110 protein-coding genes, 1 tRNA gene, 2 rRNA genes and 1 riboswitch (2 of these 114 cut by a window edge) are annotated in these 110,550 nt (G+C 73.2%); of the genes, 61 read left to right on the plus strand and 52 right to left on the minus strand.

Going from position 1 to position 110,550, the window contains the following annotated elements:
* The 4 genes from ACN260_RS13290 to ACN260_RS13305 form a co-directional block, all read left to right on the plus strand.
* Positions 1–1,932: ribosomal RNA gene (locus ACN260_RS13290) — 23S ribosomal RNA — on the plus strand; it begins 1,177 nt to the left of the window's first position.
* Positions 1,933–2,025: 93 nt separating this feature from the next.
* Positions 2,026–2,142, plus strand: a 5S ribosomal RNA gene (gene rrf / locus ACN260_RS13295).
* 256 nt (positions 2,143–2,398) lie between these two features.
* Positions 2,399–2,986: a LuxR C-terminal-related transcriptional regulator gene (locus tag ACN260_RS13300; RefSeq protein ID WP_422756254.1), complete on the plus strand. Its 588-nt coding sequence runs from the start codon at positions 2,399–2,401 to the stop codon at positions 2,984–2,986.
* 110 nt (positions 2,987–3,096) lie between these two features.
* Complete coding sequence (locus ACN260_RS13305) at positions 3,097–3,801, plus strand: LuxR C-terminal-related transcriptional regulator (protein WP_422756255.1); 705 nt, start codon at positions 3,097–3,099, stop codon at positions 3,799–3,801.
* Positions 3,802–3,857: 56 nt separating this feature from the next.
* Here ACN260_RS13305 and ACN260_RS13310 read toward each other — a convergent pair whose 3' ends face one another.
* The 13 genes from ACN260_RS13310 to ACN260_RS13370 all read right to left on the minus strand — a co-directional run bounded on the left by ACN260_RS13310 (position 3,858) and on the right by ACN260_RS13370 (position 18,761).
* Positions 3,858–5,639 (minus strand): ATP-binding cassette domain-containing protein, encoded by a 1,782-nt coding sequence (locus ACN260_RS13310; RefSeq protein ID WP_422756256.1) that lies wholly within the window; start codon positions 5,637–5,639, stop codon positions 3,858–3,860.
* A complete protein-coding gene (locus tag ACN260_RS13315) occupies positions 5,636–7,303 on the minus strand; it encodes an ABC transporter ATP-binding protein (protein ID WP_422756257.1) in 1,668 nt (555 codons plus the stop codon). The genes ACN260_RS13310 and ACN260_RS13315 overlap by 4 nt, the downstream gene beginning before the upstream one ends.
* A 70-nt stretch (positions 7,304–7,373) precedes the next feature.
* Complete coding sequence (locus ACN260_RS13320; protein ID WP_067312693.1) at positions 7,374–7,493, minus strand: SapB/AmfS family lanthipeptide; 120 nt, start codon at positions 7,491–7,493, stop codon at positions 7,374–7,376.
* A gap of 82 nt (positions 7,494–7,575) precedes the next feature.
* Entirely contained in the window at positions 7,576–7,695 is a 120-nt protein-coding gene (locus tag ACN260_RS13325; RefSeq protein ID WP_088647629.1) for a SapB/AmfS family lanthipeptide, read from the minus strand.
* A 69-nt stretch (positions 7,696–7,764) separates the two neighbouring features.
* The gene (gene lanKC, locus ACN260_RS13330) at positions 7,765–10,356 is read right to left on the minus strand and encodes a class III lanthionine synthetase LanKC (protein WP_422756258.1); all 2,592 of its coding nucleotides are present in this window, start codon (positions 10,354–10,356) and stop codon (positions 7,765–7,767) included.
* A 279-nt stretch (positions 10,357–10,635) separates the two neighbouring features.
* Positions 10,636–11,334 (minus strand): aspartate/glutamate racemase family protein, encoded by a 699-nt coding sequence (locus ACN260_RS13335; RefSeq protein WP_422756259.1) that lies wholly within the window; start codon positions 11,332–11,334, stop codon positions 10,636–10,638.
* Positions 11,331–12,632 (minus strand): NAD(P)/FAD-dependent oxidoreductase, encoded by a 1,302-nt coding sequence (locus tag ACN260_RS13340; protein ID WP_422756260.1) that lies wholly within the window; start codon positions 12,630–12,632, stop codon positions 11,331–11,333. Before ACN260_RS13340 ends, ACN260_RS13335 begins: the two co-directional genes overlap by 4 nt.
* Positions 12,633–12,643: 11 nt before the next feature.
* On the minus strand, positions 12,644–13,519 hold the full coding sequence (locus tag ACN260_RS13345; protein ID WP_422756261.1) for a family 3 encapsulin nanocompartment shell protein: 876 nt from the start codon (positions 13,517–13,519) through the stop codon (positions 12,644–12,646).
* Between the two features lie 47 nt (positions 13,520–13,566).
* A complete protein-coding gene (locus ACN260_RS13350; RefSeq protein WP_422756262.1) occupies positions 13,567–14,406 on the minus strand; it encodes a class I SAM-dependent methyltransferase in 840 nt (279 codons plus the stop codon).
* Between the two features lie 44 nt (positions 14,407–14,450).
* Positions 14,451–15,278 (minus strand): SDR family NAD(P)-dependent oxidoreductase, encoded by an 828-nt coding sequence (locus ACN260_RS13355; protein WP_422756263.1) that lies wholly within the window; start codon positions 15,276–15,278, stop codon positions 14,451–14,453.
* A gap of 5 nt (positions 15,279–15,283) precedes the next feature.
* On the minus strand, positions 15,284–16,234 hold the full coding sequence (locus ACN260_RS13360; protein WP_422756264.1) for a sulfotransferase: 951 nt from the start codon (positions 16,232–16,234) through the stop codon (positions 15,284–15,286).
* Positions 16,231–17,403 (minus strand): MFS transporter, encoded by a 1,173-nt coding sequence (locus ACN260_RS13365; protein ID WP_422756265.1) that lies wholly within the window; start codon positions 17,401–17,403, stop codon positions 16,231–16,233. The genes ACN260_RS13360 and ACN260_RS13365 overlap by 4 nt, the downstream gene beginning before the upstream one ends.
* The gene (locus tag ACN260_RS13370; RefSeq protein WP_422756266.1) at positions 17,400–18,761 is read right to left on the minus strand and encodes a DegT/DnrJ/EryC1/StrS family aminotransferase; all 1,362 of its coding nucleotides are present in this window, start codon (positions 18,759–18,761) and stop codon (positions 17,400–17,402) included. Before ACN260_RS13370 ends, ACN260_RS13365 begins: the two co-directional genes overlap by 4 nt.
* Positions 18,762–18,765: 4 nt before the next feature.
* Between ACN260_RS13370 and ACN260_RS13375 the strand changes: the two genes are divergently transcribed.
* Positions 18,766–18,993, plus strand: coding sequence for a hypothetical protein (locus ACN260_RS13375; RefSeq protein WP_422756267.1), 228 nt, complete (start codon positions 18,766–18,768; stop codon positions 18,991–18,993).
* Positions 18,994–19,158: 165 nt separating this feature from the next.
* On the opposite strand, the gene ACN260_RS13380 is transcribed toward ACN260_RS13375, so the two are convergent.
* Positions 19,159–20,112: a GlxA family transcriptional regulator gene (locus ACN260_RS13380; protein WP_422756268.1), complete on the minus strand. Its 954-nt coding sequence runs from the start codon at positions 20,110–20,112 to the stop codon at positions 19,159–19,161.
* A gap of 101 nt (positions 20,113–20,213) precedes the next feature.
* Between ACN260_RS13380 and ACN260_RS13385 the strand changes: the two genes are divergently transcribed.
* Together ACN260_RS13385 and ACN260_RS13390 are read left to right on the plus strand one after the other, a co-directional pair.
* The gene (locus tag ACN260_RS13385; protein ID WP_422756269.1) at positions 20,214–20,870 is read left to right on the plus strand and encodes a DJ-1/PfpI family protein; all 657 of its coding nucleotides are present in this window, start codon (positions 20,214–20,216) and stop codon (positions 20,868–20,870) included.
* 9 nt (positions 20,871–20,879) lie between these two features.
* The gene (locus ACN260_RS13390; protein ID WP_422756270.1) at positions 20,880–21,194 is read left to right on the plus strand and encodes a hypothetical protein; all 315 of its coding nucleotides are present in this window, start codon (positions 20,880–20,882) and stop codon (positions 21,192–21,194) included.
* A gap of 225 nt (positions 21,195–21,419) precedes the next feature.
* Here ACN260_RS13390 and ACN260_RS13395 read toward each other — a convergent pair whose 3' ends face one another.
* The gene (locus ACN260_RS13395) at positions 21,420–21,656 is read right to left on the minus strand and encodes a GntR family transcriptional regulator (protein ID WP_422756271.1); all 237 of its coding nucleotides are present in this window, start codon (positions 21,654–21,656) and stop codon (positions 21,420–21,422) included.
* Positions 21,657–21,763: 107 nt separating this feature from the next.
* Here ACN260_RS13395 and ACN260_RS13400 point away from each other — a divergent pair, with 107 nt between their 5' ends.
* The 5 genes from ACN260_RS13400 to ACN260_RS13420 all read left to right on the plus strand — a co-directional run bounded on the left by ACN260_RS13400 (position 21,764) and on the right by ACN260_RS13420 (position 25,274).
* Positions 21,764–22,021 carry a hypothetical protein gene (locus ACN260_RS13400; protein ID WP_422756272.1) on the plus strand — a complete coding sequence of 86 codons (258 nt, stop codon included), beginning with the start codon at positions 21,764–21,766 and terminating at the stop codon, positions 22,019–22,021.
* Positions 22,014–22,895, plus strand: coding sequence for a helix-turn-helix domain-containing protein (locus tag ACN260_RS13405; protein WP_422756273.1), 882 nt, complete (start codon positions 22,014–22,016; stop codon positions 22,893–22,895). Before ACN260_RS13400 ends, ACN260_RS13405 begins: the two co-directional genes overlap by 8 nt.
* A gap of 101 nt (positions 22,896–22,996) precedes the next feature.
* A complete protein-coding gene (locus ACN260_RS13410) occupies positions 22,997–23,896 on the plus strand; it encodes a hypothetical protein (protein WP_422756274.1) in 900 nt (299 codons plus the stop codon).
* A complete protein-coding gene (locus tag ACN260_RS13415; RefSeq protein ID WP_422756275.1) occupies positions 23,883–24,137 on the plus strand; it encodes a hypothetical protein in 255 nt (84 codons plus the stop codon). The genes ACN260_RS13410 and ACN260_RS13415 overlap by 14 nt, the downstream gene beginning before the upstream one ends.
* Positions 24,138–24,326: 189 nt before the next feature.
* Entirely contained in the window at positions 24,327–25,274 is a 948-nt protein-coding gene (locus ACN260_RS13420) for a hypothetical protein (protein ID WP_422756276.1), read from the plus strand.
* A 10-nt stretch (positions 25,275–25,284) separates the two neighbouring features.
* Here the strand turns inward: ACN260_RS13420 and ACN260_RS13425 are convergent, their stop codons facing one another.
* Genes ACN260_RS13425 through ACN260_RS13435 form a run of 3 tightly spaced genes read right to left on the minus strand, consistent with a single transcriptional unit; the run spans position 25,285 to position 28,547 of the window.
* On the minus strand, positions 25,285–27,669 hold the full coding sequence (locus ACN260_RS13425; RefSeq protein WP_422756277.1) for an ATP-binding protein: 2,385 nt from the start codon (positions 27,667–27,669) through the stop codon (positions 25,285–25,287).
* A 1-nt stretch (position 27,670) separates the two neighbouring features.
* Positions 27,671–28,282, minus strand: a complete 612-nt coding sequence (locus ACN260_RS13430; RefSeq protein WP_422756278.1) for a DUF6879 family protein — start codon at positions 28,280–28,282, stop codon at positions 27,671–27,673.
* Positions 28,275–28,547, minus strand: a complete 273-nt coding sequence (locus tag ACN260_RS13435) for a hypothetical protein (RefSeq protein ID WP_422756279.1) — start codon at positions 28,545–28,547, stop codon at positions 28,275–28,277. Before ACN260_RS13435 ends, ACN260_RS13430 begins: the two co-directional genes overlap by 8 nt.
* 114 nt (positions 28,548–28,661) lie before the next feature.
* Here ACN260_RS13435 and ACN260_RS13440 point away from each other — a divergent pair, with 114 nt between their 5' ends.
* The 4 genes from ACN260_RS13440 (at position 28,662) to ACN260_RS13455 (ending at position 32,893) form a co-directional block, all read left to right on the plus strand.
* Positions 28,662–29,045: a hypothetical protein gene (locus ACN260_RS13440; RefSeq protein ID WP_422756280.1), complete on the plus strand. Its 384-nt coding sequence runs from the start codon at positions 28,662–28,664 to the stop codon at positions 29,043–29,045.
* A gap of 97 nt (positions 29,046–29,142) precedes the next feature.
* On the plus strand, positions 29,143–31,683 hold the full coding sequence (locus tag ACN260_RS13445; RefSeq protein ID WP_422756281.1) for a GmrSD restriction endonuclease domain-containing protein: 2,541 nt from the start codon (positions 29,143–29,145) through the stop codon (positions 31,681–31,683).
* Positions 31,684–31,718: 35 nt separating this feature from the next.
* On the plus strand, positions 31,719–31,901 hold the full coding sequence (locus ACN260_RS13450; protein WP_422756282.1) for a hypothetical protein: 183 nt from the start codon (positions 31,719–31,721) through the stop codon (positions 31,899–31,901).
* Between the two features lie 149 nt (positions 31,902–32,050).
* The gene (locus tag ACN260_RS13455) at positions 32,051–32,893 is read left to right on the plus strand and encodes a hypothetical protein (protein ID WP_422756283.1); all 843 of its coding nucleotides are present in this window, start codon (positions 32,051–32,053) and stop codon (positions 32,891–32,893) included.
* A gap of 27 nt (positions 32,894–32,920) precedes the next feature.
* Here ACN260_RS13455 and ACN260_RS13460 read toward each other — a convergent pair whose 3' ends face one another.
* The 5 genes from ACN260_RS13460 to ACN260_RS13480 form a co-directional block, all read right to left on the minus strand.
* On the minus strand, positions 32,921–33,475 hold the full coding sequence (locus ACN260_RS13460) for a Uma2 family endonuclease (protein WP_422756284.1): 555 nt from the start codon (positions 33,473–33,475) through the stop codon (positions 32,921–32,923).
* 61 nt (positions 33,476–33,536) lie between these two features.
* Entirely contained in the window at positions 33,537–33,953 is a 417-nt protein-coding gene (locus tag ACN260_RS13465; protein ID WP_422756285.1) for a hypothetical protein, read from the minus strand.
* A complete protein-coding gene (locus tag ACN260_RS13470) occupies positions 33,950–35,266 on the minus strand; it encodes a WXG100 family type VII secretion target (protein WP_422756286.1) in 1,317 nt (438 codons plus the stop codon). The genes ACN260_RS13465 and ACN260_RS13470 overlap by 4 nt, the downstream gene beginning before the upstream one ends.
* Positions 35,263–35,583 carry a type VII secretion target gene (locus tag ACN260_RS13475; protein ID WP_422756287.1) on the minus strand — a complete coding sequence of 107 codons (321 nt, stop codon included), beginning with the start codon at positions 35,581–35,583 and terminating at the stop codon, positions 35,263–35,265. Before ACN260_RS13475 ends, ACN260_RS13470 begins: the two co-directional genes overlap by 4 nt.
* On the minus strand, positions 35,570–35,971 hold the full coding sequence (locus ACN260_RS13480; RefSeq protein ID WP_422756288.1) for a YbaB/EbfC family DNA-binding protein: 402 nt from the start codon (positions 35,969–35,971) through the stop codon (positions 35,570–35,572). Before ACN260_RS13480 ends, ACN260_RS13475 begins: the two co-directional genes overlap by 14 nt.
* Before the next feature lie 277 nt (positions 35,972–36,248).
* Between ACN260_RS13480 and ACN260_RS13485 the strand changes: the two genes are divergently transcribed.
* Entirely contained in the window at positions 36,249–36,437 is a 189-nt protein-coding gene (locus ACN260_RS13485) for a hypothetical protein (protein WP_422756289.1), read from the plus strand.
* A 216-nt stretch (positions 36,438–36,653) separates the two neighbouring features.
* Complete coding sequence (locus tag ACN260_RS13490) at positions 36,654–38,126, plus strand: SDR family NAD(P)-dependent oxidoreductase (protein WP_422756290.1); 1,473 nt, start codon at positions 36,654–36,656, stop codon at positions 38,124–38,126.
* A gap of 23 nt (positions 38,127–38,149) precedes the next feature.
* Here ACN260_RS13490 and ACN260_RS13495 read toward each other — a convergent pair whose 3' ends face one another.
* The 5 genes from ACN260_RS13495 to pip all read right to left on the minus strand — a co-directional run bounded on the left by ACN260_RS13495 (position 38,150) and on the right by pip (position 43,704).
* Positions 38,150–38,506 (minus strand): hypothetical protein, encoded by a 357-nt coding sequence (locus tag ACN260_RS13495; RefSeq protein ID WP_422756291.1) that lies wholly within the window; start codon positions 38,504–38,506, stop codon positions 38,150–38,152.
* A gap of 46 nt (positions 38,507–38,552) precedes the next feature.
* Entirely contained in the window at positions 38,553–39,740 is a 1,188-nt protein-coding gene (gene dinB / locus ACN260_RS13500) for a DNA polymerase IV (protein ID WP_422756292.1), read from the minus strand.
* A 55-nt stretch (positions 39,741–39,795) separates the two neighbouring features.
* Positions 39,796–41,370: a glutamate synthase-related protein gene (locus ACN260_RS13505; protein WP_422756293.1), complete on the minus strand. Its 1,575-nt coding sequence runs from the start codon at positions 41,368–41,370 to the stop codon at positions 39,796–39,798.
* Positions 41,371–41,427: 57 nt separating this feature from the next.
* Positions 41,428–42,561 (minus strand): peptidoglycan recognition protein family protein, encoded by a 1,134-nt coding sequence (locus ACN260_RS13510; protein WP_422756294.1) that lies wholly within the window; start codon positions 42,559–42,561, stop codon positions 41,428–41,430.
* Positions 42,562–42,750: 189 nt separating this feature from the next.
* Entirely contained in the window at positions 42,751–43,704 is a 954-nt protein-coding gene (gene pip / locus ACN260_RS13515) for a prolyl aminopeptidase (RefSeq protein ID WP_422756295.1), read from the minus strand.
* Positions 43,705–43,755: 51 nt separating this feature from the next.
* Here pip and ACN260_RS13520 point away from each other — a divergent pair, with 51 nt between their 5' ends.
* From ACN260_RS13520 to ACN260_RS13535, 4 genes are all read left to right on the plus strand, one after another.
* The gene (locus ACN260_RS13520) at positions 43,756–44,286 is read left to right on the plus strand and encodes a MarR family winged helix-turn-helix transcriptional regulator (protein ID WP_422756296.1); all 531 of its coding nucleotides are present in this window, start codon (positions 43,756–43,758) and stop codon (positions 44,284–44,286) included.
* 139 nt (positions 44,287–44,425) lie between these two features.
* Positions 44,426–46,045, plus strand: a complete 1,620-nt coding sequence (locus ACN260_RS13525) for a serine/threonine-protein kinase (RefSeq protein ID WP_422756297.1) — start codon at positions 44,426–44,428, stop codon at positions 46,043–46,045.
* Between the two features lie 97 nt (positions 46,046–46,142).
* Positions 46,143–47,135, plus strand: coding sequence for a mechanosensitive ion channel family protein (locus ACN260_RS13530; RefSeq protein WP_422756298.1), 993 nt, complete (start codon positions 46,143–46,145; stop codon positions 47,133–47,135).
* 205 nt (positions 47,136–47,340) lie between these two features.
* Positions 47,341–48,537: an MFS transporter gene (locus tag ACN260_RS13535; protein WP_422756299.1), complete on the plus strand. Its 1,197-nt coding sequence runs from the start codon at positions 47,341–47,343 to the stop codon at positions 48,535–48,537.
* Here the strand turns inward: ACN260_RS13535 and ACN260_RS13540 are convergent.
* From ACN260_RS13540 to ACN260_RS13575, 8 genes are all read right to left on the minus strand, one after another.
* Complete coding sequence (locus tag ACN260_RS13540) at positions 48,526–48,915, minus strand: YchJ family protein (RefSeq protein ID WP_422756300.1); 390 nt, start codon at positions 48,913–48,915, stop codon at positions 48,526–48,528. The genes ACN260_RS13535 and ACN260_RS13540 overlap by 12 nt on opposite strands.
* Before the next feature lie 61 nt (positions 48,916–48,976).
* Entirely contained in the window at positions 48,977–49,627 is a 651-nt protein-coding gene (locus ACN260_RS13545) for a C39 family peptidase (protein ID WP_422756301.1), read from the minus strand.
* 535 nt (positions 49,628–50,162) lie between these two features.
* Positions 50,163–51,272 (minus strand): magnesium and cobalt transport protein CorA, encoded by a 1,110-nt coding sequence (locus tag ACN260_RS13550; RefSeq protein ID WP_422756302.1) that lies wholly within the window; start codon positions 51,270–51,272, stop codon positions 50,163–50,165.
* Between the two features lie 71 nt (positions 51,273–51,343).
* A complete protein-coding gene (locus ACN260_RS13555) occupies positions 51,344–51,976 on the minus strand; it encodes a class F sortase (RefSeq protein WP_422756303.1) in 633 nt (210 codons plus the stop codon).
* Between the two features lie 110 nt (positions 51,977–52,086).
* Positions 52,087–52,578 (minus strand): hypothetical protein, encoded by a 492-nt coding sequence (locus tag ACN260_RS13560; protein ID WP_422756304.1) that lies wholly within the window; start codon positions 52,576–52,578, stop codon positions 52,087–52,089.
* 294 nt (positions 52,579–52,872) lie between these two features.
* On the minus strand, positions 52,873–53,733 hold the full coding sequence (locus ACN260_RS13565; RefSeq protein ID WP_422756305.1) for a class I SAM-dependent methyltransferase: 861 nt from the start codon (positions 53,731–53,733) through the stop codon (positions 52,873–52,875).
* Between the two features lie 73 nt (positions 53,734–53,806).
* Positions 53,807–54,877 carry a Gfo/Idh/MocA family oxidoreductase gene (locus tag ACN260_RS13570; RefSeq protein ID WP_422756306.1) on the minus strand — a complete coding sequence of 357 codons (1,071 nt, stop codon included), beginning with the start codon at positions 54,875–54,877 and terminating at the stop codon, positions 53,807–53,809.
* 73 nt (positions 54,878–54,950) lie between these two features.
* The gene (locus ACN260_RS13575) at positions 54,951–56,048 is read right to left on the minus strand and encodes a serpin family protein (protein ID WP_422756307.1); all 1,098 of its coding nucleotides are present in this window, start codon (positions 56,046–56,048) and stop codon (positions 54,951–54,953) included.
* A 144-nt stretch (positions 56,049–56,192) separates the two neighbouring features.
* Between ACN260_RS13575 and ACN260_RS13580 the strand changes: the two genes are divergently transcribed.
* Positions 56,193–57,371: a lycopene cyclase family protein gene (locus tag ACN260_RS13580; protein WP_422756308.1), complete on the plus strand. Its 1,179-nt coding sequence runs from the start codon at positions 56,193–56,195 to the stop codon at positions 57,369–57,371.
* Positions 57,372–57,395: 24 nt separating this feature from the next.
* Here the strand turns inward: ACN260_RS13580 and ACN260_RS13585 are convergent, their stop codons facing one another.
* Entirely contained in the window at positions 57,396–58,502 is a 1,107-nt protein-coding gene (locus tag ACN260_RS13585; RefSeq protein ID WP_422756309.1) for a serine hydrolase domain-containing protein, read from the minus strand.
* Positions 58,503–58,617: 115 nt separating this feature from the next.
* Here ACN260_RS13585 and rnhA point away from each other — a divergent pair, with 115 nt between their 5' ends.
* Positions 58,618–59,082: a ribonuclease HI gene (gene rnhA, locus ACN260_RS13590; RefSeq protein ID WP_422756310.1), complete on the plus strand. Its 465-nt coding sequence runs from the start codon at positions 58,618–58,620 to the stop codon at positions 59,080–59,082.
* A 66-nt stretch (positions 59,083–59,148) separates the two neighbouring features.
* On the opposite strand, the gene ACN260_RS13595 is transcribed toward rnhA, so the two are convergent.
* Positions 59,149–59,400, minus strand: coding sequence for a hypothetical protein (locus ACN260_RS13595; protein ID WP_422756311.1), 252 nt, complete (start codon positions 59,398–59,400; stop codon positions 59,149–59,151).
* Positions 59,401–59,484: 84 nt separating this feature from the next.
* Positions 59,485–60,333, minus strand: a complete 849-nt coding sequence (locus ACN260_RS13600; RefSeq protein ID WP_422756312.1) for a pentapeptide repeat-containing protein — start codon at positions 60,331–60,333, stop codon at positions 59,485–59,487.
* A gap of 225 nt (positions 60,334–60,558) precedes the next feature.
* On the opposite strand from ACN260_RS13600, the gene ACN260_RS13605 reads away from it, so the two are divergent.
* Both ACN260_RS13605 and ACN260_RS13610 read left to right on the plus strand, forming a co-directional pair.
* A complete protein-coding gene (locus ACN260_RS13605; RefSeq protein WP_422756313.1) occupies positions 60,559–62,034 on the plus strand; it encodes a flavin-containing monooxygenase in 1,476 nt (491 codons plus the stop codon).
* A gap of 49 nt (positions 62,035–62,083) precedes the next feature.
* Complete coding sequence (locus ACN260_RS13610; RefSeq protein ID WP_422756314.1) at positions 62,084–62,992, plus strand: SDR family NAD(P)-dependent oxidoreductase; 909 nt, start codon at positions 62,084–62,086, stop codon at positions 62,990–62,992.
* 58 nt (positions 62,993–63,050) lie between these two features.
* Here ACN260_RS13610 and ACN260_RS13615 read toward each other — a convergent pair whose 3' ends face one another.
* On the minus strand, positions 63,051–64,499 hold the full coding sequence (locus ACN260_RS13615) for a cryptochrome/photolyase family protein (RefSeq protein WP_422756315.1): 1,449 nt from the start codon (positions 64,497–64,499) through the stop codon (positions 63,051–63,053).
* Positions 64,500–64,790: 291 nt separating this feature from the next.
* On the opposite strand from ACN260_RS13615, the gene ACN260_RS13620 reads away from it, so the two are divergent.
* From ACN260_RS13620 to ACN260_RS13635, 4 genes are all read left to right on the plus strand, one after another.
* On the plus strand, positions 64,791–66,179 hold the full coding sequence (locus ACN260_RS13620) for an MFS transporter (RefSeq protein WP_422756316.1): 1,389 nt from the start codon (positions 64,791–64,793) through the stop codon (positions 66,177–66,179).
* 67 nt (positions 66,180–66,246) lie between these two features.
* Positions 66,247–67,335, plus strand: coding sequence for an S-(hydroxymethyl)mycothiol dehydrogenase (locus tag ACN260_RS13625; protein WP_422756317.1), 1,089 nt, complete (start codon positions 66,247–66,249; stop codon positions 67,333–67,335).
* A complete protein-coding gene (locus ACN260_RS13630; protein ID WP_422756318.1) occupies positions 67,332–67,961 on the plus strand; it encodes an MBL fold metallo-hydrolase in 630 nt (209 codons plus the stop codon). The genes ACN260_RS13625 and ACN260_RS13630 overlap by 4 nt, the downstream gene beginning before the upstream one ends.
* Positions 67,962–68,265: 304 nt before the next feature.
* Entirely contained in the window at positions 68,266–68,958 is a 693-nt protein-coding gene (locus tag ACN260_RS13635) for a hypothetical protein (protein ID WP_422756319.1), read from the plus strand.
* 58 nt (positions 68,959–69,016) lie between these two features.
* Here ACN260_RS13635 and ACN260_RS13640 read toward each other — a convergent pair whose 3' ends face one another.
* The 3 genes from ACN260_RS13640 to ACN260_RS13650 all read right to left on the minus strand — a co-directional run bounded on the left by ACN260_RS13640 (position 69,017) and on the right by ACN260_RS13650 (position 72,524).
* Positions 69,017–70,642 (minus strand): alkaline phosphatase D family protein, encoded by a 1,626-nt coding sequence (locus ACN260_RS13640; protein WP_422756320.1) that lies wholly within the window; start codon positions 70,640–70,642, stop codon positions 69,017–69,019.
* A 102-nt stretch (positions 70,643–70,744) separates the two neighbouring features.
* Positions 70,745–72,214: an MFS transporter gene (locus tag ACN260_RS13645; RefSeq protein ID WP_422756321.1), complete on the minus strand. Its 1,470-nt coding sequence runs from the start codon at positions 72,212–72,214 to the stop codon at positions 70,745–70,747.
* Positions 72,215–72,287: 73 nt separating this feature from the next.
* Entirely contained in the window at positions 72,288–72,524 is a 237-nt protein-coding gene (locus tag ACN260_RS13650) for a hypothetical protein (protein WP_422756322.1), read from the minus strand.
* 139 nt (positions 72,525–72,663) lie between these two features.
* Here ACN260_RS13650 and ACN260_RS13655 point away from each other — a divergent pair, with 139 nt between their 5' ends.
* Positions 72,664–73,821 carry a geranylgeranyl reductase family protein gene (locus ACN260_RS13655; RefSeq protein WP_422756323.1) on the plus strand — a complete coding sequence of 386 codons (1,158 nt, stop codon included), beginning with the start codon at positions 72,664–72,666 and terminating at the stop codon, positions 73,819–73,821.
* A gap of 20 nt (positions 73,822–73,841) precedes the next feature.
* Here the strand turns inward: ACN260_RS13655 and ACN260_RS13660 are convergent, their stop codons facing one another.
* Positions 73,842–74,876: an NAD(P)-dependent alcohol dehydrogenase gene (locus ACN260_RS13660; RefSeq protein WP_422756324.1), complete on the minus strand. Its 1,035-nt coding sequence runs from the start codon at positions 74,874–74,876 to the stop codon at positions 73,842–73,844.
* 79 nt (positions 74,877–74,955) lie between these two features.
* Here ACN260_RS13660 and ACN260_RS13665 point away from each other — a divergent pair, with 79 nt between their 5' ends.
* Positions 74,956–75,132, plus strand: coding sequence for a hypothetical protein (locus ACN260_RS13665; protein ID WP_422756325.1), 177 nt, complete (start codon positions 74,956–74,958; stop codon positions 75,130–75,132).
* A gap of 67 nt (positions 75,133–75,199) precedes the next feature.
* Here the strand turns inward: ACN260_RS13665 and ACN260_RS13670 are convergent, their stop codons facing one another.
* Positions 75,200–77,002, minus strand: coding sequence for a bifunctional metallophosphatase/5'-nucleotidase (locus ACN260_RS13670; protein ID WP_422756326.1), 1,803 nt, complete (start codon positions 77,000–77,002; stop codon positions 75,200–75,202).
* Between the two features lie 234 nt (positions 77,003–77,236).
* Here ACN260_RS13670 and ACN260_RS13675 point away from each other — a divergent pair, with 234 nt between their 5' ends.
* Positions 77,237–78,139: an SDR family oxidoreductase gene (locus ACN260_RS13675; RefSeq protein WP_422756327.1), complete on the plus strand. Its 903-nt coding sequence runs from the start codon at positions 77,237–77,239 to the stop codon at positions 78,137–78,139.
* Positions 78,140–78,182: 43 nt separating this feature from the next.
* Here ACN260_RS13675 and ACN260_RS13680 read toward each other — a convergent pair whose 3' ends face one another.
* Together ACN260_RS13680 and ACN260_RS13685 are read right to left on the minus strand one after the other, a co-directional pair.
* Positions 78,183–78,836: a nucleotidyl transferase AbiEii/AbiGii toxin family protein gene (locus ACN260_RS13680; RefSeq protein WP_422756328.1), complete on the minus strand. Its 654-nt coding sequence runs from the start codon at positions 78,834–78,836 to the stop codon at positions 78,183–78,185.
* The gene (locus tag ACN260_RS13685) at positions 78,833–79,165 is read right to left on the minus strand and encodes a hypothetical protein (RefSeq protein WP_422756329.1); all 333 of its coding nucleotides are present in this window, start codon (positions 79,163–79,165) and stop codon (positions 78,833–78,835) included. The genes ACN260_RS13680 and ACN260_RS13685 overlap by 4 nt, the downstream gene beginning before the upstream one ends.
* A 378-nt stretch (positions 79,166–79,543) precedes the next feature.
* On the opposite strand from ACN260_RS13685, the gene fdh reads away from it, so the two are divergent.
* From fdh to ACN260_RS13725, 8 genes are all read left to right on the plus strand, one after another.
* Entirely contained in the window at positions 79,544–82,849 is a 3,306-nt protein-coding gene (gene fdh / locus ACN260_RS13690; protein WP_422756330.1) for a formate dehydrogenase, read from the plus strand.
* Complete coding sequence (locus tag ACN260_RS13695; protein WP_422756331.1) at positions 82,842–83,915, plus strand: 4Fe-4S dicluster domain-containing protein; 1,074 nt, start codon at positions 82,842–82,844, stop codon at positions 83,913–83,915. The genes fdh and ACN260_RS13695 overlap by 8 nt, the downstream gene beginning before the upstream one ends.
* On the plus strand, positions 83,912–85,090 hold the full coding sequence (gene nrfD / locus ACN260_RS13700; protein WP_422756332.1) for an NrfD/PsrC family molybdoenzyme membrane anchor subunit: 1,179 nt from the start codon (positions 83,912–83,914) through the stop codon (positions 85,088–85,090). The genes ACN260_RS13695 and nrfD overlap by 4 nt, the downstream gene beginning before the upstream one ends.
* A gap of 45 nt (positions 85,091–85,135) precedes the next feature.
* Positions 85,136–85,231: transfer RNA gene (locus ACN260_RS13705), tRNA-Sec, on the plus strand.
* Between the two features lie 26 nt (positions 85,232–85,257).
* Positions 85,258–86,553: an L-seryl-tRNA(Sec) selenium transferase gene (gene selA, locus ACN260_RS13710; RefSeq protein ID WP_422756333.1), complete on the plus strand. Its 1,296-nt coding sequence runs from the start codon at positions 85,258–85,260 to the stop codon at positions 86,551–86,553.
* A gap of 1 nt (position 86,554) precedes the next feature.
* Positions 86,555–88,312, plus strand: coding sequence for a selenocysteine-specific translation elongation factor (gene selB, locus ACN260_RS13715; RefSeq protein ID WP_422756334.1), 1,758 nt, complete (start codon positions 86,555–86,557; stop codon positions 88,310–88,312).
* A gap of 72 nt (positions 88,313–88,384) precedes the next feature.
* Positions 88,385–88,582 (plus strand): hypothetical protein, encoded by a 198-nt coding sequence (locus ACN260_RS13720; protein WP_422756335.1) that lies wholly within the window; start codon positions 88,385–88,387, stop codon positions 88,580–88,582.
* Between the two features lie 89 nt (positions 88,583–88,671).
* Positions 88,672–88,848: a hypothetical protein gene (locus ACN260_RS13725; RefSeq protein ID WP_422756336.1), complete on the plus strand. Its 177-nt coding sequence runs from the start codon at positions 88,672–88,674 to the stop codon at positions 88,846–88,848.
* 11 nt (positions 88,849–88,859) lie between these two features.
* Here ACN260_RS13725 and ACN260_RS13730 read toward each other — a convergent pair whose 3' ends face one another.
* Positions 88,860–89,516: a hypothetical protein gene (locus ACN260_RS13730; protein ID WP_422756337.1), complete on the minus strand. Its 657-nt coding sequence runs from the start codon at positions 89,514–89,516 to the stop codon at positions 88,860–88,862.
* 142 nt (positions 89,517–89,658) lie between these two features.
* Here ACN260_RS13730 and ACN260_RS13735 point away from each other — a divergent pair, with 142 nt between their 5' ends.
* Positions 89,659–89,859 (plus strand): hypothetical protein, encoded by a 201-nt coding sequence (locus ACN260_RS13735; protein WP_422756338.1) that lies wholly within the window; start codon positions 89,659–89,661, stop codon positions 89,857–89,859.
* A 98-nt stretch (positions 89,860–89,957) separates the two neighbouring features.
* Here ACN260_RS13735 and ACN260_RS13740 read toward each other — a convergent pair whose 3' ends face one another.
* On the minus strand, positions 89,958–90,167 hold the full coding sequence (locus ACN260_RS13740) for a phosphatidylethanolamine-binding protein (protein ID WP_422756339.1): 210 nt from the start codon (positions 90,165–90,167) through the stop codon (positions 89,958–89,960).
* A 79-nt stretch (positions 90,168–90,246) separates the two neighbouring features.
* Complete coding sequence (locus ACN260_RS13745) at positions 90,247–91,137, minus strand: universal stress protein (RefSeq protein ID WP_422756340.1); 891 nt, start codon at positions 91,135–91,137, stop codon at positions 90,247–90,249.
* Positions 91,138–91,295: 158 nt separating this feature from the next.
* Between ACN260_RS13745 and ACN260_RS13750 the strand changes: the two genes are divergently transcribed.
* The 16 genes from ACN260_RS13750 to gcvP all read left to right on the plus strand — a co-directional run bounded on the left by ACN260_RS13750 (position 91,296) and on the right by gcvP (position 106,894).
* Positions 91,296–92,471: a PP2C family protein-serine/threonine phosphatase gene (locus ACN260_RS13750; protein ID WP_422756341.1), complete on the plus strand. Its 1,176-nt coding sequence runs from the start codon at positions 91,296–91,298 to the stop codon at positions 92,469–92,471.
* Positions 92,472–92,518: 47 nt separating this feature from the next.
* Positions 92,519–92,989 (plus strand): MarR family winged helix-turn-helix transcriptional regulator, encoded by a 471-nt coding sequence (locus tag ACN260_RS13755; RefSeq protein WP_422756342.1) that lies wholly within the window; start codon positions 92,519–92,521, stop codon positions 92,987–92,989.
* A 295-nt stretch (positions 92,990–93,284) separates the two neighbouring features.
* Complete coding sequence (locus ACN260_RS13760) at positions 93,285–93,914, plus strand: CDP-alcohol phosphatidyltransferase family protein (protein WP_422756343.1); 630 nt, start codon at positions 93,285–93,287, stop codon at positions 93,912–93,914.
* Positions 93,911–94,864 (plus strand): DUF881 domain-containing protein, encoded by a 954-nt coding sequence (locus ACN260_RS13765; protein WP_422756344.1) that lies wholly within the window; start codon positions 93,911–93,913, stop codon positions 94,862–94,864. Before ACN260_RS13760 ends, ACN260_RS13765 begins: the two co-directional genes overlap by 4 nt.
* Complete coding sequence (locus ACN260_RS13770) at positions 94,861–95,193, plus strand: small basic family protein (protein WP_067311500.1); 333 nt, start codon at positions 94,861–94,863, stop codon at positions 95,191–95,193. Before ACN260_RS13765 ends, ACN260_RS13770 begins: the two co-directional genes overlap by 4 nt.
* 9 nt (positions 95,194–95,202) lie before the next feature.
* Positions 95,203–96,156: a DUF881 domain-containing protein gene (locus tag ACN260_RS13775; RefSeq protein ID WP_422756345.1), complete on the plus strand. Its 954-nt coding sequence runs from the start codon at positions 95,203–95,205 to the stop codon at positions 96,154–96,156.
* A 54-nt stretch (positions 96,157–96,210) separates the two neighbouring features.
* On the plus strand, positions 96,211–96,591 hold the full coding sequence (gene gcvH, locus ACN260_RS13780) for a glycine cleavage system protein GcvH (protein ID WP_422756708.1): 381 nt from the start codon (positions 96,211–96,213) through the stop codon (positions 96,589–96,591).
* A gap of 217 nt (positions 96,592–96,808) precedes the next feature.
* The gene (odhI, locus tag ACN260_RS13785) at positions 96,809–97,261 is read left to right on the plus strand and encodes an oxoglutarate dehydrogenase inhibitor Odhl (RefSeq protein WP_067311506.1); all 453 of its coding nucleotides are present in this window, start codon (positions 96,809–96,811) and stop codon (positions 97,259–97,261) included.
* Between the two features lie 50 nt (positions 97,262–97,311).
* Positions 97,312–98,007, plus strand: coding sequence for a MerR family transcriptional regulator (locus ACN260_RS13790; RefSeq protein WP_204928411.1), 696 nt, complete (start codon positions 97,312–97,314; stop codon positions 98,005–98,007).
* Positions 98,008–98,188: 181 nt separating this feature from the next.
* The gene (locus tag ACN260_RS13795) at positions 98,189–98,653 is read left to right on the plus strand and encodes a bifunctional nuclease family protein (protein ID WP_088647333.1); all 465 of its coding nucleotides are present in this window, start codon (positions 98,189–98,191) and stop codon (positions 98,651–98,653) included.
* Between the two features lie 176 nt (positions 98,654–98,829).
* The gene (locus ACN260_RS13800) at positions 98,830–99,435 is read left to right on the plus strand and encodes a MerR family transcriptional regulator (protein ID WP_422756346.1); all 606 of its coding nucleotides are present in this window, start codon (positions 98,830–98,832) and stop codon (positions 99,433–99,435) included.
* Between the two features lie 451 nt (positions 99,436–99,886).
* Positions 99,887–101,032, plus strand: coding sequence for a nitric oxide synthase oxygenase (locus ACN260_RS13805; RefSeq protein WP_422756709.1), 1,146 nt, complete (start codon positions 99,887–99,889; stop codon positions 101,030–101,032).
* A 2-nt stretch (positions 101,033–101,034) separates the two neighbouring features.
* Positions 101,035–102,264, plus strand: coding sequence for a globin domain-containing protein (locus tag ACN260_RS13810; RefSeq protein WP_422756347.1), 1,230 nt, complete (start codon positions 101,035–101,037; stop codon positions 102,262–102,264).
* Entirely contained in the window at positions 102,261–102,896 is a 636-nt protein-coding gene (locus tag ACN260_RS13815) for a hypothetical protein (RefSeq protein ID WP_422756348.1), read from the plus strand. The genes ACN260_RS13810 and ACN260_RS13815 overlap by 4 nt, the downstream gene beginning before the upstream one ends.
* A gap of 60 nt (positions 102,897–102,956) precedes the next feature.
* Positions 102,957–103,829, plus strand: coding sequence for an NAD-dependent protein deacetylase (locus ACN260_RS13820; RefSeq protein ID WP_422756349.1), 873 nt, complete (start codon positions 102,957–102,959; stop codon positions 103,827–103,829).
* 66 nt (positions 103,830–103,895) lie between these two features.
* Positions 103,896–103,993, plus strand: a riboswitch (glycine riboswitch).
* A gap of 78 nt (positions 103,994–104,071) precedes the next feature.
* Positions 104,072–106,894 carry an aminomethyl-transferring glycine dehydrogenase gene (gene gcvP, locus ACN260_RS13825; RefSeq protein ID WP_422756350.1) on the plus strand — a complete coding sequence of 941 codons (2,823 nt, stop codon included), beginning with the start codon at positions 104,072–104,074 and terminating at the stop codon, positions 106,892–106,894.
* 118 nt (positions 106,895–107,012) lie between these two features.
* Here gcvP and ACN260_RS13830 read toward each other — a convergent pair whose 3' ends face one another.
* Positions 107,013–107,213, minus strand: coding sequence for a DUF5999 family protein (locus ACN260_RS13830; RefSeq protein ID WP_088647339.1), 201 nt, complete (start codon positions 107,211–107,213; stop codon positions 107,013–107,015).
* 123 nt (positions 107,214–107,336) lie between these two features.
* On the opposite strand from ACN260_RS13830, the gene ACN260_RS13835 reads away from it, so the two are divergent.
* From ACN260_RS13835 to def, 3 genes are read left to right on the plus strand one after another with little or no spacing between them, the layout of a single operon-like run.
* Positions 107,337–108,548, plus strand: coding sequence for a chorismate-binding protein (locus ACN260_RS13835; RefSeq protein WP_422756351.1), 1,212 nt, complete (start codon positions 107,337–107,339; stop codon positions 108,546–108,548).
* A 10-nt stretch (positions 108,549–108,558) separates the two neighbouring features.
* Positions 108,559–109,344, plus strand: coding sequence for a TetR/AcrR family transcriptional regulator (locus ACN260_RS13840; RefSeq protein WP_422756352.1), 786 nt, complete (start codon positions 108,559–108,561; stop codon positions 109,342–109,344).
* 10 nt (positions 109,345–109,354) lie between these two features.
* Positions 109,355–109,864, plus strand: coding sequence for a peptide deformylase (gene def, locus ACN260_RS13845; RefSeq protein WP_422756353.1), 510 nt, complete (start codon positions 109,355–109,357; stop codon positions 109,862–109,864).
* On the opposite strand, the gene ACN260_RS13850 is transcribed toward def, so the two are convergent.
* Positions 109,844–110,550 carry the 3' portion of a GNAT family N-acetyltransferase gene (locus ACN260_RS13850; RefSeq protein ID WP_422756354.1) on the minus strand. It continues 88 nt past the right edge of the window, so only the last 707 of its 795 coding nucleotides appear in the window; its start codon lies beyond the right edge, outside the window; it ends in the stop codon at positions 109,844–109,846. The two genes, def and ACN260_RS13850, sit on opposite strands and share 21 nt — an antisense overlap.

Below are 110,550 nucleotides of genomic sequence, written 5' to 3' on the forward strand. Positions count from 1 at the left end.
TAATAGCTCACTGGTCAAGTGGTTCCGCGCCGACAATGTAGCGGGGCTCAAGCACACCGCCGAAGCTGTGGCATTCACATTTTAACTTCGCGTGCCCTTGATGGTGCGTGCAGGTGTGTGGATGGGTAGGGGAGCGTCGTGCCGGGGGTGAAGCAGCGGGGTGACCTAGTTGTGGACGCGGCACGAGTGAGAATGCAGGCATGAGTAGCGAAAGAAGGGTGAGAAACCCTTCCGCCGGATGACCAAGGGTTCCAGGGCCAGGCTAATCCGCCCTGGGTGAGTCGGGACCTAAGGCGAGGCCGAGAGGCGTAGTCGATGGACAACGGGTTGATATTCCCGTACCCGCGAAGGAGCGCCCGTGATGAACCTCGTTGTGCTAACCACCCGAGCTGGCTGATGTCTTCGGACGGATGTTGGGGAGCGTGGGAACCTGGCGGGTAGTAGTCAAGCGATGGGGTGACGCAGGAAGGTAGCTGATCCCGGCCGGTGGTTGTGCCGGGGTAAGCGTGTAGGCCGACATGTAGGCAAATCCGCATGTCATGGGGCTGAGACGTGATGCCGAGCCGATTCAGGTGAAGTCAGTGATCCTATGCTGCCGAGAAAAGCCTCTAGCGAGTTTCGAGCGGCCCGTACCCCAAACCGACACAGGTGGTCAGGTAGAGAATACCGAGGCGATCGGGCGAACTGTGGTTAAGGAACTCGGCAAATTGCCCCCGTAACTTAGGGAGAAGGGGGGCCGGAGACGTGAAGCCCCGTGCGGGTGGAGCGTTGTATGGCCGCAGAGAGCAGGGGGAAGCGACTGTTTACTAAAAACACAGGTCCATGCGAAGAAGTAATTCGATGTATATGGACTGACGCCTGCCCGGTGCTGGAACGTTAAGGGGACCTGTTAGCTCTTCGGGGCGAAGCGGAGAACTTAAGCGCCAGTAAACGGCGGTGGTAACTATAACCATCCTAAGGTAGCGAAATTCCTTGTCGGGTAAGTTCCGACCTGCACGAATGGCGTAACGACTTCCCCACTGTCTCAACCACAGGCCCGGCGAAATTGCAGTACGAGTAAAGATGCTCGTTACGCGCGGCAGGACGGAAAGACCCCGGGACCTTTACTATAGCTTGACATTGGTATCTGAATGGACTTGTGTAGGATAGGTGGGAGCCGGTGAAACCTGTACGCCAGTATGGGTGGAGGCAATCTTGAAATACCACTCTGGTTGATTTGGGTATCTAACTTCGGACCGTTATCCGGTTCAGGGACAGTGTCTGGTGGGTAGTTTAACTGGGGCGGTTGCCTCCTAAAGGGTAACGGAGGCGCCCAAAGGTTCCCTCAGCCTGGTTGGCAATCAGGTGTTGAGTGCAAGTGCACAAGGGAGCTTGACTGTGAGACTGACAGGTCGAGCAGGGACGAAAGTCGGGACTAGTGATCCGGCACTTGCGTGTGGAAGCGGTGTCGCTCAACGGATAAAAGGTACCCCGGGGATAACAGGCTGATCTTCCCCAAGAGTCCATATCGACGGGATGGTTTGGCACCTCGATGTCGGCTCGTCGCATCCTGGGGCTGTAGCAGGTCCCAAGGGTTGGGCTGTTCGCCCATTAAAGCGGTACGCGAGCTGGGTTTAGAACGTCGTGAGACAGTTCGGTCCCTATCCGCCGTGCGCGTAGGATACTTGAGAAGGGCTGTCCCTAGTACGAGAGGACCGGGACGGACGAACCTCTGGTGTGCCAGTTGTCCCGCCAGGGGCACGGCTGGTTAGCTACGTTCGGAAGGGATAACCGCTGAAAGCATCTAAGCGGGAAGCCTGCTTCAAGATGAGGTATCCCACCCCACTTTGTGGGGGTAAGGCCCCCAGCTAGACGACTGGGTTGATAGGCCGGAAATGTAAGCTCGGTAACGGGTTGAGTTGACCGGTACTAATAGGCCGAGGACTTGATAACAAGGCTGCTACGCGTCCACTGTGTAACTCTGAACAAACATCGAACAACCCCCCGCAATGTGGGTGTGTGTGTTGTTTGATATGTTCATAGTGTTACGGCGGTCATGGCGGAGGGGAAACGCCCGGCAACATTCCGAACCCGGAAGCTAAGCCCTCCAGCGCCGATGGTACTGCACTCGGGAGGGTGTGGGAGAGTAGGACACCGCCGGACAACCTTTCAGTTGAGGCCAACCCCTGATGGGGTTGGCCTCAACTGTTGTCTCCGCAAGAATCTGCGCCCTCCGGCGGCCTGATGCATTTCGACCGTTTTCCCGCTGGCCGGAAACGGGTCGTCATTCCGACAATCGCGACTGCTGCCGCCTCCCTTTGGGAAAATGTGACGGATGGACGAACTGACGAGCGGAAAACAGTCATCGTCGGGTCCGGACCGGGCGGCAGAAAACGATGAAACGACGATTCGTGTCGTCGTGGTGGGGCCGCCGGGACTGTTGCGTACCGCCCTGGCGGCGGTCCTGGCCGCCGCCCCCGGATTCGAGTTGGCCGGCGAGAGCGATCCCGACCACCACCTGACGGAGGGAGTCGTCACCCGGCGTCCCCAGGTCGTCCTCGTCGATCTCGATGCGATCGAGGACCCCGCCGTGCTCGCCGCGCGGTGGCATGCCCGGGTGCCGGGGTGTGCGGTGGTGGTGCTGACCTCCCGGCGGACCGCCCGGGTGCTGCGTCGGGCCCTCGGGGCCCGGGCCCGGGGGATCATCGCCAAGGACGTCCCGCCCCAGGAACTCCTGGACCAGCTCCGTCTGGTCGCGGAGGGGCAGCGGATGATCGACCCGGTGACCGCCCTGGCCGCACTGGACGCTGCGGTCAATCCCCTCAACGAGCGGGAGCGCGAGGTGACCGCCGCGGCCGCCCGGGGAATGTCCACCAAGGAGATAGCCGGTCACCTGCACCTGGCGCCGGGCACCGTCCGCAACCACCTGTCCGCGGTGCTCCGCAAGACCGGTGCCCGCAACCGGTGGGAAGCGGTTCAGCGGGCTCAGGACGCGGGGTGGATCTGACCACCCGTGGGAAGGGGTGTCGAACCAGTTACGGATTCAATAAGATTCCGAACCGTGCGTCATCGACCGCACACATTTCGTCAACACGGGCATCATCTCGGGAGTCGCTTATGGTTCGCACATTGCTTGCCCTCCAGGGTGGGCTCCTCCGGGGCGCACTCGCCCAACTGCTCGCCGCCGAGCACGACATCGAGATCGTGGGTGAGGTGGACAGTCCACACCACCTGCGCGCGGCGGTCCGGGCCGAGCGGCCCGACGTGGCCGTGGTCGAGTTCGACATGTTGACCGTGACGGAACTGGTGCGGCTGGCCACCCTGGGCGTCGCGGAACCCGTCGTCGAGACCACGCCGGGTGCCGGTGGCAGGTCCGCCGTCCCGACCAGCGCCCCGCCGCCGCACTCGTCGACGGAGCCGGCGACCACGCCCGTGGGTGCGCTACTGGTTCTCGTCGAACAGCGACGGGCCGGCCGGCTCGGGCCGGTGCTCGCCGAGCACGGCCACCGCATCGGCTTCCTCAGCCGTGACGTGCCACCCGGCCGGATCGTCGACGGGGTACGGCAGCTCGCCGAGGGACGGGTCGTCCTCGACCCCGACCTGGTGGTCGCCGCCCTCGAGGTCGCCGACAACCCGTTGACCAACCGGGAGCGGGAGGTGCTCGACGTGGTCGCCGAGGGGCACCCGGTCCAGGAGATCGCCGAACGGCTGGTGCTGTCGGCCGGCACCGTGCGCAACCACCTGTCGCGGATCATGGCGAAAACCGGAGCGCGGACCCGCTGGGAAGCGGTGCGGATCGCCCGGGAATCCGGCTGGCTGTGACCGGTACCCACCCGATCCCGGCGCCCGGCGTGCCCGCCGGCACCGCTGCGGGGCACTCAGGTGCGGGCCGCCGCTGACGTCCCGCCCGATGCCGTCCAGAAGGTGGCGGTGTCCGACGGTTCCGTCTCACCGTAGCCGACCAGGGCACGGTAGGCCGCTGAGCGTTCCAGCAGCCCCTGATGGGTGTCCAGCAGCGCGGTCCGCCCGTCGAGCAGCAGGACCCGCCGCGCCCGCAGCGCCGAACTGACCCGATGGGCGATCACCACCAGCGTGCCGGGCCGGGCGGCGAAAGCCGTCTCCAGCCGCGCCTCGGTGGCCGGGTCCAGGTGACAGGTCGCCTCGTCGAGGATGGTCAACGGGGCGGGGGAGAGCCAGGCCCGCAGCAACGCCACCTGCTGCCGCTCCCCGGCCGACAGGTCCGCCGGGCGCAGCGTCGCCTCGTACCCGCCGAGCCGGGTCAGCAACCCGGTCAGTCCCAGCCGGGCCGCCGCCCGGTCCATCACGTCGTCCGGCACGCCGGGGGCCAGGTAGCCGAGGTTGTCGCGGAGCGTGCCGGTGAAGACGTACGCCTCCTGGGGGATGAGCACCCGCCGCTGCGCCAGTTCGCCGGGCGTCACCCCGCCCACCGGCGACCCCCCGACGTGGACGGTTCCCGCCTGGGGGTACAGCACCCCGGCGATCAGCCCCGCCAGGGTCGACTTGCCGATCCCGCTGGCCCCGACGATCACCAGGTGGTCCCCGACGGGTACCTCGAGGTCGAGCCCGTCGAGCACCGGATCGGCGTGCGGGCCGTACCGGAAGGTCACCCCGCGTAGCGACAACGCGGCCCCGGTTCGCTGCGGTGCGGGGCGGGGCAGCGACCCGGCCCGGTGGCTGTCGGCCGGAGCGGTGTCGGCCGCAGCGGCGGTACGCAGCAGCCGGTCCAGGGTGACGGCGAACCGGAGGCCACCGGCGGCGACGCCCTGCACCAGGCTGTGCAGCGCCGGCTGCACCCCCCGCGTGACGTAGACGAGCGCGCCGAGCAGTGCGCCCGGCCCCAGCCCCTGACGGACCAGCCACGGCGCGGCCAGCAGCAGCGCCGGCACCGGCAGCCAACCGCCCAGCGCGAGACTCAGGCTGCGGGTCGCCGCCATGGTGGCCAGTCGACGTTCCACCCGGGCCTGCGCGTCGACGGACCCGCCGACCCACCCGGTGACCTGGTCGCGGGCCCCGCTGGCGGTGACGTCGCGGTGGCCGCTCACCGCGGTCACCACGGCCCGGCCGAGCTGCTCGTCGGCCAGCACGTACTCCCGCTGCCGGGCCACCATCACCGGCAGCGCCACGGCGAACAGCCCGAGACCGGCCAGCACCGGCACCGCGACCAGCAGCGCCACCGGGGCGGCCAGCGAGAACAGGCCGAGCACGGCGGCGCCGAGGGCGAACAGGAAGCCCCGCACCACCATCAGCAGGCCGGCGTAGGTGTCCCGGACCAGTTCCACCTGGTGGGTGAGCCGGGCCACCGCCGCGTCGTCGGCCCGGCCGCCGGCCGCGCCGGCCACCGCGCCGCGCACCACCCGACGCAGCAGGTCGTCGCGGAACGGCTCCACCACCGCGCCGAGCAGCGCGTACGACCGGTTGGTGCCGGCCGCGCCGACCAGCACCGCCAGCCCCAGCAGGGCCAGCCAGGCCAGCCCGACGCCTGGCCGCCCGGCCAGGAAGCCGCTGTCCACGGCCCGCGCGGTGAACAGCCCGGACAGGGCGGCCGGCAGCACCTCGGCGGCCGACCAGCCGGCCAACCGCCACAGTTGCGCCCGCCGGTTCCGCAGCGCGGCCCGGGTCACGCCGACGACCGTGGTCACGACCGGAACACCTCCCGGTAGTCGGGGTCGGCCCACAGCGTCCGGTGCGGGTCGACGGCGCGGATCCGCCCGTCGGCCACCCACGCGACCAGGTCCGCGCGGGCGGCCATGCCGAGCCGGTGGCTGACCACCACCCGGGTACGCCGGTCACCCGGCCCGGTCAGCGCCCGGGTCACCTGGTACTCGGTGGCGGTGTCCAGGCTGGACGTGGCGTCGTCGAGGATCAGCAGCCGTTCGGCGCGCAACGCGCGGGCCAGTCCGAGCCGTTGCCGTTCACCACCGGACATGGCGACCTCGGCCAGCGGGGTGCCGTACCGCTCGGGCAGCCGTTCGACGAAGTCGTGGATGGCGGCGGCGCGGGCCAGCGGTACCGGGTCCGCGCCGGCCCCGAGGGCGGCACCCACCGTGTCGCCGACGAGCACCGGACGTTCGAACCCGTAGCCGATCGCGGCGTGCAGGGCGGCCGGGGCCAGTTCCGGCAGCGGCACACCGTCCAGGAGCACCACCCCGTCGTCCGGGTCGCGCAACCGGCCGGCGACGGCGGCGAGCAGGGATTTGCCCGCACCGGAGGTGCCGACGACGACCAGCAGCGTGCCGCCGGGCACCCGCAGGTCCACCCGGTCGAGCAGGGCCAGGCCGTCGGCGTCGCGGACGGTGACACCGCGTAGTTCCAGGGTGCCCGGCCCGCACGGCAGGGGTCGGACGCCGTACGGGCGGGCGGGTTCGGTGAGCACGTCGGCGGCCCGGCGGCAGCCGGCGCGTACCCGGACGGCGGTGTTGAGGGCGGCGACCACGGTGCCGAGGCCCGCGCCGAGGGCGGCGTACTGGATGGCGGCCAGCAGTTCCCCGGGGGTCAACCGGCCGGCGGTCAGCGACAACCCGCCGACGGCGACGATCGCGACCTGGAGCAGCGGGTTGAGCACCGCGCCCCGGGTGGCCGCGCCGGCGAGCACCGTCCAGGTCCGTGCCCCGTGCCGGTGCAGCGCGACCAGCGGGGTCAGCACCCGGTCGACCTCCCGTTCCCCGGTGCCGGCGGCGGCGATGGTGCGTGCTCCGGCCAGTGCCTCCACCAGCCGCCCGGCGAGCTCGCCCTGGGCCTGCTGGTAGCCGGCGACGGCGGCGGAGGCGTCGGCGACGAAGCCGCGCAGCAGCAGACCGAGCAGGAGCAGCCCCGTGACGAAGGTGACGCCGAGCCACGGGTCGATCAGGGTGAGCGCCACCAGGCTGCCCACCGGCGGCAGCGCCACGGTGGCGGCCGTGACCAGTGTCGGGGCGGCCTGACCGGCGTCGGCGACCTGGCCCACCACCCGTCCGGCGAGGTCACCCACCGGGCGGCGGGCGGCGGTCTGCGGGGCGAGGGCGAACAGGTGCCGGACCAGGGTGTGCCGCAGGTGGGCCACCGACCGGGCGGTGGCCGCGCCGGTGCCGTAGTCCCGCACGACGCCGACGACGACCAGCAGCGCGATCAACCCGACGACGGCGGCCAGCCACCGGTCGGGGGAGCCCTGCGGCGCGGTGCCGACGGCGGCGTCGACGGCCCGGCCCAGCACGGCCGGCAGGGCCAGCTCGGCGACCGTGCCGGCCACGGTGACCACGGCCAGCGTCGGGGTCCACCAGCCGGCCGCGCGGACGGCCCGCAGCAGGAGCCGGTCGGTCGGTGTCATCGCGTCCCCTCCCACGCCGCGCGGCCCCGGACCGGCAGGTGCCGGTCCGGGGCCATGCGATACCGGTCGATCAGTTGCAGGTGGTGACGCTCAGCGAGCTGTCGCCGCAGAGCAGGAGGCTGGCCTGGCTGCCGCCGCCGGTGCGCTCGGTGGCCGGCAGTTCCATCGCCTGGAGGTCGAGCAGAGCCATGGTCTTACCTCTTTCTGTCGGTGTTCGGTGCGGATGTGCCTGGTGTGAATCCGGTCGGGTCGTCGGGTCGACGACCGTCGGTTCAGTTGCAGGTGGTGACGCTCAGCGAGCTGTCGCCGCAGAGCAGCAGACTCGCCCGGCTACCACCGCCGGTGCGCTCGGCGGCCGGCAGCTCCATCCCCTGAAGGTCGAGCAGGGCCATGTCTTTCCTCCTTTCCACAGTCGTCGGGTCGGGTGGCCCCGGGGTGACCCCCGGGGAGCGGGTGGGCCGTCAGGCGGCCGGGGTGGGGTCGCCGGTCGGCGCCAGCAGCGGCAACCGGACCGGATCGGTGGGTCGGCTGGCGGCCACGGCGGCCAGCACGCCGGCCGTGCCGGTGGCCAGGTCCATCGACAGCCGCAGCAACTGGTCGCCGGGGAAGGCGGTGCCACCGGCGTACGGCAGGGCGTGCCAACCCAGCAGGCGTGCCTGGTCGTGGGCCACGTCGTACTCGCCCCGGGCGGCCAGGTAGGCCACGATGCCGGCGCGTCCGGCGAACAGCCCGGACTGGGCGTAGAACGGGAAGTCGGCGCAGCGGCGGATCGCGTCGGCCTGCTCGCGCAGCGCTTCGTCGGGACGGTGGCGCAGGTACCGGTCGAGCACCAGCCCCACCCCGACGCTGCCCTCCGCGAGGTACGGCATGGTCCGCCAGCCCTCGTTGACCTCCAGGTGCCCGTCGTCGCGGCGCACGCAGCGGCGCAGGTCCTGCCGCAGCGCGGTCTCGGCGTGGTCGAGTAGCCGTGCGTCGGGTTCCCGCTCGTACCGGTGCAGCAGCATCAGGGCCACTCCCGCGCCGCCGCGCATCAGCCCGGCGTACGGGTGCCGGCCGCCGCTGACCTCGGCCACCGAGTCGACGTCACCGAGCCGGTCGACGACCAGGTCGACGGCCTGTCGGGCGGCGGCCTCGTAGCGGTCCTCGCCGGTCAGCGTGGCGAAGTGGGTCAGGTTCAGCGCGATGCCGGGCAGCCCACCCACCAGGTCGTTGCCGAGTTCCGTCCACGGCTCGCCGAGGCAGCGGTCGAGCAGCCGGCGGGCCTCGTCGCGCTGGCCGAGCAGGTCCAGCACGTACGCCACCCCGTGCAGCCCGTCGAAGAGGCCGAGTCGGCTGCCGGAGGCGGGTTCCCGGACCCGGTCGATCAGCCAGCGGACGTGGTCGGGGTCGACGGGCGCGCCGGTGGCGTGCAGCGCCCAGAGCACCCCGGCCGCGCCGTGGGCGAGGTTCAGCCCGCCGTCGTTGCCGCTGAACTGCCGGATGTCACCGGGGAAGAGCCGGTCGTCGCGGTGCGGTGTGGCGCTGGCGGTGATCGCCCGGACCAGCCGGTCGCGCAGGCCGGGCCAGTCGTCCGGGTCGACCCGCACCACGTCCGGGTCCAGCCGGCTCGCCGCTGCGGGTGCCGTCGGGGTCGCCGTGCCGGTGGCCGGCGGGTCGCCGACGATCACCGCGACGGTCTCGTCGAGGATCGTCCGGTCGACCGGGAAGTGCTCGGCCACCACGTCGGCCAGGTGCGCCGCCTTGTCCGGGGCCAGCCGCAGCATCGCGGTCAGCGGCAGGAACAGGGCGAGCCGCAGGCAGGCCAGGGCGTACCGGTCGACGTCGGGGCCGACCCGGTCGCGGGGCGCGGCGAACGCCTGGTTGCGCAGCGCCGGGCGGCTCGCCTCGGCGGCCGGGGCGGCGACCTCGAAGTCGATCAGGGTGACCGCGCCGTCGTCGCCGACCATGATGTTGAACATGTGCAGGTCGCCGTAGACGATGCCGTGCGCGTGGATGGCCTCGACCGCCTCGGCGACCTGCCGGTGCACGTCCAGCGCCCAGCGGGTGTAGCCGGCGCGGTCGGCGTCCGGGTGCACCAGCGGGTAGCGCTGCACGACGACCTGGTTGAGCGGGCGGCCCTCGACGAACTCCAGGGCCAGGAACTCGTGCCCGCCGAAGCTGAACTCGTCGTGCACCCGCACCAGGTGCGGGACGTCGGCGAGTTGGCGCAGCACGGTGGCCTCCCGGCGCAGCCGGGTCACCGCGTCCGCGCCGGTGGCGTCGAGGCCGGCGTACGGGCGGGCCTCCTTCAGCACCACCCGGGTGTCGGTCCGGGTGTCCCGCGCCTCGTACAGGCCGCCGCCGTTGGAGAAGTGGATGACCTTCTCGATCCGGTAGGGCAGCTCGGTGGTGCTGGCGGCGTTGCGGGCGGCCAGGTGCGGGGCGAGGAAGTCCGGCAGGGTCACCCAGTCGGGCAGGTGGAACACCGGGTCGCGGCGGTCGGGCACCAGGGTCCCGGTGGCGTCGGCGATGGCGGGCACCACCTGCCCCTCGGGTGAGAGGCAGAAACGGGCGGCGAAACCGCCGTAGCGCAGGTAGACCGGGCCGTCGCCGTAGCGCAGGTCGCTGAGGATGTAGGGGCCCTGCTCGCCGTCGAGCAGCGCCGCCAGCTCCTTGGCGGTCAGCTCCAGCTCGGCGTCGTCACGGGGGTAGACGGTGACGAACTTGCCGCTGCCGCCCCGGCGGGCGTACTTGCTGTTGCGCATCAGCAGCATCCGGGGGCCGCGCAGGTGCTTGAACGGGATGCCGCGCGGCTCGCAGTAGTCCATCACCCGGGCGAGGACCCGCTCGGCGTTGTCCAGCCGGGCCGAGACGTGGATCTTCCAGCCCTGGGCGGGCAGGGTGCCGCCGACCGGCGCGTGGATCAGCCAGTCGTCCTTGACCTCGCGTTCCCAGTCCGCCGGCTGCGGGCGGTCGGTGGCGTAGCCGATGCCGGTGGCGGTGGCGCTCGCGCTGGACAACGAGTCGTAGAAGAGCGGATCGACCGCGCAGTACGAGTCGTATCTGTCGTCCATCTCGGCTGCCTCCCATCCCCTGATCGGTTGACGTCAATCCTGCGATCGGCGGGCCGTCGCGCACAGTGCGATGCGTCATCGACCGACGGTGAGGATCCGGCCGGAAACTCGTGACAATGGCGGAGTTTGAAATCGTGAATACCGCATCACCTGCGGATCGGCCCCGGCGTCGGCCCCGGCCCGACGCGACCGCCGCGCTACCTGTGGGAAGCCACAAAAGACCGCCGGTCGGCCGGGTCCCCAGGGGACCCGGCCGCCCGGCGGAACGGGGAACGAGACCTACCGGCGGTCGGCGTACGGGTGCCGGGCCAGGCCGGCGTGGACCATCGTGGTCAGGGTGACGATGTCGTAGACCGGCACCCCGAGCCGGGCCTGGACCAGGTACGCGAACGGCACCAGGTCGGTGCACTCGATGACCACCGCCCCCAGGTCCGGCCCGGCCAGGGCATCCGCCCGCGCCACCACCTCGGCGGCCAACCGGTCGACGTCGAGGGCGTCGCGTCGACCCTCCAGCATCACCTCGCGGAACTCCGGCGCGTCGGCCATGCCGGCCACCCGGACCGGCACGTCCTGCGCGCCGACCGCGGCCAGGTGCCGGCGGGTCAGCGCCGCCGCGTCGGCGGTCAGCACCCCGACCGTCCGGCCCGGACCGAGCATCCGGTGCACCATCGGCAGCTGGAGCAGGCTCGACGAGTGCAGCGGCACGTCCACGGCGGCGGCCAGCTCGGCCTGGAACAGCACCAGGAAACCGCACGCCCCGGTGATCGCGGCGACCCCGGCGCCCTGCAGGTCCCGGGCCGCCGTGACGAACGGTGTGAGCAGGGTCGGGTCGGCCTCGCGGACCAGCCGTTGCGGGGTGGCCCCCTCGACGACCCGGTACACCACCGGGAAGTCGAACGTCGCCGGGTTGCGGATGTGGCCGGGGATCTTGTCGAAGCTGGTCTGCAGGCAGAGCACCCCGATCGTGGGGGCGTTCACCGGTGCCCCCGCCGGTGCCGGTCCACCGCGAACGTCGCCAGTGGCACGTCCGGCGTCGCCCCGGTGACGAGCTGGGCGAGCAGCCGCCCGCCGGCCGGGGCGATCCCCATCCCGATGTGCCCGTGCCCGGTCGCGACGCTGACGTTGCCGTACGACCCGAGCCGGCCGATCAGCGGCAGGCTGTCCGGGGTGCACGGCCGTAGCCCGCTCCACACCTGCACCCGGCCCCCGGTGTCGCACCCCGGCAGGTACGACCGCACGGTGCGCCGGATGCCGTCGACCCGACGCGGGGACACGCTGGTGTCCAGGCCGGTCAACTCCAGCGTCCCGGCCAGCCGTATCCGGTCGCCCAACGGCATGACGGCCACCTTCCCCTCACTGAGCAGAACCGGCAGGGTCGGGGTGGCCGGGCCGGCGTCGACGGTCACCGCGTACCCCTTGGCGGGTTGCAGCAGCAGGCCGACGCCCAACTGCCTGGCGCACGCCACCGACCACACCCCGGCGGCGAGCACCACCTCGCCGGGGCGCAGGTCGCCCCGGCTGGTGCGCACGGCGCGGACCTGACGGCCGACGGTGTCGAAGCCGCGTACCTCGGTGTCGGTGAGGATCTCCACCCCGGCGGCCCGCAACAGCCGGGCGAACGCGACCAGGAACGCCGGGATACGTAGCGCGGCGCCCTCCTCGTTGAGCAGCGCCCCGGCGACGGCGAACTCGACGCCCGGTTGCAGCCGGGCCAGCTCCGCCCGGTCCACGGTACGCAGCGGCACCCCCCGGGCCACCGCCGCCGGCACCGACGCCCGCGCCTGCGCGTACCCCTCGGAAGTACGGCAGGCCAGCAGCATGCCGCGGGCGGTGAGGGTGCCGGCCAGCTCGTCGTGGGCGCAGACCTCCCGCAGGATGGCCAGGCTGCGCTGCTTGAGGTCGAGCAGCACCTCGAAGCCGGCGCGGGCCTGCCGTTGCGTGCAGTTGCGGCGGAAGTGCCACAGCCAGGTCAGCAGCTCCCGGTCGGGCCGGGGCCGGACGTGGAACGGGCTGTCCGGGTGGAGCAACCAGCGCAGCCCCTTCGCCGGCACCCCCGGCTCGGCCAGCGGGGCGGCCCCCTGGGTGCCGACGAAGCCGGTGTTGCCCGACGAGCAGGCGGCCGGGTCGCCGACCTCGCCCCGGTCCACCACGGTCACGCTCAGCCCGGCCCGGCGCAGGAACCAGGCGCAGAACAGCCCGGCCACGCCCGCGCCGACGACCAGGACGTCGGGATCGGACCGTGCGGGTACGTCGTGCGGCGCGGGCGTGGTCGCCATGTCGGCCCCCGCTACAGGGTGACGACGAAGAAGCAGGTGGGCAGGTTGACCACGACCCGTTCCCAGATCTCGGCGCACAACGCCCGACCCGGCTCGGCGAAGGTGCCCGGCGGCGGCTCGGCGAACCGGATGGTCGACCGGCCGGCGTCGAAGAGCACCGCGCCGTGGCCGAAGTCGCCGACGATCGCGGTGCCCGGGTCGACCAGCCGGGTCCGGACGATGAACACGCCGTTGTCCTCCACGTCGCGCATCAGGTGCCCCTCGCCGAGCAGCCGGTAGTAGTCGGCCGGGTTGATGATCAGGCCGTCGGCGGTGCTGCCCATCTGCTCCACCTCGTTGCAGGCGGCCAGAATGGTCGAGGCGAACGGCGCGGGGTCGGTGAGCCGGCCGAGCTGCGGCATGTTCAGCAGCCCGCCCTCGCCGCGCAGGATGGTGTGGTTCTCGGCGGTGGCCAGCCGCACCACCAGGCGGTAGTCGATGAACTGGGCGAAACCCACCGGGTCGGCCCACAGCTCGTCGGGCACCTGCACCCAGGCCCGGGTGGTCAGCAGCTGCGGGATGGGGGAGCGGTGGAAGTGGTTGGCGGCCTCCCGGCGCAGGTCCGCGCCGTCCACGACGGGGTCACCGGGGCGCGGTGGGCTCTCGTGCCAGTAGAACTCCTGCGGCTCCCGGGACAGGTCCACCACCTTGAGCATGTTCCGCGACGGGTAGCGGGGCTTGCGCCGGGAGCTGGTCAGCGAGTCGGTGATGGTGACGTCGTAGTCGACACTGGTGTCGAAACCGTCCTTGGCGAACGCCTCGACGAACAACCCGCCTGGCGACATCTGGGTCCTGCGTTCGGCGACGACCTCGGCGATCGTCCGCTTGACGGCGTCGGTGCGCTGCATGGTTGCCCTCCTGGTTGCGAAGCTGGTACGCGGGTCGGTGCGGCCGGTCAGGCCGGCTTGCGGGCGACGAACATGCCCCAGCCGAACTCGCCCCGGTCGATCGCCGCCTGGATCTCGTCGCAGGAGGCGGCGAAGCCGAGGATCCACCGCCGGGCCGCCTCGTCGACGCTTGCGGCGGCCCGCTGCCGGGCGGTCTCCCCGAGCACCCGGTACGTCTGGCGGATGTGCGTGTCGAGGCTGCGGGCGACGGTCACCTCGAACCCGGCCGCCGTCAACGCCTCCCGGTAGCCGTCGAGGGAGTAGCCGCTGCTCCACCGCACCCGGTCGTAGACGTGCCGGCGGGCCGCCTCGCCGACCTCGGCGACGGGTTGCAGGAAGTCGGTGACGGCCAGCGTCCCGCCGGGGGTGAGCACCCGGAACATCTCCGCGTGGCTGCGCGCCTTGTCCGGCACCAGGAACAGCGCGTCCTGGCTGACCACGTGGCTGAAGCTGCCGTCGGCGTACGGCATGGCGGTGGCCGAGCCGTGCCGGAAGGCGACCGGCAGGCCACCCCCGCGTTCGGCCAGCTTGGTCTGGGCGAAGCGGACCCGTTCGATGCTCAGGTCCAGCCCCTCGCCCCGGCAGCCGGTGCGCCCGGCCAGCCGCAGCAGGAAGTTGCCGCAGCCGCAGCCGACGTCCAGCACCGTCGAGGACGCGTCGATGCCGGCCTCGGTGGCCAGGATGTCGGACGTCCGGTCGGCCGCCGCCGGGTAGTCGGTGTCGTCGGCGTCGGCGAAGTAGCCGGTGTGCAGCACCCCCTCGCTGTCCCAGAAGCTGAGGTACGTCTGGGTGGTCTGGTCGAAGAACTCGGAGACGTCCCGTTCGGTGAACTGGCTGGTCGTGGACATGCGGCACTCCTTCGTGCGCGGGGCGGGCGGGGGTGTGGGCGGGCTCAGGCGTAGGTGTTCCTGCCGACGCCGGTCAGGTGGGGCAGCTCCGGGCCGGTCGCGGCGGCCCCGCCGTCGATCAGGTGCACCCCGGCGGTGACGAAGGAGGCCCGCTCGCTTGCCAGGAAGGCGGCCACCGCGGCCACCTCGTCCGGCCGGGCCAGCCGGCCCACCGCGCTGTGGTGGCCCATCGCCGCCAGCCGGGCCTCCACGTCGCCGTCGGTGGCGAGCCGGGCGGCGGCGCGTTCCATCGGCGGGGTCCGTACCCCGCCCGGGGCGAGCACGTTGACGGTGATGCCGTCGCGGCCCACGTCGACGGCGAGGCCCTGGGCGAACCGGACCAGCGCCGCCCGGGTCACCCCGGAGAGCACCAGCGGCCCGATCGGCACGCAGGCCGTCTCGGAGGCGACGAACAGCAGCCGTCCCCAGCCGGCGGCCCGCAGGTGCGGCAGCGCGGCGGTGGCCAGCGCCACCGCCGGCAGCAGCACCCGGTCCACGGCGGCCCGGTAGTCGTCGACGGCGAAACCGCCGGCGGTGCCGACCGGCGGGCTGCCGCCGCCGGCCACCAGCACGTGCACCCCGCCCAGGTCGGCGGCGACCGCGTCGACCCAGTCGCGGGCCGCGTCGGGGTCGGTGAGGTCGACGCTGGTGGCGCTGACCCGACCGGTCGCCACCTGCGCCACCTCCCGTTGCGCGGCTTCCAGCCGGTGCGGGTCGCGTCCGCAGATCGCCACCTGGGCGCCCTCTGCGGCGAACTCCTTCGCGCAGGCCAACCCGATGCCGCTGGTGCCACCCGCGACCAGGGCGACCCGCCCCTTCAGCCCGAGATCCACGACTGTTACCTCCCGTTGTCCGATGTGCTGCCGACCGTCGCGGGGCCGGGGGAGCGGTAGCCGTAGCGGCCGAACAGCGGCCAGGCCAGCGCGGTCGCGGCCCACCGCCGGCCGGGGGACAGGGTGCGCCGCCAGCCGTCGTCGGAGTCCCGGATGAGCGTCGGCCCGGTGCGGAACCGGTCCGGGTTCCCGGTGACCGTGTGGTTGGTGTGCAGGTGCACGGTGCGGTCACGCACGGGGTTGCCGGCCGGGTCGGCGGCGCAGAGCCGCAGCAGCGCGTCGACGGTGCCGGCCGGGTCGGCGGTGAACTGCTCGTAGCGCAGGAACATCGACCGGTCCGGGTACCGACGGGTGATCGCGGCGGCGGCCCGGTTGAAGCCGTGCCAGTAGCCGGTGCTGCGGGCGGCGGACATCGCGTAGACGTACTGCTTGGGCTCCCGCCACGAGTGCGCCACCGCCCGGGGGTCGCGGACCAGGTGCACGTAGTACGGCCGGATGCCGGGCAGGTGCGCCAGCAGCGCCGCCTCGCCGGGGATCTTCGTGGTGTCCACGATCACCCGTGCCCCGGTCCGCTCGGCGATGCCGTGGTAGACCCGGCCCATCAGGTCGGCGTGCGCGCGGATCTCGTCGTCGTACAGGCCGCGCCGCAGCACCCGCCAGGTGTGCCGGGTACGCACCCGGGACCACTGCCGCCGGATCACCGTCGCGGCGTGCGCGTCCGGGGACGTCCCGGCGGGCCGGCCGATCGGCAGCACCGTCGACCAGATCGGGCAGCCGGTCAACGCCTCGCCGCAGCCGCACCTGTCGTTGACCCCGCGGCCGGTGGCGTTCTTCCACAGGAAGTGCAGCTCACCGACGTGGAAGAAGCCGGGCACCTCGTTGAGGACGTTGCCGATGATGGTGCTGCCGTTGCGGCACCAGCCGGTGATACACAGGACGGTCAACGGCTCGCTCATCCGGCGGGTACCTCCGTGGGTGTGCGGGGGCGGCCGATGCGTACCGCCAGGGCCGCCGCGACCAGCGCGCAGGCCGCGCCGACGACGAAGACCGCCGGGTAGCCGAAGCCGGCGGCGACCAGGCCGGTGACCGGCCCCCACACCGCGAGCCCCAGATCCCAGAACGAGGTGTACGCGCCGATCGCCGCGCCCTGCCGGGCCGGGTCGGTCCGGTCCATCACCATCAGCGCCAGCGACGGGTGCAGCAGCGAGAAGCCGACCCCCATGACCACGCTGCCGGCCACCGCGACCGGCAGGTTCGGGGCGACCGCGACGACGGCCAGCCCGACCGCCTCGCCGACCCCGCACCAGGCGGCCACCCGGCGCGGGCCCAGCCGGTCGGGCAGGTGCCCGATGACCAGCCGGGTGCCGGCGTAGACGGCGCTGAAGCAGCTCAGCACCACCACCCCGTGCCCGATGTCGCGGGCGTCGAGGTGCAGCACCACGAACGCGGCGAGCCCGGCGTAACCGGCCGCGCCGAGGGTCAGCGCGATCCCGGGCAGCAGCGCCGGACGCAGCAGCAGGCCACCGCCACCGCCGCCCGGGGCGGTCCGGGGCGGCGTCGGCACCACGGCGACCAGCCCGGCGGCGAGCAGCGGCGCGGCGGCGCTGAGCACCCACACCGCGGTGAAGGAGACCTGTTGCAGGGTCGCCCCGAGGAACGTGCCGGCGGAGATGCCGCCCCACATGCTCACCCCGTACAGGCCGATGAGCTGGCCGCGCCGGTGGTGCGGGGCCAACGCCACCGTCCACACCGCACCGGCGGTGAACAGGGCGGCCTCCCCGGCCCCGAGCAGCAGCCGCACCGCGACCAGCGTGGGCACGCCCAACGGCAGCAGGTAGAGCAGGCCCCCGGCGGCGACGGCCAGCGCCCCGGTCAGCATCACCGTGCGGTGGCCGTACCGGTCGGCCAACGCGCCCGCGACCGGGCGGACCAGCAGCGCGGTCACCGCCGTCACGGTGACCACCAGGCCGACGGTGAAGTCCCCGGCGTCGTGCCGGTCGCGCAGGAACGCCGGGAGCACCGGGATGACCGCGGTGAGCCCCAGGTAGCCGGCGAAGAGGCCACCGAAGATGCCCACCATCGCCAGCCGGGGGACGGTGGTGTCCCGGGTCGGGGCGGTGGTCATGCCCGCACCGGCTCCACCCCGACGGCCGCCGGGAGCGATCCGTCCGGTGCCGCGCCGCCGGGCGTCCCCGCCGCGGCGGCGACCTTGCGGACCGCGCGGATCAGCTGGTCGCAGTCGTCGGGGGTCAGGCTGGACGACAGCGGCACGTCGACCGTCTCGGCCAGCAGCCGGGCGGTGCGTGGCAGGGCGGCCCGGATCCGTGCCGGGTCACGGTCGTCGTACATGAACCGCCAGTTCCAGAAGGCCCGCACGTTGAGGTCGTCGTCCGCGCCGATGTTGCGGGCGTCGATGCCCTCGGCGCGCAGGGCGCGGGCGAACCAGCCGGCGTCGCCGCCGGGCACCCGGAACACGAACGCCTCACCGAGGTACGCCCCGGGCGCGACCGGGTTGCGGATAGCGATCCCCGGCAGGTCGGCCAGCGCGCCGCTGACCTGGGCGTAGTTGCGGTGGAACAGCGCCAGCCGCTGCGGCAGCCGGGTCAGCTCGGCGCGCAGCAGAGCGGCCCGGATCTCATCCATCCGCAGGCTGAGCAGGGGCAGGTCCAACCCGTCGACGGGTGGCTCGGTGCCGGGGAAGTGCCGCCGCAGCCGCCCCTCGTACGCCCCGGACAGCGCCACCGCCCGGCCGAACAGGGTGCTGTCGTCGGTGACCAGGAAGCCGCCCTCACCGCAGTTGAGCGCCTTGTCGGACTGGGTGCTGAACGCCCCGGCCACGCCGAACGTGCCGAGCTTGCGGCCGTGCAGTTCGGCGCCGAGCGCGGGCACCGCGTCCTCGATCAGCGGTACGCCCATCTCGGCGGCGAAGGCGGCCAGCGCGGCGACGTCGGCGGCGAAACCGCGCATGTGCACCACGAGGATCGCCTTGATCTCCGGTCGCCAGCGGCGGCGCAGGTCGTCGAGGTCCATCCGCAGGTCGTCGTCCACCTCGACCAGGAATGGTCGGCACCCGGCCAGCACGATGGCGCTCGGGGTGGCGACGAAAGTGAATCCCGGGCAGGCCACCAATGAGCCGGGCGGAACGGCGGCACCCATGATCGCCAGGGCGAGCGCGGCGGTGCCACTGGATACGGCGAGGGCGTGCCGGGTACCGAAATAGCGGCACAGTTCCGCCTCGAACTGCCCGCACTCTGTTTCCGCCTCGGTGCGGTGGTCGTAGCGGAAATAGAGGTGACTGCGGATAGCGCGCATCGCCGCTTCCTCGTCGTCGGAGCAGACGTGCACCGCGCCTTTGTCGTAGGTGGGCCAGGGGGTGCGGCGGATCGGTGCGCCACCGTGCAGGGCAAGCCGTTCATGCAGCTCAGCGCCGTGTGAAGCCGGCCGGGGCCGGGTCGGCGCGGGATCTTCGTCGTTCCCGTTCACCGGTGTGCTCCTGACTGCCTGCGGCAGTTTTCCCGACCGGATCGACAGGGAATTGCGCACGGGGCATCCGCCTCGCGGCAACCGCGTCGAAACGCCGGAACAACTACCAGATCCGACATTTGCGCGGGCCGGGAATCCGGTGAACAACATGATTGCCCTCGGGATGCGGGCCGTCAACCATGTGCCGGGAATGAGCGTCGACTTAACACCCGTTGAGGTCAGTGGGTCATGACGGTGGTGGCGGACAGTGACCATTACGAATGGCGAATGTCGGGCATTCCGCCGGGCCGGATCGTCCCGGCCTGCCGGTATGCCCCACCGACGGGGGTCCGGCCTCCTACCGTGCGTGCGGGAAGCCGGCCGGGGTCGCACGGGGACGACGAACGAAGGCCCCCGCTCAGCCGGGCACCCGCCCGGCGACGAAGGTCCTGCGGTACACCTGCGGTGAGACTCCACTGAGCCGCTTGAACTGGACCCGGAAGTGCGCCGGTGAGGCGAAACCGACGAGGTGGGCGATCCGGTCGACACCGTGGTCGGTGCGTTCCAGCAGCTCCTGCGCCCGGCGGATCCGCACGGCGGCGACCCACTGCATCGGGGTACGGCCGGTCTCCTCGTGGAAACGGCGATTGAGGGTACGCACGCTGAGCCCGGCCCGGGCGGCCACGTCGGCCAGGGTCAGCCGCTCGTGCGCGTGCGACTCCCACCATTGCAGGACCGGGCCGAGACCCGCCCCGCCGGGGTCCACGCCGGGGCGCACGATGAACTGCGCCTGCCCCCCGTCGCGGTGCAGCGGGGCCACGGCCTGCCGGGACGCGTCGGCGGCGACTGCGGCACCGTGGTCCCGGCGGACCAGGTGCAGGCACATGTCCACACCCGCCGTCGCCCCGGCGGAGGTGACGAACTGGCCGGCGTCGACGTACAGCACCGCCGGGTCCACCCGGACGGCCGGGAACATCGCCTGGAACAGTTCGGCGGCGGCCCAGTGCGTGGTGGCCCGTCGACCGTCGAGCAACCCGGCGGCGGCGAGGGTGAACGCGCCCACGCAGATCGAGGCGATCCGGACGCCGACGGCAGCAGCCGCCCGCAACGCGTCCAGCACCGCGCCGGGCACCGGCGTGGCCGGGTCGTACCGGCCGGGCACGATGACGGTGTCGGCGGCGGCGAGCGCGTCGAGGCCGTGGTCGACGGACAGCCGCAGCGGGCCCGCGTCGACGACCGGCCCGCTGCCGCAGACCAGCACCCGGTAGCCGGCCCGGCCGCCCGGCAACCACACCCGGCCCAACACCTCGATCGGGGTGGCCAGGTCGAACGCGATCGTGCCCGGCAGCGCCAGGACCACCACGGTGTGCACGACGGCACCTCCCCGGGATCGTCGGCGGACGGCAAGAAACAGTCGGACGATGGCAATCGTGCCACTGGCCGGTTCAGGCGGCGAAGCCGAGGATCGGTGGCATGTTGGTACAGATCGTGTTGTTCGACGGGTTCGACCCGCTCGACGTCGTCGCGCCCTTCGAGGTCCTCGCCGCCGGCGGCGACGCCGTCGGCGGCGCCCTGGCGGTGGAACTCGTCTCGGCGCAGGGCCCGAGGGAGGTGGTCAGCGGCACCCGTGGCCTGACGCTGCGGGCGACCGGGACGCTGGACCCGACCCGGCCGGGCTACGTCGTGGTGCCCGGTGCCAGCGGTCCGAGCACCGGCGACCCCGACGAGGGTGCGGTGACCATCCCCGTGCTGCTGGCCCGGTTCGCCGACTCGGCGGCCGTACCGCTGCTGCGCGCCGCCCTCGACAATCCCGACGTGACGGTGGCGGCCGTCTGCGGCGGGTCGCTCGCCCTGGCCATGGCCGGTCTGATCGAGGGCCGCCACGCGGTGACCCACCACCTCGGCATGGACGTGCTCGACGCCACCGGCGTACACGCGGTGCCGGCGCGGGTCGTCGACGACGGCGACCTCGTCACCGCGGGTGGTGTCACCTCCGGCCTGGACCTCGGGCTGCACATCCTGGAACGGGAGTTCGGCCCCCGGGTCGCGCACGCCGTGGAGACCCTCTTCGCCTACGAGCGACGCGGCACCGTGTGGCGTGCCGCCGGCCACCTTCCCGTCCCGGTCTGAGGAGGAACGGTGGTACACCCCGTCATCGGCACCTGGGACGTCAGCCTGAGGACCCCCATCGGCACGCTGCGCGCCACCTACGTCTTCCACGACACCGGCGGCGCGCTCACCGGCACCGCGTCGACCGCGGCGGAGACCGTGGCGCTGGCGGCGGTGACCTGCGCCGACGCCCGCGTGACCTGGCGGCAGTCGGTGACCCGGCCGATGCGCCTGCACCTCGACTTCGACGTGGTCGTGGACGGCGACACCCTGGCCGGTCATTCCCGCGCGGGTCGGCTGCCCCGCACGGTGGTCACCGGCACCCGCCGTCCATCCGGCAGTTGAGGACCACCGCCCGGCGCAAGCAGCCCGCCTCCGCTGCTGTGGCCGGGGTCGGCCTTGCGGGATGTTGACCGGGAAGCCGCTGTCCATCAGATACTGACGGTTGAGCGCGCCGGCCAGGCAGGCGGCGGTCCAGCCTCTGCCGAGATCGAAGCGCTCCTGGCCAACCTCGACCGCCTCGGAGACGGCAGCGCGAACCCCTGACCTGCGGGTTCGTCGAGCAGTGGGCTACGAGGTCTGCTGCGGCGGGCCAGCGACGAAGACACCGATGCCCGCGCGGCCGACCAGTTCGTCAAGCTCGATCATCGAGTCGAGAGCACGGCGGATGGTCACGTGGCTCGTGTCGTACTCCTCGGCGAGGAGACGCGCAGAGGGGAGCTTGCTCCCTGGTGGGTAGATGCCAGACTTGATCTTCGCGCGCAGGTCATCTCTGATCTGTCGCCAGAGTGGCTGTGCGTATGGCATGAGGTCAGCAAAGCAGCCGATTTCGGGGACGTATAAAGCATCCCCATGCTGTCTTTACAGGCTTTACAAGCTTGCTAGGATCTCTCCAAGTCGGCGAGGGAGGCGGCATGGGTAGGCGGTGGAAGTGGTTTCTGCGGGCCGGGACGGTCGCGGTGGACCTGACCGGGCAGGTGGTGCCCGACGGGAACGGCCCGGGGCGCTGGCGGCGCAGGACGGTCGAGGGCGTCGTACCCGATGGGGTGGTGACGTCGCGGTGCGACGGCGTGCCCGGTCACGCGCGGCGGGCGGCGGAGACGCCCAACCAGCGCGCGGACCGCTACCGGGTGCGGGTGCCCCGCCAGCGGCGGGCGGGTTCCGATGGTTGAGGCCACCGGCTCGTCCGTGCCGCGCCGGCACCTCGGGCGGGTGCTGCGGGAGCTGCGCATCGCGGCGTGCATGACGCTGGACGCGGCGGCCGAGGCGCTGGAGTGCAGCCGACACAAGATGTGGCGCATCGAAAGCGGCCTCGGCATGGTGCGCGCAGTCGACGTACGGGCCATGTGCGAGCTGTACGCGGCGCGGCGCGCGCTGACCGCCGCGCTGGTCGCGCTGGCCGGAGAGACGCGGGGGAGGGGCTGGTGGCACGCGTACGGCGACCCCGTACCCGAATGGTTCGACCTCTACGGCGGCCTGGAGTCCGCCGCGTGCCGGCTCCGCGAGCACGCCGGCGCGCTCGTCCCCGCCCTGCTGCAGACCCGGGCGTACGCCGCCGCGACCTGCCCGCGCCGGCCCGGCGCGACCCCCGAGGAGCGGGAACAGCCGGTCGAGGCGCGGCTGCGGCGGCAGGACCTGCTCCGGCGGCGACTGCCCCGACCGCCGCGCTACGAGGTGCTGCTCGCCGAGGCGGTGCTGCTGCGAAAGGTGGGCGGCGCGGCGGTGACGGCCGGACAACTCCGGCACCTGGCGGAGGCGAGCCTGCTGCCGCAGGTGTCGATCCGGGTGCTGCCGCTGGCCGCCGCGGCGCACGACGGGGCGCTCACCGGCTCGTTCGTGCTGCTGGAGTTTCCGCTGGGCCTGCGCGCCGACCCCGACCCGCCGGTGGTCTACCAGGAGTCGTTGACCGGGGCGCTCTACCTCGACCGGCCGGCGGAGTGGGCCGCCTACGAGCAGGTCTGGGCGGGCCTGGACGGGGCGGCCCTGGACGAGGAGGAGTCACGCCGGCTGATCACCAAGATCGGCGAAGAGCTGCACCCCGGCTGAGCGGCGAGTGACCGGGGTGTCGCTCGGCGTTGCGCCCGGTGCTGTGGCGCTCGGCGCGTACCCTTTCTGGACCGGCAGCGCGAAGCGCGGAGGAGGGGACGATGGCGACTGATGATTCGTCGGCCGTCGACCTGACGCTGCGGGCGGTCGGGCCGGCGACGGAGGGCGGTCGCCTGCCCCTCGCCGAGTTGTCCCGGCTGGCGAGCGGGTTGCAGGCGGCCCTGGAGTTGCTGGCGCTGAGTATCGCCGGCAAAGCTACCGGCCCCGGCCGCCGACCCCGCGAGATCGTGGACGCGGTACGGCTCGACTTCGTTGGATTCCGAGCGGGCTCGGCGTTGCTGGACATCGCGCGAACCGGGCAGCTCTCGCTCGACGAAGGAGTGTTGGAACAGGCGCTGACGGCGCTCGAAGAGGGCACGAACCGTCTCCGTGAACGACCGGAGATCCTGCCCCCTCATTTCGGCCCGCAGGTGCTCAACCAGCTGCGAAGTCTGACCGGTGGGATCAGCGCCAGGGGCGTCACCCGGGTGGAGCTGTGGCAGGGCGGTCGCACCCGGTTCGTGATCGACGAAGCGCTACACCGAGCCGTCCGCCGGACATCCCTGGAAAAGATCGCCCAGGAATCGACGATCGTCGGCCGCCTGCACATGGGGGATTTCTCCCCCGCGACCCTGCGCTGCCGGATCGACACTTACGCCGGAAGTATCCTCTGTGACTTTGACTCCGACCTGCGGGACGCCGTGCTGGACGCGATGGACCAGGTGGTGATGGCCGAGGGCGTCGCCGAGCTCGAACCCAACGGCACGACGATCCACATTCTGCACCTGTCGAGCCTGCACAGGCTCGACTCGGCCGAGCCGAAGAGCCTGGACGACATCGCCAGGGCGCAGGGTGTGACGCCAGTCCGTTCGGTCGAAGAGCTACGAGGGGCACCGATCGACGACATGGGCGACTTTCTGGCGGCGCTGCGCTCGGCCAGAGGTGAGGGTGAAGGCCAGTGAAGACCGGGACGACTACCGCGCGGCGAGCCGCCGGGGCCGGGGTTCGGCGTTAGGCACCCGCCAACGTGACCAGGTGTGGGATGCCGTCGAGATGTTCCACGCGGAGCTGACCGCCGCCGGGTCCGCAACGTACCCGCAGATCTGCGCGCAGGCCGCGGACCTGCTCGCCGGCGCGGACCGGGCCACCCACGGTTACCACCATGTGGTGGTCAACGAGGCGCAGGACCTGCACCCCGCGTAGTGGCGGGTGCTGCGGGCCGCCGTGCCACCCGGACCGGACGAACGCTGCCTGCTGTTCGTGGCCAGCACCCGCGCCCGCGAGGCGCTGCAGGTGTCATGGAGCGGGGCACCCAGCCCGTTCCTGCCGTCGACCCGGTGAGGACGGCCGAGGAGATCCCGACCTGTCGGTAGCGTGCGGAAGGATGGGGCTATGCAGAGCTTCCTGACCCCGGAGCAGATCGCCCAGCGGACCCGGCGTGCGGTCGACGCGGCCGTCCACGCCGGACGCGCACGGGGGCTCGACGTGACCGACGCCCGCGTGCTATACGAGGCCTTCTCCGTGGTCGTGCACCTCGCGCCGTCGCCGGTCGTGGCCCGGGTGCCCACCGTCCTGCCCGCCTATGCGGACCTCGACAGTGTGGCCGGTCGGCAGCGGGCGGAACTGGACGTGACGGCATGGCTCACCGAGCGGGGCGTCCCGGTCATCCCGCCCAGCCCCCTCGTACCCCGCGAACCCGTCCGGCACGACGGCTTCTCGATGACGTTCTGGCAGTTGATCGAGCTGGCCCCGGCCGGGGAACCCGACTACGTGGCGAACTGTGGCCTCGTACCCGAACTGCACGCCGCGCTGCGCGACTACCCGGGTGAGTTGTCGTTCCTGTCCGCCGCCGAACCGCAGTTCGTCGAGGACGGCCTCGTCGCGCTCGACCGTCAGCCCGAGCTCATCGACCCGGCCGACCTGGACCGCGCCCGCCGGGAATGGCAGGTGCTGGCGCCACTCGTACGCTCCCGCGAACTGTTCGAGAAGACGTTCCCCGGGATCGACCTGCAACCCGTCCACGGCGACTCCCCGGTCGTCAACATGGTCGCCGGGGTCGACGGGTACCGCTACGCCGACTTCGAGATGGTGACGCTGGGGCCCGTCGAGTGGGACGTCGTCGGCGTCGGTCCGGAGGGGGAAGCCGCCTACCGGAGTGCGGCGCAGCTCCGAAACATGCGGGACCTCGACGAGGGGGTGCTGCGGTTCGTGACGGCGGTGGGGATGCTGCGGGGCGTCGCCTGTCTCGCCCTGGCCCCCCAGCTGCCGATGCTGGCGGACGCCCTCGGCGGCATGCTCGACCAGTGGCGGTCCACGGTGTTCGCCGGAGGGCTCGGCTGAGCGGGCGGGTTCAGCTGTCTCCGGTGACGTCGAGGCTGTCCCGCAGGGCGGCGGCACGGGCGTCGTCGAACCCGGCGAGCAGGTCCCGTGCCTCCCGACGCGTCGCCTCCGCCTCCCCAGGGCGACCCGCCTCGACCAGGGCGGTGGCCAGATTCGCCAGGGAGGCCGCCAGGTGCCAGGTGTCACCGAGCCCACGGTGGGTGGCCGCCGCGCGGAGGTGGAACGCCACGGCCTCCGCCGCCCGGCCCAACTCCCGGTACGCCTCGCCCGCGCCGTTCAGTGCCATCGCCTCGCGGCTGCGATCACCCAGCCGCCGCTGGATCGTGGCTGCGCGATGTGCCGCCTCCAGCGCCTCCGCCGGCCGTCCCGACGCGCGCAGCACCCGGGCCTGTTCGACCAGCCAGTGCGCCAGCCACACCGGGCTGCCGGCATCCTCGGCGATGGCGAGCGCCCGTCCGATGGCGGCGTCGGCCTCCCCGACGCGTCCGAGCTCCCGCAACGCCATGCTGAGGAAGAACAGCGAGTTGCCCTCCTGCGCCCGGTCGGCGATCTCCCGTTGCACGGCAAGCGCCCGCTCCAGCAACTCGACAGCCTGTGCCGGCTCCCCGAGTTCGTAGCGGGTCTCGGCGAGGTTGCTGAGCAGGAGGGCCTGCCAGCGTCGGCTACCGAGCCGTTCGAACCGGGTGAGCGCGTCCGTGAAATGGGCGAGCGCTTCGGTGAGCCGGCGGTGCCGCAGCCCCAGCAGGCCGAGGGCGTTCACCGACACCGCCGCACCGTGCGCGTCGCCGATGTCGCGTCGGATCGCCAACGCCGCCCGGTGGTGTTCGGCCGCCTCGTCGAGCTGACGGGCCTGGAAGTGGGCCTTGCCCAGGCTCTCCAGCGCCTCCGCCTCGCCCCGCCGGTCGCTGAGCGAGCGGGCCGCCACCAGCCCGATCCGGGCGGTGGCGAACCAGTCGTCAAAAGCGTTGCGGTGCATGAAGACGCTACGGAGGATCGCGGCGAGCTGCCCCGCCACGCGCGGCAGGTCGGCCTCGGCCGCGATCCGGGTGGCGGCGACGAGGTTGTCGCGTTCCCCGTCGAACCAGGCGTCCGCCTCGGCGGGACCGGCGAAGGCCAGCGGTACGACGCCGGCCGGTGGTTCCAGCGGCACGGTGCGGTTGAACGGCTGGGTCCGCGCCAGCGCGGCGTCCGCCGAGTGCAGATACCACTCCAGTACGCGACGCAGCGCCTCCCGCCGGCTCTCCTCGTCCTCGAACTGCCGTACCTGGTCGACCGCGTACGCGCGCAACAGGTCGTGCAGGTGGTAACGCCCGGACGCATGCTGCTCCACCAGATGGGCGGTGACCAGCGCATCCAGCGGCTGCCGCACCTGCGCGGCGGGCATCCCGGCCAGCGCGGCAACCGCCGGCACACTGAAATCCGGCCCCGGATGCAGCCCGATCAGCCGGAACAACCGGGCGGGCACGGTGCCCAGCCCACGGTAGGACCAGGCGAAGACGGTCCGCACCGCATCGGCCTCCTCGTCGTCCTCGGCGGTGAGCGCGTCCCACAGCGCCGACTCGTCGCGCAGGTCCTGGATGAGCTCCCCGAGCGGCATGAACGGGCGGCCCGCGGCCCGTTCCGCGGCGATCCGCAAGGCGAGCGGCAGGCGTGCGCAGAGCCGCGCCAACTCGACCAGCTCGTCGGGGTCGTCGCCGGCCCGGTGGTCCGCGGTGACGCTGCGCAGCAGGGCGACGGCGTCGTCCTCGGTCAGCATGGGCAGGGTGAGCCGCCGACCGCCGTCGCGGGTGACCAGACCGGAAAGCATGCTCCTGCTGGTCACGATGGTCAGGCAGGTGTCCGAGCCGGGCAGGAGCGGACGCACCTGTCGGGCGGTTGCGGCATTGTCGAGGACCAGCAGCACCCGCCGGTCGGCCAGCCGGGAGCGGTACAACGCCTCGCGGTCCTCCCGGTCGGCGGGAATGGCGGCAGCCGGGACGCCGAGCGCCCGCAGGAACCGGTCGAGCACCGCCTCCGGCCGGGTCGGCTCGCCCGGGTCGTATCCGCGCAGGTTGGCGTAGAGCTGCCCGTCCGGGAAGCGGTGCCGGGCGCGGTGCGCCCAGCGCAGGGCGAGGGAGGTCTTACCCACGCCGGCCGTTCCCGTGATCACCGAGAGGGTCACCCGGGCGTCGCCGTCGCCGGTCAGCCGGTCCAGGGCGCTCAGCTCCGCGATTCGGTTGACGAAACCGCGCACGTCGCCGGGGAGCTGCCGAGGTGGCGGCTCGCGGTCGGCCGCGTCATGGTGGAAGTGCACTCCGCCGAAGACGTCGCGCGCCTGGACCAGATCGGCGGGACCGTCCAGGTCCGACCGGTTGACGTGGCGGGGCGGCGGCTCCTGCTCGTCCCGCTCACTCACGTCAGTCGATCCGTGGTGGCTCCAGGGGCGCCACGGCGCGGGCGAAGAACGCGTCGAGCGGCTCGCCGTCGCGGTAGAGCGACTCGATGAACGACTGGCAACGCGCCACCAGCTCCGGATCGCGCCAGCGGCGGGCCGCCGCCAGCACCCCGTCGGCGTCGTACACCGCTTCGTACATGACCTCGGTGCCGAGTGTGTAGATCTCCGGTAGCACGCCGGCCGACTCGGCGTCGGCGACCCGGGCAGAGTCCACCACCCGGGTCAGGCCGCCGTACTCGTGGCGCAGCCGCAGCACGTGCAGCTCCCACTGAAGGTAGGGCGTGAGCGGCTCGTCGACGACACGTACCCGTCGGGTGGCGAAGCCGGTCTCGGCGATTCGCCGGTAGTAGTCGGCGAACTCGGAGCGGCGGCCCTCCAGGATGCGCAGCGAATCGACCCACCGGCCCTCGGCAAATGCCCGCCAGCCCTCGTCTCCGGGCTCCTTGAACGTCTGCTGCCGTTCCAGCTTCCAGAATCCCGGTGCCGACGTCTTCCAGAACCGGTCCTCGAAGTCCGCCCAGTAGTCCGCCAGGTCGAGCCGCTCGCCGGGATCGCCGCCGAGGAGGTCATGCATCGGGGATGTCCACCTTCGCCGCGACGACGGTGGAACGGGGAACGATGATCAGGCGCTCGCCCGGGTCGATCGACACCCCGTCGGGCAGCCGGCCGCGATACTCCTCCGTGGCGTCCTGCCCGATCATCGCGACGTCGCCGTTGCTCAGCTCCCAGATGTCGGGGCAGCTACCGTCGCCGGACGTGTTGCCCAACTCGTGCGACGACTCTCCCCAGCGTCGAGTGAGTTCGGCGGAGGTGTCCGCCTGCCAACGGTTCCCACTCATCTGGACCTCCAGGTGGGTTCACGAATGGAATATCGACCGTATTATCGAGTTGCCCGACTTCGTCGCTCTGTCAGCTGTCGTATTTCCGACGCAAATCGCATTCGAGGAGACCGGATGACGGACCCGATCACGCTCGCCGCCGTCACCACGCTCGTCACGTGGGGCACCACCCAACTGGCCCAGGGCGGCCGGGAAGCGGTGGGCTCCCTGGTCACCTTCCTGCGCGAACGCTTCCGGCACGAGCCGGCCGCGCAGGCAGCGATCGAAAGGGCGTTCGCAGAGCCGTCACCTGCGGCTACCCGCCTGCTGGCGGCCGTCGTGGCCGATGAGGCGCAGCGCGACCCCGGCTTCGCCGCCGAGTTCCACGACCGATGGGCGCGGGTCGAGGCGACCCTCGCCGCCGGCACGGGCGGGGTGGTGAACTCGGTATCCGGTGACGTCAGCGGCCCGGTCGTCCAGGCACGCGACATCCACGGCGGTATCTCCTTCGGCAGGTGACGGCCCGCGAGATCGCGGTAACGCTCGTTTGCCCACGCGGTCATTGATCTGGTTGTCTTGCCGGCCCAGGGACGGGTCCACAGGGGGCGGGGTCGGCATGGTCACGGCGCAGGAAACCACGTTGCAACGTCTGCTGGAGGGGGCGAAGCAATACCAGGTGCCGCTCTACCAGCGGACCTATTCGTGGACCGAGCTGCAATTCGCCCGTATCTGGGACGACGTCTGCCAACTCGCCAGGGACCGGGCCGACCACCCGGGGGCCACCCACTTCATCGGCTCGCTCGTGCTCGCGCCCAGCCCGGCCATCGGTCCGGTCGGCGTCGCCGAATACCTGGTCGTGGACGGCCAGCAGCGGCTCACCACGCTGTCCATCCTGCTCTGCGCCATCCGTGACCACCGTGCCGAGCACGAAGACCCGAAACACCGGCTCCGACTCGACCAGCAGTACCTGACGAACCCGTTCGAGGAACAGCGCTGGTTGAAGCTGGTCCCCACCCAGGCCGACCGGAACGCGTACACGGCCTGTGTGAAGTCGACGCCGCACGTCGGCGGGGACGACGCGGTGGGCCGGGCGTACCGGTTCTTCGCCAAGGCGCTGGACGCCCTCGGGACCGCCGAGGAGCCGGTCGCCATCGAGCAGATCGAGAGCGCGGTGATCACCGGCCTGGCGTTGGTGGCGATCACCGCCAAGCCCGGTGACAACGTCTACCGGATCTTCGAGTCGCTGAACAACACCGGCCTGACGCTCACCCAGGCCGACCTGCTGCGCAACTACATCTTCATGCGGCTGCCCCATCGGGGGCCGGCCGTCTACGAGTCACTGTGGCTGCCACTGCAGGAGCGGTTCACCCCGACGGAGCTGGTCCTGCTCTTCTGGCTCGATTTGGTCCACCGCGACCCCAAGGTCAAGCAGACCGAGACGTACTCGTCCCAGCAGGAACGCCTCGAAAAGCTGCGCACCGAAGCGGACGTCGAAGCCGAGGTGCAACGGTTCAGCCGCCTGGGGGCGTTGCTACGGGTGATCCTGCACCCGACCGAGGAACAGGACCCGGGCGTACGGCAGCGGTTGGAACGGCTCAGCGCATGGGGCACCACCACCGTCTATCCGGTCCTGCTGCACCTGCTCGACCGGCGGGACCGGGGCACGGCGACCTCCGAGCAGATCGCCACCGCGATGCTGTACCTGGAGAGCTTCTTCGTCCGACGGCTGCTGATCGGCCGGAGCACCATGAACATCAACCGGATCCTGCTCTCGATCGTCACCGAGATGAGCAAGAGTCTGCCGGTGGACGAGGCGGTCCGGGCGTACCTGTCGACCGGACGTAAGTACTTCGCCACCGACGCCGCCGTACGTTCCGCAGTGCGGTCCATTCCGTTCTACCTGCACGGCCGGGCACCCCAACGCAGCCTCGTCCTTCGTTGGCTGGAGGAGTCCTACGGCAGCAAAGAACCGGTCTCGTTGGAGAAGGCGACCATCGAGCATGTGCTGCCGCAGACGCTCCCCGACGAGTGGCGGCGGATGCTCGCCACCGACTGCGGGCCGGACGAGAACCTCGACGAGATGTACGAGGCGCTGGTGCACACACTGGGGAACCTGACCCTGACCGGCTACAACCAGGAGTTGGGCAACAAGCCCTTCGCGGAGAAGCGCGAGAGGCTGAAGGAAAGCGGCATCCGGCTGAGTCAGGAGATCGTGGCGCAGTCCCGCTGGGGGCGCCCAGAGATCCACGCCCGTGCCGAGGCCCTCGCCGAGCGGGTGATCAGCTCCTGGCCGGGACCGACCGCGCAGGCAGGCAACCAGTCCGAGGTGCCCTGGGACCTGATGGACAAGGCGCTGTCCGAACTGCCCGCTGGCTCTTGGACGACGTACGGTGACTTGGCTGCTCTCGTCGGCACCGCGCCGATGCCGCTCGGGATGCGGCTGGCCAACCACCCGGCCCCGAACGCGCACCGGGTGTTGCAGGCCGAAGGCACGATTGCGCCCGGCTTCAGGTGGCTCGAACCGGACCGCACCGACGACCCGCGCGAGGTGCTCCGTGCCGAAGGCGTGACGTTCGACCGGAACGGCCGTGCCGACCAGGGGCAGCGCATCGGCACCGAGGAGTTGGCGCAGCTCGCCGGCATCACGTCGGAGGAATTGCCCGAACGGGCCTTGCGGTACCGGCCGGGTCGGAACGGCACCTACGCCGAACGGTTCCTCGAGCAGATCACCGCTCGGCGGACACCGGCAGTGTCCACCGCCACGGTCGTCCTGCTCGAGGCATGGACCGCGATGGGCGGCACCCTGTCCTACGGCACCGGCGCGGAGACGTCCTGTTTCCTGATGGCGCGGCGTAGGGAACACGAGCTGGGCAGCATCTGGCCGGCGGTCATCTACCCGAGTGGAAAGTTCGAGGTGGTGTTCCAGCACCTCAGTGTTCGCACGCCGTTCAACGACATCGCCCTACGGGAAGATTTTCGGCAGCGGCTCAACCAGCTACCGGGAGTGAACATCGCCGCCGCCAGGCTCGCCCTGCGCCCGGGCTTTCCCCTGGAGGTCCTCGCCGACGCCGAAGCCCGTGAGGCGTTACTCGACCATCTCCGCTGGTTCCTTGACCAGGCACAACCGTCCACCTCGGAAGAGTCGGTCGTCGAGTAGGAGCCGCGTCGAACCGCCAGCCTTGGAGGGTGCCCGTGCCGCAGCTTGCTTTCGCCAACAGTTTCTGGCAGCGCTTCGACGTCCTGGAGAAGCCGGTCCGGGCCGGCGTCCGCAGCGACACGCTCCTGCTGCTCAACGTCGTGCCACACGACGGGGCGTACACCTGGGCGGCGAATCGGCTGGCGGCGCTCCATCGACTCCGGCCAATGACGCAATGACGGCACCGAGGTCACGCGTTCGTCCGACGCAGTGCATCTGCGTCAACTGCGGCGACACCGTCCACGGCCGGGCGAACACCCGCCAGCGTGGGCCGGACATCGCCTGGTACGCCCATTGCCGACCCTGCGCGAACCTGGTCGCCGACCAGATGCAACCGCTCGGCCTGCTGCCGGGCGGAGGCGTCGACGTCTACCGGTGCCGCACCTGCGGCAACCTCCGGGTCTGCCGTACCGGCTGGCGGACCCGGTGCCACCTCTGTCTGGACGAGCGGTCCGCAGGCCCGAGTCTCGCCGCCGGGGCACGCCTGCTGACCCGGTTGCCGGACGAACCCGCGCTCGCCGACCGGGTACGCCGATTCGCCGGCCTGGCCGACACCGACACCATCCCCACCCGGGCCGCCGCCGAGTTCCAGGCCGCGATCGCCCTCGGCGAGGAGCTCGACAGACGCCACCGCGACGGCTGGACCGACCTGGCCGGTGACGTCCACGGCCTACCGTGGTACGGCGCACGGCAGGCACCCTTCTCCCACGGGACCTGGGGCCTGCACCTGCGCTGTGGCTCGTGGCAACGGCTGCGCGACCGCACCTGCGCGAAGTGCCCACCCGAGCCCGAGGACCGGACCTTCGCCGCGCTGCGCGACACGCCGTACCTGCTGTATCTGGTGCGGTACCGCGGATTGCTCAAGTTCGGCGTCGGCGGGGCGAGCCGGGTACGGCAACACCTGCGGGCGGGTGCCCAACTGGTCGAGGTCATCGAGGGTCGGCACGCGGACGTCATCGAGGCGGAGGCGGACCTCAAGCGGCAGAAGCGGACGGCAGGGGAGCCGTTGCGCTGGTGGCGTACCCGACGGATGCCGGAGTCGTTCGGAGCGGGCACCGAAGTGGTCCGGAACGGCGTGCGGATCAGCCTCGGCGACTACCTGCGCGACGGAATCGACGTGACCAGCCGCTTCACGAACACCCTCGACACGACGCGGGACAGTGCCCGATGATCGGCAGGGCCCCGGATTCCGGTTCTGTCAGCCGAGATCGTGTTCTGCCGGATCGGTGTTGAGGACCCAGGCGAGTGGCATGGTCGCCCGCACGGCGTAGTGACCGCCGTCCAGACGGTGCATCGTCACCGTCTGCGCCTGATCCTGGTCGACCATCCAGTACTGGGGGATTCCTGCGGCGGCATACTCGCTGCGCTTCGTCACGGTGTCCACGCCTTCGGAACCCGGTGAGACGATCTCGATGACGAGCAGCACGTCAGCAACTGGAAGCCAGACCCCGTCGGCCTGTTCCTTGCTCCACACCACCAGGTCCGGAATCCGTCCACCGACGCCTCCGTGCCGTCCCGGAATGCGCAACCCGACCGCTTGGGCGACCCGGTCCGCCGGTACGCCGCCCTGGGCGAGCCACAGCATCAGCCGGGTCGCGATGATGGCATGGGCGTATCCCGGCGGCGGCATGATCGAGAGGACTCCCTCGGGACTGATCTCGTACCGGTGGTGTTCGTCCGCAGCCATCATCGCGGTGAGATCGTCGAGCGTCACGACAGGGGGCATGTGTCTGCCGACCGCCTCCGAACTCATGGCACACATCGTACCGGTCAGTGAGCCGGGCACCCGGCAGGCCGCGCCTCATCGTCGGAGGTTATGCGACGTGTGGGGGCGACGGCCGGTGGTAGCCGAGGAGCCGCATCGCCTCCTTGCCAGCCGCACGAAGGTCCTCGACCGGCAATTCAGGAACGTGATAGCTGCTTCTCCGTATGGTGGCCAAGAAGTCCTCGGGAAGGCGTACGTGGTAGGTGGTCACGTAGAACCGCAGGTCGTCGCGCCAGAGCCACTCGCCGTCCGTCATGACGGAGGCGCCGCCCACCAGATGCCGGTCACTACCGAGGACGTCCGCCTCCGCGCCCATGACGTCGATCAGGCCGTGCCCGTCGCGGAGATAGCGCACCACATCCTCGACGTCAGGTAGCGGGCCTGTGCCCAGGTGAGCGCTGATGCTTTCGGCATATACCTCGGCTGGGTCCGGACCGAGTTCACGGAAGAAGCCCACTGTCTTCATCGACGGCCTTCCGGTCGTGGGTCGAATGTCCTCCATGCTCCACCGGCCTCGATGACAGGTGGCTCCGGTTCCGCCGCCCACCGTTCCGTGCCCACTCTCTTCGTCGGCGCGATCACGGTCACGCCAAGCTCGTCAGCGACCTGCTGTCCGAGCGGGACGCCGTTGATTACACCGGGATCAATCGAGCCCGAGTAGCAGGAGACCAGTCGTACGGGGCCCCCGTCATAGGCCGGATTCTCTCTGATTGCGGTAGCGATCTGTACCGCGCTGGTCGGGTTCCCGTCCATGTCCGCCCCCTCGGCAGAGACCTTACCGGGGAGGAAGTAACCCTTGTCCGTGCCGTGGACGACCACATCGTGGTGCCCGTCGAGAGGCAGAACCTTCTCGCTGTTCCGCATCGTGCGTGCGTCGTACCCGACGGTCGTGGAGTGGTTGGTGTGGTAGACCGGATCACCGGCCGGGAGATGGGAATCCGGCCGTTCCTCCGGGGGGTGTGGCCTGGATCGTGGGTCGGCCCAGTCACGGCGTGAGCCCATCCGATCGGTCGGGCCGATCCGAGCGAGCCGGTTGAGGGCCTGCTTGAGCTTTTCGATGAGGTCGCCGAGGTGGCGTAGTTCCGGCAGTAGCCGCCGCAGGCTGGCCAGCAGCCCGCGCAGCAGCCGGGCGATCCGCGCGGCCCACGAGCCCACCAGCGTGGTCACCTGCTCCACCACCCACGGCGTGGCGAGCCCTCCGGTGGCGAGCAGTTCGCCCGCGTACACGATGAGGCGGGAGACGCAGGCGGCGATGGCGTCGCGGACGAGGAGCCGGACGGCGGCGACGAGGCCGGCGGCGGCCTCGGTGGCGGTGGCGAGGGTGTCGGCGCCTTCGGCGAGACCGGTGATGGCCCGGTGCTGCTCGGTGGCCCAGGCCCGGTAGGCGGTGCCGGCGCTGCCGCCCCAGCCGGTGACCTCGGTGCGCACCGCCTGGGTCAGTTCGGCGGCGTCCTGCCGGAGGGCTACGGCGACGTTGCGCCAGGTCTGGGCGTGGGCGGTGATCTGTGCGGGGTCGCCGGCGAGCCAGTCGAGGGCTTCGCTGAGCGGCCTGACGTGTTCGATGAGCCAGGCGATGCCGTACTGGAGCAGCGCGCCGACCGGGTCGGAGACGAGGGCGAGGGCGTCCAGGCCGGCGCTGACCACGCCGAGGCTGCCGTCGATCCAGCTGCCGGTGCGCACGCCCTGGGCGATGAGTTCGATGTCCTCGCAGATCCAGATCCCGGCCCACGCGCCGGGGCCGGCGTCCGACGGCGTGGCGACCAGCGGGTTGCCGGTCACCGGCCGTCCCGTATCCGGTCGAGGTGTCGGGCGGCCCGGGTGTCGGCGGCCCGGTAGCCGGCGGCGCTGGACCGCAGCTTCGCGGCGGTGTCACGAACCGATCCGGCGGCGGTGCCGACGCCGTCGACCAGGGTCTGCTGGAGGCCGCCGAGCAGCACCGGCATGATCGCGCAGAGTTGCCCGTACGCATCGGCGTCGAGCCGGACGTGCCGGCCGGCCCTGCCGGCGGTGTCGAGGCTGTCGGCGCAGCGGTCGAGGTGGGCGGCGTGCCGGTTCAGGTCGTCCGGGTCGACCCGGATGCCGTCACCGGTGGGCATCCGGCGTGCCCGGCCCGGCGTCGAGTCGCCGCCGGTGGGACTCGATGATCGCCCGGGTGGCCGGGTCGTCGGCGCCGAGGGCCCGGGTGGTGGCCTCGGTGAGCTGCCGCAGCAGGTCGGTGCGGGCGGCCCGGGTGGTGGCCATGATCTGCCGTGCGGTGTGGGCGGCGGAGTGCTGCCGGGTCTGCTCGTCGAGCCGCAGGTCGACCAGCAGGCCGGTGGAGTCGACGGTGACCTCGATGGTGCGGTCGGAGCTGCGGGCGGTGCCGGTCAACGCCTGGGTCCGGGCTGCCAGGGTCCGCGCCCGTTCGGCCTGCCCGGCGAGCGACGACTCCCATTCGTCGAGCCGGCGTGCCGCGGCGTCCAGTGCCGACTCGTCCGCCCACATCCGACCCTCCCCAGGGGATAGTGGCCGCCTACGCCACCTTGCCCGGCGGTGTCGGCCCGCCGTGGTCGACCGACCCGACGTCACCGACACGGTAGCAACCGGTTACGCGCGGCAGTGTCCCGTCGGGGACGGGCCTGGCGACCGGCGGTGCCGCTGTCCGTCCCTCATCGCTTCCCGGGGGTTGCCGGGCGGCCCCCAAGCGTCCATTATGATCACAGCGCGTATCGGCAAAGATGCCCTCGGTAGTCGCGCACCCCCTGAGTGAAGGGATCCCCGCGTGAACTGGATCGCCCGGACGGGCCTGCCGCTGCGGCGGCGGGGCCCGGGAACGACCACCCCCCTGCGTGCCGTCCTGGCCGCCCTCGCCGTCCTGGTCGCGGGGGTGGCCGCGACGTTCACCGTCGCCACGCCGGCCAGCGCCGCGACCACGACGATCCGCAGGAGTTCCCCGATCCCCGCCGGCTAGGTGATCATCACGGAGGGGTCCTCGGCGTCCTGCCCGTACAGCTTCCCGAGCACCCGCGGCATCAAGCTGCCCCGTAGGGCGGTCCCGCCGGCCGGCGGTGGCCCAGCTCACCGCCGCCGCCGTGCGTGCACGTCGCGCCGACCCGACCCGGGTGCGTAGAGTTCCCGGGTCGGGCCGGCGGTCGGCCCCGGACGCGAGGGCGGGACGATAGCGGACATGACGGTGGACAACGTCGGACAACCGGTCCCCGACGCCGGCACTCCCGGTGTCGACCAGGGCGACCTGGCGGCCGCGCTGCGGGTCTTCGCGGCGCTGGAGTCGCTGCCCAGCGACCACCCGGACGTGGTGCGGGTGCAGCGGGCCACCGCCCGGCTGTTCAAGATGGTGAAGCAGCGGCGACGTGAGGAGCGGCGGGACGCCGTCCTGGCGCACGACCGGGCCGTGACGGCCGCCACCGCCACCGGCGCCCCGGGGCGGATCGACGACGAGACCAAGGGCATCCCGCTGGCCTCACCCACCGCCGGGGACACCGCCGGGACGCTGATCAACCCACGCGGCTGCTACATCTGCAAGACCCGGTACCGCCAGGTGGACGCGTTCTACCACCAGCTCTGCCCCGACTGCGCCACCGTCAACCGGGAACGCCGTGACGCGCGGTGCGACCTGACCGGGCGGCGGGCGCTGCTCACCGGGGGCCGCGCCAAGATCGGCATGTACATCGCGTTGCGCCTGCTGCGCGACGGCGCGCACACCACGATCACCACCCGGTTCCCGCACGACGCGGTCCGCCGGTTCACCGCCATGCCGGACAGCGCCGACTGGCTGCACCGGCTGCGCGTGGTCGGCATCGACCTGCGCGATCCCGCCCAGGTGGTGGCGCTGGCCGACTCGGTCGCCGCGCAGGGCCCGCTGGACATCCTGATCAACAACGCCGCGCAGACCGTACGCCGCACCCCCGGCGCGTACGCCCACCTGGTCGCCGCCGAGGCGGCGGCGCTGCCCGAGGGACCGCTGCCGGAACTGCTCACCTTCACCGGCGGCCGGGGCGTCACCCTGGCGCTGCCCGAGGGCACCCTGCCCACCCCCACCCCCACCATCGCCCCGCACGCCCTCACCGCGCTGGCGTTGACCGGCCGGTCCGCCACGCCGGAGCGGATCGCCGCCGCCACCGCCGTCGACGCCGGTGGGCTCGCCCCCGACCTCGGCGACACCAACAGTTGGGTGCAGCGGGTGCACGAGGTCGACCCGGTCGAGCTGCTCGAGGTGCAGCTGTGCAACGTGACGGCCCCGTTCGTGCTGGTCAGTCGGCTCCGGCCGGCGTTGGCCGCCGCGCCGACCGGGCGGGCGTACGTGGTGAACGTGTCGGCGATGGAGGGGCAGTTCGCCCGGGGCTACAAGGGGGCGGGGCATCCGCACACCAACATGGCGAAGGCGGCGCTGAACATGCTCACCCGTACCAGCGCCGAGGACATGCGCGCCGACGGCATCCTGATGACCAGCGTCGACACCGGGTGGATCACCGACGAGCGCCCGCACCCGACGAAGATGCGCCTGGCCGACGAGGGGTTCCACGCCCCGCTGGACCTGGTCGACGGAGCCGCCCGGGTGTACGACCCGATCGTGCGTGGCGAGCGGGGCGAGGAACTGTACGGCTGCTTCCTCAAGGACTACGCCCCCTGCGCCTGGTGAGCGGCGCGGGGCGGCCGGTGCGGTCAGGCCACCCGGGGGACCGGCAGCATGCCCCGGTGGGCGGTGCCCGAGATGTCGCCGGTCTGGTCGACCGCCGGTGACCGCGGCGCGACCCGGGCGGTGGCCGGCCCGGCGGCGGGCGGGACGGCCGGCAGCACCGTGGTCGGGATGAGCGTCGCCTCCACCTCGGCCAGCACGGTGCGCAGCCGGGACACGTCGTCGACGGCCATCCGGAACGACCCCCGGCAGGTGGTGCCGCTCCACAGGGACAGCACCACCGCACCCCGCTCCGGGTGGTAGCTGACCCGCATCGTCCGGTCGTCGCCCCGTACGTCGGTGAACAGGTCACCGAAGCTGGGCATCGGCAGTACCTCTCCCATCGACCCAGCATGCCCGAGCCGACGGTGCCGGGGAAGCCCCGACGGATCAGTCGGGCAATCGGGGCATCTCCAGGCCGGGACGGCGGCCGAGCAGGGTGGCCCGGGTCAGTGCCGCCGCACCGAACCGCTCGCGGACGGCGTCGACGGCGGTGTCCAGCCCGATCTCCCGGTCGGGGGTGAACGGCAGTTCGGGTTGGACCGGGGCGTCGTCGAGGTTGCCCACCGCCACCCCGACCAGGGTGATCCCCCGGCGGTCCAACTCGGGTCGGGCGGCCCGCAGTAGCGATTGGGCGGCGGCCAGCAGCGACGCCGTGCGGTCGGTGGCCCGGCGCAGGGTCCGCGACCGGGTGGCCGCGGTGTAGTCGGCGAACCGCAGCCGCAGGGTCACCGTCCGGCCGGCCCGGCCGGCGGCCCGCATCCGGCGGGCCACCCGGTCGACCAGCCCGGCCAGCGTCGCGTCGACGTCGGCGGGGGAGTGCGGCCCGGCCCCCAGGGCGTGCTGTGCGCCCATCGACGACCGGCGGCGGCCCACCTGCACCGGCCGTGGGTCGCGGTTGTGGGCCAGCGCGTGCAGGTGCCGGCCCGCGCCCGCGCCGAGCAGCGACTCCAGGGCCGGGACGTCGAGGCGGGCCACCTGACCGACGGTGTGGACGCCCCGGGCGCGCAGCTTCGCCGCGGTGACCGGGCCGACGCCCCAGAGCCGCTCCACCGGCAGCGGGTGCAGGAACGCCAGCTCGCCGTCGGGTGGCACCTCCAGCAGCCCGTCCGGCTTGGCCACCCCGCTGGCGACCTTGGCGAGGAACTTGGTCCGGGCCACCCCGACGGTGATCGGCAGCCCGACCTGGTCGCGGACCGTACGGCGCAGCCGGGCGGCGATCTGCACGGGTGGCCCGCAGAGCCGGCGCAGCCCACCCACGTCGAGGAACGCCTCGTCGATGGAGAGCCCCTCCACCCAGGGGGTGGTGTCCCGGAAGATGGCGAACACGGCCCGGCTCGCCGCCGTGTACGCGGCCATCCTCGGCGGCACCACGACCGCTCCGGGACAGAGCCGCCGGGCCTGCCGGCCACCCATCGCGCTCTGCACCCCGTACGCCTTCGCCTCGTAGCTGGCGGCGAGGACCACCCCGCCGCCGACGATCACCGGACGGCCGCGGAGGCGGGGGTCGTCCCGCTGCTCGACCGAGGCGTAGAAGGCGTCCAGGTCGGCGTGCAGGATGCTGGCTCCGGTCGACACCGCCCCATCTTCGCACACATGTTCGAATAATTGCGCTGAGCTGCTGAAATCATGGTCAGCCCTGGGCGGTGGCCGAGGGGAGGGCGCTGCCGCCCCGGGGCGCCTCGCCGGCCATCAGCCGGGCGATCTCGGCCCGGTCGGCGGCCGACGGCAGCCCCCACTGCGGCTGGTAGCCGTAGACCTCCCGCAAGGGGCGGGCCGAGGTCCGGCCGTCGAGGATCTCGATGGCGTCGGTGTCGATCAGCCCCGGGTGTTCGACGCCGCACGCCTCGGCCACCTTGACCAGGTCCCGGCGCAGGGTGCCGATGTAGTTCGCCGCCCGCACCGACTTGCGGGCCGGGTCCAGGCCCCGCGCCAGCCAAACGTTCTGGGTGGCCACCCCGGTGGGGCAGGTGTCGGTGTGGCACTTCTGCGCCTGGATGCAGCCGATCGCCAGCATCGCCTCCCGGCCCACGTTGACCAGGTCGCAGCCGAGCGCGAACGCCACCACGGCGTTGTCCGGCAGGCCGAGCTTGCCCGCGCCGACGAAGACGGTCTGCTCGTGCAGCCCTCGCTCGGCGAAGGTGCGGTAGACCCGGGCGAAGCCCTGCTGGAACGGCAGTGACACCGAGTCGGTGAAGATCAGCGGCGCGGCACCGGTGCCGCCCTCGCCGCCGTCGACGGTGACGAAGTCGACGCCCCGCCCGGTGTCGCGCATCAGCGTGGTCAGCTCCTCCCAGAACCCCAGGTCGCCGACGGCGGACTTGATGCCGACCGGCAGCCCGGTCTCGGCGGCCAGCAACTCCACCCAGTCCAGCAGGCTGTCGCAGTCGGAGAACTCGGCGTGCCGCGACGGGCTCACGCAGTCCTGCCCGGGGGTGATCCCCCGGGTGGCGGCGATCTCGGCGGACACCTTCGCCCCGGGCAGCAGCCCGCCCAGGCTGGGCTTCGCGCCCTGGCTGAGCTTGATCTCCAGGGCCCGCACCGGTGCCCCGGCGACCAGGTCGCGCAGCCGGGCGAGGTCGAACCGGCCCTTGGCGTCCCGGCAGCCGAAGTACGCCGTACCGAGTTGGAAGACCAGTTCGCCGCCGTGGCGGTGGTACGGCGACAGCCCGCCCTCGCCGGTGTTGTGCAGGCAGCCGGCCAGCGCCGCCCCCTGGTTGAGGGCGGACACTGCGTTGCCGGACAGCGAGCCGAAGCTCATCCCGGAGATGTTGACCACCGAACCGGGGCGGAACGCCTTCGCCCGGCCGCGTGGCCCACCGAGCACCTTGGCCGCCGGCAGCCGTACGTCGTGTCCGGCGGTGGGGTGCGACGGCGGGACGGTCGGGGCGAACGTGCGGTGTTTGATGATCGGGTAGCCGGGGCTGCGTTCGATGTCGTTGTCGGTGCCGAACCCGAAGTAGTTGTTCTCCTGCTTGGCCGAGGCGTAGATCCACCGCCGTTGGTCCCGGGTGAACGGGCGTTCCTCGTCGTTGCCGGCGACGATGTACTGGCGCAGCTCCGGCCCGATCGCCTCCAGCAGGTACCGGGCCCGTCCGACCAGCGGGAAGTTGCGCAGCAGCGCGTGGTCACGTTGCAGGACGTCGCGGGCGGCGAGGCCGGCTACGGCGGCGGCGATCACGGGTACGGTGCGGCGGGCCCACGTCATGCCGGCCACACTCCCCGTTGCCGCCGTCGCCCAAACGCCCCTGCCCGCGTGGCGGGGTCAGCGCCGCAACGACTGCCGCACGATGCCCCCGACCAGGGCGCACCAGGTGCCGGTGGAGACCCGGCCGGTGCGGGGCAGGCCGTGCAACCCCTGGAGGTCCTGCACGGCACGGCGGGTGGCCCGGTCGTAGCTGCCGGTGACGGCGACCTCGGCGTAGCCCTTCCAGTTCAGGATGAACTGCACCGCCTGCACCGGCAGGCCGGTGGCGTCGCGGTCCAGTTCGGGTGCGAGGGTCTCCCAGGTGGGGGCGGTCAGGGTGGCGTCGACGTCGACCGGGATGCCGTTGCGGGCCTGCCAGTCGCCGACCGCGGCGACGGTGGCGGCGTCGAACGTGCCGGTCGGGGTGACCGGGTAGCCCCGGTGGGCCAGCAGGTACTGGGCGACCTGGACGCCCGGGGCGTTGACGAAGCGCCACAGGTCGGGCCAGCGGCGCTCCGGCACGTCGGCCGGCCGGGTGCCGAGCCGGCGGAACACCTCCCGGCGCACCCCGGGGAACAGGCGGTAGAACTGTGCGCCGGGGCACTGGGTGACGCGGAAGTCCCAGTGGCCGAAGATGTCGTGGGCGTGCAGGCCGTACTGCCGGCAGATGGTGGTGCAGAGCCGGACCAGGGAGTCGAGCAGCGCCTGCGGCGGGGTGTCGGTGACGTAGGTGCCCTCGTTCTCGATGCCGATGGCCCGGCCGTTCTCGCCGGGGCAGTGCGCCGAGACCATCTGCCGGTCGCCGGCCCGCAGCCGCTCCAGGCTGCCGTGCCGTCCCTCCAGGACGTAGCCGCCCCGGCTGACGGTGAAGTGCTGGCCGGTGTCGGACCAGCCGTTGCCGTCCATGTGCAGGTCCTGGCAGTCGTGGGCCAGCTTGACCGCCTGCTCGCGGGAGTAGTCGGTGACGTTCGGGAAGGCCATGTGGTGCACGATGATCTTGTTGGTGGGGATCGTGCTGACCGACAGCGGGTCGGCCGGCGGGCGGGCGTCCCACCCGTCGCACCCGATGATCCAGTCCAGGTCCGCGCCGGGGGCGGCGGCCCGGGCCCCGCCCGGCAGGGCCAGTTCGGAGCCGACGACCGCGACGGTGGCCGCGCCGAGGCCGGCCCGCAGCAGCGTACGACGGTCGAGTGCGGGGCGTACGACGGACATGGCATCTCCTCGGCGGCCGGCGACGGCGCTGGCGCGGACGTGAAAACTAGCTCCAGCGATTTCGCGTGAGATGGAGGATATTGCCACCTCGACGGTCGGCGCTAGAGGGCGTCATCGATCGATTCTGCCCATCGTCGCGGCGTGCCGTGCAGAACTGTCCGAATTTCCTGCCGTCGGGGGGTGAACCGCTCAGCCGGCGGCGGCGAAGTCGTCCAGGGCGGCCAGCAGCAGCCGCCGGGTCTGCACCGTGCCGAAGTGACCCGCCCCCTCGACCACGTGCAGGCGCGAATCCGGCCAGGCCCGGTGCAGTTCCCAGGCGGTGGCGAGCGGGCTGCCCAGGTCGACCCGGCCGTGGATCAGCACGCCCGGGATGCCGGCGAGCCGGTCGGCCCGCCGGATCAGCTCGCCCTCGGCCAGCCAGGCCCCCTGCGAGAAGTAGTGCGCGCAGATCCGCACCATCGCGGTCCGCTCGGCCGACGGGCGGTCGCCGTACGGGTTGCCCACCCCCTCGGCGGAGACCACCGCGTCCTCCCAGGCGCACCAGTCGCGCACCGCCCGCTCGCGGACCACCGGGTCGGGGTCCTCCACCAGCCGGGCGTACGCCCCGACCACGTCGTCGTCCGGGCCGACGCCGCCACCGGCGAGGAACCGTTCCCACTCGCGGGGGAAGTACCTGCCGACACCCCGGTAGAGCCAGTCGACCTCGGACCGGCGGGTGGTGGTGACCGCCCCGATCACGATCGCCGACACCCGCTGCGGGTGCCGCTGCGCGTACGCCAGCAGCAGCGTCGAGCCCCACGAGCCGCCGTAGAGCAGCCACCGCTCGACGCCCAGGTGCTCGCGCAGCCGCTCCATGTCGGCGACCAGGTGCGCGGTGGTGTTGTGTCGCAGGTCGGTGGCCGGGTCGGCGGCGTGCGGGGTGCTGCGCCCGCAGTTGCGCTGGTCGAACAGGACCACCCGGTAGCGGTCGGGGTCGAAGTACCGCCGCGCCCACGGGCCGCAGCCCGAGCCCGGTCCGCCGTGGACGACGAGCGCCGGGCGGCCCGCGGGGTTGCCGCAGACCTCCCAGTAGACCGCGTTGCCGTCGCCGACGTCGAGCATGCCGTGGTCGTACGGCTCGATCGGCGGGTACCGCTCGTCCATCGGTGGACCTCCCCGGGGCCGCGAGATACAACAGCGCTGTTACATTACGGCATGCCCGACGAAGTATCCGACCCCGCACTGCTCGGCACCCGGCTACGGCACCTGCTGGACCTGCTCGACGGCGACGTCGCCGCCGTCTACACCGACCTCGGGCTGCCCGGCCTGCGCCCCCGCTACACCCCGGTGCTGATCGCGCTGGACCGGCTCGGCCCGGCATCGATCCGTACCCTCGCCGGGGCGACCGGGGTGACCCACTCCGCCGCCAGCCAGACGATCGCCCGGATGGCGGCCGACGGGCTGGTCACCCTCGCCCCCGGTGCCGACGCCCGGCAGCGCATCGTCACCCCCACCGACCGGGCCCGGGACCTGCTGCCCGTCCTGCACGCCGAGTACGCCGCGACCACCACCGCCGCCCGCCGGTTCGAGGCGGAGCTGGCGTACCCGCTGAGCCGCCTCGTCGACGAGGCCCTGGCCGCGCTGCGGCGGCGGTCGATGCGGCAACGCATCGCCGACGTCGCCCCGCAGCTCGTCCGCCCGACCGGCCCCGACCAGGGCGACCGGCCGGCGACCCCGACCGGGTGACCGGAACCAGTCTCCGCCGCGGGACGTCCGGACGCGAGGAAACAACCGTTGCGCCGATGGACCGCAGCTCGACCCGGGTAAGAATGATCAGTGTGGCCCTGACCTGTGACCAGTCCCGGCGGACCGGAAAGGCCGGCGGGTGACCGGCGACTGGCGGTTGTCCGGCTACACCCCGGTACGGCAGCTCGGCACGGGCGCGTCCGGCCGGGTGCTGCTCGCCACCCACGACGCCACCGGCACCCCGGTCGCCATCCGCTACCTCACCCCGTCCCTCGGTGCCGACCCCGTCTTCCGGATGGCCTTCCGGGAGCAGGCGCGGCTGCTGGTCGACGTGGACGATCCACACGTCTGCCGGCTCTTCGAGTACGCCGAGTCGCACTCGGCCGCCGCGATCGTCACCGAACTGGTCAACGGGGTGGCGCTGCGGGACCTGCTGCGCGCGCACGGTCCGGTCCCGCCGGAGGCCGCGCTCCACGTCCTCAAGACCTCGCTCGCCGGGCTCGCCGCCGCGCACGCCCGGGGCGTGGTGCACGGCGACCACCGGCCGGAGAACGTCCTCGTCACCCCGGACGGGCGGGGCAAGCTCACCGACTTCGCCATCGTCCTGCCCACCGGCATCGGCCGCCGGCTGGCCCCCGAACAGTGGACGGGCGCCCCCGCCGAGCCGGCCGGCGACATCTACGCCGCCACCGCCACGTTCGTCGAGTGCCTCACCGGGCGACCCCCCTACGACGGGCGGGACCTGGCGACCCTGCGCGCCCAGCACAGCGCCGCGCCGGTCCCGGACGCCCCGACCCCGGCACCCGTGCACGACCTGCTCCGGCACGGGCTGGCCTGGTGCCCCGGCGACCGTACCCAGCCCGCCGAGATCTTCCTCACCGAGCTGGAACACACCGCCGCCCGCTCCTACGGCGGGGACTGGGAGGAACGCGGTCGGCGTCAGCTCGCCCAGCGCGTCGCGCTGCTCGCCGCGTCCCTCCCCCTGCCCGACGGGGCACCCGGAGCCGGCGAGGCGGCGGACGCCCCCGACGCCGGTCCCCACCCGGCCCTGCGGCGCGGCGGCCTGCGCAGCGTCCTGGTCGGGGTGGGCCTGACCGCCGCCCTGCTGGTCGGCGTCGTCGTGCTGGGTGTCGCCGCCCGGCGGTCCGGTCCGCTCACCCTCGCCGACGGCGCCGTCGGACCGGGAGCGACCGCCGCCGCCACCCGCAGCCCCGCACCGCTGGCCGCCGCGCCGGCCATCACCGTCGTGCCGGCGGAGCCGAGCCGCAGCCCCACCCCGGCGGCGAGCACCACCGGTGCGCCGACCAGCACCGCACCGACCCGGTCCGCCGCCGCGACCACCACCCGGGTACGCACCCCGAGCCCCGCGCCGCCGCCGACGCCGAACCTCCCGCTCCTGCCGCCGGACGTGTCGCCGCCGACCGTGTCCCTCCCCGACGTCACCCCGACCACCGTTGAGCCACAGGGCTGCCCCGACGGGGTCACCGCGACCACGGTCACCGCGACGGTCGTCGACGACCGGGCCGCCGGCGACGGACTCCGGGTGGTGTTCCGGTACACCATCGACGGTGCCACCCGGACCGTCGGCATGGACCAGACCGCGCCGGACGTCTTCCAGGGCACCCTCGGTGACCTGCCGGCGCCCTCGGCGACCGCCCGGATCCCGATCCAGGTCGTCGCCGTCGACGACGCCGGCAACGCCTCGGCACCCGCCGGCCCGGTCGTGGTGTCGCTGCTGCCCGCCTGCACGTCGCGCTGAGCGGGCCGGCGGCCGGGGGCCGGGGCCCGTCGGGTTTCCGGCGACCGGACCGGGGGTAGCTTCGGGGGCCGACCGAGCTGACGGTGGAGGACCACGGATGACAGAGAAGTTCAGCGATGCGGTGGGCGACGCCCTGCGGGCGGTGATGCTCTTCCTGCCCAAGGCGGTCGCCTTCGTGGCGATCCTGGTGGCCGGCTGGCTGATCGCCAAGGCCGTCCGCAGGATCGTCGACAAGGTGCTGGAACGGGTGCACTTCGACCGGGCCGTCGAACGGGGCGGGATCAAGACCGCGCTGGCCCGCTCCCGCTACGACGCCAGCGACATCGTCGCCAAGCTCGCCTACTACGGGGTGCTGCTGGTGACCCTCCAGCTCGCCTTCGGCATCTGGGGCCCCAACCCGATCTCCGACCTCATCGCCGGCGTGATCGCCTGGCTGCCCCGGGCGTTCGTCGCGATCGTCATCGTGGTCGTCGCCGCCGCCATCGCCAACGCGGTCAAGGACATCATCAGCAGCGCGCTCGGCGGCCTGTCCTACGGTCGGGTGCTGGCCAACATCGCCTCGGTGTTCATTCTCGGCCTGGGGGTGATCGCCGCGCTCAACCAGATCGGCGTCGCCACCGCGGTCACCACGCCGGTGCTGGTCGCCGTCCTCGCCACCGTCGGCGGCATCCTCGTCGTCGGGGTCGGCGGTGGGCTCGTCCGCCCGATGCAGGCCCGCTGGGAGTCCTGGCTGACCCGCGCCGAGCAGGAGTCGCGCACCATCGCCACCCACGCCCGCGCCTACCAGGCCGGCCGGCGCGACGTCGAGACCCGGCTGGACCCGTACGCGGAGGCCGAACGCACCCAGCCGGTCCCCACCACCCCGGCCGCGCCGGTGCCCACCACCCCCACCCCGGCGGTGGCGGTCCCCACCACGCCGCCTGCGGCGGTGGACGACGACGCCGAACGGACCCAGGTGGTGACCCGCCCCGACGACGTCGAGGCGACCCAGGTCGTGCCGCGCCAGGCCGGACCGGCCGACGGTCCCGCCACCGACAGCGAGGCCACCATGGTCATCCCCCCGGTGGACCAGGACACCCCCCGCCGCTGACCGTGCCGCGCGACGGGGGCGGACGCCGGACCAGGCGCCGCCCCCGTCGGCAGGTGGACACCGCGCCGGGGCCGCGCCGGAGGCCGCAGCCGGCTAGCATCGGGCACATGACCTGGCGATGGTGATCCTGCACTGAAGGCCGAAACCGTGGACCGCCACGGACGCCGTACCTCCCGCGTCCGTTCCGTCCCCGGGAAAGGCCCTGATGACCTCCCTCTCCACGCGGGTGCCCGACACCCGTGTCCGCAGGCTGTCCATCACGCTCTACGGCTACCTGTTCCTCAGTGATCTCGTCCTGCTCTACCCGGTGTACGTGCTGCTGTTCAGCGACACCGGGCTCACCGTCGGGCAGATCTCCGCGCTCTTCGTGATCTGGTCGGTGACCGCGATCGTGCTGGAGGTCCCCTCCGGGGCCTGGGCCGACGCCGTCTCCCGACGTCTGCTGCTCTGCCTCGCGCCGCTGCTCACCGGGGCCTGCTTCGCGCTGTGGGTGCTGGCCGGGTCGTGGTGGACGTTCGCGCTCGGCTTCGTCCTGTGGGGAGCGGGCGGCGCGCTCGGCTCCGGCGCGCTGGAAGCGCTGGTCCACACCGAACTCGACCGGCTCGGCGCGGCCGGCCGCTACGCCCGCACGATGGGGCGGGGACGGACCGCCGGGGTGCTCGGGGTGCTCGCCTCCATGGTCCTGGCCGGACCGGTCCTCGCCGCCGGCGGCTACCGGGCGGTCGGTGCGGCGAGCGTGCTGTCCGCCGTCCTCGCCGCCGCCGTCGCCACCCGCTTCCCGGAACACCGGCCCGCCGTGTCCGCCGACGAGGCGGCCGGGCCGGGTTGGTGGGCGGGGCTACGCGCCGGCCTCGCCGAGGCCCGCGCCGACCGACGGGTACGGGCGGCCGTGCTGCTCGTCCCGGCGGTGACGGCGGTCTGGGGAACCCTCGACGAGTACGCCCCGCTGCTGGCCCGCGACACCGGCGTCACGGCGTCCACGGTGCCGCTGCTGCTCCTGCCGGTGTGGCTCGGGATGACCGTCGGCGGCCTGCTCGCCCCGGCCGCGGAACGCCTGACCACCCGCGGCTACGCGGCGCTGCTCACCCTGGCCGCGGTCGCCCTGGCCGCCGGGGCCGCCGTCCGGCACCCGGCGGGCTTCCTGCTGCTCGGAGTGGCGTTCGGTGCCCTGCAACTCGCCACCGTGCTCGCCGACGCCCGCCTCCAGGACCGGATCACCGGCCCGGGGCGGGCCACCGTCACCTCGGTCGCGGGCATGGGCACCGACCTCGCCATGGTCGTGGCCTACGCCGGTTACGCGCTGGTCGCCGCGACCGGCGGGCACCCGGCGGCGTTCGTGGCGGCGGCCGTGCCGTACCTGCTGGTGGCCGGGTTGCTGGCGGTGTCGGGGTCAGTCCGGTAGCGCGTCGAGGTAGACCCAGTTGCCGTCCTCGCGGACGAACCGGCTGTGCTCCGCCATCGTGCCGGACTGCCCGGCTTCGCGGTAGTGGGCGCGGAACGTCACCGTGCCGGCGGTGTCCAGCAGACCGCCACGCGTGCTGTCGACGATCTCCAGCCGGGTCCACCGGGTGGCGGGGTCGAGGTGCAGCCGACGGGGCCGGGTCGTGGAGTGCCAGCTCCGCAGCAGGTAGTCATCGTCGCCGAGGGCGAAGGCGCTGAACCGGGAACGCATCAACGCCTGCGCCGTCGGGGCCGTGCCGTGGCCGGCGTGCAGCGGCCCGCAGCAGTCGGCGTACGGCAGGCCGGTGCCGCAGGGGCAGGGGGACGCGTGTTTCGCCACCCGCCCATCCTGCCGCAACCGCCCGACGGGCCGACCAGGGGCCGGCCCGTCGGTGCGGCGGTCAGGAGGCGTAGCCGCGGCTGGCGATCCAGTCGCCGAGGTTGTCGACGGTGATGCGGTACGAGGCGGTGTCCGGGTTGGCGGAGTCGGCGATGGTCACGGTCCTGCCGTCGTCGTGGTAGCCGGTGACGCTGATGTAGTGGCCGCCCTCGAAGGAGTGGGTGTTGCCGTCGGTGTCGGTGGTGGTGCCGGCGATGTTGGCGACCACGGCGCGGCCGTCGTCGATGGCGCGGACGATGTCGGCGCGCAGCGTGTCGGTCTGCTTGTCGTCGGCCCTGCTGCTGCGGATCTCGGTGCTGCGGTAGGCGTCGCGGCCGGTCTCCCGGTTGAGCACCGGGGTGATGTCGTTGATGCTGTCGGTGCCGTCCTCGGTGGTGCCCATGTGCTTGGCCATGGTGTCCACGTCGATGTTCTTGCCCTGCACGCTCAGCGCGTTGCGGGCGGCGGCCGGGCCGCAGTAGTAGAAGTTGGGCTGCGCGGCGTAGTCGACCTTCAGCTCGCGCTCGCCGGCCGGCTTGCGGTCGGCCTGCACGGCGGTGGGGCGGGTGGTCCCGGCGGCGTGGGCGGCGATCGCGGGGCCGGCGACGCCACCGGCGGTGGCGGCCAGGCCGGCGACGGTCAGGGCGGTCTTGCGCAGGATGTCGGTACGCATGGGGAGGCTCCTCTGCGTCGGGGTGCGGTGGACGCCCGGGGGAGAGGACGTCGCGGAAGTCAGGAGGGAAGCGCGCGGCGGTCGGGGGGGGACCTGCTCGGGCGTCCGGGGGAGGTGTAACCAATCCGGTGACGACCGCATTCCGTGGTCGGGGTCCCGGGGCCGGCTCCGGTGCGGGAGCGGCGGTGGTATGCCAGGTACAACGCCCCGGCCCCGGCGACGATTCCGCCGTGGGGGTGGCCCCGGCCACGCGACACCGGCCCCGGAGGCGACACACCGGCGGTTACCGTGCGCCACATCGGCCATGCCCACCGGACACCGACGGCGACGCCGCCCCGTACCGGCCGGCGGGCCGCATGCCGCGCAGGCCGATGACGGTGGCCCGCGAACCCGGCACACCGTGCATACGGCGATGCGGGGGACGAACACCCGTCCCCGGCCTGGCGTTGGGCGACCGCCCCGACCGCCGGCCCGACGGCCGTGGCCGCCGCCCGCCACCGGCTCTGCGGCACGGGCGCTGGCCGGGCCGGCGGGGTCAGAGCCAGCCGGAGCGGCGGAACAGCCGGTGCAGGGTGAACGCCGCGGTCGCCATCAGCGCCAGCGCGGCCGGGTAGCCGTACCGCCAGGACAGTTCGGGCATCCGGGCGAAGTTCATCCCGTAGACCCCGGCGACCGCCGTCTGGGTGGCGGCGATCGCCGCCCACGCCGCGATCTTGCGCATGTCGTTGTTCTGGTCGACGGCGAGCTGGGCCAGCCGGGACTGCAGCAGTGAGTTGAGCAGCTCGTCGTAGGCGGCGATCCGGTCGACCGCCCGGGTGAGCCGGCCCTCCACGTCGACGTACCAGCGGCGCAGCCCCGGCGGTAGCCCGCCGTCGGCCCCGGCGACCAGGGCACGCAGCGGTTCCTGGAGCGGCAGGACCGCCCGCTTGAACTCGACCAGTTCCCGTTTGAGCTGGTAGATCTGCTGGATGTCGGCGGCGTGGTCGGGGGCGAAGACGGTCTCCTCGACGCGTTCCAGGTCCCGCTCGAGGTGGGCGGCGACCTCCAGGTAGAGGTCGACCATCCGGGCGGTGACCGCGTACGCCACCGCCCACGGGCCCTCGGCGAGCAGCGACGGGCGGCCCTCGATCGCACGGCGGACCGGCGCGAGGGCACCGGACGCGCCGTGCCGGACGGTGACCACGAACCGGTCGCCCAGCAGCACCATCACGTCGCCGGTGTCCACCACGTCGGAGGTCGCGGTCAGCTCGCCCTGGGCGACGTAGGCGGCGGTGCGCAGCACCAGCAGGGTGACCGGGCCGTGCCGCTGCACGGTGGGGCGGTGCCCGTCGGCGAGTGCCTGCGCCACGGTCAGCTCGTCGAGGCCGAAGACCTGCCCGACGGCGGCGAGCACCGCCGCGCCCGGGTCGTGCAGGCCCAGCCAGACGAAAGCGTTGCGGCCGCGCCGGGTGCGGGCGTACGCGTCGGCGTAGTGCGGCCGGCCGGCCTCCCGGCGGCCGTTGACGTAGACCGCGCAGTCGACCACGGCGTCCGGGTTGGACCGGCGGGCCGGCCGGTCGGGGGCGTCCCCGGGACGTCGGCGCAGCCGGCCGACCAGGGTGCCGAGCCGGGTGCCGAGCAGGGTCGTCAGCGCTCGCCGCTCCACCGGACACCTCCGCCTCGCCGCCCGTCCGCCGGCCCACCGTAGTGGGTCGGCGCGACACCGGGCGGGGCGGGTCAGCCGACGGCGGTGGCCCGTACGACGACGTTGTCGGAGTAGTCGCGGGACCGTTCGTCGAACCGTCCTCCACAGGTGACCAGGCGCAGCGTCGGTCCGGGTCCGCCTGGCCCGTAGACCAGCGCGGTGGGGAAGTTCCGCTTCGGGTACGCCCCGACGCCGTCGACCGCGAACCGCACCACCCGCCCGTCGGCGCGGGTGACCCGGACGGTGTCCCCGGGGCGCAGCCGCCCCAGGTCGAAGAAGACCGCCGGCCCGTCGCGGGTGTCGACGTGCCCGACGACGACGGCGTTGCCCGCCTCGCCGGGGCTGGCCCCGGGCCGGTACCAGCCGGCGACGGTGGGTCGGTCCAGTGGCGGCACCTCCAGGGTGCCGTTCGGGTCGCCGGCCACCGGCACCAGGTCGGCGTGCACGCCGATGGCCGGGATGTCGATGCGGACCGGGGTGGAGCGGGGCAGCGCCGGGACGGGGGAGCGGCTGGTGTTGCCGCCGCTGACGTCGATGCTCGGCTGGGGTGGTCCGACCGGTCCGAGGGTCAGCCCGGCGGCGATCAGCGCGATCCCGGCGATGCCGCTGAGGGTGACCGCGGTGACGGCGGCGCGGGTCCGGCCCGCCCACTCGCGTACGCCCATCGCCCGTCCTCCCCGACGTCCGATGTGGTCGGGGTGCCCGTACCGGTTCGGTGCGGGCACCCGTCCCCAGGGATGGTGTGGCGCGTCGTCGACCGACGCCTGTCGTGTCGTCAGGCGACGGTGCCCGCGGCCGCCCGGCGTCGGCGGCGCAGCAGCACGGTGGTGCCGATCGCGGCGGCACCGGCGAGGGCGCCGCCGGCGGCCAGCAGGCCGGTGTTGCCGGTGCCGCCACCGGCTCCGGCGGGTGCCGCGCCGATCGGCGTGACGGTGAAGGTGGCGCTGCCGGCGGAGCTGCCGTCGCCGCAGGTGGCGGCCACGGTGTAGCTGCCCAGGGTGAATCCGGCGGTGAAGAGTTCGGCGCTCAGTCCGCCGCCCGCCGCGGCGGTGGTGGAGCGGACGTTCTGGTCCCGGTCCGGGCCGGTGACCCGGAAGATCACGTCACCCGCCTTCGGGTTGCAGGTCGTCGCGGTGAGCACGACCGTCCCGCCGACCGGCGTGGTGGCCGGCGACACCGTGGTGTCCGCGAGTGCGGCGGTCGGGAGCAGGAGCGTGCCGAGTCCCACGCCGAGCGCCGTCGATACGAGGATCTTCTGTGCCTTCATACGCGTCTTCCCTCACTTTTCGTCCGCTGTCTGCGTGGGACGTCGTTCGGGTGGCCAACTCCGCAACTAGCACCGGTGTGCCCAACACTAGGAGGGATGGGCCCTCCTACCGGGGTAAATGAGAAATCTTCGTTGCCGTCACGTGTTTTCCCGTCCGCCGGAGAGCGGCGGAATTGCCGGGACACCGCGGACAGCCGTGCCCACCTCACAACCCAGCCTCCTAGGATGCCTTAGGGGTAGTGACCCGCACGCCACGCGCACAGGCCGACGAACCCGCCGACCTGTGCGCCGGGATCAGCGGCGGCGGGCCTGGAGGGTGTAGGTCTGGGGGAGCCGCCACGGGCGTTCGGTCAGCCGCCACTCGCCGTACGCGTCGCGGGTCTGCCGCCCCGGCAGCGCGTCCCAGGGGGCGCTGTCGTGCTCGTGCAGCATGGTCAACTCCAACCCGGAGTCGAGCAGGGCGGTGACCACCTCGCCGAGCCCGTGGTTCCACTCGTGGGTGGTGTTGTGGGTGAAGGTGGCCTCGGTGCTCACGTACGTGCCGCCCTCGTCCAACACCAACGGTTCGGCACGCTCGAAGTACGGGTGCTCGACCGCCAGCACGCCGTCCGGGCGGGTTTCGTCCAGGGCCCACAGCATCGGGTGCCCCTCGCGCAGGAACAGTCGCCCTCCCGGACGCAGCAGGGCGGCGACCACGCCCGCCCAGCGGCGGATGTCCGGCAGCCAGCACAGTGCGCCGACGCCGGTGTAGACCAGGTCGAAGCCGCCGACGCCGAGCACGTCGGGCGCGTCGTACACGTCGGCCTGGACGAAGTCGACGGCCGCGCCGGTGCGCCCGGCCAGCGACCGGGCCTGGGCCAGCGACGCGCCGGAGAAGTCCAGGCCGGTCATCCGCGCGCCGAGCCGGTGCAGCGACACGGTGTCGGTGCCGATGTGGCACTGCAGGTGCACGCCGCGCAGCCCGGCCACGTCACCGAGGCGGGGCAGGTCGAACCGGACCACCTCGCTGAGGTGGGCCGGGTCGGCGGCGAACCGTTCCACGGCGTAGTCCGGGGAGGCGGCGTGGGCGGCGGCCCGGTCGTCCCAACTGGCCCGGTTGAGGGTGCGGTAGTCGGTGCCGGGCGGCTGCCGGCCCGGCTCGTCGTCGTCGGTCATCGGCTGACGGTGGCAGATGCGGCAGGTCGGCTCAACGGCAATTCGTGGTTTCCGCCGTACCGTCAGGTCCAGGTCAGGCGGGGACGGGCAGCACGGTCCGCTCGGCGGCGCTGCGGTGCGCCAGCTCGATCAGTTCCACCGTGCGTACCGCGTCCCGGGGGTCTACCGGCAGTGGTCCGTCGCCGCGTAACGCCGTCGCGACCTGGGCGTAGAAGTCCTGGTAGCGGCCCGGTTCGGTGGGCACCGGGCGGAGGTCGTCGCCCGCACCGAGCAGGCCGTACCGGTCGGGGGTGACCTCGCCCCAGCCGGGTGAATCGGGCCGGCCGCCACGGCGCAGCGCGTCCTCCTGCCCGTCGAGGCCGTGGCAGGTGTACGCGGCGCGGTCGCCGAGGACCCGTAGCCGGGGGCCGAGCTGGGCGGTGACCGCGCTCATCCACAGGTGGGAGCGGACCCCGCCGACGTGGGTGAGCGCCACGAACGCGTCGTCGTCGACCTGCGCGCCGGGGCGACGCCGGTCCACCTCGGCGTAGACGGTGTCGACCGGCCCGAACAGCTGCACGGCCTGGTCGACGAGGTGCGCGCCGAGGTCGTAGAGGACCCCGCCGGCGTCGGCGGGGCTGCCGCCCTCCCGCCAGCCGGCTTTGATCTGCGGTCGCCAGCGTTCGAACCGGGACTCGAACCGGGTCACCCGACCGAGCGCGCCGCCCTCGACCAGCCGTCGTACGGTGCGGAAGTCGCCGTCCCAGCGGCGGTTCTGGAACACGGTCAGCGGGACGCCCCGGTGGTCCGCCTCGTCGACCAGCGCGCGGGCGTCGGCGGCGGTGGCGGCGAGCGGCTTGTCCACCACCACCGGCAGCCCGGCGGCGAGCGCGGCCCGGGCGTGGGTGACGTGGGAGCTGTTCGGGGTGGCCACCACCACCAGGTCGAGGGCGTCCGGGTCGGCCCACAACGCCCCGGCGTCGTCGACGACCCGGGCGTCGGGGTGTTCGTCGGCGACCTGTTGCCGGCGCTGCGGGTCGGCGGTGACGACGGCGGCCAGCCGCAGCCCGCCGGTGGTGGCGATCAGCGGGGCGTGGAACACCCGGCCGGCGACGCCGTAGCCGAGCAGCCCGACCCGCCGGGGTTGCCGCGTGCCGTCCGTCATGCTGGTTCCCCGATCGTCGCCGCAGGTGGTCCGGTCCCCCCGAACCTACGCGCCGGTGGGTGCGGGTCCGGTGTCAGGCCGGCGTCGGGTCGGTCACCCAGCCGGCGACCAGCACCAGGCCGGTGGGGCGGTGCACGGCGAGGAATCCGAACGGGCGGTCCACGTCGAGGCGTACCCGTCGCCGTCGGACGGTGGCGCGGGGTGCCGCGCCGCCGGCCCGCATGGCCAGGGCGGTGACGGCGGCGGCCCGGAAGCCGGTGGTGGTGAACTCGGCGCGGGCGCTCTGCCGGGCGTCGGACACCGACAGCCGGGGGCTGATGTCGGGGAAGTGGTCGCCGTCGCGGGCGGCGGTGGCGAGGCCGAACAGGTCGGCGTGGTCGAGCAGGTCGTGCTCGCCGGTCACGGTGAACCCGACGGTACGCACCAGCAGCTCCGGCCGGTCGTCGTATGCGTCGACGGTGTCCTCGGTGACGCCGGGTCCGGCCGGTGCGGGCAGGGTCGCCGGGTGGTCGAGCGCCCCGATCGCGGCCGGGAGCACCCGGGCGGCGGGTTGCCCGTCCGGGCCGAGGGCGAGCAGCACGTCGACGTCGGCGTCCCCGGCGACGGTGAGCAGGCTGACCGGGCCGGCGGCGGTGTCGGCGACCCGCAGCGCGGCCGGGTCGCCGCCGGCCCGGTGCAGCCCGGCCAGGGTGCGACCGTGCCACGGGCCGGTCGCCGGCCGGTAGGGGGCGGGGTGGAACGGGGTGGCCCAGTCGACCAGCACACTCAGCGCGGTGGCCAGCACCAGCGCGGTCCCCGGCCCGACCTGGACCGGCATCCGGTCGACCAGGCCGTCGGTGTGCTGCCGCACCCATCGGTCGAGGCGCGGCTGGTCGACGGCCGGGTCGCCGGTCAGCTCGCCCCGGTTCGCGGCGTCCACCTCGGTCAGCCAGCGGCGGCCCAGGGGCAGCCCGGCGCGGGACCAGAAGCCGGCCGCGAGGCGGGTGGTGGGGGAGTCGACCGGGGCGGCGGGGGTGGGGGCGACGGCGTGCAGTTCGTCGCGGGCCGGGCCGGTGGCGTACCGGGCGAGTTGGGCGAGCAGCGGGTACACCCCGGCACCGGACAGGACGGTCTGCCGGTCGTCCAGGCGGGCCGCCCAGCGGGCGGTGAGGGTGTTGGCGGACGGGGTCATGGGGCGGCACGCTACCCGGCCGCCTCTCCGGCGCCAGGGTGCACGGTCGGCGGCACGGTGGGCGGTTGCGGGCCGGGATGCGGGTGGCGCGTGGTGGGTGGGGTCCGTGCCTGCGGCCCGGCAGGGGTGTGACAGCGTGACCTGGTGGGTGTGCGCGAGGTCGACCTGGCCGTCGTCGGTGGTGGTGGGGCCGGTTCGCTGGTGCTCGCCGCGCTGGCCCGGCACGAGCTACCGGGGTTGCGGGTCGCCGTGGTGGACCCGGTGCGCAAGCGCGGCCAGGACCGCACCTGGGCGTTCTGGGGCGCGCCCGGCGGTGATCTGGAGCCGATGCTCAGCGCCAGCTGGCCGCGGGTGGAGGTGACCACCGCAGCGGCGACCCGGGTGCTGGAGCTGGCCCCGCTGCGGTACGCGATGCTGCGTTCCGCCCCGGTCTACGAGCGGGCCGCCGAGGCGGAGCGGCGGCTCGGTGCGACCCGCCACGACGTGGCGGTGGGGGCGCTCGACGACGACGGCACGGCGGTGACGGTGCGTGACACCGACGGGCGGGCGGTGCTGCGCGCCGGATGGGTGCTCGACTCGCGTCCGCGTCCGCCCCGCCGGCCCGGCCGAACGGCCTGGTTGCAGCACTTCCGGGGCTGGTGGTTGGAGTCGTCGACGCCGGTGTTCGATCCGGGGCGGGCGGTGCTGATGGACTTCCGCACCCCGCAGCCGGCCCGGGGGGTCTCGTTCGGTTACGTGCTGCCGGTCAGCGACCGGTACGCGCTCGTCGAGTACACCGAGTTCTCCCCGGCGGTGCTCACCGACGCGGGCTACGACGCCGGCCTGCGCGGCTACGCGGGGCTGCTCGGACTGGATCTGACGGCGTTGACGGTGCGGGAGGTGGAGGACGGGGTGATCCCGATGACCGACGCCCCGTTCGACGCCCGCCCGTCGCCCCGGGTGGTGCGCCTGGGCACCGCCGGTGGGGCGACCCGCCCGTCGACCGGGTTCACCTTCTCGGCGATGCACCGCCAGGCCGGGCAGGTCGCCGCCGCGCTCGCCGCCGGTCGTCCGCCGGTGCCGCGGCCGGCGTACCCGGGGCGGCACCGGTGGATGGACGCGGTGGCGTTGCGGGCGTGGGACTCCGGGGCGGTGGCCGGGCCGGAGTTCTTCGACAGGCTGTTCGACCGGAACCCGGCGTCGCGGGTGCTGCGGTTCCTCGACGGGGCGACGAGCCCGGCTGAGGACGTGGCCCTGATGCGGTCGAGTCCGCTGCTGCCGATGACCTCGGCGGTGGTCGGTGACGCGGTGGGCCGGCTGCGGGCCCGGCTGACCCAGCGCTGAGCCGGCGCTGAGCCGGGGCGGCGGTCAGCCGGCGGCCCGGACCGCGTCGCGGATCAGCGTCCGTAGGCCCTCCATCGGGTCGCCGTCGTTCGCGCCGAGCCGGTTGCGGGTCGCCGCCACCGACAGGCCCAGCTGCGGGTACGCGTAGGCGAGGCTGCCGCCGCTGCCGGAGGTGCCGAACGAGCCGTCGTCGTCGACGGCGTAGCCGAGGCCGAACGCCATCTCCTGCCCGAACACCCACTCGACGCCCCGGACGGCGACGGCGCTGACCTGGCGCAGCCGGTCGGCGGAGATCAGGCGTACCCCGTCGACGTCGCCGATGAGTGCGGCGTAGAGCCGGGCGGCGGCGCGGGCGGTGAGGGTGCCCACGGCGGGCACGTCGGCGCGCAGCACGTCGGGTCGGCTGCCGATGGTGGCGTCGGGGTGGACGGCCGGTGGGGCGACGGCGTCGAAGTGCGGCAGGTGGGCGGAGGCGAACGCCATCAGGTCGGCCAGGCCGTTGTCCTCCAGGACGGCCAGCCGGGGCAGGTCGGCGTCGGGCACCCCGAAGAACAGTTCCCCGGTGACGCCCAGCGGGGCGGCGACGTCCTCGGCGAGGACGGTGGAGATCGTCCGGTCGGTGGCCCGGCGGACCACCTCGCCGACCAGCCAGCCGTACGTCCAGGCGTGGTAGGCGATCTGTTCGCCGGGCGCCCAGCGGGGCACCGCGTCGGCGACGAGGGCGCACATCCGGTCCCAGTCGGTGAAGTCGGCGGGGGTGACGTCGGCGGGGAGGTCGGGCACCCCGGCGGTGTGGGTGAGCACGTGCCGCAGGGTGACGGTGTGCTTGCCGTGCCGGGCGAACTCCGGCCAGACGTCGGCGACGCGCAGGTCGTGGTCGAGCCGGCCCGCTTCGGCGAGGACGTGCACGACGCTGCTGGTCAGGCCCTTGCCGGTGGAGACGCTGAAGATCGGGGTGTCGGCGGCCAGCGGCCGGCCGGTGGTGGCGTCGGCGGTCCCGGCGGTCTCGTCGACGATCAGCCGGCCGTGCCGGTAGGCCGCCACCTGCACGCCCGCCTCCCGGCCGGAGTCGACGAGCGCGTGGATGGTCCGGCGTACCTCGGCCCGTACGGCGTCTTCGTCGATGGTCACGGTCGCCGACTCTGCCAGAGCCGGTCCAGGGCCGCCGCCCGTTTTCCGGCCGGTGGCGGGGCGCGTCCGTGTCCCTGCGGCGGGGGCCCGGTGGGGTGCCGGTAGGTTCGGCGGCATGGTGGACGGGGTCGTGGAGATCTGGACCGACGGGGCGTGCAGTGGCAACCCGGGGCCGGGGGGTTGGGGTGTGCTGCTGCGCTACGGCGGGCACGAGCGGGAGCTGTGCGGTGGCGAGGCCACCCCGACCACCAACAACCGGATGGAGCTGACCGCCGCGATCGAGGCGTTGGAGGCGCTGACCCGGCCGGCCACGGTACGGCTGCACACCGACAGCACGTACGTGCGCAACGGCATCACCGGCTGGCTGGCGTCGTGGAAGCGCAACGGGTGGCGTACCGCGGCGAAGCAGCCGGTGAAGAACGCCGACCTGTGGCAGCGGCTGGAGGCGGCCTGTGCCCGGCACGAGGTGAGCTGGCACTGGGTGAAGGGGCACAACGGCCACCCGGAGAACGAGCGTGCCGACGCACTGGCCAACCGGGGGATGACGCAGGCGCGGGCGGCGGCGGGCGTCGCCCGCTGAGCCCCGGGCCCCGCGCGCCGACGCCCACCGCGTCGCCGTGGCCGCGCCGGGGCCGGTGGCGGCGCGCTACTCGGTGGGCGGGTGGGCGGCCTCCTCCTCGGCGGGGTCGGCCGCGCCGGAGACGGCGGCCACGTCGTAGCCGGCGCGGCTGGTCTCCCGGGCCGACCGGTGTTCCTCGGCGGGCAGGTCGGCGAAGTCGTCGCCGGTGTCCCCGCCGTCGCCCAGCGACTCGCCCGGCGGGCGCAGCGACGCCTCGTACGCCGGCACGCCGTCCGGCTCGTCGGTGTCGGCCCGGTCGGTGCGTGGTTGTTCCGTCATGCCGACCTACCTGCCCGCCCTACCGCCCGGCAAACCCACCCGCCGGGGCGCGGCCACGCCGGTCGCCGTCAGCGGCGAGGGCTGTCAGCGGCGGGGGCGGCGCGGCCGGCGGGCCGGGGTGGGCGGCACCACCGTGGTCCAGTGCGCGGGGCGGCGCAGCCGGGCGGGCAGGGCGGTGTGCCGGTCGCCCCGGGCCGCCTCGAGCTGGGACTGGTGCAGGAACAGGGTGTCGGACAGGTCGGCTGCGCGCAGGTCCGCGCCGCGCAGGTCGGCCCCGGTGACGTCGGCCCGGCGCAGGTCGGCCCGACGTAGGTCCGCGCCGAGCAGTCGGGCGCCGCGCAGGTTCGCCCCGCGCAGGTCCGCGCCCCGCAGGTCCGCGCCGAGCAGCAGCGCGCCCCGCCGGTCGGCCCCGCCAATGCCGGCACGGGCGGCCTCGCTGGCGGCCGCGAGCAGCGGGTTCACCAGGTCGCGGTGGGCGTCCACGTCGACGGTGGAAAGCTCCTGCGGCGTGCCGCCGGCCAGCGCGTCGGTGGCGTCGCGGGCGGCGCGCAGCTCGTCGTGCAGCGGGCCGGCGGGGGTGAGGGTGAGCGCCTCGGTGAGATACCAGAGCAGCTCGTGCAGGGGGCGGGTGACGGTGAACGCGGCGAACATGCCGACGGCGGTGGCCGGGTCGGTGCGCCAGTCCCGGCCGGCGAAGGTGACCTGGCTGACCCGCTGGCCGGCGCCGAAGCAGTCGAACACGACGCAGCCGGGGTAGCCGCGGTCGCGCAGCTCGTCGTGGATGCCGCAGCGGGAGTCGACGCGCAGGTGGTGGCAGGGGCGGCCGGCGGGTTTGTCCCGGGCGAAGTCGGCGGAGGCGGCGAAAGCCGGAGCGACGCAGCACAACCCGACGCAGCGGGTGCAGTCGGCCCGCAGCCCGGTGGTGTCGGCCATGCCGCCCGTCGCCTCCCTCGCCCGGTGGTGGTTGCCGGCCCTGTCCGGGCCGGTCCGCCCCGGCCATTGTCCGCCGGGCCCCGGCCCGCCGACCGGGAGGGGCCCACCCACCCACCGGGGCGGCGGATACGGCCGGACGGTCCGGCCGGTCGGGCGGGTCGGCGGCACCCGCCGCCCCGGGAGGGTGGGATAGGGTCCGGTCACGCCTCGGACCAGGGAGACGCGATGCCCACCGACCACGTCGACGTGCTCGTCGTCGGCGCGGGGTTGTCCGGTGTCGGTGCCGCCTGCCACCTGCGGCGCACCTGCCCCGACACGACGTACGCGGTCCTTGAGGCGCGGGACGCGATCGGTGGCACCTGGGATTTGTTCCGCTACCCCGGCATCCGCTCCGACTCGGACATGTTCACCCTCGGCTACGCGTTCCGCCCGTGGACCGCACCGCAGGCCATCGCCGGCGGCGACACCATCCTGCGCTACGTCCGGGAAACCGCCCGCGAGTACGGCGTCGAGGAGCACATCCGGTTCCGCCACCGGGTGCGCCGCGCCGAGTGGGACAGCACCACCGCCCGCTGGACGGTCCACGTGCACCGCGACGACACCGCCGAGGACATCGTCCTGACCTGCGGTTTCCTCTTCTCCTGCACCGGCTACTACCGGTACGACGCCGGCTACACCCCCGACTTCCCGGACGTGGGACGGTACACGGGTCGGCTGGTGCACCCGCAGCACTGGCCCGACGACCTCGACCACACCGGCCGGCGGGTGGTGGTGATCGGCAGCGGGGCCACCGCGGTGACCCTGGTGCCGGCGCTGGCGCGGCGCGCCGGGCACGTCACCATGCTCCAGCGTTCCCCCACGTACGTGATCGCGTTGCCGGCCCGGGACCGGCTGGCCGACGTGCTGCGCCGCCGGCTGCCCGCCCGTGCCGCCCACCGGCTGGTACGCGCCAAGAACGTGCTGTTCGGCACCGTCAACTACCAGCTCGCCCGACGTGCGCCCCGGACGGTGCGGGCGTTCCTGCGGCGGGCCGCCAAGGGTCGGCTGCCTGCCGGGTACGACGTGGACCGGCACTTCTCGCCCCGCTACGATCCGTGGGACCAGCGGCTGTGCGTGGCACCCGACGGTGACCTGTTCGACGCCCTGTCCACCGGCCGCGCCTCGGTGGTCACCGACACCGTCGCCGCGTTCACCCCGGGCGGCGTCCGGCTCGGCTCCGGCGTCGAGCTGCCCGCCGACATCGTGGTCACCGCCACCGGGCTGCAACTGCTGGCCCTCGGCGGGATGACCCTCACCGTCGACGGCGTCGACGTCGACCTCGGCGCGACGGTGGCGTACAAGGGGATGATGCTATCCGGGGTGCCGAACTTCGCGCTGACCATCGGCTACACCAACGCCTCGTGGACGTTGAAGGCCGACCTGGTCGCCAGCTACGTGTGCCGGCTGCTGCGGCACCTGGATGCCACCGGCCAGCAGGTCGTCACCCCGGTCGCGCCCCCCGACGGCGACCTGTCGCCGCTGATCGACCTGCGGTCCGGGTACGTGCTGCGCAGTGTGGACACGCTGCCCCGGCAGGGTGCCCGCGCGCCGTGGCGGCTGTACCAGAACTATCCCCGTGACGTCGTGCTGATGAAACACGGTCGGCTCGTCGACGAGGGGGTCCGCTTCTCCCGGGCGACCGCCGACACCCCGGTCGGCTGAGCCCGTTCCCACCGTCCCATCGTCTCTTTCCCCGCAGCTAGGAGGCCGCGTGCGTAACTTCGACTTCACGGCCGGGACCGCCGTGGTCACCGGTGCCGCCAGCGGAATCGGCGAGGCCCTCGCCCACGGGCTGGCCCGCCGCGGCAGCGACCTGGTCCTGCTCGACCGCGACGGCGACCGGCTCGACGCGGTGGCCGCCGCGGTCCGCGCCGCGCATCCCGGTCGTCGGGTCGACACCCACCTGGTCGACCTGGCCGACCTGTGCACCACCGCCCGGGTGGCCGAGGAGGTCATGGCCCGGCATCCCCGGATCCGGCTGCTGGTCAACAACGCCGGGGTGGCCCTCGGTGGCCGGTTCGACCAGGTCACCATGGACGAGTTCCACTGGGTCGTCGACATCAACTTCCGGGCCCCGGTGCAGCTCACCCACGCCCTGCTGCCGGCGTTGCGGGCCGAACCCGGCGCACACCTGGTCAACGTGTCCAGCCTGTTCGGGCTGATCGCCCCGGCCGGGCAGACCGCCTACGCGGCCAGCAAGTTCGCCCTGCGGGGTTTCACCGAGGCGTTGCGGTACGAACTGGCCGACGACGGCATCGGGGTGACGTCGGTACACCCCGGCGGCATCGCCACCCGCATCGCCCACAACGCCCGGGTCGGCAGCGGGGTGCCCCGCGAGGAGTTCGACGCGGCGCGGCGGCAGTTCGAGAGGCTGCTGTCCATCCCGCCCGGCCGGGCCGCCGAGGTGATCCTGCGCGGGGTCGAACGTCGTCGCGGCCGGGTGCTGATCGGCTGGTCGGCGAAGCTGCCCGACCTGCTGGCCCGGGTCGCGCCCGGATCGCACGGCCGGCTGGTCGCCGCCGGGGTCCGGCTCGTCGGCGGGCCGGGCCCGCGGTCCGCGCCGACCGCCCGGGTGGCGGCCCCGGTGCCGGCGGAACTACCCGCCGGTGAGGTCGCCTGACCCGGGCTACGGCACGACACTCCCGCCCGCGACGGTGGTGGCGGGGGAGGACGGCCGGTCAGGGCGGGCTGCCGCCCCGCTTCTCCTCCTGCGCCAGCACCGCCTCCCGGCGTTCCGGGTCGTCGCGGGCGGCCAGTTCCGCGGCGAGCCTCGGGTCGCCCACCAGCCGCTCCCGGTTGCGGTGCAGGAACGCCGCGAACCCACCGGTGTACGGGCAGGCGAGATCACCGAGTTCCCGGTCCGGCTGGTAGCGGCAGCCGGTGCAGTAGTCGCTGATCTCGTCGATGTACCGGCCGTCCACGGCGTACGGGCGGGTGTCCACCCGGGCCAGGTCGGCGTACTGGCTCATGCCGAGCACGGTCGTGTTCATCACCCACTCGGCGCCGTCGACGAAGCTGCGTTGGAACCAGTCGACCAGTTCGGTCGGCCGCCAGCCACGCTGCAACGCGTGGTTGCCGAGCACCAGCAACCGCTGGGCGTGGTGCGCCCAGGCCCGGTCCCGGACCCCGGCGAGCACGTCGGCCAGGCAGCGTGCCTCCACCGCGTCGGCGTCGAGGTCCTCGAACCACTGCGGCAGCGGTTCGGTGGCGGCGAGCCAACCGGTGCCCAGGTAGGGCGGGTCGATGTACCAGTAGAGCTGCCAGAGGAACTCCCGCCAGCCGAGCACCCCCCGGACGAACGCCTCCACCGAGGCCAGCGGGGCGTCACCCGACCGCCACGCCGCCTCCGCCCGGGACACCGCCACCGCCGGGTCGAGCAGCCCGAGGTTGAACGCGGCGGAGAGCATCCCGTGCGCCAGCACCGGGTCCTCGGCGCTCATCACGTCGCCGTAGCGGCCGAACGCGGGCAGCCGGTACCGCAGGAAGTGCGTCAGCCGGTCCTCGGCCTCGGCGGCGGTGGCCGGATGCGAGCGGGGGGCGTCCCGGCCGACGAACCGCACCCCGTCGCGTTCCCACCGGTCCAGGTCGGCCCGCACCCCGGCGTCGATGTCGTCCTCGACGATCGGCGGTGGGGGCGGCACGTCCAGGGTGCGCCCCTGCGGGGCGCCGCGGCCACGGTCGGCCGGGCCGGGGCCGGTGAGCACGCCGTGGCGGCGCTTCGCGTGCCGGTAGAAGTCGACCATGCGCAGCGGCCCGCGCCGTGGCCGGTCCGCCCAGTCGGCGAAGTCCGCCCGGTCGGTGAGGAAACCCCGGGGCGGCAGCACCGTCAGCCCCGGCACGGACCGGGCGAAGTCCCGCGTCGCCCGGGTGCTCGGGTGGCAGACCTCGACCGGGCCGTCGACGGCTGCCAGGGCCTCCCGGAACGTCGCGGTGCGCAGCAGCACGGCCCGGTCGCCGAGTTCGGCGGCGCGGTGGCGCAGCGCGCTGAGGATCAGGTGCGCCTTCTGCCGGTGCAGCCGCCGATGCCGGAACAGGTCGGCGACCTCGACCAGCAGCACCGGTTGCCGGTCGTCGTCCAGGAAGTGCGGCCCGAGTTGATCGGCGAGCAGCCACCGGCGGGGAGACATGCGTCGATTGTGCCCGCCGTCCGGTCACCCCACGTGCCGGGGTCGATCGGTCGCGGTGATCGCCCCTGCCCGTCCGTGCGGCGACCGCACCGCCCGTCCGGCGGTGGCGCGGGCCACCGGCGTCGCACCCGCCACCGCCCGCCCGCCGGCCCCGACGCACCATGGTGGTATGACGGATAGCCGTACGCTGATGTTCCGGTGTCGGGGCACCACGCGGAACAGCCGGTTCCCGGCCCGGTGCGGCGGGCACGTCGATTGCACCGGCGTGCCGGACGCCGGCCCGGCCCACCGGTGAGCGTCGTCCCCGCGTCCAGCGTCCGGCGGGCCACCGTGGTCTGGGCGGTGGCCGTCACCGCCTACCTGGCGGCGGTGTTCCACCGCAGCTCCCTCGGGGTGACCGGGGTGGAGGCCACCCACCGGTTCGCCGTCAACGCCTCCGCGCTGGCCGCCTTCTCGGTCGCCCAGCTCGTCGTGTACGCGGCCATGCAGATCCCGGTCGGCGTGCTGCTGGACCGGTACGGGTCCCGCCGGCTGCTGCTGGCCGGCGGGACGCTGATGGTCACCGGGCAGCTCTGCTTCGCCGTCGCCACCGACGTCCGGCTCGCCGTCGCCGCCCGGGTGCTGGTGGGGCTCGGCGACGCGATGACCTTCATCAGCGTGCTGCGGATCGTCGCGTTCTGGTTCCCGGGCCGCCGCAACCCGCTGCTGGTGCAGCTCACCGGCACCGTCGGTCAGCTCGGCGCGATCCTTGCCGCGGTGCCGCTGGTGGCGCTGCTGCACCGGGCCGGTTGGACCCCGGCGTTCCTGGTCGCCGCCGGGCTGGGGGCGACGACGGTGCTGCTGGTGCTCGTCGCCGTCCGGGACGCCCCGCACGTCGGGCCGGGGGTCGCCGTCACCCCCGCCCTGTCGGCCGTGCGGCGGGAACTCGCCGCCGCCTGGGCCCAGCCGGGCACCCGGCTGGGCCTGTGGACGCACTTCGTCGCCCAGTTCTCCGGGGCCGTGTTCGCGCTGCTGTGGGGTTACCCGTTCCTGGTGCAGGGGCAGGGGCTGTCACCGACGGTCGCCGCGTCCCTGCTCAGCCTGATGACGATCGGGACGCTGGTCGCCGGGCCGGTGGTCGCCCACCTGTGCGCCCGGCACCCGTTCCACCGCTCGGCGCTGGTCCTCGTGGTCACCGCGGCCAGCGCCGCGGTCTGGGCGGTCGTGCTGGCCTGGCCCGGCCGCTCGCCGCACTGGCTGCTGGTGGCCCTGGTGCTGGTGCTGGCCCTGGGCGGCCCCGGCGCGGTGATCGGCTTCGACTACGCCCGCACGTTCAACCCGGTGCACCGCATCGGCAGCGCCACCGGCATCGTCAACGTCGGCGGGTTCGCCGCCTCGATCGTGCTGGTGCTGGCGATCGGGGTGGTGCTGGACCTGACCACCCCGGCCCGCGCACCGGCCCCGCCGCTGTCGGCGTTCCGGTGGGCGTTCGCCGTGCAGTACCTGCTCTGGGCGCTGGGTGCGGTCCAGGTCCTGCGCTACCGCAACGCCGCCCGGCGACAGCGCGCGCAGGCCCTCGACGCCGGGCCGGTGGCGACGCCGGAGGTGACGGTGTGCGTACCGCCGGGGGAGCGGCCCGACGGCGGCGGTGAGCGGCCGGCGGGTGGTGGGTCCGGCGGACCGATGGGTCGGGCGGCATGATCGCGGTAGGTTCGGCGGTGAGCGGGACCCATCCGGCCGTCGGGCCGGCAGGCAGGGAGGATACAGCGTGAGCCAGGAAGTCCGGGGCGTCATTTCACGGAGCAAGGGCGCTCCGGTCGAGGTCACCACGATCGTGGTGCCCGACCCGGGGCCCGGCGAGGCGGTGGTGCGGGTGCAGTCCTGCGGGGTCTGCCACACCGACCTGCACTACCGCGAGGGCGGCATCAACGACGACTACCCGTTCCTGCTCGGCCACGAGGCGGCCGGGGTGGTGGAGCAGGTGGGCGAGGGCGTCACCGACGTCGCCCCCGGCGACTTCGTGGTGCTCAACTGGCGTGCGGTGTGCGGCGAGTGCCGGGCCTGCCGCCGGGGTCGGCCGTGGTACTGCTTCAACACCCACAACGCCGCCCGCAGGATGACCCTCACCGACGGCACCGAGCTGACCCCGGCTCTGGGCATCGGCGCGTTCGCCGAGAAGACCCTGGTCCACGCGGGTCAGTGCACCAAGGTCGACCCGGCGGCCCGGCCCGCCGCCGTCGGGCTGCTCGGCTGCGGGGTGATGGCCGGTCTCGGCGCGGCCATGAACACCGGGCAGGTCACCCGGGGCGACTCGGTGGCCGTCATCGGCTGCGGCGGGGTCGGCGACGCGGCGGTCGCGGGAGCCGTCCTGGCCGGCGCGACCACGATCGTCGCGGTGGACACCGACGGCCGTAAGCTCGACTGGGCGCGGAAGTTCGGTGCCACCCACACCGTCGACGCCTCCGCCGAGGACGCCGTGGAGGCGATCCGGGCCGCCACCGGCGGGTTCGGCGCGGACGTGGTGATCGACGCGGTGGGCCGGCCGGAGACCTGGAAGCAGGCGTTCTACGCCCGGGACCTCGCCGGCACCGTCGTGCTGGTCGGGGTGCCCACCCCGGAGATGACCGTCGAACTGCCGCTGCCCGACGTCTTCGGCCGGGGCGGCGCGCTGAAGTCGAGCTGGTACGGCGACTGTCTGCCCAGCCGGGACTTCCCGCTGCTCACCCAGCTCTACCTGCAGGGCCGCCTCGACCTGGACGCCTTCGTCACCGAGGAGATCGCCCTGGACCAGGTGGAGGAGGCGTTCCGTCGGATGCACCACGGGGACGTGCTGCGGTCGGTGGTGGTGTTCCCGTGACCGCCCGGATCGACCACACCGTCACCTCCGGCACGTTCTCCCTCGACGGGCAGACCTTCGACGTCGACAACAACGTCTGGGTCGTCGGGGACGACACCGAGTGCGTGGTGCTGGACGCCCCGCACGACGTGGCCGCGATCCGCCGGGTCGTCGGCGACCGCCGGGTGGTGGCGATCCTCGCCACCCACGCCCACGACGACCACGTCCGGGTCGCCCCGGAACTGGCCAAGGCGACCGGTGCGCCGATCCTGCTGCACCCCGCCGACCGGGTGCTGTGGGACCTGGTGCATCCCGGGCTGGCCCCCGACGGGGAGCTGACCGACGGGCAGGAGATCACCGTCGGGGACACCGTCCTGCGGGTGCTGCACACCCCCGGGCACAGCCCCGGCGCGTGCAGCTTCCACGCCCCGGCGCTGGGCGCGGTGTTCACCGGGGACACCCTGTTCGCCGGTGGGCCGGGGGCGACCGGCCGGTCGTACAGCGACTTCGCCATGATCGTCGAGTCGATCCGTACCCGGCTGCTCACCCTGCCGGCGGACACCGTGGTGCACACCGGGCACGGCGACGACACCACCGTCGGTGCGGAGGCCCCGCACCTGCAGGAGTGGTTGGCCCGCGGCCACTGAGGCCGGCTCCGCGCGTTCCGTTCCACCGTTCTCGCCGATATGGCGGTATTCGGGCTCCTCCGATGCCGCCATATCGGCGTTTCTGCGCCCCCGGGTCGGCGGATGTCCGGGTCCGGGGGGTGTGTCCGGTCCCCGGGATGAGCCGGGCCACAGCCCGACGTGGCGTGCGCATTTGCGGAATGACGGACAGGGGCGGTGGGTTGTGTTCCCCGTACGCCGGTCAGCACACCTCCGGCCGGCGGGGAAGTTCCCCCGAGGCCCGCTCACCCCGGAGCGCGTCGCCACGATCGAAAGGGCAACCATCGTGAAGCTGGACTTCACTCGATGGCTCCCGGCCATCGCGAAGGACCGCAGGACCGCACTGAGCATCGCCGGCGTCGCCGCCCTCGGCGGCCTGGCGTTCGGGCCGGCCGCCGTGGCCGCTCCCGTCACCAGCGGCCCCCACGAGGGGGCCCGAGCCGCGATCGACCTGGCCACCGGCAAGGGCCGGCAGGGCGTCACCGTCGAGTCCGGACTGACCACCGGCACCCCCACCACCGAGGTGCCGGCCGGCAAGCCGAGCACCGACGAACTCATCCCGCGCGGCGTCGAGGGCGCCCAGTCCCGCGTCCCGCTCGACGACGCGCAGCTCGCCAACGCCAAGGAGATCATCGCCGAGGCCAAGCGCAGCGGCGTGGGCGAGCGCGGCGCCGTGATCGGCGTGGCCACCTCGCTGCAGGAGTCGAAGCTGTACAACCTGGGGCACCTCGGCGCGTACAACGACCACGACTCGCAGGGCCTGTTCCAGCAGCGCCCGTCGTCGGGGTGGGGCACGCCCGAGCAGGTCACCGACCCCCGGTACGCCTCCCGGGCGTTCTTCGACGCGTTGAAGAACGTGCACGGCTGGGAGGACCTGCCGCTGACCACCGCCGCGCAGACCGTCCAGGTCTCGGCGTACCCGTACGCGTACGCCCAGTGGGAGCAGCAGGCGGCGGACATCGTCCAGCAGCTCTGGTGAGCCCGGGCCCGACCGGCCGGCCCCCACGACGGGGGTCGGCCGGTCGGCGTCGACGCCGTCAGGCCGGCGCGTCCTCCCGGCGCAGCCTCGCCGACCCGACGCCGACCGAGAACCCGGCGGCCCAGCGGCTGGCGCTGTCGGGCCGGGTCCGGTCGACCAGGTGGTACCAGTCCATCCGGCAGCGCTGCGGGGTCACCTCCAGCACGCCGTAGCCGTGCCCGTCCAGCTCCGTCCACTTCACGTGCGGGTTCGTCGAGCGCAGCAGGGTCGCGCCCAGCAGGCTCAGCCCGTTGCCGGCCGGCAGCCCCAGGACGTCGTCGAGGTTGTCGCTGGTCACCGACGGCACCACGAACTCGGCGGCGGCCGGGTTGGTCAACCCCGTCGACCGGGTGGTCACCTCGCTGGCCCACGAGGTGTGGATGTCGCCGGTGAGGAAGACCACGTCCCGGGTGTCGGTCGCCTGCAGGTGGTCGACCAGCCGGTTGCGGTCGGCGTTGTAGCCGTCCCACTGGTCGGGGTTGAGCACCGCGCCGTTCTGCGGGATGCCGAGCAGCTTGGCCAGCGGGCCGAGCAGCCACGCCGGCAGCGAACCCAGGTCGACCCGGGCCATCATCACCGGGTTGCCGACCAGTTTCCACTGTGCCGTCGAGGCGGACAACCCGTCTTCGAGCCACCGCAGCTGGGCCGTACCGGCGATGGTGCGGGTCGGGTCGTCCACCGCCGTGCCGCCGGCCTGCTGCGACCGGTACGACCGCAGATCCAGCATGGACAACTCGGCGAGCCGGCCGAAGCGCAACCGCCGGTAGATCGTGCCGTCCGCGCCGGTCCGCACCGGCATCCACTCCTGGTACGCCTGCCGGGCGGCGGCGACCCGGTCGGACCACGCGCCCTCGCTGCCCGGGGTGTGGTTCTCCGCCCCGCCCGACCACGCATCGTTGGCGACCTCGTGGTCGTCCCAGGTGATCACCCAGGGCAGGGCGGCGTGCAACGCCTGCAGACCCGGGTCGGTCTTGTAGAGCGCGTGCCGGACCCGGTAGTCGGCCAGGGTCAGCGTCTCGTGCTCGGGTACGACCGGGCGCACCACCGTGCCGCCGGCGTCGAACTCGCCGGTGCCGTACTCGTAGAGGTAGTCACCGAGGTGCACGACCAGGTTGAGGTCACCCCGGTCGGCCAGCCGCCGGTAGGCCGCGAAGTGCCCGGCCTCCCAGTTCGCGCAGGACACCACGCCCAGCCGCAGCCGGTCGATCGCCGCGTCGGCCGCCGGGGCGGTCATCGTCCGACCGGTCGGCGACCAGGCGTCACCGTGACCGAACCGGTACCAGTACGTCGTCGCCGGGGCCAGCCCGGTCACCGCGACCTTGACGGTGTGGTCGCGGGTCGGGCCGGTCGGTGCCACGCCCTGCGCGGTCACCGTGGCGAAGTCGGGGTCGGCGGCGACCTGCCAGCGCACGTCGACGTCCGGGCCGAGGCCGGAGCCGGGCAGTGCCTCCGCCACGGGGGTGACCCGGGTCCATAGCAGGATGCCGTCCGGCAGCGGATCGCCGGAGGCGACCCCGTGCCGGAACGCGCCGTCCGCCGCGTGGGCGGGGCCGCCCGCGGCGAGGGTGGTGCCGGCGAGGACGGCGGTGCCGGCGGAGGCACCGGCGAGGCGCAGCAGGGTACGACGGTCGAGGGTGTTCGTCATGGTCTATGTGTCTACCGGGTGTCGCGGTGCGTCCGCAGCCCCGTGCGGTGAGTGTTCGCCGACGGTTCCCCCGGGGTTGGTGTCGCCGGTGGACGGTCGGGTTCAGCGGCGGTGGGCGGCGCGGTGGTTCAGCACGATGTCGGTCGCCGCGGCGACCAGGGCCAACGCGACGATGCCCATGGCCAGCAGCAGGGAGTGCCGGAACGCGGCGGCCCACTGGCCGCCGGAGCTGGCGAGCGACGAGAAGAACAGCGCGCCGACGGCGGCGATGCCGGCGGCCGACCCGATCCGCTGCCCGGTCTGCAACATGCCGGCCGCGCTGCCCGCCTGCGGCACCGGCACCTCGGACAGGGTCAACGTCTGGTTGGGGGTGATCACCAGGCCGCTGCCCAGGCCGGCGAGGAGCAACGGCAGCGCGGTGAGCAGCGGGACCGAGCCGTGCGGGTCGCCGCGCAGCACGAACACCACCCCACCCAGCCCGACCAGCACCATGACCAGCCCGATCCCGACCAGCGGCCGGCCGAACCGGGTGACCAGCCGGCCCCCCAGGGCGGCGGCCAGCGCCGAACCGAGGGCGAACGGGGTGATCGCCAGGCCGGCGGTCAGCGCCCGGTAGCCGAGGCCGTTCTGCAGGTAGAGGGTGAAGATGAAGAAGATCGCGGTGAAGCCGCCGAAGTAGATGAGCGCGATCACCGCCCCGATCGTGTACGACCGCAGCCGGAACAACCCCAGATCGAACAGGGGCGTGCGGGTACGCCCGTACCGGTGCTCCCAGAACCCGAAGCCGGCCAGGACCACCAGCCCGACCGGGATCAGCGCCCACTTCCACGGGCTGGGCCACTGTTCCCGCTGCACCAGGGGCAGCAGCAGCAGCGTCACGCCGACGCCGAGCAGCAGCACCCCGACCGGGTCGAGCCGGTGCCGGTCGAGCCGGCCGGCGGCCCGGGTGGGCAGCAGCCGCCAGCCGAGCAGCACCGCCACCACCCCGACGGGGACGTTGACGAGGAACACCCACCGCCAGCCGTGGTCCTCCCCGCCGAGCTGGATGAGCAGGCCGCCCAGCAGGGGACCGACGGCGGTGGAGATACCGATGGTCGCCCCGAGCAGGCCGAACGCCCGACCGCGCTCCGCACCCCGGAACAACTGCTGGATCAGGCCGGTCACCTGCGGATTGACCACCCCGGCGGCGACGCCCTGCAGGAGCCGGGCGGCGACCAGCCAGGTCGGGGACTGGGCCAGCCCGGCCAGCGCGCTGGTGACGGTGAACAGGGCGACCCCGACGACGAAGGCGTTACGCCGGCCCCGGGCGTCGCCGAACCGGCCGGCCGGCACCAGGACCAGTCCGAAGGTCAGCGCGTAGCCGGACAGCACCCACTGCAGGTCGCTCGGGCTGGCCTGCAACGCGCGGTCCATCGACGGGACGGCGACGTTGACGATGCTGACGTCCAGCAGCGTCATGAACGCCGCGACGAGGCCGACGCCGAGGGCCTGCCAGCGGCGGCGGTCGTCGGTGGCGCCGCTCACGGGAGCGTCGGCGGTGGCGCGGTCCGGCACGGACCGGTGATCGGGCATGCCACAGCGCTACCCGGGGGCGGGGGTGGCAAACCGGTGTCCGGCCCGGCCGCCCGGCGGGGCGCGACGGCGTTCACGCCGGCTGGCGGGCGCACCAGCGGGGGCCGAAGTCGAGCCCGGCCAGCGGCGAGTCCTCGCGGTGCAGCAGGCCCTTCTCGGTGAGCTGGCGCAGGGGCGTGTGGACGTCCTGCTCGGTCAGCCCCGCCTCCTCGGCGATCAGGTCGGGGTAGGGCACCTGGCCGCGTGTCTCCAGCACGCTGACCGCCTCGTAGACGCGTACCTCGACCTCCGACAGACGTACCTGCTGCATGGTGCCCTCCTTGCCGTGACCCCGGCCGGTCGGTCGGGCGGTCCGGGTGGCGCGGCTTACCCGCTGGCCGCCCGACGATGCCTGCCGCACGGCCGGTCGTGCGCGCCACCGGACGGGCCGGTGCCCTAGGCTGGACGGCATGATCATCTGGGATCTCGTCGTGGTCGGCGCCGGGCCGGCCGGGCTCAGCGCGGCCCGGGAGGCCGCGGCGGCCGGCGTGCGGACGCTGGTGCTCGACCGGGCCGTGCACCCCCGCTACAAGACCTGCGGGGGCGGCCTGATCGGCACCTCGCTGTCGATGGTGGCCGGCCGGATCGAGGTGCCGGCGCACGACCGGGTCGACCGGGTCACCTTCACCCGCGACGGCCGCTGGGGCTTCACCCGCCGGCACGGCACACCCCTGGTGACCATGGTGCGCCGCGAGGAGTTCGACGACCGGCTGCGCGCGGCGGCGGTGTCCGCGGGGGCCGAGGTCCGCGAGGGCGTCGCCGTACGCGCCCTCGACCAGGACCCCGACACGGTACGCGTCCGCATGGCCGACGGTTCCGAGGTGACCGCCCGGACGGTGATCGGGGCCGACGGTTCCGCCGGGGTGACCGCCCGGCACGTCGGTGTCCGCTACGGCCAGGTGGATCTGGGCCTGGAACGGGAGCTGCCGGTGTCACCCGCACAGGCGGCCCGCTGGCGGGGGCGGCTGCTGCTGGACTGGGGCCCGTTCCCCGGCGCGTACGGCTGGGTGTTCCCCAAGGGTGACCTGCTCACCGTCGGTGTGATCGGGGCCCGGGGCGAGGGTGAACGCACCCGCGCCTACCTGCACGACTTCCTCGACCGGCTGGGCCTGGCGCAGGTGCCCGCCGCGCACGACTCCGGGCACCTGACCCGGTGCCGGGTGGACGACTCCCCGCTGCGCCACGGCCGGGTGCTGGTGGCCGGCGACGCGGCCGGCCTGCTGGAGCCGTGGACCCGGGAGGGGATCAGCTACGCCCTGCGCTCCGGGTCGCTGGCCGGTGCGGCGGTAGCCGCCGGTGACCTGGACCGCTACCCCCGCGACGTGCAGGAGCGCCTGGTGCCGTCGATGCGCGCCGGGCGGCGGATGCTGACCCTGTTCGCCCGCCGCCCGGAGCTGTGCCACGCGTTGGTGGCGACCCCGGCCGGCTGGTCGATGTTCGTCCGGTTCTGCCAGGGCCGGCTGAGTTTCGACCGGACCATGGACCGGTTGCCGGTGCGGGCCGTGGCGGCGCTGCTGGACCGGCTGCCCGCCCGGGGCCCGCAGCCGGCCGGGTCGCCGATTCGCTGACCCGCCGGCCGGCGGGCGGGTCAGGGCACGATCACCGCGCGGCCGTGGATCTCGCCGGCCCGCAGCAGGTCGTACGCCTCGGGTGCCCGGTCCAGCGGGAAGGTCTGCACGTCGGCGGTGAGCAGCCCGGCCCGGCCCAGGGCGATCACCTCCTGGAGTTCGGCCCGGGTGCCCCAGAACGGGACCTCGACGCTGGTCTCGAACGGCACGGTGGGCGGCTCGTCGGCGACCGGACGCACCGGCAGGGTGCCGCCGCCCAACCCGACCAGCAGCAGCCGGCCGCCGGTGGCGACGACGCCGCGGGCGGTGGTGAGGGTGGTGTCCACCCCGACGCAGTCGATGACCACGTCCGCGCCGTCGGGCGCCGGCCCGACGAGTTCGCGGACCCGGTCGACCGCGTCGGGGCCGGCCGGCACCACGTGGTGCGCGCCGACCCGGGTGGCCAGGTCGAGGGCGGCGACGTTGCTGTCCACCGCGATGATCCGTACGGCGGTGGTGGCGGCGAGGATCTGCACCGCCATGTGCCCCAGCCCGCCGATGCCGATCACCACGACCGACGTCCCGGGCCGCAGCGCCGGCCGGGCCAGCTCGATCGCGTGGTACGGGGTCAGCCCGGCGTCGGTCAGCGGTGCCGCCTGGGTCACCTCCAGGTCACCGACGGGCAGCAGCCGCGAGGCGGGCACCAGCACGTGCTCGGCCAACCCGCCGTCGCGGCTGAGCCCGATCCCACCGACGGGCACCTTCCGGCACTGGTTCTCCCGGCCCCGCAGGCAACCCCGGCAGGTGCCGCAGCCGATGATCCCGTAGACGGCCACCCGGTCCCCGGCGGACCAGCCGGTGACGCCGTCGCCGAGGGTGTCCACGGTGCCGGCGATCTCGTGGCCCAGGGTGATCGGGGTGGGGAACATGCCCGGCGGCGCGTCGAGGATGTGCAGGTCGGAGTGGCAGGCCCCGACCGCGCCGACGCGTACCAGCACCTCACCGGGGCCGGGCGTCGGGGTGGGCACCTCCACCTGTTCGAGCACCCCGGGAGCGGTCATCCGTACCGCGCGCATGGTTACGTCCTCTCGTCGCCGACGGTCCCGCGCGCTTACCCCTCCCGCCGGCCTTGATGCCGGGCGCACACTGGGCGTCATGAGCGAACCGTTCACCGACGAGCAGTACGCGTTCCTGCGGTACGCGCGTTTCGGCGAGCTGCCGCCGGCGGTGCGCCCCGACGAGCGCACGGCGTCGACCGAGACCGACCCGCCCCGCTACCAGCCCGACCCGACCCCCGGCCAGCACGAGCGGGACCTGCGCGCGGGCGGCTGAACGGCGCGACGGGCCCCGGGGTGGCATCCCGGGACCCGTCGGGTGTGGCAGTCGCCGGCCGGGCGGCTCAGAAGACCGGCACGCCGGCGCGGACCAGCCGCCAGTTCGGCACGGAGAAGTCGGCCGGGTCGATGGTGCCCCGGGCCTGCGCCCAGTCGATGAGCAGCTGGCGGATCTCCTGCTGCGCGTTGTAGACCTGGGTCTTCACGATGCCGGGGAAGTTCCCGCCGCCGCTGCGCCGGTAGTTGTTCACCGCGACCACGAACTGCGCGTCAGCGGCGACCGGGGTGTCGGTGCCGGGCAGCACCAGCCGGGTGATCCGCTGCCCGACCGGCTTCGAGATGTCGATGTCGTAGTCCAGCCCGGAGATCACGTCGTAGTTGTAGTCCGGGACGGCCGGGTCGCTGATCGTCGCCGGGTCGACCGGGGCGCCGACCGGCAGCGTGGTGAAGTACTTCGCCGAGTACTCCAGGTACGCCTTCACCTCGGCGCCGGTGAGCACCACCGCCTCCAGGGTGTTGTCGTAGACGTACAGCCCGGCGACGTCACGGATGCGCACGTCACCCTGCGGGAACACGGCGGTCCGGCTGAACGGCGCGGCGATCGACAGCACCGGCAGCGCCGCGTACGGGCCGCCGGTGAGCGCGGCGGTGACCACCTCGGTCTGCACGTGGTTGATGAAGTCCAGGATCGGGGTGTCCCGGTAGCGTGACTCGGCCGCCGACAGTTCCTGCGCGGAGCGGGCGACCACCGTGTTGACGTACCCGACGGTCGTGGCGTGCTGGCCCCGCACGGCGGCGAGCACCGTCGGGTCCTCGACCACGGTGTTGGTGTTGAGCATGGTGGCGCCCTTGGCGACGACCTTCCAGCGGCCCCGCTCCCGGGTCAGGGTGAAGTCCATCCGGGTCAGCCGCTGCCCCCACTTGGACGGTTCGGCGGTGAGCACCTGCGCGCCGGTGGCGGTGTTGGTGACGAACTTCTCCACCACCTCGTTGTGGGCGTGGCCGAACAGGATCGCGTCGATGCCGGGGACCTGCTGGGCGATCAGCGCCACCGGGTTCTCGTTGGGCAGCTCCGGGCCGTAGCTGGAGGTGCCGCTGTCGCCGCCGTGGGCGGAGACGATGACCAGGTCCGCGCCGCGGGCCCGCATGACCGGCACCCACTTCGCGGCGGTCTCCACCATGTCCGGGAAGACCAGCTTGCCCTCGACGTTGCCCTTGTCCCAGATGGCCACGCCGGGGTTGGTCAGGCCGAGGATGCCCACCGTCAGGGTCGGCGAGCCGGGCCCGCCGGGCCGCACCCGCTTGAGCACGTACGGCTGGAACGCCGGCCTGCCGGTCTTCGCGTTGACCGCGTTCGCGGCCAGCGCCGGGAAGCCCAGCTGCCGGATCCAGGTCGCCAGCAGCGGCAGCCCGTAGTTGAACTCGTGGTTGCCCAGCGTGATGGCGTCGTACCGGAGGATGTTCATCGCGCGGGCCATCGGGTGCGTCGCGCCGGTGACGGTGATCGGCTCCTGCTTGGCGTAGTACGTGGCCAGCGGGGTGCCCTGGATGGTATCGCCGGCGTCGAGGACCAGGGTGGCCCGGCCCCGGCGCTCGGCGCGGATCTGGTTGACCAGGGTGGCGAGCTTGGCGACGCCGACGTCGTTGTGCTTGCTGTCGTCGAACTCGGCGTCGCGGTAGTAGTCCCAGTTGTAGACGTTGCCGTGGGTGTCCGAGGTGCCCAGGACGGTCAGGTCCCAGGTCTTCGGACCCTTCGGGCCCTGCCGCCCGGCTGCCCGGGCGGGCGCGCCGGCGATCAGCGGGGCGGTGGCCGCGGCCGCGGCGACGGCCAGCACCTGGCGGCGCGACGCGCCGGGAGAGGAGGTCATGGGGGTGCCCTTCGACGGGGATGGACGCGCCTCGTAGGCGCCGTTGCGCACCATAACGAGCAGCGGTCACTCCTGCCACAGTGGCCCGCACTGTTCCACCACCGCGCCGTCGCCGGTCACCTGCCGGTCACAGCGCCGTCGACAGGTGCCCGGCACGGGTTGTTTCCGGCCGATCCGTCGGGGTAGGTGACCGGGCAACCCAGAACGGACCAAACCAGACAGGGGAGCCGCACGGTGAGCCAGGACCAGTACACCCCGCAGGACCCGAACACCCAGTACGGCCACCAGGAGGGTCAACCGGCGCAGCAGCAGTCGACGCCCGGCCGGACCGACCGGATGGGTCCGGAGCCCGACCACGGCGAGACGTCGTACCGGGGCAGTGACCGGCTGGCGGGCAAGCGGGCCCTGATCACCGGCGGCGACTCGGGCATCGGCCGGGCGGTGGCGATCGCGTTCGCCCGGGAGGGTGCCGACGTGGTCGTGTCCTACCTCGACGAGGACGAGGACGCCGACGCCCGGGAGACCGTCCGGCTGATCGAGGAGGCCGGCCGCCGCGGGGTGGCGGTGCGGACCGACCTGACCGACGAGCAGCACTGCCGTGACCTGGTCGACCGGACGGTGACCGACCTCGGCGGGCTGGACATCCTGGTCAACAACGCGGCGTACCAGATGGCCCAGGACGACGGCATCGAGGCGATCAGCACCGACCAGTTCGACCGGGTGATGAAGACCAACCTGTACGCGATGTTCTGGCTCTGCCGCAGCGCCCTGCCGCACCTGAAGGAGGGCGCGACGATCATCAACACCACGTCCATCCAGGCGTACGACCCGTCGCCGCCGCTGCTGGACTACGCCACCACCAAGGCGGGCATCGCCAACTTCACCAAGGGGCTCGCCGCGCAGCTCGCCGACCGGGGCATCCGGGTCAACGCGGTGGCGCCCGGCCCGATCTGGACGCCGCTGATCCCGGCGACCATGCCGCCGGAGAAGGTGGAGAAGTTCGGCACCGACACCCCGCTGGGCCGGGCCGGGCAGCCCGCCGAACTGGCGCCGGCGTACGTCTTCTTCGCCTCGCAGGAGTCCAGCTACGTCACCGGGGAGATCCTGGGCGTGACCGGCGGCCGGTTCACCAGGTGACCGCCCCGTCCGCCGGGCCGGAGTCCCGTCCCCGGTCCGGCGGTCAGCGGGGCCAGTCCGCCAGCCGGCGGCGGACCTGCGCGATCTGCGCCTGGTCCAGTCCGTAGCGGGCGAGCCGCCGGTCCGGCAGCCGGTCCAGGTAGCGGCCGGCGGCCCGCACGTCCTCGTCGTCCAGCGCCGGGTCCACCTGCCGGGCCAGGGCCAGCAGCTCGTCGACCGGGTACTGCGCCAGCGCGGCGGCGACGTCGATGTAGTCGCGGGCCTCCCGCCGGTTGACCAGGGCGGCGGTCTTGTTGGCGACCAGGTCGCGGACGTCCATCACCGGACCGAGGTCCATCACCACCGGTGAGCGGTACCGGTCGAGCCGGGCCAGGCTGAGCCGGATCTGCCGGTCGTCCCGGCCGACCACGAAGTCCCGGATGTCCCGGTCGAACCCCTCGAACAGGTCACCGAGGTCGCTGTCCGGGTCGGCCGGCGCGACGGTGTACCCGGCGCGTTCCAGCGCGGCGCACACCTCCGCCGCCGCGGCGGCGGCCGCCCCCTCCACGTCGGCGAACAGGTCGACGTCCTCGGTGGGGCGGGTGACCAGGCCGTGCGCCGCCCACGCCACCCCGCCGCCGAGGACGAACCGGTGCGGCCCGGCCGCGGTGAGGGCGACCCGGGCGACCTCCCGGTAGAAGTCGTGCAGGTGGGTCACGCGGTCCGCAGACCCCGGTGCCGGCTCTCCCAGGCCGCCCGTACCCCCCGGGGCAGGTTGAGCCGTCGCCACACCCGGCGCAGGGTGCGTCCGTCGATCAGCGCCCGCAGGTCGTCGGCGCGGGTGGTCTCGCGCAGCACGTTCTCGTACAGCCAGAGCAGGTCGTCCGGTTCGGCCAGGTCGAACGTGCGTTCGCTGCTCCACATCAACCGGACCGGCAGCTCCACCACCCCGCCGGTGGGGCCGGTCAGCTCCGCCAGGGTGCGCGCCACCACCACCGGCCGGCCCGGCCGGGACAGGTGGGTGACGGTCGCCAGGGTGGCCTGCATGCTGTCAGGGTAACGCCGCCGCGACCTGCGCCGGCACGCGACTTTCCCGGAAGCACCGCGGCCCGCGCCCGCGCCGCCCCTGCGCGACCGGGGCGCGGACGGCCGGCGCGGGGTATCCTGGTGGGCAGGAGCGTCGGTGTGTCCAGTGTCCCCGGGCCTCACCTGAATTGCCGTCGCGGAGTTCCGTTCGGCTGGAGCCGCGTTGCGCCACGCGCCGAGAGGCGACATGCACACCGGCGCTCCGCCACCGTTTTCACGGCGCTGCCCCCGACCCGCCCGGTCGGGGGCAGCGCCGTATCGGTGGGCAAAGATCCTCGCATCCTCCGCCCCGCTGGCCTATGTTCAGAGGGTCGGATCAGGCGGGGAGGGGGGTGCGCGGTGGGTCTGCGGACGTTCATCGCGGGCTGGCCGGTCTACCGGCAGCTCACCGGCACCGACCCGCTCGGCCGGGGCGCGGCGGCGCAGTCGGGCCGTTCCGCCGGGCTGACCGCCCGCACCGGGACCGCCGACCGGGTGGCCCGCTCGGTCTGCCCGTACTGCGCGGTCGGCTGCGGTCAGCGGGTGTACGTCTCCGACGGGCAGGTCACCCAGATCGAGGGCGACCCGGACAGCCCGATCTCCCGGGGGCGGCTCTGCCCGAAGGGCTCGGCCAGCAGGAGCCTGGTCACCAGCCCGCTGCGGCAGACCACGGTCCGCTACCGGCGTCCGTACTCCACCGAGTGGGAGGACCTCGACCTCGACACCGCGCTGGACATGATCGCCGACCGGGTCCTCGCCGCCCGCGAGCAGACCTGGGAGGACGTCGACAGCGACGGCCGGCCGCTGCACCGCACGCTGGGCATCTCCAGCCTGGGCGGGGCGACGCTGGACAACGAGGAGAACTACCTCATCAAGAAGCTGTTCACGGCGATGGGGGCGCTCCAGATCGAGAACCAGGCCCGCATTTGACACTCCGCCACCGTCCCCGGTCTGGGGGCCAGCTTCGGTCGCGGTGGCGCGACGGACTTCCAACAGGACCTCGCCAACGCTGACGTCATCGTCATCCAGGGGTCGAACATGGCCGAGGCCCATCCGGTGGGCTTCCAGTGGGTCATGGAGGCCAAGCGGCGCGGCGCGAAGGTCTTCCACGTCGATCCCCGGTTCACCCGGACCAGCGCGGTGGCCGACTCGTACCTGCCGATCCGGGCGGGCACCGACATCGCCCTGCTCGGTGGGGTCGTGCGCTACATCCTGGACAACGAGTTGGACTTCCGGGAGTACGTGCTGGCGTACACGAACGCGGCGACGATCGTCAGCGAGCAGTTCGCCGACACCGAGGACGGCGACGGCCTGTTCTCCGGCTACGACCCGAACACCGACAGCTACGTGCAGACCAGCTGGCAGTACGCCGGGCACGAGGGGGACTCCGGCAGCGGGCACACCGCCAAGGAGCGCGACGGCGCGGCGGGCCTGGTCCACGAGTCGCACGGTGCGCAGGTGCACGGGCAGGCCGAGCGGGACGAGACCCTCCAGCATCCGCGCTGCGTCTACCAGATCCTGCGCCGGCACTTCGCCCGCTACACCCCGGAGATGGTGGAGCGGGTCTGCGGCATCCCGGAGGAGAAGTTCCTGGAGCTGGCGCGGGCCTGGACGCAGAACTCGGGCCGGGACCGCACCGGCGCCCTGGTCTACTCGGTGGGCTGGACCCAGCACAGCGTCGGCGTGCAGTACATCCGCACCGGGGCGATCATCCAGTTGCTGCTGGGCAACATGGGTCGTCCGGGTGGTGGCATCCTGGCGTTGCGCGGGCACGCCAGCATCCAGGGCTCCACGGACATCCCGACGCTGTTCAACCTGCTGCCCGGTTACCTGCCGATGCCGCACCACGCCGACCACCCGACGTTCGACGCGTGGGTGGACAGCATCCGCCACCCCGGGCAGAAGGGCTTCTGGGGCAACGCGCGGGCGTACGCGGCGAGCCTGCTCAAGGCGTACTGGGGGGACGCGGCGACGCCGGACAACGACTTCTGCTACGACCACCTGCCCCGGATGACCGGCGACCACGGCACCTACCAGCAGGTGCTGAACATGATCGACGGCAAGATCAGGGGATACTTCCTGCTCGGCCAGAACCCGGCGGTCGGCTCGGCGCACGGGCGGGCGCAGCGGCTCGGCATGGCCAACCTGGACTGGCTGGTGGTCCGCGACCTGTTCATGATCGAGAGCGCCACCTTCTGGAAGAACGGCCCCGAGGTGGCCACCGGCGAGATCGTCCCGACCGGGTGCCGCACCGAGGTGTTCTTCCTGCCGGCGGCCTCGCACGTGGAGAAGGAGGGCACCTTCACCCAGACCCAGCGGCTGTTGCAGTGGCGGGACAAGGCCGTCGAGCCGCCGGGCGACGCCCGCTCCGAGCTGTGGTTCTTCTACCACCTGGGGCGGCGGCTGCGGGAGAAGCTGGCCGGTTCCCCGCACCGCCGTGACCGTGCCCTGCTCGACCTGGCCTGGGACTACCCCACCCACGGCCCGCACGACGAGCCGAGCGCCGAGGCGGTGCTGCGCGAGATCAACGGCTACGACGTGTCCACCGGCCGTCCGCTGTCCTCGTTCACCGAGGCCAGGGACGACGGCAGCACCGCCGTCGGCTGCTGGATCTACTCCGGCGTCTACGCCGACGGCGTCAACCAGGCCGCCCGCCGCCGGTCCCGGCACGAACAGGACTGGGTGGCCGCGCAGTGGGGGTGGGCGTGGCCGGCGAACCGGCGCATCCTCTACAACCGGGCGTCGGCCGACCCGCAGGGCCGACCGTGGAGCGAGCGCAAGAAGTACGTCTGGTGGGACCCGCAGGCGGGCGAGTGGACCGGCTACGACGTGCCGGACTTCGAGAAGACGAAACCGCCGACGTACCGCCCGCCGCAGGGGGCGTCGGGCCCGGCGGCGCTGGCCGGCGACGACCCGTTCATCATGCAGGCCGACGGGAAGGGCTGGCTGTACGCGCCGAGCGGGGTGCTCGACGGTCCACTGCCGACGCACTACGAGCCGGCGGAGTCGCCGCTGCGCAACCCGCTCTACGGCCAGCAGGCCAACCCGACCCGCAAGGTGTACACCCACCCGGTGAACTCGGTGAACCCGAGCCCGCCGCAGCAGCACAGCCAGGTCTTCCCGTACGTGTTCACGGTCAGCCGGCTCACCGAGCACCACACCGCCGGGGCGATGAGCCGGACGGTGCGTCCGCTGGCCGAGCTGCAACCGGAGATGTTCGTGGAGGTGTCCCCGGAGTTGGCCGCCGAGGCGGGGCTGACCCACCTCGGCTGGGCGCACCTGATCAGCGCCCGCGCCGTGATCGAGGCGAAGGTGCTGGTCACCGACCGGCTCACCCCGTTGCGGGTGGACGGTCGGGTGATCCACCAGCTCTGGTTGCCGTACCACTTCGGGTACGAGGGCCTGGTCACCGGCGACTCGGCCAACGACCTGTTCGGCATCACCCTGGACCCGAACGTGCTCATCCAGGAGAGCAAGGTCGGCACCTGTGACGTCCGGCCGGGCCGGCGACCGACCGGCCCGGTGTTGCGGGACCTCGTCGAGGACTACCGTCGACGGGCCGGGATCGTGCCCGGTGAACGCCCGCCGACGGTGACGACCCCGGTGCTGCGGCCGGCCGGTCGCAGCGACGACGGCCCACGGGAGAAGGGCGCCGACCATGCCTGACGCCAACAGCCTCTACGGCCCGCTCGATCCGGCTCCGGACGCGGGCTGGACGGCTGCCGGTCCCCGGATGGGGTTCTTCACCGACACCAGCGTCTGCATCGGCTGCAAGGCGTGCGAGGTGGCCTGCAAGGAGTGGAACGCCGTCCCCGAGTCCGGCTTCGACCTGCTCGGCATGTCGTACGACAACACCGGCGCGTTGACCGCGAACTCGTGGCGGCACGTGGCCTTCATCGAGCAGCCGGTGCCGGCCGGGCACCGTACCGCGACCTTCGCCGGGAACCCCACCGGCGGCTCGGCCAGCGCCGCGTCGGCGGCGGTCGCCGCCGGCACCGGCAGCGCCAGCGGCACGAACCCGGGCGTTCCGGCTGGTGACGCCGACGCCGCCGCCCGGATGGCCGCCGCCGGGTCGTCCACCGCCCCGGACGGCACGGGCACCCGGTTCCTCGGGATGCCGGGGGCCGCACCGCCCGGCCGGGGCACGGGCGCCGAGACCCGCACCGACTTCCGCTGGCTGATGATGTCGGACGTCTGCAAGCACTGCACCCACGCCGCCTGCCTGGACGTCTGCCCCACCGGTTCACTGTTCCGCACCGAGTTCGGCACCGTCGTGGTGCAGGAGGACATCTGCAACGGCTGCGGCTACTGCATCTCCGCCTGCCCGTACGGGGTGATCGACCAGCGTAAGGGTGACGGCCGGGCGTGGAAGTGCACGCTGTGCTACGACCGGCTCGGCGCGGGCATGACCCCGGCCTGCGCCCAGGCCTGCCCGACCGAGTCCATCCAGTACGGCCCCCTCGACGAGCTGCGTGACCGGGCCGCGCAGCGGGTCGCCACGCTGCACGGGCGGGGCGTGCCGCAGGCCCGGCTCTACGGTCACGACCCGACCGACGGCGTCGGCGGCGACGGCGCGTTCTTCCTCCTCCTCGACGAGCCCGAGGTGTACGGGCTGCCCCCGGACCCGGTGGTCACCACCCGGGACCTGCCGAGGATGTGGCGGCGGGCGGGGCTGGCCGCGTTGGCGATGACGGCGGCGGCCGTCGCCGCGTTCGTCGGGGGGTCGTCGTGACCGCCGGCCGGATCCCGGTGGGGCAGCGGTTCCGGGGCTTCCGCGCCCGGCTCGCCGCCGACGGTGTGTTCCGGCCGCAGCGTTCCTCGGCACGGCTCGGCCACGGCCCGAAGGTCGGCGTCGGCCCGGCAGCCACCGCACCCCCCGCCGACGCACCGGTCGTCGTACCGTCCCGGGACGTGCCGCCGGTTGGGCGGCGGTGGGGCCGGGGCGGGCGCGGCGGCGAGGAGCTGCGCGTCCCGGAGGCGGAGTTCACCTCCTACTACGGCCGGCCGATCCTCAAGGCCCCGGTGTGGCGGTGGGACATCGCCGCGTACCTGTTCACCGGCGGGTTGGCCGCCGGGTCGTCGCTGCTGGCCGCCGGGGGGCAGCTCACCGGCCGGCCGGCGCTGCGCCGGGCCGGTCGGCTCACCGCGTTGGGCGCGGTCACCGCCAGCGCCTACTTCCTGATCAACGACCTCGGGCGGCCGGCGCGGTTCCACCACATGCTGCGGGTGGCGAAACCGACCTCCCCGATGTCGGTGGGCACCTGGATCCTCACCGCGTACGGCCCGGCCGCCGGGTTGGCCGCCGTCGCCGAGGGCGCACCGCTGCTCCCGGCACGCGGGGTGTTCTCCCCGGTGCGTCGCCTGCTGCCGCCGGCCGGGCAGGTCGCCGGGCTGGCCGCCGCCGCCGTCGCACCGGCGCTGGCCACGTACACCGGGGTGCTGCTGGCCGGCACGGCGGTGCCGTCCTGGCACGAGGCGTACCCGGAGCTGCCGACCATCTTCGCGGGCAGCGCCCTGGCCAGCGGCGCCGGCGTGGGGCTGCTGGCCGCGCCCTGCGCCCAGGCCGGCCCGGCCCGGCGGATGGCGGTGGCCGGGGCGGCCCTGGAACTGTGGGGCGCGCACTCGGTGGAGACCCGGCTGGGGCTGCTCAGCGAGCCCTACCGGCTCGGTACGGCGGGCCGGCTGCTGCGCGCCGGTCGCCTGCTCACCGCCGCCGGGGTGGTCGGGGCGCTGGCCGGCCGACGCAGCCGGGTGCTGTCCGCGCTGTCCGGCACGGCGCTGCTGGCCGCGTCGGTGGCCACCCGGTTCGGCATCTTCCACGGCGGGGTGGCCTCGGCGCGGGACCCGAGGTACACGGTGCTGCCACAGCGGGAACGGATCCGTCGCCGCGAGGCCGGGCAGGTCTGACACCTCGCCGCGCCACCGGCGGGGCCCTGTGGTTGACTCGGGGGCGGAGGCGTTCAGGCGGCTGGTGCCCCTCCCAGCCTTCAAAGCTGGTGTGGTCCGGGACCCGGGCCAGGCGGGTTCGATTCCCGTCCGTCTCCGCCAACCGTCCGCGGGGGAGATGACGACGCATGGGTGAGGCGGTCGATCCGCGTCGACGGGTGCCCCGCACCGACACGGTGCTGGCCGATCCGGCGCTGGCCGCGGCGGTGGCGACCCTCGGCCGGGCCCGGGTCAAGGCCGCCGTCGGCCACGCCCAGCAGCGGGCCCGGCACGGTGAGATCGGCCCCGAGCAGGTCCGCGACGCCGCCCTCGCCGCGTTGCCCACCCCGACCCCCCGGGCGGTGCTCAACGCCACCGGGGTGCTGCTGCACACCAACCTCGGTCGGGCCGTGCTGTCCCCGGCCGCCGTCGACGCGCTGGTCGCCGCCGCCGGCAGCACCGACGTGGAGCTGGACCTGGGCACCGGCCGGCGGGCCCGCCGCGGTCGGGAGGCGCTGGCCGCGCTGGCCGCCGCGGTACCCGACGCCGCCGCCGTGCACGTGGTCAACAACGGGGCGGCGGCCCTGGTGCTCGCCGCGACCGCGCTGGCCGCCGGCCGCGAGATCGTGGTCAGCCGGGGTGAGCTGGTGGAGATCGGCGACGGGTTCCGCCTGCCCGACCTGCTGGCCAGCACCGGCGCCCGGCTGCGTGAGGTCGGCACCACCAACCGCACCACCCGCGACGACTACGCCCGGGCGGTCGGCCCGGACACCGGTTTCGTCCTGAAGGTGCACCCGTCCAACTTCGTCGTCACCGGCTTCACCTGCGCCGTCGGCGTCGACGAGCTGGCCACCCTCGGCGTGCCGGTGGTCGCCGACATCGGCTCCGGCCTGCTCACCGCCGACCCGCTGCTACCCGCCGAGCCGGATGCCGCGGGCACCCTGCGGGCCGGGGCGCACCTGGTCACCGCCAGCGGCGACAAACTCCTCGGCGGCCCGCAGGCCGGCTTGCTGCTCGGCGACGCCGACCTGGTCGACCGGTTGCGCCGGCACCCGCTGGCGCGGGCACTGCGGGTCGACAAGCTGACCCTCGCCGCACTCGCGGCCACCCTGCACGGGCCGGGCACCCCGACCCGCGACGCCCTGCACGCCGACCCGACGGTGCTGCGGGACCGCTGCGAACGGCTGCGCGACGCCCTCGGTGCCGAGGGGCACAAGGCCGAGGTGGTGCCGAGCGTCGCCGTGGTCGGCGGGGGCGGTGCCCCGGGCGTCGAGCTGGACTCGTGGGCGCTGAGCCTGCCCGAACGGTACGCCGAACCGTTGCGGCTGGGTGACCCGCCGGTGCTCGGCCGGGTGGTCCGGGGTCGACTGCTGCTGGACCTGCGCTGCGTCCCCGCCGTCGCCGACGGCACGCTGCGCGACGCGGTGCTGCGGGCGGCCGGCTGAGATGCACGTCGTCGCCACCGCCGGGCACGTCGACCACGGCAAGTCCACCCTGGTCCGGGCGCTGACCGGGATGGAACCGGACCGGTGGGCGGAGGAACGCCGCCGGGGGATGACCATCGACCTCGGCTTCGCCTGGACCACCCTGCCCGGCGGCGACCCGGTCGCTTTCGTCGACGTGCCGGGGCACGAACGGTTCGTGCCGAACATGCTCGCCGGGGTGGGGCCGGTGCCGGCCGCCCTGGTGGTGGTCGCCGCCGACGAGGGGTGGATGCCGCAGTCGGCCGAACACCTGGCCGCCCTGCACGCCCTCGGGGTGTCCCACGGGCTGCTGGTGGTGACCCGGGCGGACCTGGCCGATCCGGGGCCGGCGACGGCGCAGGCCCACGCGCGGCTCGCGGCGACCTCGCTCGGCGCGGTGGAGTCGGTCGCGGTCAGCGCGGTCACCGGCGTCGGCCTGCCGGAACTGCGCGCCGCCCTGGACCGGCTGGTCGCCCGGCTGCCCGCGCCGGACACGGACCGGCCGGTGCGGCTGTGGATCGACCGGGCGTTCACCATCCGGGGCAGCGGCACCGTCGTCACCGGCACCCTCGGCGGTGGTGAGCTGCGCGTCGGCGACCGGTTGACCCTCGCCGGCACCGGCGAGCCGGTCCGGGTGCGGGGCCTGCACCGGCTCGGCACACCCGCGTCTCGGGTCGCCGCGGTCGCCCGGGTGGCGGTCAACCTGCGCGGGGTGCCCCGGGAGCGGCTCGGGCGCGGCGACGCGCTGCTCACCCCCGACCGGTTCCACCGCACCGACCTGGTCGACGTGCGGCTGGCCGGTGATCCGGCAGGTGACCTGCCGGCGACGCTGACCCTGCACGTCGGGTCGGCGGCCGTTGCCGCCCGGGTCCGGCCGTTGGGCGGCGACACCGTACGGCTACGGCTGGCCCGGCCGCTGCCGCTGCTGACCGGGGACCGGGCGTTGCTGCGTGACCCGGGTCGACACCACGTCTGCGGTGGGGTGACGGTGCTGGACGTGGCCCCGCCGCCGCTGTCCCGCCGGGGTGCCGCCGCCGCCCGCGCCGCCGTCCTGGCCGACCTGGACGGGCGTCCTGATCTGGCCGGTGAGCTGCGCCGCCGCCGGCTCGTGCGGGCCGCCGAGCTGACCCGGATGGGCGTCACCGGCGACGCGACCCCGGTCGCCGGGGACTGGCTGGCCGACCCGGCGCACTGGCGGTGGCTGGGGACGAGGCTGGTCGAGGAGGTGGCCGCCTGGGCGGACGCGCACCCGCTGGAGCCCGACGCCCCGACCGAGGTGGTGCGGCAGCGCCTCGGCCTGCCCGACCGGACCCTGGTGGAGGCGCTGGTCCGGCCGCCGCTGACGCTGCGGGCCGGGCGGATCGGCACCGGCGTCGGCGGGCTGCCCGAGCCGGTGGCCCGGGCGGTCGACCGGTTCCGGGGCGAGTACGCCGCCCATCCGTTCCGCGCACCGGAGGCCGACCGGCTCACCGCGCTGGGCCTGGGTCCCCGGGAGGTGGGCGCCGCCGTACGGGCCGGTGCGCTGCTGCGGCTGGCGGAGAACGTGGTGCTGCTGCCGGACGCCGCCGACGACGCGGTACGGGTGCTCGCCCGGCTGCCGCAGCCGTTCACGCTCAGCGCCGCCCGGCAGGCCCTGGACACCACCCGTCGGGTGGCGGTGCCGCTGCTGGAGCTGCTGGACCGGCGTGGGGTGACCCGGCGGCTGCCCGACGACGCCCGGATGGTCGTCGGCTCCGGTTGACCGGCAGGTGTTCGCGGGCGTGCTGCCGGCGAACAGCCTCCGGCCCGGCGCGGGGTCGCCTACCGTGACGCCATGGACCCTTCGGCGGTCTGGCGGGACCGGAACCATCGCTGGCGGATCGAGGCGTACCGGGCGCCGGACCTGCGGTTCGCCATCTTCGCCACCAACGGCACCACCGAGTCGGCCCCGCTGTGGTTGTTCGGCATGGCGGCGCTGGCCCGCTGGTTGATGACCCACGCCATCTCCCTGGACGACCTGGAGACCGGCTGACCGGGCGTCGCCCGGACGGGGGAATCCGCCCGGAACGTCCGCCTCCGCACCGGGGCCGCCCGTACGGTGCGGGCGTGAAGGACCGAGGAATGCGGACGTTTCTGGCGGTGCTCGCCGGCCTCGCGGTGATCTACTTCGGGGTGACCGGGCACCGCTCCACCGGGGACGGTGGCGGGGTCTCCGGCGGTGTAGTGCTGTTGGCCCTGCTGGCCGCCCTGCTCGTGTGGTACCTGACCAAGCCGGCGGGCAACAAGCCGGTCGACTGACCGGCCGAGCCTCAGCGGGACGTGGCGGCGGTGCGGGCCACCTCGCCCGCCGACTCCTCGCCGAGGGCCACCCGGACCAGCGCCGACGCGAGCCGGCCGAAGTCCGGCGCGGCGACCAGTCCGGCCAGCCCGTGCGGGTCGGCCGGGAGGCCGAGGCGTCTCGCCCCGGCCAGGGTGCGCCGGTCGGCGTACGGGCGGACGTCGGGCCAGACCGTCTGCGCCTCCCGCAGGAAGATGTCCGCCCCGGTCGGGCCGATCCCCGGGAACTCGGTCAGCCGTCGCCGCAGCGCCGCCGGTTCGCCCCCGGTCTCCCGGTGCATCCGCCGCAGGTCACCGTGCCAGCGGTCCAGGCACAGCCGGGCACCGGTGCCCAACATGGTCGCGGTCCGTTCGTCGTAGCGGCGGTAGTGGCCGCGTCCCAGCGCGTCGACCCGGTCCTGCCAGCCCGACGCCTCCATCGCCTGCGGGGTACGCCAGCCGGCGGCGAACAGTTCACGGGCGGCGGCCACCGCCACCTGGGCCCGGATCCGGGTGCTCAGCAACGTGGTCAGCACCAGCAGTTGGTAGAGCGGGCCGGGCCGGTCGGCCAGTGTGATGCCGGCGTCCTCGGCGTAGGTGCTGCCCTGGCGGGCCAGCAGCGTCCGGGCCACCCGTCGGTCGTCTCCCATCTCCCCGTACTACCCGTCGTGGCGCCGCTCAGCCCTGCCCGGAATGGTCGACGTGTGGCCGGCCCGCATGCGTCCCCCGGTGACGGGTAACCCGGCGACGGGCGCGGAGCATCCGTGCCCGTCCACCCGGAAGGAGACACCCGTGACGAACGTGCAGCAGCCCGAGATGCGCCGCAACGGGAAGAACCCGACCGTGCAGGACAGCAAGGGGCCCGGCGCGTCCGGTCACCCGGCCAACCGGGGCAGTTCGGCGGGGGACCGGGGCCGTCCGACGCCCCGTGGTCAGGCGTCCCCGTACGGCCCGGGCGCGTCGACCGCCGACGACGACAGCGACCGCCGCTGACCGCGCCGCCGTCCGTCCGGTGATCCCCGTCGGGCGGGCGACGCGTACGGGTGGCCGGGCCGACGCCCCTGCGGGGAGCGTCGGCCCGGCCACCCGACTCACTTCGGGTCGCCGGGTCCGCGTTCGGCCTTGGGGCCGTAGGCCCGCTCACCCCGGACCATGCCGCGCTGGCCCCGGTCCTCCTGGAGGATCCGGTTGGCCACCTGGTTGGCCTCCTGGTCGGACGCGCGTCCCGACTGTTCGATCAGGTCGCGCAGCCGCGCCCGTTCCTTGTCGTACGCGTTGCTTCCCGGCCGTGGTCCTGGCATGTCGCCTCCTCGGTGGTCCGCCTGCGGTACCCGCGCCGACTACCCGTCCCCGGCCCGGCCAACCGCCCCCGCCGCCGGCCTACCGGACGGTCGCCGGTTCCGGTACCACCGCCACCGGGCAGGCGCTGTGGTGCAGCATCCCGTGGCTGACCGAGCCGAGCAGCAGCCCGGCCAGCTCGCCGTGGCCCCGGCCGCCGACCACCACCAGTTGGGCCCGGCGGGACGCCTCGGTGAGGGCGGCGACCGGACGGGCGTGTACGGGTTCCCGGTCGACCGGCAGGTCGGGGTGGCGGTCGGCGAGCCCGGCGAGGCCCGCGGCGAGCGTGTCGTCCTCCTCGTCGCGCAGCCGTGCCTCGTCGTACACCAGGGGTTGGAAGTCGCCGGGGCCGGCGGAGGCCGGATGGGTGTAGGCGTGCACGGCCCGCAGCCGGACCCCGCGCGCGGCGGCCTGCGCGGCGGCGAAGTCCACCGCGGCGCGGGAGGCCGCCGACCCGTCGACCCCGACCACCACCGGGCCGTCGTCGGTCGGGGTGCCCCGGGCGACCAGGACCGGGCAGTCGGCGTGGGTGCTGACCTGGATCGCCACCGAACCGACCACCAGTGCGCCGAACCCACCGAGGCCCCGGTCGCCGAGCACGATCATCGCCGCGGTGGGGGAGGTGCCGAGCAGCACCGCCGACGCCTCGCCGTCGATGATCTCCCCGGTGACCCGGAGGCCGGGGCTGACCGTGCGGGCCTGCGCCACCGCCGCCTCGACCAGGTCCTGGGCGGTGCGGCGCAGCCCGCCGCCGGGCGGGTCGGCGGCGACCGGGTCGACCGGGGTGTGCAGCAGCGGCCAGATGAAGCCGTGCACCACCCGCAGCGGCCGGCGCAGGCGGGCAGCCTCGGTCGCGGCCAGCCGGACGGCGCGCAGCGCCGGCTCGGAGCCGTCCACGCCCACCACGATCGCCGCGCCGTCCGTCGGGTCCATCGTGCGCACCTCCTGCCCGTGGTCAGTATCGCGGCTGGTCGGGGTCCGGCGGGCGGATACCGCCACCGGTTCCCCCGTGCGGCCCGGTGCCCCGGACGGGGGTGGAACGGCCGCTCCGTATGATGCTTGCTCTGTAGCAAGAATCTCGGAGGACAACCATGCCGGACGCGCTCGCAGCGATGTCGCGTGCGCTACGTGAGGCCCCACCCGACCAGGTGGTGGAGGCCGTCGATCGGGCGCTGCGGTCGGAGTTGGCCGCGGTACGGGTCGACGCGTTCCTGGCCGACTACCGGATCAGCGGGTTGTGGTCGGTGCTCGACCCGGAGGCATCCGCCGGGTCGCTCACCGGCCAGAGCGCCTCGCAACGCTGTTTCAGCAGCCAGCAACCGGTGCGCGAGCCGTCCGACGGCGGCTGCTGCAGGGTCTGGGTGCCGTTGACCACCCGGGGGGAGCGGCTGGGGGTGTTCCTGGTCGAGCTGGCCGTCAGCCCGGACGATCCGACGGTGGAGCTGATCGTCGACCTGGGTGTCGACCTGGCCACCACGTTGCGGGCGGCCGACCGGGAGACCGACCGCTACCGGCGGACGCGGCGTCGGGAGCGGCTGAGCATGGCCGCGGAGATGCAGTGGGACCTGCTGCCGGGACGCAGCGTCACGCACGAGGCGTTCCTGTTGGCCGGGCAGCTCGAACCGGCGTACTCGGTGGGCGGTGACCACTTCGACTGGTCGGTCGATCCGGGACGGCTCACCCTCACCGTCCTCAACGGTGCCGGCACGGGCCTGTCGGCGGCGATGCTCACCGCGCTCACCGTCAACGCCATCCGCAACGCGCGCCGCTCGGGCGGCGGGCTGGTGGAGCAGGCCGAGCTGGCCTCGGACACGCTGTTCTACCAGCACCGGGGGAAACGGCACGTGGCCACGCTGCTGTTGTCGGTGGACACCGGCACCGGCCGGGCGCGGGCGGTGGACGCCGGTTCGCCGCGGGTGCTGCGGCTGCGGGGGACCACCGTCGAGCGGATCGACCTGGAGCAGCAGCTTCCTTTGGGCATGTTCGCCGAGACCCGCTACACGGTGCAGGAGTTCGACGTGCTGCCCGGTGACCGGCTCTTCGTGGTCAGCGACGGCGTGTACGACGCGCAGCCGGGGGGTCAGGAGGCCTACGGTGAGCGGGCGATGGCCCGGGCGATGCGGTCGACTCGGCTGCAACCGGCCACGGAGGCGGTTGGTACGGTGATGCGCGAGCTGTTCGCTTATCATGCCGACACCGATCTACGTGACGACGCCGTTGTCGTGTGCCTGGACTGGTGCGGGCCGGGCGGGCGGCGCGAACGGTGATCGGCCGTCAGTGACTTTCGACAGCGGACAATCGCAGGGGACAGCGGGTGGAGCGACCTCCGGATCTTGCTGCGGCGATCGATGCCGCGGCCGAGGCGCTCGTCGGCGTGCTCGATTCGGCCACCTCGCGTCACCAGGTGGCGGTCCCGCCGACCCAGCTGCGGGTGCTGGCGCTGATCCGGGACCGGCCGGAGACGAACGTCAACGGGCTGGCCGAGCTGCTCGACGTGGTGCCCTCGTCGGCCAGCCGGCTCTGCGACCGGCTGGAGGCGACCGGGTTGCTGCGCCGGACCCCGGATCCCCGGGACCGGCGGGAGGTGCGGTTGGTGCTCACCGCCGCGGCGGTGACCCTGCTGACCGAGTTGCGGGAACGCCGGCACCGGGCGGTGCAGGCGGTGCTGGACCGGATGCCGCCCCGCGCCCAGCACGAGCTGCTGCTGGCGTTGCTGGCGTTCGGCCAGGCCGCGGCGGCCGGCACCCCCACCGTGCAGCCTGACACCCCCGCCCGCACCGCGTGAGCCGTCCCCTCCCGCTACCGTCCCCACGTTGTCCGCTAGTGTCCTAGGATGCCTTAGCGGTGGTGACACACCACACATACCGCAGCACCGCCCCGGCGGGATGCGCGTCCCGCCGGGGAAGCGCCACGCGCCCGATATAGTGGCTGCCGGTCCCGGGGTGCCGAGCGCCATGGGCCGTACCAGGGGGAGGTCCCGGCCCGGGATCACCGAGACACCGGCGAGCGCCGGTCCGGTAAGCGCACGGCTGACCGGGTGCCCGCGTGGGCATCCGGACCGTGCTGCGGGGGGAGGTTCGGTGTCACGTCGGGCTCGGGCAGAGCAACCGCGCGGACCGGGCGGTGACGACGCCGCCGGTCGGGTGCTGACGTTGCCGAACCTGATCAGCTTCGTCCGGCTGCTCGGCGTACCCCTGTTCCTCTGGCTGTTCCTGGTCGTGGAGGCGGACGTGGCGGCGATCGTGGTGCTCGCCATCGGCGGCACCTCCGACTGGGTGGACGGTTGGATCGCCCGCCGGCTCGGGCAGGTCAGCCGCCTGGGCGAGCTGCTCGACCCGCTGGCCGACCGGCTCTACATCCTCGCCACGCTGCTCGCCTTCACCGCGCGGGAGGTGGTGCCGTGGCCGTTCACGGCGGCGCTGCTGGCCCGGGAGTTGCTGCTGCTCGGTTCGTTGGCGGTGCTGCGCCGGCACGGGTACGGGCCGCCGCCGGTGCACTACGTCGGCAAGACCGCAACCTTCCTGCTGTTGGCCGCGTTCCCGGTCCTGCTGCTCGCGGCGGCGACCACGTCGGTGACGGCGACGACCGCCGCGGCCATCGGCTGGGGGCTGGCCTGGTGGGGTCTGGTGCTGTATTGGGTGGCCGGCGCGATGTACGTGGTGCAGGCGGCCCGGCTGGTGCGCGCGGCCCGGCGGGGGGTCGCCGCGTGAGCGCGCCGGGGGACGGGTCGAAGCGTCCGGCGCGGTTGTTCACCCCGGACTTCCTCACCGAGCTGTTCCAGAACCCGTTGGACCCGGGTTACGCCGACGCGGCGGCCCGGCGGCGGCTGGACCCGGCTTCGGGTTCCGGGTGGCGGGGCGCGTCCGCGCGGGCGGTGGCGGTCGTGGTGGTCGCCGCGGTGGGGTTCCTGTTCGCGGTGGCGTACCGGGAGACGATGGCCGACGAGCCGAGCCGTAGTCAGGCGCGGGCCGCGTTGATCGCGCAGATCAAGCAGCGGGAGGCGGAGACCGACGCGATGACGGCGCGGGCGGCGCGGTTGCGTGAGGAGGTGGGTCGGCAGCGGGACGCGGCGTTGAGTGGTTCGCAGGCGGCCCGGTTGCGCAACCTGGAGGCGGGTACGGGGCTGGGTCGGGTGCGTGGTGACGGGGTGGTGGTGAAGTTGGCCGACGCCGCGGTGCAGGACGACGGCGCGGTCAACGGTGATTCGGCGGCGGGTCCGTCGCGGGTGATCTATTCGGATCTGCAGAAGGTCGCCAACGATCTGTGGGCCTCGGGTGCGGAGGCGATCGCGATCAACGGGCAGCGGTTGACGGCGACGTCGACGATCCGTTCGGCGGGGGCGGCGATCCTGGTGGACTTCCGTCCGGTGACCAGCCCGTACGAGGTGTCGGCGATCGGGCCGCGGTCGTTGCGGGACCGGTTCGACGACAGCCGGTCGGCGTATCTGATGCGTCGGGTGGCCCGGGACACCGGGCTGTCGTTCGAGGTGCGCCGGGCGGAGGACCTCACGTTGCCGGCTGCGCCGGAGCCACGGCTACGCTACGCGCAGCCGTCGGTCAGTCCGAGTCCGTCGCCGGCGGGTTCGGGTGCTGTCGGTTCGTCCGGTGCCGGGTCGTCCGGTCCGGGTTCGTCTTCCCGCCCCTCCGGAGGTGTCCGATGATCGCGGTGCTGGCGTTGCTCGCCGGTGTGGTGCTGGGGATCTATCTTGATCCGACGGTGCCGGCGGCGTTGCAGCCGTACCTGCCGATCGCGGTGGTGGCCGCGTTGGACGCCGTGTTCGGTGGGGTGCGGGCGAAGCTGGATCGGATCTTCGATGACAAGCAGTTCGTGGTGTCGTTCATCTCGAATGTGCTGGTGGCGGGTCTGATCGTTTATCTGGGTGACCAGTTGGGGGTGGGTGGGCAGTTGTCCACGGGTGTGGTGGTCGTGTTGGGGGTGCGGATCTTCGGGAATGTGGCGGCGATCCGTCGGCACCTGTTCCGGGCGTAGGTTGGTGTCGTGAGCGACGAGCATCGGGAGACGGGTACGGGGTGGCCGCAGCCGGTGGAGCCGGTGCGTCCGCCGGGGCCGGCGGGTGAGCCGGATCCGCGGCCGGACGCGCCGGATGCGGACGAGGTGAGTCCGTTGGTGCCGGGGGAGCCGTCGCGGGAGCAGCCGGCGGAGTCGGGTGACGACGACGGGGCGACGGTGAACCTGGCGGAGGTGGCGTCGGCGCAGCCGTCGGCTGAGGTCGGACCCCGGTCGGGTGTGGCGGGGCGGAAGGTGTCGTCGGCGGCGGTGATGATCGCGGCGTTGCTGGCGTTGTTGGGGTTCACGTTGGTGGTGCAGTTGAAGACGACCTCGACGGATCCGACGTTGGCGGCGACGCGGCAGGAGGATCTGGTGCGGATCTTCTCGGATCTGGATTCCCGGGAGAAGCGTCTGCAGCAGGACATCGAGGGCCTGGAGGACAGTCAGCGGCAGTTGCGTTCGGGTGAGCAGGGTCGGCAGGCGGCGTTGGAGGAGGCGACGAAGCGGGCCGACGAGTTGGGCATCCTGGCGGGTACGTTGCCGGCGCGGGGGCCGGGGTTGGCGGTGCGGTTCGAGCCGGGTGGCAAGCCGATCCGGGCGGACCGGGTGTTGGACGCGGTGCAGGAGTTGCGGGGTGCGGGTGCGGAGGCGATGCAGATCTCGGGTGGGGATCGGGCGTCGGCGCGGATCATCGCTTCGACGTACTTCCTGGACGGGGCGGGGGACGTGTTGGTGGTGGACGGGCGGCCGTTGACGGGTCCGTACACGATCACGGTGATCGGTGATCCGGAGACGATGCGTACCGCGTTGAACATTCCGGGCGGGGTGGCCGCATCGGTTCGCGGTGACGGCGGTAACGTGAGCGTCGAGGATCGTGAGGTTGCCGAGGTTTCGGCGCTGCACGCGCCGTTGAAGCTGGAACACGCCCGTCCGGTCTCCTGACCGGCGCGGCCGCGCCGGGTGGTCCCGGTGCACCGATGGATGAGGGACGCGCTGGTGATTCCTGAGGATCTGCGTTACACCGCCGAGCACGAGTGGGTGGTGGGTGCCGAGGGCGGTAACGTTCGGGTGGGTATCACCCAGTTCGCGCAGGATGCGCTGGGTGACATCGTGTTCGTCCAGTTGCCGGACTCCGGTGCGGTGGTGGAGGCCGGTGAGTCGTTGGGTGAGATCGAGTCGACCAAGAGTGTGTCGGAGATCTACGCGCCGGTGAGCGGGACGGTGGCGGCGCGCAACGAGGCGTTGGCCGACACTCCTGAGGTGATCAATTCTGATCCGTACGGTGCGGGTTGGTTGGTGGAGATCGTGCCGGTGGATCCGGCGGCGGTGGACGGGTTGTTGACCGCGGCCGCGTATCGTGAGCTCACCGAGAGCTGAGTGGTGTCGTGCCGGGCGTGGGTGTTTCTGCCGCGCGTCCGGTTGCCCTGCATTTCGGCGCTGGCTAGGCTCGCCCAGTCGACCGAGAACCCCAAATTGGTGCAGTGTTGGGTGATTGCCTTTCGTGGGCAGGGGGAGCCAGCCGCCGGGTGATCTTCCCGGGGGCCGTACCCGCCGTTATCCTGTGCTGACCGAAACTGATCCGTGAGGTGGTCCCATGACGCGCCCAGGCGACGAGTTCCCCCCGCTCGACGTCACTTCGACGCTCAATCTCGGTTCGTTGGACGAAGTGCTGGAGGGTCCGGACACCGATGTGGTGCCGAGTCGGATGTCTGGCTCGTTGCCGCCGGGTATGGCGCTGCTGGTGGTTCGACGGGGCCCGAATGCGGGTGCCCGGTTCCTGTTGGACCATGACGTGACGACGAGTGGCCGGCATCCGGACAGTGACATCTTCCTGGACGATGTGACGGTGTCGCGGCGGCATGCGGAGTTCCATCGGGATTCCGGGACGTTCACGGTGCGGGATGTGGGGAGTCTGAACGGCACCTACGTGAACCGGGAGCGGGTGGAGGCGGCCACGTTGAGCAATGGTGACGAGGTGCAGATCGGTAAGTTCCGGGTGGTCTTCATCGCCGGTCCTCGCCCGGAGGAGGAGGCCGGCCGGGGGTGAACGAGCCTGCGGCCTCCATGCCGTCCGGGGCGGCCCGGTCGCACCCGCTGATGAGTATCGGTGAGGTGTTGGGTCAGCTGCGGGTGGAGTTTCCGGACGTCACGATTTCGAAGTTGCGGTTCCTTGAGGCCGAGGGTCTGGTGGAGCCGCAGCGGACGGCGGCGGGGTACCGGAAGTACAGCTGGGACGATGTGGCCCGGTTGCGTTTCGTGTTGACTGCGCAGCGTGATCAGTATCTGCCGTTGCGGGTGATTCGTGAGCAGTTGGCGCAGTGGGACGGTGGTGAGGAGGCGCCGGGTCGGCAGCGGCCGACGTTGGTGGCGGTGGGTCCCGGTGGTGAGGTGCCGGGCCGGTCGGCGGAGGAGCCTGAGTCGCAGGTGCGGCTCGGGCGGGCCGATCTGGTGGCGCGTAGTGGGATCGCCGAGTCGACGTTGGGTGAGTTGGAGCGGCTCGGGGTGTTGGTGCCGGATCCTCCGGGGTGGTATGACGCGGATGCGTTGATCATCGCGCGGGCGGTGGCGGGTTTGGCGGCGTACGGGTTGGAGCCTCGGCATCTGCGGGGTTACCGGTCGTCGGCGGATCGTGAGGTGGGTTTGTTCGCGCAGTTGGTGGCGCCGTTGGCGCGGCAGTCCGATCCGGCGGCGCGGGCGCGGGCGGCGGAGACGGCGCGGGAGTTGGTGGCGTTGTCGCAGCAGTTGCATGCGGCGTTGGTGCGGGTGGGGTTGCGGTCGACGTTGGGTCGGTGACGGGTTCGGCTGGTGTGTGCGGAAGGTTCTGCCCCGGGGAGCGTGCCGTAGGCTTGCCGGGGTAACCCCTTTTCCGGCGCGGTGCGGGGCTGGTGCGGTGGGGACTGCCGTGTCGTGGTCCGTGTACCGTGCAGGGACGGGGCGCGGTGCGGGTGTAGGCGACAACGACACGGAGGCGGCGGTGCGCGAGCTGAGCGTGGTCGGGGTTCGGGTGGAGCTGCCCAGCAACCAACCGATCGTCCTGCTCAGGGAGGTCGAGGGCGACCGCTATCTGCCGATCTGGATCGGTGCGGTCGAGGCCACGGCCATCGCCTATGAGCAGCAGGGGGTCAAACCGGCCCGGCCGTTGACGCATGATTTGTTGCGGGACGTGCTGGCGGCGTTGCAGGCGCCGTTGCGGGCGGTGGAGATCACCGAGTTGAAGGAGAACGTCTTCTACGCGGATCTGTTGCTGGGTGACGGGGTGCGGGTGTCGGCCCGGCCGAGTGATTCGATCGCGTTGGCGTTGCGGGTGGGTGCGCCTATTCGTTGTGCGGAGCAGGTCCTCAGTGAGGCGGGGATCGTGATTCCCGACGAGCAGGAGGATGAGGTGGAGAAGTTCCGGGAGTTCCTGGAGCAGGTGCGTCCGGAGGATTTCGCGGGCTGATCGTGGCTTCGTCGTGGGTGTCGCGGTGGCGATGCCGGTGTCGTGGTGTGTCGTCGCGCGGCGTGTCGCGGCGGTTTCTCCGTGGTAACCGCTTGGTGCGGCGTTAGGGTTGCCGTGTCGAGGGGTGTGCGTCGGTGGCACCGGCGTGTTACCGCACTGACGGGGAGGTTGTCGGGATGCACGAGCCGCGGGAGCCTGAGCCAGGTGTGGAGCGGGGCGAGTCGGTGGCGGTCGCGTCGTCGGTGCCGGTGGACGGTGATGGTGCGGTCGGGTACCGGGGTGTGACGGCCTGTCATGCGGTCGGGATCAGTTATCGCCAGCTGGATTACTGGGCGCGGACGGCGCTGGTGGTGCCGAGTGTGCGGGACGCGTCGGGTTCGGGGACGTCGCGGTTGTATTCGTTCCGCGATCTGGTGGTGTTGAAGGTCGTGAAGCGGCTGCTGGACGCCGGGGTGTCGTTGCAGAACATCCGTAAGGCGATCGAGGCGTTGCGGTCGCGGGGGGTGGAGGACCTGGCGGGGATCACGCTGATCTCGGACGGGACGACGGTGTACGAGTGCCGGTCCCCGGAGGAGGTGGTGGATCTGTTGCAGGGTGGTCAGGGGGTGTTCGGGATCGCGATCGGTGGGGCGTTCAAGGAGATCCAGGGTTCGTTGTCGCATCTGCCGGCGGAGCCGGCGGTGCCTGGTGGTGGTGAGGTTGCGGCGGCGCAGGAGGGTGTGTCGTCGGAGGTGGTGGGTGATGAGTTGGCGGCGCGGCGGGCGCGGCGTCGGGCGGGTTGATTCGGGTGGTGTGGGCGCCGCGGCCGGGTTCCGGTCGCGGCGTCGTCGTGTCCGGGTGGTGCCGGGTGTCGGATCGATGTGGTGGGTGACCGTGGGTGGTGTCGGGGTGGGTGGGGCCGTCGTTGCCGTCCATATGGGACGTTCCGGGGTGGAGCGCTGTTGTTGACAGGTGTGGTCCGGCCAGGAATCCTGTCCAGGGCGATCACCAGAGACACCGATCGGGTCACGGTGAGTGACGGTTGGTGGTGGCGTCGAGCTGATGCGTGGAGCATGGTGCGGGGGTCGCATCCGTGGTCCCGCCGAGGACGGGAAACGAACCGAAGTGCACATCGATCACTATGTCGGCCTGGGTTCCGCGCGGGCCGGCGGTGCTGTCGCCGATCATGCCGCCGAGTCGCGTTGCCCGGTCACCGGCGCGTCGCCGGTCGAGCCGGTCGGCTCCGATGGGGACGTGCTGGCCGAGGCGACGGAGTTCCTGGAGGCGTTGCACGCCGAGCGGCGGTTGCCGGGGTTGGCGGCGCGGTTGGCGGAGGTGCGGGAGGAGGTCGCGTTGACCGGCTCGTACCGGCACACCCGCCAGGAGTTGGAGTACGGGGCGAAGGTGGCGTGGCGGCAGTCGGCGCGGTGTGTGGGTCGGGTGCGGTGGGCGGGGTTGCGGGTGCGGGACCGTCGGCATGTGACGACGGCGGCGGGGATCGCGCAGGAGTTGGCGGCGCATCTGGCGGCGGGGGACAACGGGGGTCGGATCCAGTCGGTGATCACGGTGTTCGCGCCGGACCGGCCGGGGGTGGGTCCGCGGGCGCGGATCTGGAACGACCAGTTGGTGCGGTACTGCGGTCATGTGCGCGCCGATGGTGGGGTGTTGGGTGATCCGGCGCAGGTGGCGATGGTGCGGGCGGCGCGGCGGTTGGGGTGGCGGCCGCCGCCGGTGCCGGGGCGGTTCGATCTGCTGCCGTGGGTGATCGAGACGGCGCACGAGTCGCCGTCGGTGTGGGAGGTGCCGCGGGAGTTGGTGCGGGAGGTGGCGTTGACCCATCCGGATCATCCGTGGTTCGCGGATCTGATGCTGCGTTGGCATGCGCTGCCGGTGATCAGTAACATGCGTCTGCGTATCGGCGGGGTCGACTACAGTTGCGCGCCGTTCAACGGTCACTACCTGGGTGACGAGATCGGGACCCGGAACATGGGCGACCGGGAACGGTACGACCAGTTGCCGGTGGTGGCGGCGGGGTTGGGGTTGGACACGTCGCGGGAGGACACCCTGTGGCGGGAGCATGCGGCGTTGGTGTTGAACCAGGCGGTGCTGCACTCGTTCCGGGTGGCGGGGGTGCGGGTTTCCGATCCGCACACCGAGTCGGAGTTGTTCATGAAGTTCTGCGCGCAGGAGGAGCGGGCGGGTCGGCCGGTGCACGGTGACTGGTCGTGGTTGAACGGGAGTGTGGGGTGGGCGGCGTTGCATGCGGTGCACCACCGGTACTACGACACCCGGGTCCCGAATCCGAATCTCTGGCAGACTGACCGCGTTTACGACCCGGATGGTGTGGTGGCGATGACGTTGCGTGAGCGTCACGACGTGGCTCGCGCGCAGGAGGACTGACGATGGACAACGTGGCGTTGCGCCAGAGTTGGAGCCAGTTCTCCGCCGCCGGGCCGGAGGCGGCGAAGTATTTCTATGCCACGTTGTTCGTGGTGGCGCCGGAGGCGCGGTCGATGTTCCCGACGAACATGCAGTACCAGGAGGACAAGCTCCTGGCCGCGTTGGGGCACATCATCACCAGTCTGGACGATCCGGAGGCGTTGACGGCGTTCGCGCAGCGGTTGGGTGCGGACCACCGGCGGTTCCACGGTCACGACCAGCGGGGTAATCCGGTGGTGTTGGGGGAGCGGCACTACATCTGGGTGGGTCAGGCGTTGCTTGCCACGTTGGAGCGTTTCCTCGGCCCGTACTTCACGCCGGCGTTGCGGGCGCAGTGGGCGGCGGCGTACGAGCTGGTGGCGAAGATGATGCTGGACGGGGCGGCGGAGGCGGAGCGGTCGTCGCCGCCGCACTGGGAGGCGGAGGTGGTGACGGCGGAGCGTCGTCGCGCCGACATCATGGTGTTCACGGTGCGTCCGAACTATCTGTGCAACTACCGGCCGGGGCAGTCGCTGCCGGTGCAGGTGCCGCAGTTGCGGACGTGGCGGTACCTGTCGCCGGCGAACGCGCCGCGGGCGGACGGGACGATCGAGTTCCACGTGCGGGCGGCGGGCCGGTTCTCCACGCATCTGGTGCGCCGGTTGCGGGCGGGGGAGCGGTTGTTGTTGGGGCATCCGACGGGGTCGGCGTTGTCGTCGTACGACCGGTCGCCGCACCTGCCGTTGTTGCTGATCGCCGGGGGCACGGGGTTGGCGCCGTTACGGGCGGTGGTGGAGGCGGTGCAGCAGGGTGCGGGGCGGCGTACGACGCTGGTGGTGGGTGGTCGTACCCCGGATGACCTGTACGACGAGGCGGCGTTGTCGCGGTTGGCGGCGATGCCACCGGCGGCGGGGTGGCAGCATGCGGGTACGGGCTGGTTGCGGTATGTGCCGACGGTGGAGACGGGGTGGGGTTGGCAGGGGGCGATCGGTCGGGCGGGTGACACGGCGGTGCGGTTGGGGCCGTGGGCGGATGCGGAGATCCTGGTGTGTGGGAGTCCGGAGATGACCCGGGACACGGTGGCGATGCTGGTGCGGTCGGGTGTGGCGCCGGAGCAGATCCTGACGGAGAGCTATGATCATTCTCTCTATCCGCCGCTCGCCGGGGCCGGTGCCGTGGGCCCGCGCGACTTCAGTGGGACAGGTGCCCGATGAGCGTCGACCACTCCGACCGGGTTTCGGCGGAGCAGGGTGAGATCGCCCGTCAGTTGTCGGTGTTGGAGGAGCGGCGGTTCCGGGGTAGCCACTGGTTGTCCGCCGACGAGGTCGCGGCGGTGGTGCGGGCGGCCGACGACCGGATCGGGTTGCTGACGGCGGAGTTGGAGCGGCAGCGGCGGGAGAACCAGGGGCTGCTGAGTCAGGTGGAGATGCTGCGGCACGGGACGTTGCCGAGCACCGCGCCGCAGGGGCCGGATCCGATGACCGTCGAGTTGGCGATGCGGGCGCAGGACGAGGCGAACCGGACGATCGGTGAGGCCAGCGCGGAGGGCGCGGAGATCATCGCCGATGCGCGGCGGCAGGCGGAGGAGATCCTCGCCGATGCGCACCGGCGGGCCGGTGAGCTGGGTGCGGCGGCGGTGCCGGCTGCCGGGCCGTCGCCGGAGTTGGCGGGGAAGTTGCAGGCGTTGGAGGAGCGGCACGCGGCGGCGTTGGCGGCGGTCGCGGCGGCGCAGCAGCAGCTGAACCGGTGGCAGTCGTATCTTGCGGCGCAGTCGGAGCAGTTGCGGGCGGACGCGGCGGCGGCCGGTGGGGCGAGCGCCCAGCTGCGGGCGGTGCTGGGCGGCTGACCCGCGCCGGCCACCACGCGTGCCCGTGCGGGTCGCCGCCGCTGGGGTGGCTGAGGCAGCATGGGACGGGTGACGGAGACGATCGACGCGGTGGCCGCCCTGGTGGCGGCCGGTGGTGTCGTGGTGGTGAGCGGGGCGGGGCTGTCCACCGAGTCGGGTATCCCCGACTACCGGGGGCCGACGGGTGCGGCCCGTCGGCACACGCCGATGACGTACCAGGCGTTCGTCGGGGATCCGGTGGCGCGGCGACGCTACTGGGCGCGTAGCCACCTGGGGTGGCGCACGATCGTGGGGGCGAGGCCGAACGACGGGCACCGGGCGGTTGCCCGGTTGCAGGCGGCCGGCCTGGTCGACGGGGTGATCACGCAGAACGTCGACGGTCTGCACACGGCGGCGGGCAGCGGGCGGGTGGTGGAGTTGCACGGCCGTCTGGACACGGTGGTGTGCCTGCGCTGCGGTGACCGGACGTCGCGGGCGGAGTTGCACGGGCGGCTGGTGGCGGCGAATCCGGGGTTCGATGCGACGGTGGCGGTGGTGAATCCGGACGGTGACGTGGATCTCGACGACGATCGGGTGGCCGGGTTCCGGATGGTCGACTGCGACTGTTGTGGCGCGGGGATGCTGAAACCGGACGTGGTGTTCTTCGGGGAGTCGGTGCCCGCGGCGCGGGTGGCGGGGTGTTTCGCGATGGTCGACGCGGCGCGGGCGGTGCTGGTGCTGGGGTCGTCGTTGACGGTGTTGTCGGGGCGGCGGTTCGTGCTGCGGGCGGCGAAGTCGGGCATTCCGGTGGTGATCGCCAACCAGGGTGTCACCCGTGGTGACGGGTATGCGGCGCTGCGGGTGGACGCCCCGTTGGGGCGGTTCCTGCCGGCGCTCGCCGACCGGGTGGCGGCGGTCGTGCCACCCGGGTCGGGTCTGCTGGCGGCGGGATGATCTCGCGCGGGTGGGGGTACGACATCCGCCGGTAACGGGGGCGCTGGTAGCGTTGACCATGCCGACACCACCCGCGCGGGAGAGATCGCCCAGCAGTATCCGGGCGACGCCGAAGGGGCAGATTCTCCCCGGAACCTCTCAGGCAGAAGGACCGCGACGGGCAGGCACTGTGGAGCGCCCGTGGCGTGACTCAGGGGGAGGCCGATCCGTCGACCTCGCCGCCTGAGTCAGGAGCGTCACGCATGACCGTAGAGCAGTTCGCCGACCGGCACATCGGTCCCGGTCCGGACGACGAGCGCCGCATGTTGGAGGCCGTCGGGTACGGGTCGATCGACGAGCTGATGGACGCGGCGATCCCCGAGGTGATCCGTTGGCACGGGGCGTTGGATCTGCCGGCGCCGGCCACCGAGCGGGAGGCGATCACCGAGTTGCGGGCGTTGGCGTCGCGCAACACGGTGGCGGTGTCGATGATCGGCCTGGGCTACCACGGCACCCACACCCCGGCGGTGATCCGCCGTAACGTGCTGGAGAACCCGGCCTGGTACACGGCGTACACGCCGTACCAGCCGGAGATCAGTCAGGGCCGGTTGGAGGCGCTGCTGAACTTCCAGACGATGGTGACGGACCTGACCGGCCTGGCGACGGCGAACGCGTCGATGCTCGACGAGGCGACCGCGGCGGCGGAGGCGATGACGTTGGCGCGGCGGGCGTCGAAGAGCCGCAGCGCCGTGTACGTGGTCGACGCCGACGCGTTGCCGCAGACGGTGGCGGTGCTGTGCGGCCGGGCCGAGCCGTTGGGTATCGAGGTACGGGTGGTGGACCTGGACACGCAGGAGTTGCCGGCGGAGTTCTTCGGTCTGCACCTGCAGTATCCGGGGGCGTCGGGGCTGGTGCGGGATCATGGGCCGCTGGTGGTGGCGGCGCATGCGGTGGGCGCGTTGGTGACGGTGGCGGCGGACCTGTTGGCGTTGACGCTGCTGCGGGCGCCGGGGCGGATCGGGGTGGACATCGCGGCGGGCACCACGCAACGGTTCGGGGTGCCGATGGGGTTCGGGGGGCCGCACGCCGGTTACCTGGCGGTGCGGGCCGGGTTGGAGCGGATGCTGCCGGGTCGGCTGGTCGGGGTGTCCCGGGACGCGGCCGGTGAGCCGGCGTACCGGTTGGCGTTGCAGACGCGGGAGCAGCACATCCGGCGGGAGAAGGCGACCAGCAACATCTGCACGGCGCAGGTGTTGTTGGCGGTGATGGCCGGCATGTACGCCGTGTACCACGGGCCGGACGGGTTGCGGCGGATCGCCGACCGTACCCGGTCGATGGCGCTGCGGTTGGCGGCGGGGCTGCGCGCCGGTGGCGTGGAGGTCGTCGACGGGGTGTTCTTCGACACGGTGACGGCGGTGGTACCGGGTGGGGCGCAGCGGGTGGTGGCGGCGGCGCGGGAGCGGGGTGTGAACCTGCGGCTGGTCGACGCCGACCGGGTGGGGGTGTCGTGTGACGAGACGACCACCGGGGAGCACCTGGCGGTGGTGTGGGAGGCGTTCGGGGTGGACCCGGTCGTCGGGGACGTGGCGCAGGCGGTGCCGGCCGGGTTGGCGCGGGACACCGACTTCCTCACCCACCCGGTGTTCCGCAGCCACCACAGCGAGACGGCGATGCTGCGGTACCTGCGTCGGCTGGCCGATTTCGACTACGCCCTGGACCGGGGCATGATCCCGTTGGGGTCGTGCACGATGAAGCTGAACGCGACCACCGAGATGGAGCCGGTGACGTGGCCGGAGTTCGCCCATCTGCACCCGTTCGCCCCGGCCGAGCAGACCGCCGGTTACCGGGAGCTGATCGGGCAGTTGGAGGGGTGGCTGGCGGAGGTGACCGGCTACGACGCGGTCAGTGTGCAGCCCAACGCCGGGTCGCAGGGGGAGTTGGCGGGGTTGTTGGCGATCCGCGCGTACCACCGGGACCGGGGTGAGGGTCACCGGAACGTGTGTCTGATCCCGTCGTCGGCGCACGGTACGAACGCCGCGTCGGCGGTGATGGCCGGGATGCGGGTGGTGGTGGTCGGGTGTGACGCCGACGGCAACGTCGACCTGGTCGACCTCGACGCGAAGATCGACAAGCATCGGGACGCCTTGGCGGCGATCATGGTGACGTACCCGTCGACGCACGGGGTGTACGAGACGGGTATCGCGTCGCTGTGCGCGAAGGTCCACGACGCCGGCGGCCAGGTGTACGTGGACGGGGCGAATCTCAACGCGTTGGTCGGGTTCGCCAAGCCGGGCCGGTTCGGGGCGGACGTGTCGCACCTGAACCTGCACAAGACGTTCTGCATTCCGCACGGCGGTGGCGGTCCGGGGGTGGGTCCGGTGGCGGTGCGGGAGCATCTGGCGGCGTACCTGCCGGGTGACCCGTCGGGTGCCCGGGTGCAGGGTGCGCCGGCGATCTCGGCGGCCCGGTACGGGTCGGCGGGCATCCTGCCGATCCCGTGGGCGTACCTGCGGATGATGGGCGCGGCGGGGCTGGCCCGGGCGACGGGGGTGGCGGTGCTGGCCGCGAACTACGTGGCGGTGCGGCTGCGCGAGCACTTCCCGGTGCTGTACGCGGGCAACAAGGGCCTGGTGGCGCACGAGTGCATCCTGGATCTGCGGCCGGTGACGAAGGCGACCGGGGTGAGTGTCGACGACGTCGCGAAGCGGCTGATCGACTACGGGTTCCACGCGCCGACGATGTCGTTCCCGGTGGCGGGGACGCTGATGGTGGAGCCGACCGAGAGTGAGGATCTGGCCGAGCTGGACCGGTTCTGCGACGCGATGATCGCCATCCGGGCGGAGATCGACAAGGTGGCCTCGGGTGAGTGGCCGGCGCAGGACAATCCCCTGGGTAACGCGCCGCACACCGCGGCGATGGTGTCCGGGGACGGGTGGCCGCATCCGTATCCGCGGTCGGTGGGTGCCTACCCTGCCGGGGTGGACCGGGTGGGGAAGTACTGGCCGCCGGTGCGGCGCGTCGACGGCGCGTACGGCGACCGGAACCTGATGTGTTCGTGTCCGGCGCCGGAGGCGTTCCAGGACTGAGGCGCGGTGCCGGGGCGGCGGTCGTGCCGCCCCGGTGCGGCGACCGGGGGAGGGCGGCCCCCCGCGTGGGGGCTAGCCTGGTGTGACGGGTCGGCGACGCCGACGCATCGTGACCGGGTCAGGCGACGAGGGCGTGCCGGGCCGGCCCGCGGTGCGGGGCGATGGTGCTGCCGTCAGGGAGGAGTTCACCGGTGTCCTCGAAGACGATGACACCGTTGCAGAGCAGGCTCCAGCCCTGCTCTGGGAAGCAGGCGATGACCCGGGCGGCATCCCGGTCGGTCGCTTCGGCGGAGGGACAGGGGATCTGGTGCTGGCACATCGGGTTCTCCGGACTGTGGGGGCACTGTGTCATGGTTCACATGACCAGTGACGCACAGTACCAAGGTTCGGCGCGCCGGATCGAGCAGCCTTCCGCCATGTTGCCCGGAAATCCGCTGAACGGATGAGGAAGAATCAGCCACCCGGCGTGGAAACGCTCCCAACGGCCCCGGTCGACGTACCCGCCGTACCGGAGCGCTGCCGCAGCGTGCTCGTGGAACGGGACCGCTACCTGTGGCACGTCACCGACGGTGGCGACCCGGCCGCCCAGATCACCGCCTTCCTCACCGCCCACGGCCTGCCCGTCGACGACCTGACCCGCCCGGCGACCCACCGCACCGACGGCCCCTGCGGCGCCGCCCTGTTCGTCTCCGCCGCCGCCGGCGCCCGGATGGCCGGCGCACCCACCGGCCCCGCAAGCCCCGTGCCCGCCCTACCCGACGTGGCCGTCGTCGTCTACGACCACGGCCCCCGCCGACCGCCCCCCACCGCACCGGCACCCGAGCGGCTGCGTCTCGGACCGTGGCGGGACAGCTGGAGCGGCACCCGGCACGCCGACGCCGTGCGTGCCGTGCGCGCCGCGATCGGCCGCGGCGACGTTTACCAGGTCAACGTGGTCGGCCACGCCGCCGCCACCTACACCGGCGACCCCCGGCCCGCCCTGGCCCGCCTCGCCGGACTGCCCGGTGCCCGCTACGGCGGCACCCTGCACGGCGACGGATGGAGCATCGGCTGCGCCTCACCGGAAACGCTCGTCGCCGTGCACGCCGGCCGGGTCGTCACCCGCCCCATCAAGGGCACCCGCCCCGCCACCCCGGCCGGCCGCCGTGACCTGCTCGCCTCCGCCAAGGAACGCGCCGAACACATCATGATCGTCGACCTGGAACGCAACGATCTCGCCCGGATCGCCCGCACCGGCTCGGTGACCGTCGACGACCTGTTCACCGTCCGCCGCTGGTGTGACCTGTGGCAGGCCGAGTCGACCGTGTCGGCGGCCCTCGCCGACGGGACCGGCCTGACCGACCTGCTGCGCGCCACCTGCCCCGGCGGGTCGGTCACCGGGGCGCCGAAACACGCCGCGCTGGCGTTGATCGCCGCCGTGGAACCCGTCGGCCGGGGCGCCGGCATGGGCGCGTTCGGCTGGATCGGCCCCGGCCACCTCGACCTGGGCCTGACCATCCGCACCGCCGCCGCCGACCACGACCGGCTGCACCTGTGGGCCGGCGGCGGCATCACCTGGGACAGTGACCCCGCCGCCGAGGTCGCCGAGGCCGCCGCGAAGGCCGCCCCGCTGCGGGCCCTGCTCGCCGCCGGTCGAGCGCACCGGGGCCGTTAGGGTGGCGGGCATGCACGTCGAGTACAGCGGCACCGGTGACCCCGCCCGCAGCCTCGCCCTGCTGTGGCGCACCCGCGAGCGGGTCAGCCGCAGCGGCGGCCTCGGCGTCGACCAGATCGTGCGGGCCGCCATCGACGTCGCCGACGCCGAGGGTCTCGCCGCGCTGTCGATGCGCCGGGTCGCCGAACGTCTCGGCGTCGGCACCATGTCCCTCTACACGCACGTGCCCGGCAAGGGGGAACTGCTCGACGTCATGCTCGACACCGTGCACGGCGAGACCCCCCGCCCCACCGACGTCCCCGGCGGCTGGCGCGGCCGCCTGGAGCGCATCGCCCGGGACAAGTGGGCGCTGTACCTGCGCCACCCGTGGCTGTTGCAGGTCGCCACCACCCGTCCACCGCTGGGCCCCCAGGTCACCGCCCGCTACGACTACGAACTACGCGCCGTCGAGGGCACCGGCCTGACCGACCTGGAGATGGACGCCGTGGTCACCCTCGTCGACTCCTACGTCCACGGCGCGGTACGCGGTGCGGTGGAGGCCGCGCAGGCCGCCGGCCGCACCGGCCTCACCGACGAACAGTGGTGGCACGCCCACGCCCCCTACCTGGAGAAGGTCATGGACCCGGCGCGGTTCCCCACCGCCGCCCGGGTCGGCGCCGCCGCCGGGCAGGAGTACCAGGCCGCCACCGACCCGACCCGCGCCTTCGACTTCGGCCTGGCGCGCGTCCTGGACGGCATCGCCGCCCTGATCGCCGACCGGTGCGCCGGGTCACCGCCGCCGGTGACCCCCCGATAGCCTTCCGGACATGACCGTACGCCCGATCCGGATCATCGGTGATCCCGTCCTGCGCACCGCCTGCACCCCGGTGACCCGCTTCGACGCCGCCCTGCAACGGCTCGTCGACGACCTGATGGACACCCTCACCGGCGAACCGGGCCGGGCCGGTGTCGCCGCCCCCCAGATCGGCGTCGACGCCCAGGTGTTCGTCTACGACGCCGACGGCCACCGGGGGCACCTGATCAACCCCACGATCGAGCTGTCCGACGAGATCCAGGACGACGACGAGGGGTGCCTGTCCATTCCCGGCCTGTACTTCCCGACCCGCCGCGCCCTGCACGCCACCGTGCACGGCGTCGACCGGCACGGCGACCCGTTGACCATCTCCGGCAGCGGCTTCCTCGCCCGCGCCCTGCAACACGAGACCGATCACCTCGCCGGCCGGCTCTACGTCGACACCCTGCGCGGCGACGTGCGCCGCAAGGCCCTGCGGGAGATCCGCGCCGGCCGGTTCGACTCACCCCGCCGACGCGGCTGACCCCGCCCCGACGGTCATCGTGTACTCGCCGAACCCGGCGACCCGGGTGAACCCCAACCGTTCGTAGAGGCGCACCGCGACCGTGTTGTCGGCCCGCACGTTCAACGTCACGTGGTCGACGCTCGCGGCCAGCCGGGCACACAACGCGGCCACCACCGCAGCGCCCAGCCCCCGCCCCCGCACCTGCGGACGGGTGGTCACGTTCCCCACCGCGGCCACCCGGTACGTCGGCGACCACACGTGCACCCCGGCCACCGCCAGCAGGGCGTCGCCCTCGCGTATCCCCACGTAGTGGCCGGTGTCGAGCATCCGCGGGTCGAACCAGTTCCCCGGGTACGCCGCCGCGTACAGGTCCCGCAACGCCGGCAGGTCCGCGGTGTCGAGCACCTCACCCTGCGCGGCGGTGCCGGCGATCCGCCCCGGGTCGGTCAACGCCATCCGCAGGTGCGCCCCGGCCGGGGTGAGGACGTACCGGCCCGCGAGGACCCGCTCCAGGCCGGGGGACAGGTGCGCGTACAGGCGGGCCGGCAGCACCGGGGCTACCTCGTCGAGCAGCGCCGTCATGACGGCGCCGTCGCGTTGCGCGGCGAACGCCAGCAGCACCGGCTCGGCCGCCCCGTGGTAGAGCAGCACCACCTGGTCGCCGCGCCGGAACCACGTCGTGTACGGCCAGAAGAAGTCGTCCA

Origin of the sequence: Micromonospora sp. WMMD708 (assembly GCF_049315245.1) — a bacterium.
Classification (GTDB): Bacteria; Actinomycetota; Actinomycetes; order Mycobacteriales; family Micromonosporaceae; genus Micromonospora; species Micromonospora wenchangensis.

What these genes read in the sequence shown, in the direction of transcription:
- ACN260_RS13400 (WP_422756272.1), top strand. Translation starts at nt 21,764, where the DNA reads ATGGGTAGGCGGTGGAAGTGGTTTCTGCGGGCCGGGACGGTCGCGGTG.
- ACN260_RS13670 (WP_422756326.1), bottom strand. Translation starts at nt 77,002, where the DNA reads ATGACCTCCTCTCCCGGCGCGTCGCGCCGCCAGGTGCTGGCCGTCGCC.
- ACN260_RS13405 (WP_422756273.1), top strand. Translation starts at nt 22,014, where the DNA reads ATGGTTGAGGCCACCGGCTCGTCCGTGCCGCGCCGGCACCTCGGGCGG.
- ACN260_RS13535 (WP_422756299.1), top strand. Translation starts at nt 47,341, where the DNA reads ATGACCTCCCTCTCCACGCGGGTGCCCGACACCCGTGTCCGCAGGCTG.
- odhI (WP_067311506.1), top strand. Translation starts at nt 96,809, where the DNA reads ATGACGCGCCCAGGCGACGAGTTCCCCCCGCTCGACGTCACTTCGACG.
- ACN260_RS13435 (WP_422756279.1), bottom strand. Translation starts at nt 28,547, where the DNA reads ATGAGTGGGAACCGTTGGCAGGCGGACACCTCCGCCGAACTCACTCGA.
- pip (WP_422756295.1), bottom strand. Translation starts at nt 43,704, where the DNA reads ATGGACGAGCGGTACCCGCCGATCGAGCCGTACGACCACGGCATGCTC.
- ACN260_RS13395 (WP_422756271.1), bottom strand. Translation starts at nt 21,656, where the DNA reads ATGCCATACGCACAGCCACTCTGGCGACAGATCAGAGATGACCTGCGC.
- ACN260_RS13660 (WP_422756324.1), bottom strand. Translation starts at nt 74,876, where the DNA reads ATGCGCGCGGTACGGATGACCGCTCCCGGGGTGCTCGAACAGGTGGAG.
- ACN260_RS13750 (WP_422756341.1), top strand. Translation starts at nt 91,296, where the DNA reads ATGCCGGACGCGCTCGCAGCGATGTCGCGTGCGCTACGTGAGGCCCCA.
- ACN260_RS13460 (WP_422756284.1), bottom strand. Translation starts at nt 33,475, where the DNA reads ATGAGTTCGGAGGCGGTCGGCAGACACATGCCCCCTGTCGTGACGCTC.
- def (WP_422756353.1), top strand. Translation starts at nt 109,355, where the DNA reads ATGACCGTACGCCCGATCCGGATCATCGGTGATCCCGTCCTGCGCACC.
- ACN260_RS13570 (WP_422756306.1), bottom strand. Translation starts at nt 54,877, where the DNA reads ATGACGGACGGCACGCGGCAACCCCGGCGGGTCGGGCTGCTCGGCTAC.
- ACN260_RS13800 (WP_422756346.1), top strand. Translation starts at nt 98,830, where the DNA reads ATGCACGAGCCGCGGGAGCCTGAGCCAGGTGTGGAGCGGGGCGAGTCG.
- ACN260_RS13480 (WP_422756288.1), bottom strand. Translation starts at nt 35,971, where the DNA reads ATGTGGGCGGACGAGTCGGCACTGGACGCCGCGGCACGCCGGCTCGAC.
- ACN260_RS13475 (WP_422756287.1), bottom strand. Translation starts at nt 35,583, where the DNA reads ATGCCCACCGGTGACGGCATCCGGGTCGACCCGGACGACCTGAACCGG.
- ACN260_RS13645 (WP_422756321.1), bottom strand. Translation starts at nt 72,214, where the DNA reads ATGCCCGATCACCGGTCCGTGCCGGACCGCGCCACCGCCGACGCTCCC.
- ACN260_RS13560 (WP_422756304.1), bottom strand. Translation starts at nt 52,578, where the DNA reads ATGAAGGCACAGAAGATCCTCGTATCGACGGCGCTCGGCGTGGGACTC.
- ACN260_RS13510 (WP_422756294.1), bottom strand. Translation starts at nt 42,561, where the DNA reads ATGTCCGTCGTACGCCCCGCACTCGACCGTCGTACGCTGCTGCGGGCC.
- ACN260_RS13720 (WP_422756335.1), top strand. Translation starts at nt 88,385, where the DNA reads ATGGACCCTTCGGCGGTCTGGCGGGACCGGAACCATCGCTGGCGGATC.
- ACN260_RS13655 (WP_422756323.1), top strand. Translation starts at nt 72,664, where the DNA reads ATGATCATCTGGGATCTCGTCGTGGTCGGCGCCGGGCCGGCCGGGCTC.
- ACN260_RS13810 (WP_422756347.1), top strand. Translation starts at nt 101,035, where the DNA reads ATGGACAACGTGGCGTTGCGCCAGAGTTGGAGCCAGTTCTCCGCCGCC.
- ACN260_RS13740 (WP_422756339.1), bottom strand. Translation starts at nt 90,167, where the DNA reads ATGCCAGGACCACGGCCGGGAAGCAACGCGTACGACAAGGAACGGGCG.
- ACN260_RS13410 (WP_422756274.1), top strand. Translation starts at nt 22,997, where the DNA reads ATGGCGACTGATGATTCGTCGGCCGTCGACCTGACGCTGCGGGCGGTC.
- ACN260_RS13815 (WP_422756348.1), top strand. Translation starts at nt 102,261, where the DNA reads ATGAGCGTCGACCACTCCGACCGGGTTTCGGCGGAGCAGGGTGAGATC.
- ACN260_RS13605 (WP_422756313.1), top strand. Translation starts at nt 60,559, where the DNA reads ATGCCCACCGACCACGTCGACGTGCTCGTCGTCGGCGCGGGGTTGTCC.
- ACN260_RS13770 (WP_067311500.1), top strand. Translation starts at nt 94,861, where the DNA reads ATGATCGCGGTGCTGGCGTTGCTCGCCGGTGTGGTGCTGGGGATCTAT.
- ACN260_RS13555 (WP_422756303.1), bottom strand. Translation starts at nt 51,976, where the DNA reads ATGGGCGTACGCGAGTGGGCGGGCCGGACCCGCGCCGCCGTCACCGCG.
- ACN260_RS13595 (WP_422756311.1), bottom strand. Translation starts at nt 59,400, where the DNA reads ATGACGGAACAACCACGCACCGACCGGGCCGACACCGACGAGCCGGAC.
- ACN260_RS13440 (WP_422756280.1), top strand. Translation starts at nt 28,662, where the DNA reads ATGACGGACCCGATCACGCTCGCCGCCGTCACCACGCTCGTCACGTGG.
- rnhA (WP_422756310.1), top strand. Translation starts at nt 58,618, where the DNA reads ATGGTGGACGGGGTCGTGGAGATCTGGACCGACGGGGCGTGCAGTGGC.
- ACN260_RS13725 (WP_422756336.1), top strand. Translation starts at nt 88,672, where the DNA reads ATGCGGACGTTTCTGGCGGTGCTCGCCGGCCTCGCGGTGATCTACTTC.
- ACN260_RS13650 (WP_422756322.1), bottom strand. Translation starts at nt 72,524, where the DNA reads ATGCAGCAGGTACGTCTGTCGGAGGTCGAGGTACGCGTCTACGAGGCG.
- ACN260_RS13835 (WP_422756351.1), top strand. Translation starts at nt 107,337, where the DNA reads ATGAGGAAGAATCAGCCACCCGGCGTGGAAACGCTCCCAACGGCCCCG.
- ACN260_RS13615 (WP_422756315.1), bottom strand. Translation starts at nt 64,499, where the DNA reads ATGTCTCCCCGCCGGTGGCTGCTCGCCGATCAACTCGGGCCGCACTTC.
- ACN260_RS13350 (WP_422756262.1), bottom strand. Translation starts at nt 14,406, where the DNA reads ATGTCCACGACCAGCCAGTTCACCGAACGGGACGTCTCCGAGTTCTTC.
- selA (WP_422756333.1), top strand. Translation starts at nt 85,258, where the DNA reads ATGGGTGAGGCGGTCGATCCGCGTCGACGGGTGCCCCGCACCGACACG.
- ACN260_RS13455 (WP_422756283.1), top strand. Translation starts at nt 32,051, where the DNA reads ATGCAACCGCTCGGCCTGCTGCCGGGCGGAGGCGTCGACGTCTACCGG.
- ACN260_RS13695 (WP_422756331.1), top strand. Translation starts at nt 82,842, where the DNA reads ATGCCTGACGCCAACAGCCTCTACGGCCCGCTCGATCCGGCTCCGGAC.
- ACN260_RS13340 (WP_422756260.1), bottom strand. Translation starts at nt 12,632, where the DNA reads ATGGCGACCACGCCCGCGCCGCACGACGTACCCGCACGGTCCGATCCC.
- ACN260_RS13495 (WP_422756291.1), bottom strand. Translation starts at nt 38,506, where the DNA reads ATGGGAGAGGTACTGCCGATGCCCAGCTTCGGTGACCTGTTCACCGAC.
- ACN260_RS13345 (WP_422756261.1), bottom strand. Translation starts at nt 13,519, where the DNA reads ATGCAGCGCACCGACGCCGTCAAGCGGACGATCGCCGAGGTCGTCGCC.
- ACN260_RS13465 (WP_422756285.1), bottom strand. Translation starts at nt 33,953, where the DNA reads ATGAAGACAGTGGGCTTCTTCCGTGAACTCGGTCCGGACCCAGCCGAG.
- ACN260_RS13730 (WP_422756337.1), bottom strand. Translation starts at nt 89,516, where the DNA reads ATGGGAGACGACCGACGGGTGGCCCGGACGCTGCTGGCCCGCCAGGGC.
- ACN260_RS13360 (WP_422756264.1), bottom strand. Translation starts at nt 16,234, where the DNA reads ATGAGCGAGCCGTTGACCGTCCTGTGTATCACCGGCTGGTGCCGCAAC.
- gcvP (WP_422756350.1), top strand. Translation starts at nt 104,072, where the DNA reads ATGACCGTAGAGCAGTTCGCCGACCGGCACATCGGTCCCGGTCCGGAC.
- ACN260_RS13320 (WP_067312693.1), bottom strand. Translation starts at nt 7,493, where the DNA reads ATGGCTCTGCTCGACCTCCAGGCGATGGAACTGCCGGCCACCGAGCGC.
- ACN260_RS13430 (WP_422756278.1), bottom strand. Translation starts at nt 28,282, where the DNA reads ATGCATGACCTCCTCGGCGGCGATCCCGGCGAGCGGCTCGACCTGGCG.
- ACN260_RS13545 (WP_422756301.1), bottom strand. Translation starts at nt 49,627, where the DNA reads ATGCGTACCGACATCCTGCGCAAGACCGCCCTGACCGTCGCCGGCCTG.
- ACN260_RS13600 (WP_422756312.1), bottom strand. Translation starts at nt 60,333, where the DNA reads ATGGCCGACACCACCGGGCTGCGGGCCGACTGCACCCGCTGCGTCGGG.
- ACN260_RS13530 (WP_422756298.1), top strand. Translation starts at nt 46,143, where the DNA reads ATGACAGAGAAGTTCAGCGATGCGGTGGGCGACGCCCTGCGGGCGGTG.
- ACN260_RS13685 (WP_422756329.1), bottom strand. Translation starts at nt 79,165, where the DNA reads ATGCAGGCCACCCTGGCGACCGTCACCCACCTGTCCCGGCCGGGCCGG.
- ACN260_RS13420 (WP_422756276.1), top strand. Translation starts at nt 24,327, where the DNA reads ATGCAGAGCTTCCTGACCCCGGAGCAGATCGCCCAGCGGACCCGGCGT.
- ACN260_RS13665 (WP_422756325.1), top strand. Translation starts at nt 74,956, where the DNA reads ATGAGCGAACCGTTCACCGACGAGCAGTACGCGTTCCTGCGGTACGCG.
- ACN260_RS13575 (WP_422756307.1), bottom strand. Translation starts at nt 56,048, where the DNA reads ATGACCCCGTCCGCCAACACCCTCACCGCCCGCTGGGCGGCCCGCCTG.
- lanKC (WP_422756258.1), bottom strand. Translation starts at nt 10,356, where the DNA reads ATGGACGACAGATACGACTCGTACTGCGCGGTCGATCCGCTCTTCTAC.
- ACN260_RS13790 (WP_204928411.1), top strand. Translation starts at nt 97,312, where the DNA reads ATGAGTATCGGTGAGGTGTTGGGTCAGCTGCGGGTGGAGTTTCCGGAC.
- ACN260_RS13365 (WP_422756265.1), bottom strand. Translation starts at nt 17,403, where the DNA reads ATGACCACCGCCCCGACCCGGGACACCACCGTCCCCCGGCTGGCGATG.
- ACN260_RS13840 (WP_422756352.1), top strand. Translation starts at nt 108,559, where the DNA reads ATGCACGTCGAGTACAGCGGCACCGGTGACCCCGCCCGCAGCCTCGCC.
- ACN260_RS13490 (WP_422756290.1), top strand. Translation starts at nt 36,654, where the DNA reads ATGACGGTGGACAACGTCGGACAACCGGTCCCCGACGCCGGCACTCCC.
- ACN260_RS13640 (WP_422756320.1), bottom strand. Translation starts at nt 70,642, where the DNA reads ATGACGAACACCCTCGACCGTCGTACCCTGCTGCGCCTCGCCGGTGCC.
- ACN260_RS13445 (WP_422756281.1), top strand. Translation starts at nt 29,143, where the DNA reads ATGGTCACGGCGCAGGAAACCACGTTGCAACGTCTGCTGGAGGGGGCG.
- ACN260_RS13565 (WP_422756305.1), bottom strand. Translation starts at nt 53,733, where the DNA reads ATGACCGACGACGACGAGCCGGGCCGGCAGCCGCCCGGCACCGACTAC.
- ACN260_RS13745 (WP_422756340.1), bottom strand. Translation starts at nt 91,137, where the DNA reads ATGGACCCGACGGACGGCGCGGCGATCGTGGTGGGCGTGGACGGCTCC.
- ACN260_RS13385 (WP_422756269.1), top strand. Translation starts at nt 20,214, where the DNA reads ATGTTGGTACAGATCGTGTTGTTCGACGGGTTCGACCCGCTCGACGTC.
- ACN260_RS13325 (WP_088647629.1), bottom strand. Translation starts at nt 7,695, where the DNA reads ATGGCCCTGCTCGACCTTCAGGGGATGGAGCTGCCGGCCGCCGAGCGC.
- ACN260_RS13315 (WP_422756257.1), bottom strand. Translation starts at nt 7,303, where the DNA reads ATGACACCGACCGACCGGCTCCTGCTGCGGGCCGTCCGCGCGGCCGGC.
- ACN260_RS13820 (WP_422756349.1), top strand. Translation starts at nt 102,957, where the DNA reads ATGGGACGGGTGACGGAGACGATCGACGCGGTGGCCGCCCTGGTGGCG.
- ACN260_RS13520 (WP_422756296.1), top strand. Translation starts at nt 43,756, where the DNA reads ATGCCCGACGAAGTATCCGACCCCGCACTGCTCGGCACCCGGCTACGG.
- ACN260_RS13505 (WP_422756293.1), bottom strand. Translation starts at nt 41,370, where the DNA reads ATGACGTGGGCCCGCCGCACCGTACCCGTGATCGCCGCCGCCGTAGCC.
- ACN260_RS13830 (WP_088647339.1), bottom strand. Translation starts at nt 107,213, where the DNA reads ATGTGCCAGCACCAGATCCCCTGTCCCTCCGCCGAAGCGACCGACCGG.
- selB (WP_422756334.1), top strand. Translation starts at nt 86,555, where the DNA reads ATGCACGTCGTCGCCACCGCCGGGCACGTCGACCACGGCAAGTCCACC.
- ACN260_RS13305 (WP_422756255.1), top strand. Translation starts at nt 3,097, where the DNA reads ATGGTTCGCACATTGCTTGCCCTCCAGGGTGGGCTCCTCCGGGGCGCA.